Origin of the sequence: Gottfriedia acidiceleris, assembly GCF_050457485.1 — a bacterium.
GTDB lineage: Bacteria > Bacillota > Bacilli > Bacillales > Bacillaceae_G > Gottfriedia > Gottfriedia acidiceleris_D.
Genome location: NZ_JBCMJM010000005.1, coordinates 1 through 99,542, shown reverse-complemented (window position 1 = coordinate 99,542; position 99,542 = coordinate 1). Strand labels below are relative to the sequence as shown.

The following is a 99,542-nucleotide window of genomic DNA, read 5'->3' as shown; positions in this document are numbered from 1 at the left end:
TTTTTATAAACTTTTATAAATCACAGTGGTTAACCTCCTATACTTTATTTAGTCAAGGGAAGATATTCGCCTAAGGTTATATATGTGCAAGTCAGAATCATATCAAACGATTAACAAACGATAAAAAAAGAACACATAGCATATATGTGTTCTCTTTTTCAGAAATTATTTTAAGTTTTCAGGGTTTAATCCTTTTAATTCTTCGATTACGAAAAGACCATCTTTACGGATTAAAACGTCATCGAAATAGATTTCTCCTCCACCATATTCAGGACGTTGGATACAAACCATATCCCAGTGGATATTTGAGTTGTTACCGTTGTAAGCTTCATCATAAGCTTGACCAGGTGTAAAGTGGAAGCTTCCATCAATTTTTTCATCGAATAAGATGTCTCCCATTGGGTGTAAGATGTATGGATTTACACCAATTGCGAATTCACCGATAAAGCGTGCACCTTCATCTGTATCAAAGATTTTATTGATACGCTCAGTGTCGTTAGCAGTTGCTTCAACAATTTTACCTTCTTTGAATTTAAGTTGAACATTTTCAAAAGTAAATCCATTGTTAGGAGATGGCGTGTTGTAAGAAAGTGTACCATTTACTGAATCACGAACAGGCGCTGTAAATACTTCACCATCAGGAATATTCATTTCACCAGCACATTTAATAGCTGGGATATCTTTAATTGAGAATGTAAGATCAGTTCCAGGACCTTTAAGTTGAACTTTATCTGTACGGTTCATTAATTCAACAAGAGCATCCATTGCTTTGTCCATTTTACCGTAATCTAAATTACATACATCAAAATAGAAATCTTCAAATGCTTCAGTGCTCATTTTTGCTGATTGAGCCATTGAATCAGTTGGGTAACGTAGTACAACCCATTTAGTTTTTGGAACACGAATTGCTCTATGTACTTTTTGGCCTACAGTTTTACCATGGATTTTAGTTTTTTCGTCTGGTACATCAGAAAGTTCATTAATATTAACACCTGAACGTAAACCGATATAAGCGTCCATATCTTTCATTACATTTGCTTCGTATTCTGCTACTTTATTAAAGTGTTCTTCAGTAGCACCCATTAATAATGCGCGATCTACTTTATGATCCTTGATTGATACGAAAGGAAAGCCACCAGCAGCATATGCTTCTTTAACTAAAGCTGTAACTAATTCAGTTTCAAGCTTAAAGTTTTCAATTAAGATTTTCTCTCCTGGTTGTAATTTTACTGAGTAATTGATTAAGTTTTTAGCTAATTTTGAAATACGTGGATCTTTCATTGAAAATTCCCTCCAATAATTATAACTATATACCTATTGTAAACTATTTAGTCAGTTTTGTTTACTAAAGTATTCTTTTTTTACTAAAGAATTTGAAAACTTGTTTTACGACTAGTTTAGTGTTTGGTAAAATTTGTAGTATAATACCAAATAAGTGATTAAATTTGTGGAAGGCTATGAAGGAAAGGGGTTATTTCGAATGGATTTAATTTCTATTAGTGCATTAATCGCAGCAGTTGCATTTGTGATTTTAGTTGTATTTATTAGTCGTACTTTATTCCGACTAGAAAGGGTATTTAGAGGTGTAGAGTCTACTATTGCTGAAACACAAAAAGATTTACATAATGTTTGTGTTGAAGCCGTTCAATTAGTACATACTTCGAATCATTTAGCAAATGAGGCTAAAATTTTTGTGAATAATTCGAATGAACTTACGAAAGATATGCGTGAACGAGCAAAATCCCTTGATGTATTAGCTAAATCAGTCGAAGAAGTCGGAGTTACAATCTCAGAAATGAATGAAAAAGTACGAGATACTGCTAATAATGTATCGAATACTGTAAAAGTTAGTACTGAAAAAATGTCCCAATTGGTAAATTGGGGAAATACAGCAATGGATTTATGGGAAAAGTACAAAACGAAGCGTGAGGGAAAAAAGAGAAATGGTAAATCGAATATCAACGATTCAACAGTTTGATGAACTAATTAACAACGATGAGAAATTTGTGTTTTTAAAGCATAGTACAACATGCCCAATTAGTCATGCAGCTTATACTGAATTCTTAGCATTTGCATCTGCGTATGAGAATGTACCATTGTATTTTTTACAAGTTCAAGATGACAGAGAATTGTCTAACTATATTGCTGAGAAAACGGCAATTAAACATGAATCTCCTCAATTATTTATTTTTGAAAATGGAGAAGCAGTTTATAATACTTCTCATTTTTCAATTAAGAAAGATTCAATTGAAAATGCTTTATTAAAAAAATAAAAAAACTGCACCTTAAAATCGTAACTTAAGGTGCAGTTTTTTATGTTGTTTGAAAAATACACAAAAAGTTTGATACTCAGACTGATTGAAAACGTTTGCCTTTCGAGGCGCGAAGTTACCTTTGTCGGTAATGAGCACCGGAGGCAGGTGAAGCAACGAAGAAAGCGAGCGTTTGACGGGCAGTCTTTAGATTTATTCTACGTCAAAACCAGCAGCTTTCCACGCCGCAGTACCACCATCGATATATGCTACATCAGTGAATCCCATTTTTTTAAGTAAATAAGCTCCTAAAGATGCTTGGCCACCTGCACCACATGTAACAAGAACAGGGCGATTTCGATCTGCTAATTTAGGCTCGCGTAAATGTTCTGGTAATTCTAAATCAGCACGGATTGGTAGCATTCCAAGTGAGATATTCAAACTGCTTGGTATTAATCCGCATGCACCAGCATCAGCTGCGTCTTGTACATCAATTACTAATGTTTCAGGATTAGAATTAATTTTTTCACGAGCATCTGCTGAACTGATTCCTTGAACATTGTCACGTGCTTCTCCAACCATTTGTTTAAAAGTAATTGCCATTTTTACTCCTCCAGTATAATGAAAATAGAAATCCCTAAATTTGGAAATCTCATCTATACAATACACCGAAAGTCTTATGCAATTCAAATTGATGGAGCAAATCATAGAATTTATAGGAAAAAAGTAATGGGAAAATAAAATTAAAACAAGGGAAATGAAGTTAGGTGCAGAAATTATTTATAGTTAAATTATTTTTACATATAAAATCGAGCGTTGAAAGAAGGAGTAAATATGCAAGAAACATATAAATTTAAAACATCAAATCAGCATTTGCATGCATCTTTTAGTAACGAATATGTACCAATTCAATTCATTCGTTCTGGTGATTCGATTGAATTTGATACGATTGATATCGGGTGGGGGTATTCGCATCATAATGGAGAAAGAATAAGATTCGAGTCAAGGGAAAAGGAAGAAGAATGGGGTCATCCTATGATTGGTCCAATTTTTGTAGAAGGTGCTAAACCGGGGATGACTCTTGAAATTAAAATAAACGAATTAAAAGCTGGCTGGTACGGCTGGAATTGTGCAGGTGGTAAAAAGAATTGGCAAAATAACGCATTAGGTATTTCAGAAGAACTAGAAGTGACATTAAATTGGCTAATCAATGAAAAAAACAATACAGCGAAGACTACAATAAGAGATATGGAAGTTTCGGTACCATTAGTACCATTTTTAGGAGTCCTAGGTACAGCTCCATCTGAATCGGGTGTTCATTCAACTATACCACCGAGATATTGTGGGGGAAATATCGACTGTAAGGAGTTGGTTGAAGGTAGTACTTTGTATTTACCTATAGCCGTTGAAGGAGCACTTTTTTCTGCGGGTGATGGACACGCTGCACAAGGAGATGGTGAAGTATCTGGACAAGCGATCGAATCTCCATTTGATAAAGTGAATCTAACTCTTACAGTAAGAAAGGACATGCAGATTAATATGCCACGAGCTAACACACCAGCAGGGTGGCTTACATTTGGCTTTGATGAGGACTTAAATATAGCAACTAAAACAGCATTAAATGGTATGGTCGAGTTAATTCAAGAGCTATATGCTATTGAAAAAACAGAAGCAGTTGCTTTAGCTAGTGTTTGTGTTGATTTGAGAATAACTCAAATTGTTAACCATGTTAAGGGTGTCCATGCTGTTTTGCCTCATAATATTAATATCACTTCAATTTATAAAAATGAATAGATTTGAAAATTGGAGGTTAGTTTAATGCCTTTTTGTACTTTAAATAATGTTGACATAAACTATGAAATAATGGGAGAAGGAAAACCAATCGTTATGATTCATGGGTTTACTCCAGACTCCAGATTAATGCAAGGTTGCATGGAACCGATTTTTACTAAGAAAAACGGTTATAAAAGAATTTACTTTGATCTTCCAGGTATGGGTAAAACAAAGGGCGATACAAACATTAATACGACAGATGATATGCTGAACATAGTCTTAAAGTTTATTGATACGATCATACCAGGTCAATCATTTTTATTAGCCGGAGAATCTTATGGGGGATATTTAGCACGTGGAATTATTGCTAATAGACCTGAAAAAGTAAAAGGTGCTGCTTTTATTTGTCCGGTGATTATTCCTGAATTTGAGAAAAGGTTGCTCCCAAGTCATACAATCATAGTGGAAGATAAAACTTTCATGAATCAATTAAATGAACTTGAAGAAACTGATTTTCGTTCAAACAATATTGTTTTAGATAAGAAAACTTGGGTCCGTTATAAAAATGAAATTGCAAGCGGATGTTCAATCGCCGATCAAGAATTCCTATCTAAAATAAAGAAAAACTATGGATTTTCATATGAAATAGATGCAATTAAGTTTAATGCTCCTAGCGTATTTTTATTAGGTCTACAAGACTCGGTCGTAGGATTTAAAGACGCATTTACTATTCTTGAAAAATTTCCAAGAGCAACATTTGCAATTTTAGATAAAGCTAGCCATAATCTTCAAATAGAACAAGAGGATCTATTTTACTCGCTGATCACTGAATGGTTAGACAGAGTATTAGAAGTAGAACAAGGACGTACTATTACTAATAATTAAGTTAAAAAAGAAGAGTTATTTTTTATAACTCTTCTTTTTTATTTGGTCTCGCAACTATCCCCAACAAGAATACAAAATATTCACTAAAAAAACATTTTATTAAAATAATGCTCATGTTTTGATTAGCTTTCAATAAAGTGTCATAATAACAAATGAGATATTGGTATTTGCAAGGAGGATTTAATTTGACTAAAAATGATTTAGAACAACTTAGAATTGAAATAGACGAAATTAATCATCAAATATTTGAGTTATTAAATAAAAGAGGCGAAATCGCTAAGAAAATTGGAATAGCAAAAATTGATCAAGGCGTTAAACGTTATGACCCGGTCAGAGAACGTAAGATGCTAGATCATATTGCCGAAATCAATGAAGGTCCGTTTAGTACGGCTACCCTCCAACATATTTTTAAAGAAATTTTTAAAAGTAGCTTAGAACTTCAAGAAGAAGACGATAAAAAAGTTCTTCTTGTTTCAAGAAAAAGAAAATCAGAGAACACGATCGTTAATGTAAATGGCGTTAATATTGGTGATGGAAGCCCAATTATTATTGCTGGTCCATGTGCAGTTGAGAGCTATGAACAAGTTGATTCTGTAGCGAAAGTGTTAAAGGAACAAGGAATCAAAATTATGCGTGGTGGTGCATTTAAACCACGTACTTCTCCTTATGACTTCCAAGGGCTAGGTGAAGAGGGATTAAAGATTTTAAAAGAAGTTGGCAAAAATCATGGGTTGGCAATTATTAGTGAAATAGTAAGCCCAGAACATATTGAAATGGCATTAGATTATGTTGATATCATTCAAATCGGCGCAAGAAATATGCAGAACTTTGAATTACTAAAAGCAGCAGGTTCTGTAAATAAACCAATCTTATTAAAAAGAGGTTTATCAGCGACAATCGAAGAATTCATTTATGCAGCTGAATACATCATGTCAGAAGGCAATCAAGAAATTATTTTATGTGAACGTGGCATAAGAACTTATGAAAAAGCTACGAGAAATACATTAGATATAACAGCTGTTCCAATTTTAAAACAAGAAACACATTTACCAGTATTAGTAGATGTTACACATTCGACAGGTAGAAGAGACTTACTAATACCTGCAGCAAAAGCGGGACTAGCAATTGGAGCAGATGGTATTATGGCAGAGGTTCATCCAGATCCTGCTACTGCTTTAAGTGACTCATCTCAGCAAATGAATTTTGATCAATTTGACCAATTTATGTCTGAAGTTAATTCATTCATAAATCGATAATCAACATAAAAGCGCTGGCTGAAGAAAATCAGTCGGCGCTTTTTGAATAATTTGTGAACGTTTGTTTTAAATTAGCAATATATAGTGATAAACTACGAATAATTTACATTTTTTTCTAATAGGTGTATTGAACGAATATTCGTTTCACTATAAGATAGAATGAAGCACTATTTTTGTGGAATATTACGTTTTATGACTATTTTACCTAAATAAAAAACAAACTACATAATAGATAGAATAAAATAGAGGAGTGATGAAAATGACGGTTACGATTTATGATGTAGCACGTGAGGCAAACGTTTCCATGGCTACAGTTTCACGAGTAGTTAATGGTAATCCAAATGTTAAACCTACTACACGAAAAAAAGTAAACGAAGCAATCAGCCGTTTAGGATATAGACCAAATGCAGTAGCAAGAGGACTAGCTAGTAAAAAAACAACTACAGTTGGTGTAATTATTCCAGACATTTCAAATACTTTTTATGCAGAACTAGCACGTGGTATTGAAGATATTGCAACGATGTATAAATACAATATTATCTTAAGTAACTCAGATGAGAATGTTGAGAAAGAAATTACATTAATAAATAATATGTTAGCAAAACAAGTTGACGGAATTTTATTTATTGGTGGAACAATTACTGATATTCATCAAGAAGAGTACGAAAAGGCTGGCGTTCCAATCGTATTAGCGACTACATATGATGAAGCTAATAAAATCCCTTCAGTAAATATCGACTATGCTCAGGCGGCATTTGATGCAGTAGATTACTTAATTAAAAAAGGTCACCAAAAGGTAGGATTCGTAAACGGACCTACTGAAACGAATATTATTGGATTAAGTAAGTTAGAAGGATATAAACGTGCTTTGCAAGAAAATGGAATCGAATTCGATGAAGAGTTAGTAACATATGGTGATAATACGTATGAATCAGGAAGTGAAGCTTTTGAAGCTTTCCATGAGCGTAATATTATTCCGAGCGCGATTTTCGTAGCATCTGATGAAATGGCGATTGGTGTAATCCACAGTGCCCAAGACCACGGAATATTAGTACCGAATAACCTTGAAGTTATTGGATTTGATAATACAAGGCTGGCATTAATGGTGCGTCCAAAATTATCATCTGTTGCTCAACCAATGTATGATATTGGTGCAGTTGCAATGAGATTATTAACGAAGTATATGAATAAAGAGACAGTGGAAGATCATACAGTCATACTTCCGCATCATCTTCAAATTAGACAATCTACAAAGTAAATGATGAAAGTAGCTTAGAATTTTAGTGATTCTAGGCTTTTTTGTTTTTATGGGTAAGAGTAAGTTTGGAGTCCTCAAATAAAGTTTAAATAAAAGAAGAACTGCAAATAAAACCCGAGAATCGCAATTAAAAATAGTTAAATAGCAAATAAAACTTTGTAAACTGCAAATATATCAAAAGAATACATATACTGGTAATCGTATTTTACATCTTTATTAACAGTTAATAGGTAGTTTTTAATATTAAACTAGCAAATTTGTTCTAAAATCTAACTATGAACAAACAATATTTGAATTACAGTCTACTTTTTTTTCATAATCAAAGAACCACCTGAAATTAAAAAACGCCGTCGAGGTACCCTCTCAGGCGGCGCATAGTATTTAAATAAAAGGTTTCTTTTGTTGAATGTGCAATGGCTCAAGTGCACGGTATAAGACTTGTTCATTGTATTCCTCAATTTCCTTTTTCCTTGGAATAGGCTTTACGATAGAGGGATTGTCTGTCCAAGTTGCAGGTAACTTAACATTAGCAATTTTCTGCCATTTTTTTAGCCAATTATCCGGTATTAGGTTAGAAGTTGGTTGTTGATTTGTCATAGCTAGCCATACTTGTGACCAAGCTCTTGGTACTACTCTCCAGTAATCGTACCCTCCTCCAGCAACAGCAATCCATTTGCCATCGCAATATTTATGGGCGATTTCGTGAGCGATTTTTGGGATTTCCTCGAATGTTTTCATTGTCGTACAAAGATGAGTTAATGGATCGTAACAATGTGAATCTGAGCCATTTTGGGTGAGAATTACATCAGGTTTGAAGTATTGAGCTATATCGTTTATTGCTTTTTTATAGCTTAATAGAAATGATTCATCCTCGGTGAATGCATCAATTGGAATGTTAAATGAGTATCCGAAACCTTTACCTTGTCCTCTTTCGGTTACCGCACCTGTACCGGGAAATAGATATCTACCAGTTTCATGGATAGAGAGTGTGCAAACAGTCGGGTCATCATAAAATGCCCACTGAACTCCGTCGCCATGGTGTGCGTCCGTATCTACATATAACACCTTTAAACCATATTTCTGTTGAATATATTTTATGGCGATTGCACAGTCATTATAAACACAAAAACCAGAGGCTTTTCGTTTAAAACCGTGATGTAGTCCACCACCTAAATTAAAAGCATGGTTGGATTTTCCTTCCAGAACGGCATCTACTGCTGTTAAAGTGCCACCAACAATTAAAGAACTGGCCTCGTGCATATTTTTAAAAATGGGTGTATCTTCAGTTCCAAGTCCAAATTGTTCGGCGATATTTGAACTAACTGGTTCGCGGCTTGCTTTTTTAACTTGTTCGATAAATTGTAAATCATGAAAAAGGAGCAGTTCGTTATCTGTTGCCAATCTTGGTGGAATAATATCAGCATCATTTAATAGATTACTAGATGTTAATAGTTCATAAACTAATTGAGAGCGAATCGGATTAAATGGATGTTTTTCGTTGAACTGATAGGCATGGTATTCTTCGCTATATACTAAGTATGCATCCTTTTTCAACATGATTCACTCGCTTCATTTGGCCAAAGAATTTTATATCCTTCAGTTTTTAAAGTTTGAATGATCTTAAGTGGATTCATCGTTTGAATTCTAAATACAAGAACCTTATGATCCACTTCCTTTGCAGGGTAAACAAGGACACTTACAATATTAATGTTTTCTTTAGAAAATACGTTTACAACGTCACTTAAAATGCCTGGATGATCATGGACTAAGATTTCTATTTGGGAGCTAGGTTGATATGCTCCTGTTAACGTTACTAGAGTGTGTAATACATCAATTTCAGTGACAAGTCCTATTAATTTTCCACTAGATACGACAGGTAAACAGCCTATTTTATATTGATAGAAATAAGTTGCTACTTCTTCAACAAAGTCAATTGGACTACAAGTAATGACATTAGTAGTCATAATTTTTTCAACAGAAACCTCAAGTACAGATGAAAATGCTTGTGGAAAAAGTGTTGAAGGTAAAGCATCACGTACATCTCGATCAGAAATGATTCCAACCACTTGATCAACTTCATTAATGATTGGAATATGACGTACATCACCTGTTCGAAAAATGGTTACCGCATCACCAATTGTATTTTCTTTTTTTAAAGTAATGTTTGAACTGCGCATAATATCTTGAATAAGCATTATTTTGAATCCTACCTTTCGAGATTAAAGTTCAATTAGTACATATATCTTTGTAAAAAGCGTAGTGCGTCAAATGCTTGAATTTCTTCAGTTGTTACTCGTTTTCCCATTCTTACCATTAAACAGTTTGCTGGATGGGAACAGATTTCAGGATCATCAGTTGCAAATTGGATGAGCCCACCGGCATTCATCATTTTTTCCATCATTTTTCGATATTCCCATACATTTAAACCAGTACCTTTTAAATCCCAATGCCAATAATACTCTGTTGTGATAATGATATAGTCTTCCATTGCATCATCTAGCATTGAGAGAATTAACATGTTTTTGGCAACTGAAAATCCTCTAAATTCAGGTATTACTTCAATTGCTCCAAGCTCGATTAAATTTTCTAGAGTTGTTTTTGACCATCTTTCAAGTGGGTCTGGATATAAATAAGTTACGTAACCTACTATTGTTTGATCAAGTCTAGCAATAATAATTCTAGCTTCAGGTAGACTAGCGATTTCAACAATTGCTTTATGTTGCTGTGCTGGTTGTCTAAAAGATGTTAAATTTTCATGAAAATGATATGTTTCAAGTAAGGCAGATTCGACCGGTCCCTCTATAATTAATTCACCATGCACAGTTTGAATTGTTTTTGAAAAATATTTTTTTGGGTGATCCAATATTTCTCACTCCCTTTAGAAAACACCTTTTTAATAATCATACTAAAAAATGCAGGAAAGACATACAGGAAAAAAAACAGTATGTGTCTAATACATATAAATGGATAATTTATTAAAAATACTGAAAATTAAATCTTATCATTGTATAATGATAGTAGAGAATATCAAGGAGGGATTTATATGAAGGTGGAAGCGCTTCCTGTAAAAAACGGACAATTTAATTTAAAAAACTATGAGGAAACTTATAAAAATTTTAAGTGGGAAGATGTAGAAAAAGAGTTTTCTTGGTATACAACACAAAAGTATAATATGGCTTTTGAAGCTATCGATCGTCATGCAAATTCTGATCGAAAAGATAAAGTTGCTTTGTATTACAAAGATGATAAGCGAAATGAAAAATATACGTTTGAAGAAATGAAAAATAATTCAAATAAGGCTGCAAATGTTTTAAAACAATTCGGAGACGTTGAAAAAGGTGATCGAGTATTTATTTTCATGCCTCGTCAACCAGAATTGTATTTTGCACTTTTAGGAGCTTTAAAATTAGGTGCTATTGTTGGACCTTTATTCGAGGCATTTATGGAAGGCGCTGTTAAGGATCGTTTAGAGGATAGTGAGGCAAAGGTATTAGTCACAACGCCAGAATTATTATCACGTGTTCCAGTTAATGATCTACCTGCGTTAAAAACAATCTTCCTTATAGGTGATGACGTTGCAGAAGGCGGTAAATTTGTAGATTTTAAGGCTCGTTATAAAGAGGCGAAGGCAGATTTTGAGATTACATGGTTAAATCGTCATGATGGTTTAATTTTACATTATACTTCTGGGTCAACTGGAAAACCAAAAGGTGTTCTTCACGTTCAACAAGCGATGATTCAACACTATCAAACTGGTAAATGGGTGACGGATCTTCAAAAAGATGACGTATATTGGTGTACAGCGGATCCAGGTTGGGTAACTGGAACTTCTTACGGTATTTTTGGCCCTTGGTTAAATGGTGCTTCTAACGTGATATTAGGAGGGCGTTTCAGTCCAGATGCTTGGTATGAAACAATTCAAGAATTCGGCGTAACGGTTTGGTATAGTGCTCCGACAGCATTCCGTATGCTTATGGGTTCAGGGGAAGACATTATTCAGAAGTATGATTTAAGTTCACTTCGACATATTTTAAGTGTTGGTGAGCCTTTAAATCCAGAGGTAGTTCGTTGGGGAGCAAAAGTATTTAATTTACGAATCCATGATAATTGGTGGATGACTGAAACTGGAGCTTCATTAATTTGTAACTATCCATGTATGCCAATTCGCCCAGGTTCAATGGGTAAACCATTCCCTGGAGTCGAAGCAGCTATTGTTGATAATAACGGTAATGAAGTTGTTCCATATACGATGGGAAATCTAGCAATTAAAAAGGGTTGGCCATCGATGATGAACACAATTTGGAATAATGAAGCAAAATTCCAATCATATTTCTTAAATGATGAATGGTATGTTTCAGGTGATTCAGCATATATGGATGAGGATGGATATTTCTGGTTCCAAGGTCGAGTAGACGATGTAATTATGACTTCTGGTGAGAGAGTAGGTCCATTTGAAGTCGAAAGTAAGCTTGTCGAGCATCCTGCGATTGCAGAAGCTGGTGTAATCGGTATACCAGATCCTGTAAGAGGCGAGATTATTAAAGCATTTGTTGCGCTAAGAGATGGTTATGTTGCTTCAGATGAATTGAAGGAAGAAATCCGTAACTTTGTAAAACTAGGACTAGCAGCTCATGCAGCACCTAGACAAATCGAATTCCGTGATAAATTACCAAAAACTCGAAGCGGAAAAATTATGCGAAGAGTATTAAAAGCATGGGAGTTAGACCTTCCAACTGGTGATTTATCAACGATGGAAGATTAATAACAAAAAAACCATTGGAAAAGATCCAATGGTTTTTTTCTGTTCTAAAATTTTCGATCGGAGCCACCACCGCCGGAGCTTCCTCCGCCACCGCCTCTTGGACCGCCGCCACCTGATGAGTTTAATAGTGCAGGTAATAAATTCAAAATGAAATAAGTAAGTACACCATTAAAGAACATCATATCAATGATGATGATCGCGATCACAATCGCAATGATGATGAATACTTTTAAATTGTCCCACAAATTACTTGTTTTAGAATGGCCAGTTTGTTCAGAGCCATTTAATATAACATTATATAGTGATTTATACGTGTTTGTTAATGCAAGGGATTCTTCACCTTTTTTCAAATATGGAATAGCGCTCTGGTCCAGAATGTTACCAGATCTAATATCTGTTACAACTCCTTCTAAACCATATCCTACTTCGATTCTTATTTGTCTGTCTTTTTTAGCATATAACAAAAGAACACCATTATTTTTCTCTTTATTACCTAAACCATATTTTCGAAATGCTGTATTAGCATACTCTTTAATATCATTTCCTTCCAGACTTGGGATTGTTAATACCGCAAGTTGTGCGGAGGTAGTGTCCTCTAACTTTTTCCCTAATTGAATTAGAGTTTGTGTATCTTCTCTGTTAAGAACATTTGCATAATCTTGTACATAAATGTCTCCTACTTGAGAAGGTACTTTAATTTCAGCATTTACTCCTGTAGCAAATGAAAAAAGAAATCCTATTAGGAATATTGATGAGAGAAATTTTCTCATTTATTACCATCGCCACTAAAGTCAACCTCAGGCGTAGCTTTATCTTTTTCAGATACTTCAAAGTAATCCTTCTTCTCGAATCCAAAAGGTCCAGCTACTAGTACACCCGGGAATTTTTTGATTTTTTGGTTGTAAACAGTTACAGCATCATTATAATCTTTACGAGCAATAGCTAGTCGATTTTCAGTTCCTTCTAGGCTATCCATTAATGCTTGGAAGTTTTGATTTGATTTTAAATCAGGATAGTTTTCAACGACTACTAATAGACGGCTTAGTGCTCCAGATAATTCTGCGTCAGCTTTACTTTTATCAGCAGTCGTTTGAGCACCAGCTAATTTTGCGCGTGCATCTGTTACTGAAGCAATCACATCTTTCTCTTGTGTAGCATATCCTTTTACTGTATTTACTAAGTTTGGTATTAAATCTGAACGACGTTTTAGTTGGTTATCAACTTGTGACATTTTATTTGTTACATTTTCTTCTTGAGTCACAAAGCTATTATAGCTTCCGACACCCATAAAGATTAGAACGACTACAATAATTAAAGCAATCCATATTCCTTTATTCTTCAAGAAAAAACACTCCATTTCCAAAATATGTATTTTTAAAGATGTTAGTATTAATATTTAACCATATTATTTGATATAAAGCATTTTTATTCAAATATTGAATGACAATTTAAATAAAATTAATAAAAATTTAATTATCTATTTGACTTAAACGTTTTATTTGTGATATAAATGTTTCATAACATTTTAATAGTGAGCGTTGAAAGGCTTAGTAGTGTGAATGGTATTGGATCAGAGAGCTAATGGTTGGTGAGAATTAGTACAGACATTGACACGAATTACACCCTGGAGCATTCTTTTTCGAAATTTGTTTAATGCAAATTAGGATTAGAACGGTTAACAGCCGTTAATTGTCTGAGAGGTAGCTAGTTTTATTAGCTACAACTAGGGTGGTACCGCGATTATAATTATTCGTCCCTACTGTTTATCAGTAGGGACTTTTTATTTTGTTTAAACGACGTATAGAGCATAGAAGGGGTGGGCTAAAAATGGAAAATATCTTACAAGATTTAGAATTTCGTGGATTAATTAATCAAATGACAGATGAAGAAGGTCTACAAAAATTATTAAGCGAAGAATCTGTTTCATTATATTGTGGTTTTGACCCAACTGGTGATAGCTTACACATTGGTCACTTATTACCAGTGTTAATGTTAAAGAGATTTCAAGTTGCAGGTCATAAACCAATTGGTTTAGTAGGTGGAGCAACTGGAATGATCGGTGATCCAAGCGGTAAGAAGGCAGAACGTACGTTAAATACTACTGATACAGTAAAAATGTTCAGTGAACGAATTCGTACACAATTATTACCATTTTTAAACTTCGAAGGTGAAAATGCTGCTAAAGTAGTTAATAACTTTGATTGGACAGGCGAATTAGATGTTATTACATTTTTACGTGACATCGGTAAAAACTTCGGATTAAACTACATGCTAGCTAAAGATTCAGTTGCATCTCGATTAGAAGCAGGTATTTCATTTACTGAATTTAGTTACATGATTTTACAATCATATGATTTCTTAAAATTATACCAAGACCATAACTGTAAATTACAAATTGGTGGTAGTGACCAATGGGGTAATATTACAGCGGGTATGGAATTAATCCGTAAGACAGAAGAAGATTCAAAAGCTTTTGGTCTTACAGTACCTTTAGTAACAAAAGCTGATGGTTCTAAATTTGGTAAAACAGAAGGCGGAGCAGTTTGGTTAGACCCTGAAAAAACAACTCCATACGAATTCTACCAATTCTGGATTAATACAGATGACCGTGATGTAGTTAAATACTTGAAATACTTTACTTTCTTAACTAAAGAGGAAATTTTAGAGCTAGAGAAACAATTTAATGAAGCACCAGAACAACGTATTGCTCAAAAAGCATTAGCTGCTGAAGTAACGAAACTTGTTCACGGTGAAGTGGCTCTTGATCAAGCGATTAAAATTACAGAAGCATTATTTAGTGGATCTGTAAAAGAATTAACGGCTGCTGAAATCAAACAAGGTTTTAAAGACGTACCTTCATTTAATTTAAGTGAAGCAGAAAAAGGATTAGTAGACTTACTAGTTGAAGCAAAAATTTCTCCATCAAAACGTCAAGCACGTGAAGATGTACAAAACGGTGCGGTTTATGTAAATGGAGATCGTATACAGGATGTTGCAACTGTGTTAACTAAACAAGATGCAATTGAAGAGCAATTTATTATTATCCGTCGTGGTAAGAAGAAATACCACTTGGTTACATTATAATATCGAACAAACAGTGAACGAAAAAGCAGTAGTTTGATTGGTAGTAGCTCAGAGAGCGAGTGGTTGGTGAAAACTCGTCTACACAATCAAATGAATTACATTTCGGGAGTTTTCTTTTCGTAGTTAGTTGATCTAATGAAGGGAAGAACGTAAATCTACGTTACAGATTCGAGTGATAAGGAATTTTTCTTTTATAAGTATTTATTTCTTATAACTAGGGTGGTAACGCGATCGAGGTCGTCCCTATATTTTATAGGGGACCTCGATTTTTTATTGCACTTTAAGAGGTATAAATTGGCAGCGATGATCCTTGCTCGACGTAGTAACCAATTCTAGGAATAAGTATAAGTAAAACTTCGTCTCTGCCATCGCCTAAAAAGCTCGTCAATCAACGAGTTTTCTTAATCTATTTTTGAAAGGGTGAAAATTATGGAGATATTTGCAACGAGAGATTACAGAATATTGGCAAAACTTAATGAAGGTGTACAAAACCTACACGCTGATTTATTTCCAGAGTTTTTTAAAGTTCATAATCCGGCTGAAATAACTGAGTTTTTCAAGAGCGTAGTTGATAAACCAGAGCATCATTTTTTCGTCGTTAAAGATGTCGAAGAATTAGTCGGTTATGCTTGGATTGAAATAAAAAATATTCCTGAAGGACCGATTAAAAAGGCTTTTCGATTAGGTTATGTTCATCAGATCAGTATTAGTGAAGAAAAAAGAAATAAGGGATACGGTTCATTCTTAATCCATAAAATTGCTTCATTTGCTCGTGAGAGTAATCTTTCTAGAATTGAGCTAGATTATTGGATCGATAATAAAAATGCAAGAAGCTTTTATGAGAAACTTGGGTTCGTAAAGTTTCGAGAACACGTATATATGGATATATAAATAAGGGAGAGTATATAAAATGAAAAATATTGAATTAGGTACGTTAATCGTACTGTTTGCAGTTATTATGTCTAGTTGTCTAGTTATATTAAAATCAGATCCACAAATTCCGCTTCTTTTATGTGTTGTTTGTTTAGCTGTATTTGGATTATTTAAAGGATTTAAATGGGAACAGATTGAAAATGGGATGAAAAAGGGTATTCAAAAAGGATTGTCACCTACATTAATCTTAATGATGATTGGTTTATTAATTGGTTCTTGGATGCTAAGTGGTACAGTACCAACTTTATTATTTTACGGAATTTCTGTTCTATCAGCTAAATGGTTTGCAATCAGTGCAATTTTTATTACAATCATCGTTGCTAGTTTTACAGGTAGTACATTTACAACAATTGCTACAGTCGGTGTAGCGTTAATGGGAATCGCTCATATTATGGGGATTCCACCAGCAATTGCAGCAGGTGCGATTATTAGTGGAGCGTGTTTTGGTGATAAAATGTCACCAATCTCAGATACAACGAATTTCGTTCCAAGTATTTTAGGAATAAAAGTTAATGAACATATTCGACACATGGCATATACAACAATTCCAGCATTAATTGTAACAGTTATTTTATTTTTAATCATCGGTATGGGTCATGGAAATACAGATATGGCGCAAGTTACAGAAATGAAAAAAGCAATTTCATCTAGCTTTGAAGTAAATCCGTTATTATTAATCCCATGTTTAATTGTTTTTATTATGGCATTTAGAGGTTTTTCAACCTTACCAACAATGTCGGCTGGTATTGTTAGTTCATTAGTTTTAGCATCTTTCATTCAAAAGGATATTACGCTTGCAAAAGTGTTTACAACATTACAAAATGGATTCCAAACGGATACAGGAAATGAAATGCTTAATTCGATTGTTAACCGTGGAGGATTGCAATCGATGATGTGGTCGGTGTCATTAATATTTATTGCACTTGCTTTAGGCGGATTATTACAAGAGCTACGTGTATTCGAGACATTAATACAGTCATTATCTAATTTGAAACGCAATGGGAATATTGTTATTGCAAGTACATTATCTGCAATGAGTGTAAATCTTTTAACAGGTGAACAATACTTATCGATTCTACTTCCTGGGCAATTATTAAAAGATGTATTTATCAAAAAAAATATTCCACTTAAAAACTTATCGCGTGCATTAGAAGATGGCGGAACACTTTTTAATCCAATCGTTCCTTGGAGTGTAAGTGGAGCATTTTTTGCTTCAACATTAGGAGTACCTGTTATTGATTACTTACCGTTTTCATTCGTATTATTTATTACACCATTATTCAGTATGTTAGCCGCTTTATTGGGTAAAGGATTAGAAGTTGAAAATAAAGGTGAAAGTTCAAGAAATGCCGCATAAACAAATTGTTTCTACGTAAACTAGTTTTTGTACGAACTGGTTAATGGAGGGAAAAAAATGAGTCATGCAGCAGGTGGTTCAAAGAAAAATCGTCCTAGTGACGCAAATCATGTAGATGCAAAAACGAAAGCTCATCAAAAGAGACTTTCGAAGGATCAACATAATCCTATGGACTATAAGTATCCTAGATAATTGAATAAATAATTTTGAATCAACCCCTTATACGAAGGAAGGATATTAATTTCTTTTCGTATAGGGGATTTTTTATTTGCACTGTAAGAGACAATTCAAAATTTTTATGGGGAATAATGTTAAATATTTGTGGAATATTCCAAATTTTAGTGAAATCCATTTAATTATTAGATAAAATAAAAGTTAAAGTAATTTTATTTAAGGGGATAAAGGTAATGAGCTTTTTTAAAATAATTACATATACAATTATTATTGGGATACTAAGTTATGTAATCTGTATCGTTTTTATCGGAGTAAATAGCATTTTACAATATCAGCATAAAGTACCTAAAGATGCGGATTATGTCATTGTATTAGGTGCTGGTTTGAAAAAGGATAAGCCTACTAGAGCTTTACGTTATCGAATTGAAACAGCAGCTAAATATGCTAAGGAAAATAAAAGTACAAAAATTATTGTTTCAGGTGGAAAAGGTAATGATGAATTGATATCAGAAGCTGAATGTATGAGGATTGAATTAATTAAACTAGGAATTGAAGAAGATCGAATCGTGAAAGAGGATTTATCAACAAATACATACGAGAATATGAAATTCTCCAAAAAACTCATTCATAACGATCAAGCTCAAGGAGTCGTTGTTTCAAATGATTATCATTTATTTAGATCTTTAAAATTGGCTAAAAAACAAGGGTTAAATGTAGTCGGTCTTCCTGCAAAAACACCAAAAGTAATCATACCGACAGCATACTTTAGAGAATGTTTATCTATTTTAAAAGCTATTTACTATAAACAAATGTAATCATTGTGGGCAGTCTATCAAATCTATCATTTTTATAAAAACTAATTGACGCTCGTTCTGTGAGTGTTTTAATGTTTGATTGGTCCAGTGGTTCACCTGTGATTATTCCTATGGCTGACCCATCTACTGTAACAATTCCACCAAATCAATATAGAACATTTAGATCATTCCAACTTTCACCAGTTTTATTCGCTTATGAAGTAAGAATTCTACATCCAAAAGATCGTGATGTTGTAGTAAATGTATTTGGACTTAGTGACATTTCCTTTGATCCTCAAGAAGGTAATAATGCACTGCAACATGACTTAGCGGTAGTGAAATTAAAATAATATAAAAGTTTATTTTAATACACCTCTCATTTCCGCATAAGTAGCTTTTCGAGTAAAGTCGAGGGCTTTTTTTCTGGTGTAAAATATAAAAAAACCACAATCAAATTTGATTGTGGTTTTTCATCGCTTTCTAAGAAGCGATATGATTAACGGTTGTAGAATTCAACGATAAGAGCTTCGTTGATTTCAGCTGGTAATTCAGAACGCTCTGGTAAGCGGTTGAAAGTACCTTCTAATTTGTCAGCGTTGAAAGTGATGTACTCAGGTACAAAGTTGTTAACTTCAACAGCTTCTTTAACTACAGCTAAGTTTTGTGATTTTTCACGTAAGCTGATAGTTTGGCCAATTTTTACACGGAAAGAAGGGATGTCTACACGTTTGCCATCAACTAAGATGTGACCGTGGTTAACTAATTGACGAGCAGCACGACGAGTACGAGCAAGACCCATACGGTAAACTAGGTTGTCTAAACGAGTTTCTAATAAAATCATGAAGTTTTCACCATGTTTACCAGTTAATTTACCAGCGATATCAAAAGTACGACGGAATTGACGCTCATTAACACCGAACATGTGACGTAATTTTTGTTTTTCAGTTAATTGTAAACCGTATTCTGATAATTTTTTACGTTGGTTAGGTCCGTGTTGACCTGGTGCGTAAGGGCGTTTTTCTAATTCTTTACCTGTTCCGCTTAATGAAATGCCTAAACGGCGAGATAATTTCCAAGTAGATCCTGTATAACGAGACATTGATTGTCTCCTCCTTTAGTTTTTATTTTGGAGTAAAATAAAAACGTTCGTGTAGCCCCAGTTAGTTTATTTTGCTTTCATGTATCCTCGCTCCAGCAGCCAGAGTTACGCGATGACACCTCTTAAACAGTAGAGGAACAAAATAAATATCAAGCCTGTGCTTACAACGCTGCGTTATTTTACACAAAAAATATTATAACCAGATAGTATAAAATAGTCAAGGGCAGTTTTGTTTGTTGCTTTTTAATAAAAAGAAAAAAGAAACCCAATAAAGGATTCCTTTTTTGAAATCAAATTTTCTTATCTAATTGTTTCTTCAATTAAATTTACGATTGCTTGAAGATATTTTTGATCCGTTTCATCAAAACGATTGAATTCCGGACTATCGATATCTAATACTCCAATTACTTCACCGTTATGCATTAAAGGAATAACGATCTCTGAATTTGATGCAGCGTCACAAGCGATGTGGCCTGGGAAATCGTGAACATTATCGATTCTTTGAACTGTTTTTGTTTGGGCAGATGTACCGCAAACTCCCTTGCCGTATGGTATACGCACACACGCGGGAAGACCTACAAATGGGCCTAAAACTAATTCATTGCGATCTCCATCTTTTAAATAAAATCCAACCCAATTTATTTGGTGTAAAAACTGATTTAATAAGGCAGATGTATTTGCTAAATTAGCAATTAGGTTATGTTCACCATCTATTAAAGCTTTAACTTGAGCTGTTAGAGTATTATATTGTTGTTCTTTTGTACCTGAATATTCGACTTTTTGAAACATTTGTAGACCCCTTTCCCTATTTCATGTGAAATATCATAGCATATTTCGAAAGAATACTGGTAATTTTGTCGACCGATTTATAGAGGGTTTTATCAGTATTTCGCTAATTAATAAAGGAATTGATGTTGTAAAAGAGGGTGACGAGTATGGAGCAAGATAAACTTGCAACAAAGAAGAAAGTCATCGAGACAGCGCTTACGTTATTTAAAATTAATGGATACCATGGTACTTCAGTAAGGGATATTTCTAAAAAAGCAAATGTAAATATTGCGACGATTTCATATTATTTTAAAGGTAAACAAGGTTTACTTGAACATATCATAGTAGATTTTTTAGAAGGATACGTTGAAATTTTAGATAAACATTGTTTGTCATTGTATGATAAAAACGCAAATTTAATTTTAATGAACCTTGTTGGTGAAGTACTTAATTATTACTTTTTAAAAAAGGAATATGCTTCGATTTTTTACAGAGAGTTGACAATCGACTCTGTCTTCATTCGTGAAATTATGATGACTTATTTAGCAAGAGAGCGTTATACTTTTACTCAAATTTATGATGCTATTCGTATGTCTAATGCGAAACTAACAATGCCATTTTCAGTCTTTTTCGTCCAATTAAAATCCTTCCTTTCAACACCGTACTTATTTCCAGGCTATTTAAATGAAGTATTGTATATACAGCAAAATGATATGTATTTTTTTGAAAGATATAAAGAGTATGTAGAGAAGTGGATCGAATCAATATTCGATATGGACGAGAGACTAGTTAGTCGAGTAGAACTTTCATCCTAAAAGTTCGCCTTTTTCATTGTGAAAAATCACAATGAAAAGGCGTTTTTCGTTGTTTTAAAATCTGAAATTTCTACAAGCTTTTACAGTATTTATTATAGTTTGATAAAAATATGAAAAAATTGAAAAAATTAAGCCAAAAATCAACTTTATCATGTTATTATTAACTATGACCTAAATAAAGAGCGATTTATTAATTCAAAAAATAACGTACAAATAAATAGATTCAGATGGCAGTAAAAGGAGGTACATCAGGGAAAATGACAATGACATTCTATGTAATTTTAGTCGTAATAGCTATTGTTATCGCATTAATGATTGTAGCCTTAACAATTCGACAACGTTTATTCAAAAAACTCGATGAACTTGAAGCGTGGAGAATGCAGTTAATGAGTAAGCCAGTTACGGATGAACTTTCAAAGCTAAAGGCTTTAAATATGACCGGCCAAACGGAAGAGCTTTTTGATAAATGGAGAACCGATTGGGATGAACTAGTTACAACTTTTTTACCGAAAGTAACTGATTCCATCTCAGAAATAGATGAGGCAATTAATAAATATCATTTCATGAAAGCTAAAGCAGGGATTAGTGAAATTGAGGGAAGCCTAACTGAAGCTGAATCAAGCATCGATAAAATTCTAAATGAGGTAAGCGACTTAGTAGGTAGTGAAGAACAAAATAATTCGGATATTGAAATGTTAAACCAAGAGTATCTTGAGCAAAGAAAGCTTTTATTAACTCATCGTCATTTATATTCAATTTCTGAAACTCAGTTGGAACAAAAAATGGATGATATCAAACAACAAATCCAATTATTTAATGACACAACTGAAAAAGGAAACTATTTAGAAGCAAGAGGCTTAGTGAAAGAAATTGCTGATCAAGTACATATACTGAAAACAAATATGCAAATCATTCCGGATTTATATATTGAATCTTCTACTACAATGCCCTCTCAAATACATAATTTAACTGATGGTTTAAAGCAAATGAAAGCAGACGGATATGTGCTTGATTTTGAAGCATTAGAAAATGAAACAATTGATTGTTCTAAAATATGTATCGACTGTGTCGAATTAATTAAAAAACTAGAAATCACAGAAGCGAATGACAAGCTTGAATTTGTGAAAGCAAAAGTCGATTCAATCTATGATTTATTAGAAAAAGAAGTAGAGAGTAAATTTGTAGTAGAAAAAGAAATATGGACTTCTCAGGAAGAAATTCAAAGTATTCGAGAAGATAATTTAAAAACAAAAGAAGAGACTCAATTAGTTCAGCAAATTTATGAATTAAGTGATGAAGATACTCAAGCTCAAAAAATGGTTGAAAAGCAAGTAAGTATCATTACGAAGCGCTTTGAATTATTGCAGATCCGTGTAGCAGAACAAGATCTTGCATTTTCTGTAATAAGAGAAGAATTAGATTTATTAAAAAAGCAAATGGAAGATGTTAAAGAATCTCATTTGATGTATGTTGAAATGCTAAAAGCACTTCGAAAAGATGAATTACAAGCTCGTGATCAATTAATTGAAATGAAACGGTTAATGTTAGAGGTCAAACGTCTTGTTCAAATTTCTAATTTACCTGGTATGCCAGTTTCCTCTATGAAACAAATACAAGACGCTCAAGAAAGTATGCAAATTGTTTATTTGGAATTAGAGAAAAAGCCATTAAAAATGACGCATGTATCATTTTTACTAGAAAAAGCGGCAACTGCTGTACATGTTTGCTATAATGATACGAAATATATGATTGAGCAAGGATATTTCGTAGAGAAAGTGATACAATATGGAAATCGCTATAGAAGTAAAAATGTACAAATGGCAACGTCAATGGACAAGGCAGAGCAATTATTTAGAGAATTTCAATATAACGAAGCTCTAGAAGAAGCTGCCGTTTCAATTGAAAAAATTGAACCTGGTGCAATCGATAAATTACAAGAAATACTAAATGAACAATAGTACACACTACCCCTATAGATGTAAATCTTAGGGGTTTCGTCTGTTTTCAGATATAATGAAAAATGGACTCAAGCAATATGGAGGTACGAAAAAAATATGATTTATTTTGATAATAGCGCGACTACTAAACCTTATAAAGAGGTATTAGACACATATATTACTGTTTCGGACCAGTTTTTTGGTAATCCCTCTTCGATTCATAAGCTAGGTGGACGCTCAGAGCAATTACTCTCAAAAGCTAGAAACCAAATTGCAGAGCTTTTGTCAGTTCAACCTTCAGAGATCATCTTTACATCTGGTGGAACAGAGGGGAATAATTTAGCAATAAAAGGAACTGCCATGATGCATCGTTCAAGAGGGAAGCATTTAATTACGACTGAAATAGAACATCCGTCAATTTATGAAGCTTATAAACAATTAGAAGATCTAGGTTTTGAAGTAACCTACTTATCCCCAAACGAAGATGGGTTTATTTCTGTTGACCAATTAAAAAATGCGTTAAGAGATGATACGATATTAGTTTCTGTCATTCATGTAAATAATGAAACAGGAGCAATTCAACCGATAGCCGAAATTGGTCGATTATTAACGGATTATCCAAAAGTATTTTTCCATGTTGACGCGGTTCAAGGGGTAGGGAAAGTACCATTAAATATTAAACAAGCTGCAATCGATTTATTATCTATTTCTGGTCATAAATTTCATAGTGTAAAAGGAACTGGAATTTTATATATTAGAGAAGGTGTAACATTATCATCTTTAATGACAGGTGGTTCACAGGAACGAGAGATTCGTTCGGGAACGGAAAATCTAGCAGGAATCGTTGCGATGGCAAAAGCGCTAAGAATCACGCTAGAAAAACAGAAAACAATGAATAATCACCTATATAACATGAGAAACGCACTCATTCAAAATTTAGAGATAATTGACTACTCTGTATTGAACTCACCACAATCAGATTTTGCTCCTCATATCATAAATATTTCATTTGTAGGATTAAAGCCTGAGGTAATTGTCCATGCTCTATCTGAAGAAAATGTTTTTATTTCTACAAAATCAGCATGTTCTTCTAAAACTTTTGAGATAAGCAGAGTACTACAAAGTATGGGTAAGAGTGAAAAAGTAGCAAGTAGTGCTGTCAGAATAAGTCTTTCTTATGAAAATACAATGAGTGAAGTAGAGCAGTTTAACAAAATAATTAAAGAAGTAATTAAAAATTTATATAAAGTAATGGGGTAACAGCATGAATGTAGAATATATTTTAATTCGCTATGGAGAAATGACTACAAAAGGAAAAAATCGTGGTCGATTTACAAGTATTTTAAGAGAAAATGTTCGAAATCGATTAAAAGCTTTTGAAAAAATTAAAATCACTGCAACGCGTGATCGTATGTATATAAAATTAAATGGTGAAGACCATGAGAAGGTTGCTGCCAATCTTAAAGAAGTTTTCGGAATTCATACGTTTAGTTATGCTAGAAAAGTTGATACTGAATTAGATGCAATTAAAAAAGGTGCTCTTGAGGCTATTAACGAGCTTGGTGATAGTGTTAAAACGTTTAAAGTTAATGTGCAACGTAGTTATAAACAATTTCCATTAAACACGCCACAGTTAAATCGCGAGCTAGGTGGGTATATTCTTCAAAACACAGACCACTTAACTGTAGATGTTCATAAGCCAGATGTAGCTGTTCGAGTAGAAGTGCGTGATGATGCTACATATATTACTTGTGGAGAAGAATTCGGTGCGGGTGGCTATCCAGTTGGAGTTGGCGGAAAAGTTATGTTATTACTATCTGGAGGAATCGATAGCCCAGTAGCAGCGTACATGTTGTTAAAACGAGGCGTGTCAATAGAAGCGATTCATTTTGAAAGTCCTCCTTTTACGAGTGATCGTGCAAAACAAAAAGTTATTGATTTAGCAAGTAAACTTACTAGATATTGTAGACGCGTGACTTTACATGTTATTCCATTTACTGAAATTCAAAAAGCAATTCATAAAGAAATGCCAGCAAGCTACACAATGACAATTATGAGACGTGTTATGCTTAGAATTGCAGAGCAAGTTTCTGTTGATCGAAAAGCACTTGCTTTAGCTACAGGTGAAAGTTTAGGTCAAGTGGCAAGCCAAACATTAGAAAGTATGCATACAATCAATGAAGTAACTAATTATCCAGTTTTAAGACCACTATTAGCTATGGATAAATTAGAGATCATGGATATTGCTAAAAAAATTGATACGTATGATATCAGTATTAGACCTTATGAGGATTGCTGTACAATTTTTACTCCAGCTAATCCAACTACAAAACCAAAACGTGATAAAGTGGCCCGTTACGAGAGGCATTTTGACTTTACAGAACTAATAAATGAAGCTGTAGTTAATAGAGAATCAATCATTTTTGAGAACGAGATGATTCGAAATCAAACGTCAACAAAAGAAGAAGAAATCGATATCGACGCACTTTTATAAAATTACTAAAAATTACCAGCGAAAATATGAATGAAGATATGTGTTTTATCACACTCTATACTCACAAGGAGGTGACAACACATGGCAAGAAATAATTCAGATAGCAATCAATTAGTAGTAGCTGGTGCTGAGTCTGCTTTAAACCAAATGAAGTATGAAATCGCTACAGAATTTGGTGTAAACCTTGGCCCTGATACAACTTCTCGTGCGAATGGATCTGTTGGTGGTGAAATCACAAAGCGTTTAGTACAAATGGCTGAACAAAGCCTTGGTGGATATTCTCGATAATAAAATTTAAATAATTATGGATTAAGGGGTAGGGTAAAACCTACCTCTTTTCTATTTGTTCTACCTGTTCTTCGCTTGATTTAATATTTAAGATTAACTTTGCTATAATAGAGGGAATAAATTAAAGGAGAGACCTGTTCATGTCATATATTGAAAATGAATTTATTAAAATTACAACTAAATCACAGGGAGCAGAGTTGACGGGGATCTATACAAAAAAAGATAATTTAAATTATTTATGGAATGCTAATCCAGCTTATTGGGGAAGACATGCACCTGTTTTATTTCCAAATGTAGGTAAATTAATTGATAATCAATATAAAATAGATAATAAAGTCTATGAGCTTTCTCAACATGGTTTTGCAAGAGATATGGATTTTCAATTAACTGAAATGAAAGAAGACTATATCAACTATGAGTTAATCAGCAGTGAACAAACGCTTTTAAAATATCCATTCCAATTTTCATTAAATATTAATTATAAGATTAAGAACAATACGGTCTTTATTAAATATGTTGTAACGAATAATGATCAGAAATCAATGCCATTTTCAATAGGGGCTCATCCAGCGTTTAACATTCCTGTCTTGGAAGATGAAACTTTTGAGGATTATTACCTACAGTTTGAAGAGGAAGAAAGATTAGAAACAATTAAATTAGAAGGATCATATCGAAGTGGCAAAAGAGAACTAATCGGTCAAAATATAAAAAACTTACCATTAACTCGAGAACTGTTTAAGGATGATGCATTAATTTTTGAAAAACTTAATAAAAACGAGCTGACAATTCGTTCGAAAAATCATCGTAATATAATCAAAGTTCATTTTGAAGGGTTTCCATACGTTGGAATATGGACTACACAAACAGCACCTTTTCTATGTATTGAACCGTGGTATGGAATTGCAGATGAAATCGGCCCTGTAAAAGAAATGAAAAATAGACTTGGTATTCAAATGCTAAATCCAAATGAAACATTTACTTGTACATACAGTATTACAGTTGAAAGTGATTGATTTACAGGAAAGGTACTTGATGAGGTGTTTAGAAAAGGCTATTTGATCAGGTTTTTATTAATGACTTTTTTTAATCAACATCACTCTACTCCTTTTACGAAAATCTGGTAATTTAATTGACAGGGTAGCTTTTCAACAGCGTGAAATAAACTATCATTTTTAGATAGTTTATTTTTTTTGTGAGTTTTTGTTTAAATTTTCTGAAAAATAGTCGAAAAATAGCAGGAATTGACTATACAATTAACGAAACCATTATTATTCTATTTTGCAAAATTCAAAATATAATTTTAGTAATGATCAAAAGGGGGACTAACTAAGATGAACAGTACAAGTCTAATCGCTCCAAAAGTATATAATCTCGTTTGGGAAATTGAAAAATTTGCTTCAACTGATAAAGTGGCGTTAAAGTGGGTTGACCTAAATGGAGAATCCCATCAATTAACATATAAGGAACTTTATAATAAAGTTCACCAATATGCTTTTACATTTAAAAATAGTGGCATCGAAAAAGGGGACAAACTTTTTGTCATGATGCCAAGATGTATTGAGACTTATGTAGTTTATTTAGCTATTTTAAAAATTGGATGTGTAGTAATCCCAGGATCTGAAATGTTAACGGTTAAAGATATTCAATACCGTCTTGAACATAGTGAAGTAAAAGCGATTGTATCGCATGATGAATATATAGGTACTTTTAGCGAGATAGCTAAAACTGGAAAATACAAATTATTTACTATTCATAATCAACAAACCGTGTGGACTTCATTAAATGACCAAGCAATTAGTGGAGCACATGTATTAACTGTGGAAACTAAAAGTGATGACTTAGCGTTTATTTCATATACGTCAGGAACGACTGGCAATCCTAAAGGGGTTGTACACACTCACAGTTGGGGGTATGCCCATATTCGTACAGTTGCTTCAAATTGGCTAGATGTGACAGAAGATGATACTGTATGGGCAACTGCAGGTCCAGGATGGCAAAAGTGGATATGGAGTCCATTTTTAGCGACATTAGGCAGCGGGGCAACGGGGTTCTTTTATGAAGGGAAATTTGATGCAGATACTTTCCTAACATTACTAAAGGAGCAAAATATAACAGTATTTTGTAGTACTCCAACCGAATACCGTTTTATGGCAAAGGTTGAAAATCTAGATCAATACCAATTACCTACATTAAGAAGTGCTGTATCAGCAGGAGAACCTTTGAATCAAGAAGTAATCCGTACATTCAAAAAGCATTTCAATGTTGATGTAAGAGATGGTTATGGACAAACTGAAAATACATTATTAATCGGAACAATGAAGGATATTAAAGCAAAAGTAGGTTCAATGGGTATTCCAACGCCAGGAAACTTAGTTGAAATCGTTGATGATGAAGGAAATCCAATCGGGGTTAATGAAGTAGGGCATATCGCAGTACATTTAAGCTCTCCAGCACTATTTAAACATTATTATAATGATATGGAACGTACAAAAGCACAAAGAAAAGGTGAGTACTATTTAACTGGTGACCGAGCTCAAAAAGATGAAGATGGCTACTATTGGTTTGATGGACGTAGTGACGACATAATTATTAGTTCTGGTTATACAATTGGTCCTTTTGAAATAGAAGATGCGTTAGTACAACATAAGCTTGTAAAAGAATGTGCAGTAGTTGCTAGCCCAGATCCATTACGAGGTAATGTTGTTAAAGCATTTGTTGTTTTGACTGAAAATGCTTCAAATCAAGATGACTTAGTATCTGAACTACAAGAACACGTGAAAAAAATTACTGCTCCATATAAATATCCGCGTAAAATTGAATTTGTGCAAGAGCTACCAAAAACAACATCTGGTAAAATTCGCCGAGTAGAATTACGTGCGATGGAACAATTACGTGAATCGAATTAAATAAATACTTATGTTAAAATGAGGGAAAATTCCCTCTTTTTTTGATTTTGGGACAATTTATCTTGCAAAATACTAAACGAATCTAGTTAATGAACGGATGGTGGAATGAAATGAAGAAGCTTTGGCATAATGGTTTATTTTATACGATGGAAAGTGAAGGGAAAACGGTAGATTCAATCATTACTGAAAATGAACATATTTTAAAAACAGGAACATATGAGGCTTTGCTTTCTTTTTTAGACGGTGAACAATTTGAGAAAATTAATTGTAACGGAAAAATCGGTTTTCCAGGTTTTATAGATAGCCATTTGCATTTAATTGGTCATGGTGAAGCGATGAATCGTGTAGATTTATCAAAGTGTCAATCATATGACGAGATGCTTGATCGAATGAAAAAAGTTGTAAAGGACGCGCACCCGAATGAATGGATTGTCGGGGAAGGATGGAATGAAAACGAATGGGAATCAAAAGCAGTATTCCGTATAGACGATTTAAATAGTTTATCAAGCACAAATCCACTTGTATTAAAGAGAACTTGTAGACATGTCTACTTTGTAAATTCTCTTGCACTTAGTCATGCAGCAATAAATGAACATATGCAAGTCGAAGGAGGACAAATTGGCTGCCTTGAGGATGGTCGTTTAAACGGTTTATTATATGATGAAGCTGTCAATTTAATCATTAAAGCGATGCCAGCACCTGACGATCAGTATTTGTCAAAAGCAATCATTTCCGCAATTAAAGATTGTTACCAATACGGTATTATTGGAGCGGTAACAGAGGATTTATCATATTATGGAAACGCAAATTTAGTGATAGATTTATATGAGCAATTATTAAATGAAGTTCCATTTCATACTCATGTTTTAATTCACCATACGACTTTGGATGAAGTCAAAGGAAGATTACATAATGGTAATAAGAATGTATCATTTGGAGGCGTTAAAGCATTTATTGATGGTTCATTTGGTGGTCGCACTGCACTGTTACAAAAACCTTATGACGACGATCAAAGCATAACAGGATTACAAGTGACTTCTCCAGAAAAATTAGAAGTAATTACAAAAAAAGCACGTGGAAATGGATTGCCAATAGCATTTCATATGATTGGAGATTTAGCAGTCAAGCAAGCCATTGATGTTGTAAAAAAATATCCTAATCAAACTCAGCTACCTGACCGATTTATACATTGTGCACTTTTATCTCCAAATTTAATTGAGGAAATGAAAGAATTAAACATTGTTGTAGATGTACAAACCTCATTTATATATGCCGATTACCCTTGGCTAGTAGAACGTATTGGTGAAAGCCGAAATGAATATGCATATTTAATTAAAACACTGCTAAAAGAATCAATCGCTATAGCAAATGGTTCCGATACTCCGATTGATACAATTAATCCGTGGCAAGGTATATATACAGCGGTTACCCGAAAAGCAAAGAACGGGATTGCGTATAATATCGAAGAAGCGATTAGCCTATATGAAGCAATTAAACTTTATACGATTGATAGTGCGGCTTCGTTTCGTCAAGAAGATAAAAGAGGTTTCATAAAAGAAGGATATTTAGCTGACTTTATTTTATTTGACGAAAATCCATTTGAGTTAGAAAAAGATGATCTACTGTATGTTAAATGTAGTGAAACTATTTGCCGAGGAAATATTGTCTATAAAAGTCATGAGTAAGTTATGAAAAGGACAAGCGAGTGTGTCATAGAAATTGTTTATTATCAACAAACAACTAGAATTTATCAACAAAGTTCAAAAATCTTATATTTACTTCTCGAAAAGAATGGTATGTAATTTTACCATTCTTTTTGTTTATTCAGAAGTTGGTTTGCCCATACTGATACAAAAAAGGGTGGTTTTTTGCTTTACATATACTCTATTCTAATTTTTATTGCAATCGTTGTTTTACTGTTAATCATTTTCGTCCTGTTTATAAATATGAAAGTTAATATTTTATCCGTTTATACAAATGAAGAACGATTTATGAATATTAAACTGTCTATCTTGAACAACCTATTGCATTTCGCCTTTACGATTCCATTAAAGAGACCGAAAGAGGTAAAGGAGGACGTATCAGATTTAGAGAAAAAAAGGGATTTGTCTGTCTTTCAACAAATTGATTTTTTCATAAATTTATACTCCAACGGACATACTATCATTACAAAATTTTTAAACACTGTACAAATTTACAATTTAACTTATCACATTCATTTTGGTGTCGGAAATTCTGCTTTAACAGGGATATCAATTGGAACAGCTTATAGTGCAATCGGAATTTTTGAAAACTTATTAAAGAAATTTACGATAGTACATCATCCGCCAACTATAGATATCACGCCTAATTATTATACATCCGTAATGGAAACTACTGGTAAGATACGGTTTTCATTTTCGGTACGAAAGGCAGTCTTTGCGGGATTATTATTACTTAAAGCATATTTAAAAACTAGAAAAGACTTTAAAGCAACACATCCAATCGAAACTAATTAGAGGTGATTAACAATGAGTCAACATCCTATTGGAGACTTAATGCACGCGGCAATGGAAAATTTATCAGCAATGATTAATGTAAATACAATTATTGGTGATCCAATTTCAACACCAGATGGAAGTTTAATCTTAACCGTATCAAAAGTAGGGGTTGGCTTTGCAGCTGGTGGAAGTGAATTCCGAAATTACCATTTAGTAGATGGTGTTAAAGAAGCTGAAGTAAGAAGCCCACATCCATTTGGAGGAGGTACAGGTGGAGGTGCATCAATTACTCCAATTGCATTTCTAATTGTTAACAAAGATGGAGTAAAATTGCTTCACTTAGATCAAAACACGCATTTGATTGAAAAGCTGATGGATTTAGCGCCACAAGCGCTTGAAAAAGCAAAAAAATATATGAAGAAAAAAGATAATTCAGTTGATGATGAAGCAATTTTTGATACAGATTTAGATTAAATATAAAATTTAAGTAAAGTTAATTGCATTCAAGGTTTCCTTCCAGTAAGATAAATGTTGTGAACATTTTGTAATTTTGGGAGGAAATATCATGGCATCTGTAACATTTAAAAACAATCCAGTAACTCTTATTGGACAAGAAGTAAAAGTAGGAGAAAAAGCTCCAAGCTTTACTGTATTAGCAAATGATTTAAGCCCTGTAACTTTAGAGGCTTCAGCTGGTAAAGTACGCTTAATTAGCGCAGTACCTTCTGTAGATACTGGAATTTGTGATGCACAAACTCGTCGTTTTAACGAAGAATTATCAAACGTAGAAAACGTTGAAGTTTTAACAATTTCAATGGACTTACCATTCGCACAAAAAAGATGGTGTGCTGCAAGTGGTTTAGAAAATGTACATACTTACTCTGATCACCGTGATGCATCTTTTGGTGAAGCATTTGGTGTTTTAATGCAAGAATTACGTTTATTAGCTCGTGCAGTATTCGTAGTAGATTCAAATGACGTTGTTACTTACGTTGAGTATGTAGCTGAAGGTACAACTCATCCAAACTATGAAGCAGCAATCGAAGCTGTAAAAGCTGCAAAATAATAACAATAGCTCTATTAAGAGGTAAAAGGCTGTCGAGTAAATCTCGGCAGTTTTTTTGCATTAAAAAAGCATTCACAAATATGAATGCCTCAGTGTGCATATTAAGACTGTAGCCAAGATCATTTACCTAAAGACACTGATTTCTCGGTACAACGTTCCATAGCAGAAATAATAGATGAGCGGAAGCCTTGTTTTTCTAATTCGGCAATCGCTTCTATTGTTGCACCACCTGGTGTGCAAACTTGGTCCTTTAATTCTCCAGGATGTAATTCAGTTTCAAGTACCATCTTTGCTGCACCTAAAACTGCTTGAGCAGCTAACTTATATGCTTGGTCGCGCTTTATACCTTGTAATACAGCTCCGTCTGCTAAAGCTTCGATCATTAAGTAAACATAAGCTGGAGAAGAACCACTAACAGCAGGAATCGCATCCATTAATTTTTCATTTACTAATTCACATTTTCCGAAGCTATTGAAAATTTCCATTACTTCACTTAACTCTACATTGGTCACTACTTGATTATGACAAAGTGCACTCATGCCTTCTCTAACTAATGAAGGAGTATTTGGCATCGTTCTAACGATTTTAACCTCTTTACCGAAAGATTTCTCAACACCTTCTAGAGTAATTCCAGCGGCAATCGTAATGATCACAGAATTACTTGAAACAACTTCTTTAATTTCCTCAATAATAGTTGGATATAAATCAGGTTTAACTGCTAAAAACAAATAATCAACCTGCATTGCTAAATCGACATTATTATTTAATGTGTGAACATTATATAAATCTTTCACTTTTACAAGTGTTTCATTAGACCTTGCACTTACATAAATATGATGCTTTTCAATTACATTCGAATCAATTAACCCACCAATCATAGCTTGAGCCATTTTACCGCAACCAATAAAACCAATCTTCTTATTCATCTGTTCTCACATCCAATATATTTAATAAATTGAATTATACAGGAGGGGTTAAATATTACCAAATAATACATTATTAAAAAAAAATAATGTATGGATATCCACAAGGAATTATTTTTTGTAAAATAGAAATTGTAAAGAAAATTGACTCTTTATTTTGGGGGTATTATGAAACAAATTTTAAAAGAATCAAATCATAAAACTACAATTGAGATTATTCAACAACTTATTCAAACATATGGTGGAACTTCATTAACACATTTAGGATTACTTGGAGATAAAAAAGTATTTCTTTCAGAAGATCAAAAATCTGCATTTGTTTACCGAAAACAGGGTAATAAATTAGTTGTTCTATGTGATCCAATTGGTGAGATTTCTTTTGAAAAAATAAAGGAGTTTGAAAATTATTCAAGGAGTATAAAATGTATTCCATGCTTTTATCAAATAGACGAAAAATCAAAAATGCTGTATGAAAAAACTGGCTATCGATTGTTAAAATTAGGTGAAGAAGCAATAGTTGATTTAGAGAATTTCGAAATTGCAGGTAAAAAAGGAGCAAAACTAAGAACAAAAAGGAATAAGTTCATTCGACAAGGATATCAATTTGAAGTGTCTATGCCTGAACATTCTATAGATCTACTTCAAGAGCTAAAAGGGGTCTCAGATGTATGGTTAAACGGAAGAGAAGAGCTATCCTTTTCAGTTGGTTCATTTCATTTTGATTATGTTTCAAATTTTCCGATCGGAATCTTAAGGGATAAAAATGGTCAAGTTATTGCTTTTGCGACATTACCGATTCAAGGCGAAAATATAACAATTGATTTAATGAGATATTTAAAGGAATTACCATATGGAACGATGGATATGCTTTTTGTATCAATTATGTTTTGGGCAAAAGAAAATGGATTTAAAAGCTGCAGCCTTGGAATGGCACCATTAGCAAATGTTGGCCAAGATTCAAAATCATCAATCATCGAAAAATCTGCAAAAATGATCTTTAAATATGGTAATTCAATTTATAACTTTAAAGGATTATTAACTTTTAAAAGCAAATTTGCAAATAAATGGGAATCAAAGTACTTAGCTTACAAACCATATACATTACTTTCGGTTATCACAAGCTTATATCGCCTAGTTCATGGAACAAAATCTTTGAACTATATAACTCGATTTAAGAAGCCGTTAGAAAAGAAAAAAGTAAAAATTAGTTAACGAGGGCCTCAATAAAAGAGGTCTTTTTTTATTTTTTCATTATTGCTTCTTGAAAAAGATACTGTTCGTCAAATTTCATTAATTCCAATTCAATACAAAAAAATTAAAACTACATAAAAAGTTCAAAATGTATTAAATAAAAGTAAACATTCATCAATTAAAATTAAATTAACAGTACTGGATTAAAATTGATTAAAAAAACCAAATACTTTCTAATAGAAGAATTTAATAAAGTGGACACGTTTAAGAGCCATACGTATAATGAAACACAATGACTGTTCTATTATGAAAGTGAGGAATAAAAAATGGTAAAAGAGAATTCAGTGGAATTTTTATTTAATTACATAGATGAATCGACAGAATGTTTAAAAGATAATTTAGAAATTTCTTATTTAGAAGCATTAATTGAAACAGGTGAAAATTTCTTTGAAGGGGAAGTTTTGCAAGAAGAAATTAATAGTTCGCAAAAAGATAAGCTTATGAATACAATTCATCAATTTACATCGGCTTCAAAAGATAATGAGAGTATTCGTAGAGCGTTTCAATTAGCAATATTAAAAGGTATGAAGCAAGGGGTTCAAACAAATCATGAAATGACTCCAGATGGTATTGCTTTTATTATTACTTATTTAGTTGGAAAGCTTACTGAGGGGAAACAAAATTTAACTATTTTAGATCCGGCAATTGGTACTGGAAATCTTTTATTAACAATTTTAAATTCTTCAAAGGATAAATTTACTGAATCTGTCGGAATAGATGTAGATGATGTTCTTGTTAGAATCGCATTTGTCATTGGAAACCTACTAGGACATGAAATAGAACTATTTAATCAAGACAGTTTAGCACCTTTATTTGTAGATCCGGTTGATCTTGTTGTTTGTGATCTACCAATTGGTTTTTATCCAAATGCAGAACGTGCAAAAGAATATACTTTAAAAGCAAAAGAAGGCATGTCTTATGCTCATCATTTATTTATTGAGCAAAGTATGAACTACTTAAAATCTGGAGGATTTTTCATCTCGCTAGTTCCAAATCACCTATTTACTTCAGAGCAATCTGCGCCATTACAAAGCTATATTAATGAAACAGGTGTTATTCAAGGATTGATACAGTTGCCAGTATCTGCCTTTAAGGACGAAAGACATCAAAAAAGTATATTAATAATCCGCAAAAATGCAGAAAATATGAAGAAGCCAAAACAGGCTTTATTAGTTGATTTCCCTAAGTTATCGAATATGAAAGCAGTTGAAGATATTATGCTTCAAATGAATGAATGGTTTAAAGAAAATTTACAATAATTGAACTTTTAAACACGTAAACTAATTTGTGTTATAATAATTCCAGCTTAAAAAATATAACAGTTTCATGTTTAAAGGAGATGTAAAAACATGGCAAATATTCTTGCTATTAATGCAGGTTCATCGTCATTAAAATTTCAATTAATTGAAATGCCTAGCGAAAAAGTACTTACAATTGGTTTAGTAGAACGTATCGGTTTAAAGGATAGCGTTTTTGTAATTTCAGTAAACGGAGAAAAAATTAAAGAAGTAACTGATATTGCTGATCACTCTGTTGCAGTAAAAATGCTTCTTGAAAAGCTAACAGGTTTAGGAATTATTTCTTCATTTGATGAAATCCATGGAGTTGGACATCGTGTAGTTCACGGTGGAGAACTATTTACAGATTCTGCTTTAATTACTGAAGAAGTTGAAAAACAAATTGAACAACTTTCTGATTTAGCTCCACTTCATAACCCAGCTAACCTAGTTGGTATTCGTGCATTTAAAGAATTATTACCAAATATTCCTGCAGTAGCTGTATTCGATACTGCATTCCATCAAACAATGCCAGAAGAGTCTTACTTATATAGCTTACCTTATGAATACTATAAACAATTTGGTATTCGTAAATATGGATTCCACGGTACATCACATAAGTATGTAACAGAAAGAGCTGCTGAATTAATTGGTAAGCCACTAGAAGAGTTAAGACTTATTTCATGTCACTTAGGAAATGGTGCAAGTATTGCTGCAGTTGAAGGTGGAAAATCAATCGATACTTCAATGGGATTCACTCCACTTGCTGGTGTAACAATGGGAACTCGTTCAGGTAACTTAGACCCAGCTTTAATTCCATTTATTATGGAAAAAACAGGCAAAACAGCTGAGGAAGTACTTGATGTATTAAATAAACAAAGTGGTATGCTTGGTATCTCTGGATTCTCAAGTGACTTACGTGATATTGAGACTGCAGCTGAAGAAGGTAATAAACGAGCTAAAATCGCTCAAAGTGTATTCATTGAACGTATTCACAAATATTTAGGTTCTTACGCTGCTCGTATGAAAGGCGTAGATGCGATCATTTTCACTGCTGGTATTGGTGAAAATGGACCGGAAATTCGTCAAGCCGTACTAGAAGGGCTTGAATTTATGGGTGTTTATTTTGACCCAAGTAAAAATAACTTTAGAGGAAAAGAAGCTTTCATTAGCTTTGATCACTCTCCAGTTAAAGTAATTGTAATTCCAACTAATGAAGAAGTTGTAATCGCAAGAGATGTAGTACGAGTTGGAATGAAATAATCTGTTAGTAAACATAAACGTAGAGCATACAAAAATAGATGACCTCATATTCTTAAATTGAGATCACTTTTTGGCTCTACGTTTTTTTATATTCGAGGTGATAGTATGGATCAAATGAAAGAGTATAATTTATGGCTTGAACTTAACGATTTGATTGAAAAGAAACAACAACAGCAAAATTTAAATAAATTAGAACTATTGTATCAAAATGCTTCTAATTTTCTCCTCCAAAAAATACCTCAAAGCTATTCGAATACTTTTAATGAATTTTTTTCAACTGCTTTTTTCCACACTCAATCTTTAATACAAACAACAAAACAGTTTCAAGAAAAGAAATTAGATATACTTAATCGAGCACAAATTTTAAGAAGTGATGTTAAGACAATAAGTGATTTAAGAAAGCTACCATTAAGACAATTGAATTTTTTAGCTGAACAAGAAATATCGAAAGCATTAATAGTCTCAAGTGTTCAAGGTGGAATAAGTGGAACTAGTACAAAGCTTGCTTTATTTGGTGATTTACCGGCTTTATTATTTATTAATCTTAAAACGGTACAAGAAATAGCACTTTGTTATGGTTATGATGTAAGTATTCCAAAAGAGATGGAATGTAGCTTAAAAGTACTACAAGGTGCAATCCTCCCATCAAACGAAAAATACGGTGTTTGGAGTAAGTTAATGAACGATATTTTAAAGCATGAGGATTCTGACGTATTTGCAACTTGGGAAAATGAATTTAATGGAGAAGGGGTCTATTACACAGTCATATTACAAATGTGCAAGTTATTAATGATCCATTCATTACGGAATAAGGTTTTAGGTGGTATTCCTTTATTAGGCGTTACTGTTGGGGCAAAATGGAATGAATCTTTTACAAAAAACGTATTAGAATATACAAAGAAATTTTATCAATATCGTATATTATCGGAACGGGTAAACCAGGAGCTAACAGATTAAATCACAAATTGAGGAGTAGTAAACGAAATACTTGAACATCCATTAGACAATTTACGATTAACTAATCGGATACCCGTTTGGTTGTAAACGAGGATGTGGTATGCTAAAAGAAAACCATTCAAGGAGACAGTTATGAAGCCTACATCAAGTTTTCAACTAGATCAATCCGTCGGAAAGTTACGAAAAGTGATTGACCAATTAAACAAGCAAATTAAAGAAGCATCTTCCGAAAAAGTTGCGAATGAAACCATCCGACTAAAAGAGGAACTGAAAACAATCGGAGATACGCTTTTACAAATTCAAAAGCGCGAAAATGAATAAACATAATAATACAAGTAAAAAAGCTAACAAAATTTATTGTTAGCTTTTTTAGGGTGTTGAAATTAAAACGGTCAATAGGGAAAGCGGAAATCAAGTGAAGATTTATTAAAGATTATGATTCAATTATCGCTTTTGGATAATTTATTACTGGTGTTAAAGATAATATATTTAACAATTTTTTATTCCAACAACACTAGAAACATTTTTTCAGAAGAAATATTATAAGCTAAATTAAGCAAATTCTTTAGAAAAACAAATTCAATTGATTAGTTTTATTAATTAATGTCTAATATTATTAGATCTACAATCAGACTGTTATTTTACTCTAAGTAAAGGCTATTTGATTAGGTTTTTATTGCGACTTTTTTTGATGAATAAGTTGATTGGAACGGAGGGGTGCTCGACTCCTATGGGATAAGCGGGAAGGCTAAAGACCCCGCAGGCTTGCCGAGGAGGCTAAAGAATCTCGCCCCATGGAAAGCGAGCATCCTGTAGTGGAAATCAACATCACTAAACTCCTTTACGGAAATTTGGTAATTTTGATAGGGTTGTTTTTCAACAGTGAGAAAAAGCTAACAAATTTATTGTTAGCTTTTTAACCATGTATTTTTGTCTCATTGGACATTTGTTGGTTACTTCTAAACCAAATCCAAAGATCGTTAATAATTGATGCTAATTCTGCAATCTCAGAATTTAATTTACAGCTCAAAACAAAATCAGATTCATGATTTAATTGTTCCTGTTTATGATTAATCGAAAACTCTAAACGTTTAATATGATCAGGTATTTCACCACGGATATATTCCCATTCAGTAAGAATCATTAGTTGTTGATCGTGAGAGTAATCTTCCCAATCCAACTTTAGGCTTGGTAGAAAAATACCTAATCGTTCATCGTATGAAAAATAATCTTGTAACATTTTTTACTCCCCCTCATGACTATATTATACATTGAAAAAAACAAGTGAAACATATTGATTTTTTTAAATTTCTAGATTTGTGAAATAAAAATTGTTTGTAAATAGCCTAAAATCTAAAAATAAAAATTATTAAAATAAAAGGAAAATAATTCATAATAATAGAAAACATAGTTATCTTTTAATAAAATAATCTTACTAAATTAAAGATATATGTATAAGATAATGACATAATTTTTAAAGGATTGGCTTTATGCTTACAATAACCGATAAAAAAGGTTAATGAGAATAGATTTTACAAATACATACAATTGATTGATTTATCTAGATGATTTTCAAAAATATAAAAAATTATTTAGACTCGAAAGGAAGAGTTTTATGAGGCATGCTGTCATTACGGCAGGATCAAAGGGGTTAGGGAAGAAAGTCACTGAAGCATTTTTGAAGGATGGTTATTCAGTAACTGTTACGTACTTTTCTGATGAACAGGCTATCAAAGAGCGAAAAGAAGAATGGAAGGATTATTTGGACCGGGTTCTTTTTGTAAAAGGTGATATTTGCGATAAACAATTTATTAATGAGATTGTCTCAAAAACGATGGAAAGATTCGGTAGAGTCGATTGTCTTATCAATAATGCTGGCCCGTATTTATTTAACCGTAAAAAACTGGCTGACTACACTGATGAAGAGTGGGAATACTTGTTGTATGGAAATTTGCACAGCGTGTTTTATCTTTTAAAGCAAATTATTCCAATTATGAGAAAGCAGAAATATGGACGTATCATAAATTATGGATTCCAAGGTGCCAATTCAGCTTCGGGATGGATTTATCGTTCTGCATTTAGTGCAGCTAAAGTAGGTCTAGTTTCATTGACTAAAACAATAGCCTATGAGGAAGCAGAGAATGGTATAACATCTAATATGATTTGTCCTGGGGATATTTTTGGTGATATGAAAGAAGCAAATCAAACTGAAGCGAGTAAGGATGGAAAAGGTCTTGCACCAGTTGGAAGATCTGGTACTGGGGAAGATGTAGCAAGAATGGTGCAATTTTTGTGTAAGGAAGAGTCTGATTTTATAACAGGTGATATCTTTGAGGTCACTGGTGGCTTGGATGTCATTAATAAATACAGACATATTCCATTATCATAAGAATTCGTGGGACAATTCCATTTTTAAAGCATAATTTATAGTAAAAAAGATTCTGAATTAATATTTATTAATTGAAATTAAGCGTTTTCATTTTCTGCACTATATGTTTTGTGTTAATATAAAAATGTATTATTTTTTAATAAATAGAGCTCATCCTAAGAGGCACGAATTAAATATATTTCAGGGGGAAATAACATGCGTATTGGGGTACCAAAAGAAATAAAAAACAACGAAAATCGTGTAGCAATGACACCAGCTGGAGTAATGAACTTAGTTGGACATGGTCATTCAGTTTACATTGAAACAAATGCTGGAATTGGTTCAGGATTTACTAATGAAGAATACGTAAATGCTGGCGCAACAATTGTTGAAACAGCTGAAGAGGCTTGGAATAATGAAATGGTTATGAAAGTTAAAGAACCAATTCCAAGCGAATATGGATACTTCCGTGAAGGATTAATTTTATTCACATACTTACATTTAGCTCCAGAGCCTGAATTAACTAAGGCTTTAATTGATAATAAAGTAGTAGGAATTGCTTACGAAACTGTACAAGTTGGTAATACATTACCGTTATTAACTCCAATGAGTGAAGTTGCAGGACGTATGTCAGCTCAAATCGGTGCTCAATTCCTTGAGAAAAATAAAGGCGGAAAAGGTATTTTATTAGGTGGAGTACCAGGAGTACGTCGTGGAAATGTTACAATCATTGGTGGAGGTGTAGCAGGAACAAATGCTGCTAAAGTAGCTGTTGGTCTTGGTGCTCATGTAACGATGATTGACTTAAATCCAGATCGTTTACGTCAATTAGATGATATTTTTGGTCATCAAATTACGACTTTAATGTCAAACCCTTACAATATTGCTGAAGCGGTTAAAGAATCTGATCTTGTAATCGGTGCAGTATTAATTCCAGGTGCAAAAGCGCCAAAACTTGTTACAAAAGAAATGATTGAATCAATGGAACCAGGTTCAGTTGTAGTTGATATTGCAATTGACCAAGGTGGTATTTTCGAAACAACAGATCGTATTACAACTCATGATTTCCCAACATATGAGAAGCATGGAGTAGTACACTACGCTGTAGCAAACATGCCTGGTGCAGTACCTCGTACTTCTACAATGGCATTAACAAATGTTACAGTACCTTATGCAGTTCAAATTGCTAACAAAGGTTATCAAAAAGCTTGCTTAGATAACTCTGCATTATTCAAAGGTATTAATACACTTGATGGATATGTAACTTACGAAGCAGTAGCTGAAGCTCACGGCTTAGAATATAAAGAAGCAACTACTTTATTACAAGGTACATCTGTTTCTACAAACTAATTTAAAGAAAAATCCCTTTATCGAAGACGGTAAAGGGATTTTATTTTTTTCTCAATTTCAATAACATTCACTTTATATTTATAGTAAATTTATATTATAATTTCCATTTTATGTAAAAAGGAGTGAGGGGATTGGAGTTTATTTTAATCCTTATTTTTCTGATTGCAGGTATTTTCGCGTTTAACTGGCTAATGGGTTATCGTAATCAAAATATTATATTAGATTTAGATGAGCGCTATATAAATCTAAATGATTATACGAAGGCTGTGAAGGTTGAATTAGAAGGCCAAGGTAAAACAGTTGATTACAGAGGAAATAGACTTTTTATAATAAATGGTAAACAATATCATCTAATTGAACGAAATGTATCAATGGGTGGTGTTCCATTACAACATACGATCCTTCAAAAGGTTTCAGACTGTTGACAAACGCTCGCTTTCTTCGTTGCTTCGCATGTCTGCAGTGCTCATTACCTTTTAGGGTAACGCCACTCCTCACCAGGCTTCGCGCCTTGAAAGACAAGCGCTTGCAATCAGTCTGAAAATCAGATTTTAGTACTTTGTTTATACACTGAAAGAATCCCAATCTTCATCTGAAGAAAGGGATTCTTTTTCTTTATTCCTTATTCAAATTATATTCTTCTTTCAGCATGCTATATTGATACATATCTCGGTGAGCGCCTTTGAAAAACTCATGCATGCGCAATATACCATCTAAATGAAAGCCTAACTTTGTAAGAAATTTTTGTGAAGCGATATTATAATCGTATACTTCACCATATATTTTTATGAGTTTTAATTCATTAAAAGCATAATTTAGTAGATAGTTAAATGCAAATGAACCAATTCCTTTATTTTGCATTGATTGATCTCCAATTACGATTCCAAAAGCGGCATGATTATTCTCTTGATCAAGATTTCCCAATTCAATTCTTCCTACACAAATACCATTGTATTCAATTGTGAACAAGTGGAGATTAGGTTTAAGTCCGTCAAAATATTTTTCATAGCCTTGTACCATTTCATCTAAAGAACGTGGTTTTTCTATTCCTACAAGCTTACCAATCTTATCATCACATTCCCATTTATGCATAATAGGGATATCTGAGGGAAGTACTTGTCGAATATTTATTAATCCGCTTTGATTCATATTATAGGATAATTAATTCTTTAGGGAACTTCGTTAATGTCATTGCACCTGTTTCTGTAATAACGATATCATCTTCAATACGAACTCCACCAACATTTGGTACATAGATTCCTGGCTCGATTGTATATGACATACCAGTTTTAATAATATCAGTATTTGAATCATTTACTGATGGGTAATCGTGGATACCAATACCTAAACCGTGACCAATACGGTGAACGAAGTATTCGCCATATCCAGCATCTGTGATAATTTGACGAGCAGCACGATCAACATTTCCTAATACCTCGCCCGGTTTACTTACTTCGATTGCAGCAAGTTGACCTTTTAAAACGGTTTCATAAATTTCTCGTTGTTGCTCATTTGGTTGACCAAACATTACTGTACGAGTAATATCTGAGCAATATCCATCAACGATAAAACCTAAGTCCATTAGTACGAAATCACCTTTTTTAATTGGGTTTGTACCTGGATTTCCATGTGGTAACGCTGAGTTTGCACCAGTTAAAATTAAAGTGCTAAATGAAGTTTTAGAAATACCTTTTTTCTTCATTTCGTATTCCATTTCAGCAATTAAATCCATTTCTGTTTTGCCTTCAGCAATACGATCAACAATAATTTGGCAAGCCATGTCAGCAGCTTCAGCAGCAACTTGCATACGACGAATTTCTTCACTATCTTTAATTAAACGTAAGTCATGTAATTTTTCCTCAGCTGCAAGGAATTGTACGCCAGGGAAAAGTTGTACTAATCTTTCATAGCGGCCAACAAGAAGATGTTCTTTTTCGATCGCCATACGATTTACTGTAATATTACGTTTTGCTAATGATTCTTGTATCATTGCCCAAGGATCTTGACTATCATTAAAGCCGATTACGTCATATTTCCAGCCTGCGTTTTGCACATGTCCAACTTCCATTTGTGGACAGACAAGAATTGGCTCATCATTTGGAAATACAAGACAAGCTAAAAGACGTTCATGTGGATTACAATGGAAATTAGTTAAATAAAATACGTTCTCAGTAGATGTAATAAATCCTAGTTGAATATCTTGCTCTTTTAACCAAGTTGATAGATTTTGTATACGGTGTTCCATTTGTAACATCCTTTCTTAAAAAACAAATTACTGCAATAAACAAAAAAGTCTTTACAGTTTATAACACTCTTATTTTATCATTTTTTATCGAATTACGTAAAATAGTTAACTTATTTCTTATTTTTGTAATAGAAAATAATCTGTTAAAATGTGGTAGTGACTAATTTTATAATAAAGGAGCGACTTCATTTGAAAATTACATATTTTGGGCACAGTGTTATTTTAGTAGAACACGGTCAAGATTCAATTATTATTGACCCATTTATTAACGGTAATCCACATACTAATGTGAAGGTAGAAAATATTAAAGTGAATTATATTTATGTAACACATGGTCATGGCGATCATTTAGGTGACACAGTTGAACTAGCAAAACGAAATGATGCAACTGTTATTGCTCCTGTGGAATTAGCAACTTGGATCTCGTGGCAAGGTGTCAAAGTTGTCGCTATGCATATCGGGGGAGAAAAAGAGTTTTCTTTTGGTAAATTAAAATTAGTAGAAGCAATCCATGGTTCAAGTATTGTTGATGAAGAAAATAAACAAATAATTAATGTAGGACCACCGTCAGGCGTTTTATTAAAAATAGCTGGTAAAACAATTTATCATGCTGGTGATACTGCATTATACAGAGGTATGAAAACATTAGGTGAGTACGAAAAGATCGATATAGCCTATTTACCAATTGGTAATCATTTTACAATGGGAATCGACGATGCAGTAATTGCTTCTGAATGGATTAACGCACAGCAAGTAATTCCGATGCATTATAATACATTTCCACCAATCCAAGTAGACCCAAATGAGTTCCTTGCAAAATTACCAAAGAATAATGGTTTCATTCATGAGCCAAATACAACAATTTCACTATTGTAGTATAAGTCATCGAAGAAAATATTAGTACAGTATTAGAAGCACGTTGAAACGTGCTTTTTTTCATGGTATGAATTGTTATATAATAGTTAATAAAAATATTAATACAACCATTGAAAGCTTGGTGAGGTAATTGACTACAAAGCACGATCAAATACTAGAACATATTGAACAACTACCGGTCGGTCATAAAATATCAGTAAGACAAATTGCAAAAGATTTAAGTGTAAGTGAAGGTACTGCATATAGAGCAATAAAAGATGCGGAAAACAAAGGATTTGTTAGTACCATTGAACGTGTAGGTACGATTCGAATTGAAACGAAACGAAAAGAAAATATTGAAAAATTAACTTTTGCCGAAGTTGTTAATATTGTTGATGGACAAGTTTTAGGTGGTAAAGAAGGATTACATAAAACACTTAATAAGTTTGTTATTGGTGCAATGCAGCTTGATGCGATGATGAGATATATTAGTGCAAATAATTTATTAATCGTCGGAAACAGAGTGAAAGCACATGAATTAGCATTAAAAGAAGGGTCAGCGGTTTTAGTAACAGGTGGATTTGATACAGATGAAAGTGTTAAACGTCTTGCGGATGAAATGAAAATGCCGATTATTTCTTCTAGTTATGATACGTTTACTGTTGCGACGTTAATTAATAGAGCAATTTATGATCAGTTAATTAAGAAAGATATAGTACTAGTTGAGGATATACTCATTCCAACTGAAAAAACAGCTACACTATCTCCATTTGATGATGTGGAAAAGTGGTATGAACATAACAGAGACACAGGTCATGGAAGATATCCAGTAATTGATGATCGAGGTAAGCTAATAGGAATTGTAACTTCAAAGGATATCATACATGAACAACGTACTCAAAGAATTGATAAAGTGATGACTAGACAACCAATAAGTGTAAATGAAAAGATGTCGGTTGCGGCAGCTGCTAGAATGATGGTTTGGGAAGGCATAGAGTTGCTACCAGTTGTAAATACATCGAATAACTTAATCGGTATTATAAGTCGTCAAGATGTGCTTGAAGCATTACAGCAATTGCAACGTCAACCTCAAGTGGGAGAAACAATTGATGATATAGTTACTAGTCAATTTCATAATAATAAAGATCAAAAAAATGATGACTTTACGATTAGATGTAATGTAACTCCTCAAATGACGAATGTAATTGGTACTCTTTCACATGGCGTATTTACGACAATTGTAACGGAGGCCGGTAAACGAGCAGTTCGTGATATGAAAAAAGGGGACTTAATCGTAGAAAATATTACAATTTACTTCGTACAGCCAGTTCAAATTGATGATGTAATTGAAATTAAACCAAAAGTTTTAGAATTAGGACGTAAGTTTGGAAAAGTTGATGTTGAAGTATTTCAGCAAGGAATATTAGTTGGTAAAGCATTAATGATGATGCAGTTATTAGATCGATGAGAAATGGAAGCCCTAATAGGCTTCCATTTTTTTAGTTACTAGAAATCAAGGAATAAAAAAAGCAGGAAACCATTCCCTGCTTTGAAGTTTATGAAAAAATCATCCCGTATTTTTAATTCGAAAGTAGTTTATTAACTCGATTAACAAATTCATTATTTTCGTTTCTAGTATCAAAATCTTTTGCTAAGTCATATACAATTTTCTCTAATTTCTCTAAGTCATAAATAAATTCATCTTCATTTATTTTCAATTTTTTCGCCATAAATAATGCTGCTAGCCAAAACTCAAATTTATATGATAGATTCGAAAGATTATCACATAAATCAACATGTTTATAGAACAATTCAATTGCTCTGTCAGGATCACAAAAAGTTAAAAAAATCATTTGTTCACTTAGTTCAGGAATGTATTTTGTGCGATTGTATGTTACAAAATAAGCTTTTTGTTGAATAATTAATGCTTCATCCATTTTGTTTTCTTCTAATAAAGGAAGCAGTAATTTTGAGTAGGATTTGTGAATCGCTTCGTCACAATCAACTGAGCTATTCATTATTTTATTTTGTAAATTTAACGCTTCTTGAAGATGATCAGTTTTTAGTAAATAAATCATTTCACCATACATTTCACATTTTTCACAATTACTTAAATGATCCCTTGGAGATTTTTTATATAGTAGATAGTTTTGTTTTGCGTAATCAAATTGATTTAAATATAAGTTCATTATAAATAGAGCTTGAAAATAAGGTCTTAAAGAATAGTTAGCAATTACTAAACGATTCTTAAAATCCTCGAAATAATGGTGAATTTCTTCTAACGAGAATCTGAGGGACTGAGGTATTATTTCTAACAACCACTTGTACAACCATAGAATCTGCTCTTGCTCGATACGTTCTTCGTTTTGATCATATAAATCTACACACCACAAAAAGGTATCAATAAATAAGTCTATTTCACCAATAGAAAAAGCAGTTTCTGCTAATTCCATATTAACGTAATATAGATATCCCCATTCCTCTTGATTCTCTAATTCTTCTGCAAAAGTAAGTAGCTTTTGAAGTTTAATACTAGAATGTGATAATTCTACTAGTTCATCAAATTTAGATGAAAATAGTTCTTCTGTCATCATGTAAGTTTTCTCACTTTCTAGATTACTATAAGATTAAACCGTTTGTTTATTTTCAATTGCTTTATAATGCTTATTTTGTAAGTATCCACGATATAGATTTGCCGCACCAAATAGAATGAAAATAATACCGACACAAATTGTTATTAATTCAAGCTTTGCTACCATTTGATTTATACCGTAAAGCAATAAGAATAATCCAAAAGTTAATCTTGCACGTGATCCTGCAATTTTTTTTGTTAATAGTTCGCTTGTAAAGAAAAATTTGGTAACGTAAAATAAGAAGAATAGAAAAGATATAATTACGATTGTTGCAATGCTATTCACTTAGCTTCCACCTTTCAATGACTAATACATAATTCTATTTTACAGTCATAGAAACTATATTTCAAAAGTTTTCATATAAAGGAGAGTTTAATGTTGAAGGAACAAATTTTAAAAGATATACATTCGTTTGATACGATAATAATTCATCGTCATGTTCGTCCAGATCCAGATGCAATTGGTTCACAGTGCGGTTTAGCAGAGATGATTAAAGCAAGTTATCCTGCAAAAAAAGTATATGTAGTAGGACATTTACCACAATCTCTAGAGTATTTATATAAAATGGATGAAATTGCAGATGAAGTATATAAGGATGCACTTGTCATTGTTTGTGACACTGCCAATACTGAACGAGTAGATGACGCAAGATATTCAACTGGAAAGAAACTGATTAAAATTGACCATCATCCGAATGTAGATCCATACGGTGACATTATGCATGTAGATACTACTGCAAGTTCAACAAGTGAGTTAATTTTTGAACTGGCAGAAAGTAGTAATGAACAATTAGTCGTAACTGACAAAGCTGCGAGACTAATTTATGCGGGGATTATTGGAGATACAGGAAGATTTTTATTTCCAAGTACAACAGAAAGAACTTTTCATGCAGCTAGTAATTTGATAAAAAAGGATTTTTCTATTAATGAAATATATGACAATATGTACGAAACATCAATTGAGATGGCTCATTTAAATGGATATGTTCTTCAAAATTTTAAACTAACAGAAGAGGGAGTCGGTCATATAAACATGACAAAGGCTCTAATGGATGAATACAATGTAAACTCTGAACAGGCTTCATTGGCTGTAAGTTCACTTGGACATATAAAAGGGGTAAAGGCTTGGGTTATCTTTTTAGAAGAAGAAGATTTAATTCGAGTACGTCTTCGTTCAAAAGGACCAGTTATAAATGGAGTAGCTGCTATGTTTAACGGGGGTGGACATCCGCTTGCATCTGGAGCAAAAGTCTTCTCTTGGGAAGAAGCAGAAAAAGTAGTGGAAGAATTAAAAAAGGTTTGTAGGGAAGAAAAATAAAGCTTAAAAAATAAATTTGAGAGGCTAATCGAATACTAGCCTCTCATTTATTTTGTGCTTTTTATTTTTAATGTGATTTCTAATACGGTATCAAAGTAGATTGTATCTATTTCAAGTTTAAATCGCCGATCATCTTTAATATAAACTTTGTTTTCGATTGCACGTCTTAATAATTCCCGATTTTGGGAAACGCTTTTAATATCTTGAGTAAGTAAATTACTTAGGTCATCCTTTACATCAGTAACAAGTTGAAGATTAGTAAATTCATTTAGATTGTATTGTTTGTAATTTAATATTGTCACTTTGATTTCTTGAACTGTTAAATTTCGTTTCTTTTCCTTGTTCATTCGCTCCATATTTTCAAAAAATATATTTTTATCCCTTAAATATTCTTTATTTAGCATTTTCAATTCAGATATTTGTTTTACTTGCTCTTCTTCTGTCACACCATAAAAATAAATAAAGACAAGCCAACTAATGATAAACCCGAAAAAAATGCCTACAAAAAATTTTGCCCAAGCGTGGGAGAGTTGTTCTGGAGGAGCTTTCATTAAACATGTTCTCCTGTAAACCACTGCATAATGATTGTACCTGTATGAGTTCCTCCCATGGCGGCTATAATCATGAAAATTTGCTTAATGAATTCGATTGTTTCTCCTTCAAACAATCCTTTTTCAAAACTATAGAATGTATCAAATGTTCCACCAATCGCCCCAACAATTGCCCAAATTCGTAACTTCATTGATAAATCATACATGCTGCTAAGTGGTGGCTGTCCAATGACGTAGTAACCGATTGAACCAATTATCGATCCACCTATTATGATTCCTAGTGAAATAAAATACATTGAAATTAATGCTGGTATAAATGGCAACTTAAGCTCCAATTGTCCTCACTCCCTCAATTAATATATATGGACAAAGTGTTATGTGTATGATGAGTATTAAAGTAAGTTTAAATAAAAGATTTGTTTTAATTTTCACGAACTAAAATAGAATGTAAGTTCGTATTTTGTGATAGAATAGATTATATTGAAAAGATGGTAAGGAGGAATGTAGATGAGTTTTGTTCATTTGCAAGTTCAAAGTTCTTATAGTTTATTGCAAAGCGCATGTAAAATAGATGAATTAGTTAATGCTGCTGTTAGAGAAGGACATCCTGCGCTTGCTATTGCAGATGAAAATGTCATGTACGGGGTAATTCCTTTTTATCATGCGTGTAAAAAAGCAGGGATTAAGCCAATTATTGGGTTGAAAATCTCAATTTTAATGGATGAACATCAGACTTATCCGATGATTTTACTAGCGAAAGATTTGACTGGCTATCAAAACCTTTTAAAACTTACAAGTATAATAGGGACAAAATCACCAGAAGGAATTCCTAAAAAGTGGTTATCGGCATATAGTAACGGCGTGATTGCAATTACGCCAGGAATCGAAGGAGAAATTGAAAACTTACTATTGAATGGAGAAATAGAAAGAGCTATTGTTCATTTAAAAGAGTATCAATCAATTTTTGATCAATTTTTTGTCAGTATTCAAGATCACGGTTTACCTGAAGATCGTTTGCTTTACCCATTAATTAAACAAGTACAAAAAGAAACAAACATCAGTTTAGTTGTTACAAATGACGTTCGATATATTGAAAAAGAGGATGCACTTATTCAAGATGCATTATTTTCAGTTAAAAATGGTACTAAGTTATCGGACGAATCAAGACCAAGATTACATTCGAACGAATATTATTATAAATCAAAAGCCGAATTATTGAAGCTGTTTTCTGATGAGGAAGAAGCAGTTCAAAACACTATACATATTTCAGATATATGTAATGTAACGATTCCTTTTCATCAGCCGTTATTGCCTAAGTATCCAGTACCTGATGAATATTCAACAGTGGAATATTTAAAAATGGTTTGTGAAAATGGCATGATTGAGCGGTACGGGGAAATAAATGATGAACTTAAACAAAGATTAGAATTTGAGTTAAATACAATCAATAAGATGGGATTTAATGATTACTTCCTCATTGTTTGGGACTTTATTAAATATGCACTTGAACAAGGGATATTTGTTGGACCAGGACGTGGTTCCGCCGCGGGATCTTTAGTGGCTTACGTATTAAAAATTACGAATGTAGACCCAATACATTATAATTTACTATTTGAACGATTTTTAAATGAAGAAAGAATTACAATGCCAGATATTGATATTGACTTTCCAGATCATAGACGAGATGAAATGATTGATTATGTCGCTTCAAAATATGGTGATGTACATGTTGCACAAATTATTACATTCGGAACATTAGGAGCAAAAGCAGCCATCCGAGATATTGCCAGGGTAATGGGGCTTACACCAACTGAAATAGATCGGTATTCAAAGCTAATTCCATCATCTCTAGGAAATTCATTAAAAGATGTGTATGAGCAATCTAAAGCATTTAAAAGTCATGTTGAACATTCTGGTATTCATAAACGGATATTTGAGGTTGCTTGCCAAGTTGAAGGATTACCTCGGCATACAAGCATTCATGCAGCAGGTGTAATTATTTCTGAACTTCCGTTAACAAATGTTGTCCCGTTACAAGAGGGGAATCATGGAGTGTTTTTAACACAATATCCTGCAGAAATCCTTGAAGAGCTTGGATTAGTAAAGATGGACTTCCTTGGCCTACGTAACTTAAGTTTATTGGAAGAGGTCTGTCGATTAATTTATGAAGCAAAAGGCGAAGTAATTAATTTGGCAGAAATTCCGTTACAAGATCTAAAAACATTTGAAATTCTTAGTAAAGGAGATACTTCAGGCGTATTTCAGCTAGAATCATCAGGGATGAGAAGAGTACTACAGCAATTACAGCCTAATCAGTTTGAAGATATAGTGGCTGTAAACGCGTTATATCGTCCGGGTCCAATGGAGCAAATCCCTAGATTTATTCAATATAAGCATGGATTGGAGACGGTTACGTATCCTCATCCAGTTTTAGAAAAAATATTAAAACCAACATATGGAGTAATCATATATCAAGAGCAAATCATGCAAATTGCTTCAACTCTTTCAGGGTTCACTTTAAGTGAAGCAGATTTACTTCGAAGAGCTGTAAGTAAAAAGAAGAAGGAAGTTTTAGACGAAGAAAGAATTCATTTTGTAGAAGGTGCAATAGCTAAAGGTTATGATGAACAAGTTGCAAATGAAGTATACGATTTAATTGTCCAATTTGCTAACTATGGATTTAATAGGAGTCATGCTGTTGCATATAGTATGATTGCGTATCAACTAGCATATTTAAAGGCAAATTTTCCTCTAGAATTTTATGCAGCACTTTTATCGAGTTTTATTGGAAGTGAAGAGAAAGTATCGAATTATATTGGGGAAGCAAAATTAAAAGGGATCCCAATCTATCCACCTTCAATAAATAAAAGTCAATATGCATTTGTAGTTGAAGGAAATGGAATTCGATATAGTTTATTAGCTATTAAAAATATAGGAATGGCAACTGTAAGAGAAATTCTACAAAAGCGGCCATATAAAGATTTTTTTGAAGTGTGCATTAAAATTTCACCAAAAGCATTAAACCGAAAAAGTATAGAAAATTTAATATTTTCGGGATGTTTTGATGAGTTTGAGCTCGACCGTGCAACACTTTTAGCAAATATTGATATGATTTTTGATTACGTGGATATAGTAAGACCTGAAAATGAAGATCAATTTGATTTATTTCTTGATGAAGATTTTGTGCCTAAACCAGAAATTATTAAAGTGGAGCCAATGAAAGTTTCAATTAAGCTTGAACTTGAAAAACAGGCTTTAGGTACTTATTTATCAGGTCATCCGATTAGTCAATACGAGAAGTTGCTTAATGAAAGTGATGCCGGGACTATTTCATCAATTATGCAGAAGAAAGATACAGAGCATCTACTGTTTGTCTATATTAAGGATTTAAGGATTACAAAAACAAAAAAACAACAGCATATGGCTTTTTTACAAGTTGAAGATCTAAGTACTTCAATTGATGCTGTTGTATTTCCGACTACTTTTGAAAAATCCCGACATAAATTAAAAGAAAAAGAAGTTGTCGTAGTTAAAGCAAAAGTTGATGAACGGGAAGAAAGAAAACAATTAATAATAAATGAAGTTCTTACAATCGAAGAAATGGAAGAAATAAACGACCAAAAGAAGTATACTTTATTTATTAAAATAACGGGACATACTAATAAAAATATTTCCTACACAATACAGCAAACGATCTCTAAGTTTAAAGGGCATGCGAAAGTGGTGCTTTACTATGAAGAAGATAAAAAAGCTGTTCAATTATCTGAACAATATTATGTGAATCCTTCTGTGAATTGTCTCTCGATGTTAAGAAATATTGTAGGGGATGCAAATGTTGTATTAAAGAAATAGACATTCTTCTCTAAACTATTTATTATTAACATACATGTGATATCATACAAAAAGAAAATTTTACCTTTTAAAGAGAAAATCACTAAGAAATATACAGTTGAAAAGTCAACTCGTCAACATTAGGGAGAGTGAATAGTTTGTCATTATTAAGTGAAGAAGCATTACATATGCATAGAGTACATCAAGGTAAATTAGAAACAGTTTCTAAGGTGCCAGTTACAAATGCTAAAGAACTAAGTTTAGCGTACTCACCAGGTGTTGCCGAGCCGTGTAAAGAAATTTACGAAGAAAAAAGCAGAGTGTACGAATACACAATGAAAGGTAATATGGTTGGTGTAGTATCGGATGGATCTGCCGTTCTTGGACTAGGTAATATTGGACCAGAGGCTGCATTACCTGTAATGGAAGGTAAAGCTGCGTTATTTAAAAGCTTTGCTGGTGTTGATGCATTTCCAATCTGCTTAAATACGCAAGATGTAGAGCAAATCATTCAAACAGTAAAATTGTTAGAACCTACATTTGGTGGAATAAATTTAGAGGATATTGCAGCTCCAAACTGCTTTATAATAGAAGAGCGCTTAAAGCGTGAAACAAATATTCCAATATTCCATGATGATCAACATGGAACGGCGATCGTTACACTTGCAGGGTTAGTAAATGCTTTAAAAATAGTGAATAAAAATATGGCAGATATTAAAGTGGTCCTAAATGGTGCAGGGGCTGCAGGTATTGCTATATTAAAATTATTGTATCGTTTTGGTGTTCGCCAAATTATTATGTGTGATACAAAAGGCGCGATTTACGAAGGGCGTCCAAATGGTATGAATAGCGTAAAAAATGAAGTAGCAAAATACACAAATAAAGATAAAATTCAAGGTAGCCTTAAAGAAGTACTTGAAGGGGCAGACGTATTTATTGGGGTTTCTGTAAAAGGAGCAGTAACTCAAGAAATGGTTCGATCAATGAATGAAAATCCTATTATTTTTGCAATGGCGAATCCTGATCCAGAAATTATGCCTGAAGATGCAAAAGAAGCAGGGGCTTTAGTAATTGGTACTGGTCGAAGTGATTATCCTAACCAAGTAAATAACGTTCTTGCATTCCCAGGAATTTTCCGTGGAGCATTAGATGTTCGTGCTACACATATTAATGAAGAAATGAAAATTGCTGCAGTAAATGCAATTGCAAGCTTAGTAAGTGAAGCTGATCTATCGCCAGATTTTATTATTCCAGCACCATTTGATCCTCGAGTGGCTCCAAAAGTAGCTGCTAGTGTGGCAAAAGCTGCAATGGAAACAGGGGTTGCGAGACTGAATGTTGACCCGAAAGAAATCGAAGAAAAAACAAAAAAACTAGCTTTAATTAAATAGTTTTATTACCAGATATCAATATTAATGGGGATAGTATTACAATACTAAAATTAAGTAATGTAGTACTATCCTTTTTTATCTGATATAATACTTAGATGTGGTTAAAAAGCGCAAAGATTGTTGGAAATTAAAGGAATTTCATAAAAAATATATAAATTAATTTTTTAAGATTTTCTACAAATTTCAAGTTGGTTAAATGGTTGTAATGACGAAATTTAGCTGAATTTTATCGACAAATGTTAACAAAAAGTGTATAACATTTATAGTATCCTATTAGTATTTAGTACTAAAAAAGTTAGGAGGAATTAGGTTGCAAATAAAAGACTTATTTTCCAAAAAGAAAAAATATGCATCTATACCTTCAGAAGTAATGAGACAAGATTTACCTGACGGTGTTATGACAAAATGTCCTAAATGTAAAAAAATTAGTATTACAAAAGAATTAATAAAAAACCTAAAAGTTTGTAATAGTTGTGGATATCACCATCAAATGACAGCATTCGAAAGAATCGAAAGCTTAATTGATGAAGATACTTTTGAAGAGTTTGATCAAAATATGGTTTCTGCAAATCCTTTACACTTCCCTGATTACATAGAGAAGCTTGAAGGGGATCGTAAAAAAACAGAACTTAACGAAGCGATTGTTACAGGAAAAGGAAAAATCGACGGAATTCCAGTTGTAATTGCAGTTATGGATGCAAGATTCCGAATGGGAAGCATGGGTTCTGTTGTCGGAGAGAAAATAACTCGTGCAGTTGAGCGAGCTTCATCTGACGGTTCACCATTTATTATTTTTACTGCATCTGGCGGAGCTCGTATGCAGGAAGGTATTTTAAGTTTAATGCAAATGGCAAAAACTAGTGCTGCGCTTAAAAAGCATAGCGAGCTAGGTTATTTAGCAATTTCAATTATGACAAATCCAACTACAGGTGGAGTATCTGCTAGTTTTGCATCTTTAGGCGATTTTAACTTTGCTGAGCCTGGTGCTTTAATTGGTTTTGCTGGTAGACGTATTATTGAGCAAACAATCCGTGAAGAACTACCTGAAGACTTCCAGACTGCAGAATTCCTTATGAATCATGGTCAGCTTGATGCAGTCATTTCACGATTAGAATTACGTTCAAAATTATTTACTATCCTTAACTTACATCAAGGGGGTGTCTTGCAATAGTGGTTATGTTAGAATTCGAAAAACCGATTCATGAACTAAAGACGAAAATAGACGAACTTAAGGTTTATACAAGTCAACATGATGTTGATTTTTCTGAAGAAATCAGACGTTTAGAAGAACGTTTAAAAACTTTAGAAAATGAAATATACGGTAACATGGGAGTTTGGGATCGTGTACAAGTTGCTAGACATCCAGAACGACCAACTACTTTAGATTATGTTAATAGATTATTTACAGATTTCTTTGAGTGTCATGGTGATCGATTATTTGGAGACGATGCTGCAATCGTTTCAGGGATTGCATCTTACCGTGGATTACCAGTTACTGTCGTTGGACATCAACGTGGTAAAGATACAAAAGAAAATATAAGACGTAATTTCGGTATGCCACATCCAGAAGGGTACCGAAAAGCACTTCGTTTAATGAAGCAAGCAGAGAAATTTAACAGACCAATTATCGCGTTTATCGATACAAAAGGTGCATATCCTGGTAAGGCAGCTGAAGAGCGTGGACAAAGTGAAGCAATTGCCCGGAATATTTTTGAAATGGCAGGCCTAAAAGTACCAACTATTTGTATTGTAATTGGCGAAGGTGGTAGTGGTGGAGCATTAGCATTAGGAATTGGTAATAAGTTACTGATGTTAGAAAACTCAACTTACTCTGTAATTTCACCAGAAGGTGCAGCAGCATTATTATGGAAAGATTCTTCACAAGCACGTAGAGCAGCTGAAACAATGAAAATAACAGCTCCAGACTTATTAGAATTAGGTGTAGTTGACCAAATTATTCCTGAAGTAAAAGGTGGAGCGCAAAATGATGTTGAACAACAGGCTAAGTATATCGACAAGTACTTATACGAAACATTAAAGTCACTGTTAACTATGGATAAAGAAGAGCTAGTTCAACAACGATATGAAAAACACGCAAAGTTAGGGAAAATTTCTTTTAACCAATAATATTTAGTTTAACTTCTAGAGTGTGTGAAACAATATGTTAGCATGCTCTTTTTGTATTTTTTTTATAAAATTAGTAAAAAATAGCAATATGCATAAAGATGTCGTCATACTTTTTAAAAGTGTTTCATTCATTAAAAAAAGTTTATGAAAAAGTTCACATTATTTCTATTGTTTAAATAGGCATTACATGGTACTTTATTAAAATGAATAAATGCATAAGGTAAAAACATTGAGGTGAATACATAATGAAAAGAATTGGCGTATTAACTAGTGGAGGAGACTCTCCAGGAATGAACGCTGCTGTACGTGCAGTTGTAAGGAAAGCGATTTTCCATGGTCTAGAAGTTTATGGTGTATACCAAGGTTATTCTGGTCTTATTAATGGAAATATTGAGAAGCTAGAGTTAGGTTCTGTTGGTGATATTATTCATCGTGGAGGTACAAAACTACTTAGTGCACGTTGTCCAGAATTTAAAACATTGGAAGGACAAATGAAAGGGATCGAACAACTTAAAAAGTTTGGAATTGAAGGATTAGTTGTTATTGGTGGAGATGGATCATATCAAGGTGCAAAGAAGCTGACTGAACATGGTTATCCTTGCGTTGGTGTTCCAGGTACAATTGATAATGATATTCCAGGTACAGATTTTACAATTGGATTCGATACAGCATTAAATACTGTTATTGATGCAATTGATAAAATTCGTGATACAGCGACATCACATGAGCGTACATATGTAATTGAAGTTATGGGTCGTAACGCAGGTGATATTGCATTATGGGCAGGGTTAGCTGATGGTGCAGAAACGATTTTAATACCTGAATGTGACTATGATATGGATGATATTATTAGTAAATTAAACCGCGGTAGTGAGCGTGGCAAAAAACATAGTATCATTGTAGTTGCAGAAGGTGTCGGTAGTGCGATTGAGATTGGAAAAGTAATACAAGAGCGAACTAACTTTGATACGCGTGTAACTGTTTTAGGGCATGTTCAACGTGGTGGTTCACCAAGTGCTGCTGATCGAGTTTTAGCAAGTCGTCTAGGAGCGAGAGCGGTTGAACTACTTATGGAGGGCAAAGGTGGACGTTGCGTTGGAATCCAAAATAATAAGTTAGTTGATCATGACATTATTGAAGCACTATCTAAAAAGCATGAACTTGATCGAGATATGTATCAATTATCTCAAGAACTTTCAATTTAATTAGATAGATTTAATTGGGCAATCGATTTCATAAATTTTGTAGTATAGAGTTTTATATAAATTTGGAGGGTAAAAAATGCGTAAAACAAAAATAGTTTGTACGATCGGTCCTGCTAGTGAATCGGTAGAAAAATTAGTAGAGTTAATTAATGCAGGAATGAACGTAGCACGTTTAAACTTCTCGCATGGTTCTCATGAAGAGCATGCTGCAAGAATTATAAGTATCCGCGAGGCTTCAAAAAAAACTGGTAGAACTGTAGCGATTCTTTTAGATACAAAAGGTCCAGAAATTCGTACTTTAGATTTTGAAGGTGGCCAAGCAGAATTAAAAACTGGAAATGAAGTTATTATTACTACGGATCCAGTAGTAGGTACAGCAGAAAAATTTGCAGTTTCTTACGAAGGATTAATTGATGACGTACATGTTGGTTCTAAAATTCTTATCGATGATGGATTAATAGGATTAGAAGTAATCGGTATTGAAGGAAATGATATTCGTACTAAAGTGTTAAACAGCGGTTTAGTAAAAAATAAAAAAGGTGTAAACGTACCAAATGTACGTGTAAATTTACCTGGTATTACAGAAAAGGATATAAGCGATATCGAATTTGGTATTGAACAAAGTGTTGATTTTATTGCTGCATCTTTTGTTCGTAAAGCTTCAGATGTATTAGAAATTCGTGAGCTTTTAGGTAAACATGGCGCTGAGTATATTCAAATTATACCGAAAATCGAAAACCAAGAAGGGATCGATAATATCGATGAAATTCTTGAGGTTTCAGATGGTTTAATGGTTGCACGTGGTGATATGGGTGTAGAAATTCCACCAGAAGAGGTACCAATTGTTCAAAAACTATTAATTAAAAAATGTAATAACTTAGGTAAGCCAGTAATTACTGCTACTCAAATGTTAGATTCTATGCAACGTAATCCTCGACCTACACGAGCAGAGGCAAGTGACGTTGCAAATGCCATTCTTGATGGAACTGATGCAATTATGTTATCAGGAGAAACTGCTGCAGGTTCATATCCAATCGAATCTGTTTCAATGATGAACTCAATTGCGCTACGAATTGAAAAAAGCTTACAATACGAAGAATTATTTAAAAAGCGCCAAAGAGAAAATAAAGGAACGATTACAGATGCAATTGGTCAATCGGTTGCAGCAACGGCTTTAAACTTAAAAGTAGCTGCAATTATTGCTCCTACTGAGAGTGGACATACTGCGAAAATGATTTCAAAATATCGTCCAAAAGCTCCTATTTTAGCTATTACATCTGATATTCGTATTTGTCGCCGCCTAACTTTAGTTTGGGGAGTTCAAACTGAATATAGAGAAAGAGCAAACTCAACTGATGAAATGTTACAACATGCTATGGAAGCGGCTCAAGACGCTAAATTTGTTTCAAATGGTGATACTGTCATCATTACTGCTGGATTACCAATTGGTGAAACAGGTATGACAAATATGATGAAAATCCATGTAGTAGGTGACGTGATCGCTCAAGGTCAAGGTATTGGTCGCAAAACTGCTGCAGGAAAAGTTGTCATCGCAAAAACTGGTGAAGAAGCTGTTTCAAAAGTTACACCAGGAAGTATTCTTGTAACAAATAGTACAGATAGAGACATGATGCCAGCGATTGAAAGAGCAGCAGCTATTATTACTGAAGAAGGTGGATTAACTAGCCATGCTGCAGTAGTAGGTGTTAGCTTAGGAATTCCAGTAATTGTTGGAGTTGAAAATGCAACAAACATCTTAGTAAACGGTCAAGCTGTTACAGTAGATGCTTCAAGAGGAATAGTTAGTACAGGACATAAAAGCATATTTTAAGATATAATAAAGAGAAGGACAAAGTTTCCTTCTCTTTATTTTTTGACATGCATAAGATTATTAAGAGATATATTTTTAATTCTAAGCAAGAGGTGAAACTATCATGAAAAAACTTGTTGGTTGGCTATTGTTAATCCCATTAATTGATTTAATCTGTTTAACATTACTTAGTAGAGTAATTGGTTCCTTATCAGTATTTCTTTGGCTAATCGGTACGCTTTTGATTGGTATATATATCATGAGAACCGTTTGGGTTACAGTTAAACAACAAGCCGGAGAACAGATTCGGGCAGGCAAAATGCCAGATTTAATCATGATAGAGGGATTATCTTTTTTCCTAATTGGCCTCCTATTTTTTATTCCAGGACCAATTACCGACTTACTGGCAATCGTATTGCTAATTAAACCAATTAGAATCAAATTTGTTCAACAACTTATTTATTTTGTAATGAAAAAGCTAAAAGGTAATGTTGTTTGGACTGGATATATAAAGAAATAAACATTGGAAATGCAAAAGATTTTTTATAAGAGACTAAAAAACGAGAAAGCAGTTAGCTTTCTCGTTTTAATTTGCAAAGAAATAAAAATTTGATTTCATCTTAATTCGAACCTCTAATATAATACCAAAGTTCATGGAAGACTCTTGCTCGATATAAAGTTGATAAAATTACTAAAGTTACTGGACCGGCTATCAATCCTAGTAAACCAAAAAATTTAAAACCAACAAATAACGAGATTAAAGTAGGAAGCGGTTGTAGTCCAATATTTGAAGATAGAACTTTTGGCTCTGCAAGTTGCCGTTGGACAATTACAACACCATATAAAATTGCGAGACCAATCGTTAATTTATAATCGCTAGACAAAAATGTATATAAGATCCATGGTACAAAAATTAAACCAGTTCCTAAGTAAGGAAGTAAGTCGATGAAACCGATTAGAATAGCTATAGTGATTGCAAAAGGAATTCTTAATATTAACAATCCGATTAAGACTAGCACTGTCGTCATAGAAATAAGAGTGATATGTGCTTTAATAAAACCAAATAAAGCTTTTCGTAAATCAATAAAAATTGTTTTGCTGTAATGTTGAATTCGATCTGGAGTATATTTTGCGAATAAATTTTTTATTTTGTACCAATCTTTACTAATAAAGAATGTTGCTAATAAGGAAACGAATATTAACGTAGCAGTATTTGGTAATAAAGCGATTACCAATTTAATCCCTACAATAATTCCGTTTAATGCTTCTTTTCCTAGATTAATTGCAGAATCGCCAATCGATTGTATATTTGTGCGAATCGTTTGTTGTTGACCAGCACCGAGTTGACTATATTTACTCATAATTAAGTCATATAAAGGAATCACCTTGTCAGTAACAATATTTTCAACGAAATAAATTAATCGTTCAAAGCTTTCCGGAACAACTTGAATTAAATAGGTAGAACCTGAGATGATTTCCGTAATTAGTAATGTAAATAATCCTGCTAGAACAGCTAATAGTAAAATAATTGATAAAAATGCTGCTATTCCTCTTGGTATTCTGGCTTTTTCGTTTAATAAATTTACTAGTGGATTTAAAAGGTATGCAATGATTAAAGCAATGATGAAAGGGTATGTAAGTTTTGAGATGAATAGTGCCACGTAAAGACCTAAAATAGTACATGCGATTACAAATAAAAACCGAATAATCTGAAAAACTAAAGTTCTATTCAAACTTTTACCTCCTTCCAAAGTGAAATGAGTCCTCTTGTCTTATTTTATCAAGAATTATTTTTTTATAATAGTAAAGTTTGATAGTATTTATTAATAAATTATACATTAAGGGGATACTAACAAATGAGTGAATCGACAATTTTTCTCTTAGTTTTATTATTAATTGGTGCAATTGCTAAAAATAACTCTTTAATTATTTCAATTATAGTATTGTTAGTACTAAAATATACTCCCTTAGGAGTTCGAGTATTTCCGTATATGCAATCAAAAGGTATTAATTTAGGCGTAACGATCATTACGATTGCTGTATTAGTACCAATCGCTACCGGTGAAATCGGTTTTAAAAATTTGATTGATGCATTAAAAACCCCTGTTGCCTGGATCGCACTACTCTCTGGTATCGCCGTGGCTCTTTTGGCAAAAGGTGGAGTACAATTATTAGCAACTAGTCCACAAATAACAGCAGCATTAGTACTAGGTACTGTACTGTCTGTAGCGGTATTTAAAGGGGTTGCAGTAGGGCCTTTAATTGGAGCTGGAATCGCATATCTATTCATTTGGATTGTAGAATTAATTAAGTAATTGCATAATAATTATATTTTAGTAAATTGTTTTCATTCACAAAAGTCAGATTATTGTTTATAATAAATGATAGTAGGGTTCCTTTCTATGTATACTCGGTATTTTAAAAGAGTTATACCAGTATATATATGTAGTAAATACTAGGGAAATTTTTGCGTAAAGGAGAGAGGGGAATATGACAGTTAAAAGTGGTTTAGAGGGTGTTGTAGCAGCTACGACTTCTATAAGTTCTATTATTGATGATACATTAACGTATGTAGGTATCGGTATTGATGAATTAGCAGAATATGCAAGTTTTGAAGAAGTAGTATATTTATTATGGCATCGCAAATTACCAAATAAGGATCAACTTAAAGAACTTGCTTCTCAATTAGCAGATAATGCTGAATTACCAGAAGAAGTTATTACTTACTTAAAATCAACTAATTTAAAAAATGTACATCCTATGACTGTACTACGTACAGTTATTTCAATGCTTGCATTGTATGATAAAAATGCTGAAGCAATGGACTCAGATTCAAATTATCTTAAAGCAATCCAACTTCAAGCTAAAGTTTCAACATTTGTGGCAGCGTTTTCTCGAATTCGTCAGGGGCTTGAACCAGTTGCTCCTAATAAAGATTTATCATTCGCGGCTAACTTCTTATACATGCTAACTGGTGATAAACCTAATGCAATTGCTGAAGAAGCAATTAATAAGGCTTTAGTACTACATGCTGACCATGAATTAAATGCTTCGACATTTACTGCACGCGTTTGCGTAGCTACATTATCTGATATTTATTCAGGTATTACAGCTGCGATTGGAGCTTTAAAAGGTCCATTACACGGCGGCGCAAATGAAAGCGTTATGAAAATGTTAGCTGAAATCGGTGAGATTGAAAATGTTGAATCTTACATCCAAGAGAAAATGGATGCTAAAGCTAAAATTATGGGATTCGGACATCGCGTATACCGTGGTGGGGACCCACGTGCAAAACATTTAAAAGAAATGTCTCGTCAATTAGGTGCAATTACTGGAGAGTTAAAATGGTACACAATGTCTGAAAAAATTGAAGAACTTGTTACAACTCAAAAGAATATTCCACCAAATGTTGATTTCTACTCTGCATCTGTTTATCACAGCTTAGGAATTGAACATGATTTATTTACTCCAATCTTTGCTATTAGCCGTATGTCTGGCTGGACTGCACACATTTTAGAACAATATGAAAATAATCGTATTATCCGTCCGCGTGCAGATTATACAGGACCAGAGAAAAACTCTTACATTCCAATTGAAGAGCGTGCATAAAGAAGTGATTGAATACTTAAAATAGTATTTAATATTCGAATAATAGTGGTATAGTAAAGAGAGGAAGAGGAATCTTCCTCTCAAAAGCATGTATTTTAATGAATTTAATTTATTTATACAAGGGGGAGCATGTAATGCAAGCTGAAAAAATTACATTAGTAGACGGCCAATTAAACGTGCCAAACAATCCAATTATTCCTTTTATTGAAGGCGACGGTACAGGCCCAGATATTTGGGCAGCATCTTCACGTGTTTTAGATGCAGCTGTTGAAAAAGCATATAATGGTAATCGTAAAATTGAATGGAAAGAAGTTCTTGCTGGTGAAAAAGCATTTAATGCTACTGGTGAATGGTTACCTCAAGAAACTTTAAATTTAATTGAAGAGTACATGATCGCAATTAAAGGACCTTTAACAACTCCAGTTGGTGGTGGTATTCGTTCTTTAAACGTTGCTCTACGTCAAGAATTAGATTTATTTGTGTGCTTACGTCCTGTACGTTACTTTGAAGGTGTACCTTCACCAGTTAAACGTCCAGAAGATACAGACATGGTAATTTTCCGTGAAAACACTGAAGATATCTATGCTGGTATCGAATATGAAAAAGGTTCTGAAGCAGTTCAAAAAGTTATTGAATTCTTACAAAAAGAAATGGGTGTTAATAAAATCCGTTTCCCAGAAACATCTGGTATCGGTATTAAACCAATTTCTGAAGAAGGTACAAAACGTCTAGTACGTGCAGCAATTAATTATGCAATTCAAGAAAACCGTAAATCTTTAACTTTAGTTCATAAAGGTAATATCATGAAATTTACTGAAGGTGCATTTAAGAACTGGGGTTATGAAGTTGCTGAGCAAGAATTCGGCGATAAAGTATTTACATGGGCAGAATATGATCGCATTGTAGAAACAAGCGGTAAAGATGCTGCTAACAAAGCAATGGATGAAGCTGAAAAAGCTGGTAAAATCCTAGTAAAAGACAGCATTGCTGATATCTTCTTACAACAAATTTTAACTAGACCACGTGAGTTCGATGTAGTAGCTACAATGAACTTAAATGGTGACTATATTTCTGATGCACTTGCTGCTCAAGTAGGTGGAATTGGTATCGCTCCTGGAGCAAATATCAACTACGAAACTGGACATGCTATTTTTGAAGCTACTCATGGTACAGCACCTAAATACGCTGGACTAGATAAAGTAAACCCATCTTCAGTTATTCTTTCTGGAGTATTAATGCTGGAGCATATGGGTTGGAATGAAGCAGCTTCTATGATTCTTAAGTCAATGGAAAAGACAATCGCTTCAAAAGTTGTTACTTATGACTTTGCTCGTCTAATGGATGGGGCTACTGAAGTGAAATGTTCTGAATTTGCAAACGAATTAATTTCAAATATGGAAGCAGTTCTTGTATAATTAAATTGTGTTTGTAAACAAAAGGGAGGTATTTATATGTCAATTCGTAGACGTAAAATTTCCGTGGTAGGTGCTGGATTTACTGGTGCTACAACAGCTTTCTTGCTTGCACAAAAGGAATTAGGGGATGTAGTAATAGTTGATATTCCACAACTAGAGAACCCTACTAAGGGCAAAGCCTTAGATATGCTTGAAGCAAGTCCAGTTCAAGGATTTGATGCTAACATTATTGGTACTAGTGATTATGCTGACACAGCTGATTCAGATGTAGTAGTCATCACAGCAGGTATCGCTCGTAAACCGGGTATGAGCCGCGACGATCTAGTATCAACTAACTCAAACATCATGAAAGCAGTTACTCGTGAAATCGTAAAATACTCTCCTAACTGTACAATCGTTGTTTTAACTAACCCGGTTGATGCAATGACTTATACAGTATACAAAGAAGCTGGTTTTCCTAAACACCGCGTTATAGGACAATCTGGAGTTCTTGACACAGCTCGTTTTAGAACGTTTGTAGCTCAAGAATTAAATTTATCGGTTAAAGATATTTCTGGATTTGTTTTAGGTGGTCACGGAGACGATATGGTACCATTAGTGCGTTATTCATATGCTGGTGGTATTCCATTAGAAAAATTAATTCCAAAAGATCGTTTAGAAGCTATTGTTGAACGTACTCGTAAGGGTGGCGGAGAAATCGTTAATTTACTAGGTAACGGAAGTGCTTATTATGCACCTGCTGCATCTTTAGTAGAAATGGTTGAAGCTATACTTAAGGATCAACGTCGCGTGTTACCTACAATCGCTTATTTAGAAGGCGAATATGGGTACAGTGGTATTTACTTAGGAGTTCCTACAATTATTGGCGGAAACGGTATTGAACAAATTATCGAATTAGATTTAACAGCTGAAGAAAAAACAGCGTTAGATCGTTCAGTTGCAGCTGTCAAAAACGTTATGAACGTTTTAGCTTAAAAAGAAGACCCACAAGTAATTTCTAATTACCTTGTGGGTCTTTAATTTTTATCCTACTTTAATATTCACCTTTAATAACAAAATACGAGCCACGAATCGTTCCAGCTAGTTTAGACTTCTGCCTAGCAAACTTAAACTTCTCAACTAACTCCGCTGGAATTTCCATTCCGTCAGAAAGTTTAAAACCAACAGCACGCTTTTTAGGATCATCAACAGTATACATAACGTTGACCGAAAGCCCATCTTCATAAAAGACGTAGGTAAATTTAATATTTTCCACTTGAAAACGAGAAGTTTCTAAAGGTTTAGCTGCGAATACGATATCACGTTCTTCTTTCAAAATTCGGTTAACATAATCAAGTGTCTCCTGACTTTCACTAGCTGGTACGACCGTAAATTCATGTTTGTACTTGTTCATAAAATAACGAGCTTCATTTGCACGTAAACCAGCAAGTGCATCTACTACTGGGGAAGACTCTAAACCAACCGTAGACACATTTTTAAAATCAACTGTATAGGACATGTCCATCTCTCCTTTTCACATAGCCAAACTTTAATTTAAACATCTTATCTACTAAATTATACCAAAAATTTATGCATCCAAAATGACGTTTCACGGTATAAGTATGTACAAGTTTTTTATGCAACAAACCACTGGATTTTTACGGATTATAAAGGGAGTACGTATATTTAGTATTTAAATTACTTATTAAGGAGAAAGATAGAATTTTATCTTCCATAAGGGGGAAAATATGAATAGACGAATAATAAAAATTTTTATAAGTTTTTTTATAAAAATTTTGCCGATTAAGAAGGAAATTTGCTGTTGTTTATCGAATTTTTAAAATATTAAGATAAACAGGGGGTTTAATATGTTAACTAAAAAAGCAAAAATCGGACGAAAACTTGAAGACATTTCAATTGGTGAAAAGTTAATTGTAACAGAACATATTGATGAAAAACATATTTACTTATACCTGGCTCTAACAGGCGATACAAACCCATTATATACTCAATACAACTATGCTTCTCAAACAAAATATAATAAACCGATTGTTCCTAGTTTTATTATAAGCGGGTTAGTCTCTGCAGCAGTTACAAAACATTTACCTGGCCCAGGAAGTCATATTATAAAAAAAGAACTTCAATTCGATCAACATATATATCACAATGAAACAATATCAATTCATTTTGAGGTAGTCGAAATTAACTTGGATTTAAATGAAGTATGTATTAATGTAAGCGTTTTAAATAAAACGCAAACTGAAATTGCTAATGGAAAACTGACAGTAATTCCACCAACGGTAAACCAATCGAATGCTCTATTATATGAAAATTTTTAACTTAAAGAATGTCAACTGACATTCTTTTTTGTTGTTATACCTTTGAATGAACTTTCCATCCCTGCTTTTTACGTTTTACGTCTGAACGAATTTTTAGTATGATTAAAAAGTAGACATAGATAAATTAAATAGGATACAAATGGATGAGGGTTTAACAATGACCTGGAGGAATATGAAATGAACAATAAAATTCTTGTAGTTGACGATGAAGAGCATATCTTAACTTTAATCAAATTTAACCTAGAACAGGCAGGCTTTCAAGTTGTTACAGCTACCGATGGGGAAGAAGGTTTACAAAAGGCTGTAGAGGAAAAACCAGAATTAATTGTTCTAGATCTAATGCTACCTAAAAAAGATGGTATGGAAGTATGTAAAGAATTAAGACTACAAAGAAATACGACGCCTATTTTAATGGTTACAGCAAAAGATGATGAATTTGATAAAGTGTTAGGACTTGAACTTGGTGCCGATGATTACATGACAAAACCATTTAGTCCAAGAGAAGTCGTTGCTAGAGTTAAAGCGATTTTAAGAAGATCTAAAATTACTGAGACACCAGTACAATCAAACGACGATGCTGATACTTTAATAATAGCTGATTTAAAAATTCTACCTGAGTACTATGAAGCATATTTCCAAGGTGAAAAACTGGAGTTAACACCTAAGGAATTTGAGTTATTATTATATTTAACGAAAAATAAAGGTAGAGTATTGACTAGAGATCAATTATTAAGTGCCGTTTGGAATTATGATTTTGCTGGAGACACTAGAATTGTCGATGTTCATATTAGCCATTTAAGAGAAAAGATTGAACTAGACTCGAAAAAACCAGTTTATATAAAAACAATTCGTGGATTAGGATATAAATTAGAGGAACCAAGATTAAATGAGTAATCTTAATCGAAAATTGCTCTATGGATTTTCTGCAATAATAATCGTTATTCTTGTTATATTAGGAATCGTACTAGGGCAAATATTTAAATCCTTTTATCTGACAAACTATGATCAAAGAATTGAGAAAGAGACTAACTTAATTGCTTCAATAATGGAGTCGAATACACCATTAACAAAGAATATATCTAATCAAACGTTAAAAAAGATATCTAAGGACTTAAATATCGATATTATTTTATTTGATGATCAATATAATCTTATCGCCAAATCTAGCAATGAGAATGTGGAATTGAATATATCATCAAAGAATTTAAAAGATTATCTAGAACGACTTGATAAAGTAGATTCTGCAGCTAAATTTATCGAAAAAGATTCGGCAGCTAAATATTACGGCAAGAAAATAACAGATAAACATGGCAATAAGCAATTTTTAATTGTTGATTATTCAACTAAGTCAATCAAAGAAGTTTACCGAAGTATTTCGATGTTATTATTTTCATTATTAGGTTTTGTTTTATTTGCCATCATAGTTTTACTGATACGATACTCGCATCAATTTTCAAAACCAATAGAAGATATTACACAAGTTGCAATTGAATTATCCAAAGGGAATTATAAAGCTAGAACATTAGCTGAAAGTAATGAATCGACAACAATGTTAAGTCAAGCAATGAATGTACTTGCAAAAAATCTACAAGAAATGACTAGTCAACAAGAAATGCAGCAAGATCGATTAAACACGTTAATCCATAATATTGGTAGCGGGGTTGTTTTAATTAATAGTAGGGGTCATGTCAACCTAATTAATAAAACATATCGAGAAACGTTCAAAATTGACTCCAGAAGTATATTGGGTGAGCTTTATTATGACGCATTTAAACATAAAGAAGTCATTGAAATTGTGGAAGAAATTTTTCTAAAAGAAATAAAAGTTAGAAAGCAAATCATTCTGCCATTATCAATTGAAAGAAAACATTTTGAAATATATGGTGCACCAATTATTGGGATAAATCACGAGTGGAAAGGAATCGTTCTGGTTTTCCATGACATAAGTGAATTAAAGAAATTAGAGCAAGTTCGAAAAGATTTTTTTGCAAATGTATCTCACGAGCTTAAAACGCCAATTACATCTATTAAAGGTTTTACTGAAACTTTACTAGATGGAGCAATGGAAAATGATGAGTTATGTAAAAACTTCTTATCGATTATATTAACGGAAAGTGATCGTATGCAAACACTTATTCAAGATTTGTTAGACCTTTCAAAAATTGAGCAACAGAATTTTAAATTAGATCTTGCAGAAGTATCCGCAAAACAAGTTATTGAAGATGTACAGCAAATGCTTACTCAAAAAGCAGAAGAGAAAAATATAGACTTCAAATTATACTTAAATAGTCCGTTAGTTGTATATGCTGATGCATTAAGATTAAAACAAGTAATTATTAATTTAGTTGATAACGCAATTCACTATACTCCTGCTGGTGGTAAAGTATTTATTACTGCCTCCGAGACAAATGACCATATTGTTTTAAAGGTCAATGACACAGGAGTTGGAATTGGAAAAGAAGACATATCTCGTATTTTCGAACGTTTTTACAGAGTAGATAAAGCAAGAAGTAGGAACTCCGGAGGGACAGGCCTAGGACTAGCGATTGTAAAGCATCTTGTCGAAGCCCATAAAGGCAAAATCGAAGTTGAAAGTAAACTAGGTCATGGGACATCATTCATTGTAACATTAAATAAAAATACTTCGATGTGACATTTACATTGATTTTACATTGTATTTATTAATAATTAATAAATAATTGGTATAGTTATGATGAAAACCCCTTCATCCAAGGAGTTGTCTTAAACCGGGAGTAGTTATACTTCCGGGATTTTTTATATTTAATACTGTTTTATTTTTTCTTTAAGGTGTCCATACTAGTGGATACCTTTTTTATCGCACTTTAAGATCGTATAAATTGGCAGCGAGTAATCACCAATTTTAGGAATGAAGTATAAGTGCAACTACGCCTCTATCTAAAAGGCTTGTCAGTCGACGAGTTTTCTTTATTTGATCATATTACTTTTAGAATTTTTGGGGAAATTATGAGTGTTGAATCATACATCGGAGGGTGAATACAGATGTACGAATACGAATTTGTAAAAGTTAACACGAAATCATCAAATAGATATTATTATGATGTAGTTGGGAACTATGCTAAAAGTGGCTGGCGACTTCATCAGGTAGTAAACAATCAGCAAGCAATAGAAGGTTCATGTGTTGAACTAATATTTGAGCGAGAAATCGACTTAAATTAATTACAGAGGTAGTCTTACGATTCTTTCTTAAAAGTCATAATTATTCAACTTTAATCTCAAGTGAATAAAAACTTTTAATATGCCTGAATCAAAGACGACCTCTTTTTCTTTTATGAATAGTTCGTGTTAAAATGTTAAGAGCAAGGAAATGAGGAAACGATTAATTTCTTGAAAAGATAAAGTATGAAATAAAAATTATACATAAAAAGATAGTGAGATTTGTAATAGGAAGGGGATCTATTTTGAAGAAGAAATTGGTTTTAATTGATGGGAATAGTATTGCCTATAGAGCTTTCTTTGCATTGCCACTTTTGAGTAATGATAAAGGTGTACATACGAATGCAATTTATGGATTTACAATGATGTTAATGAAAATTCTTGAAGATGAAAAACCGACTCATATGCTTGTTGCATTTGATGCAGGGAAAACAACATTTAGACATAGTACATTTAAAGAATATAAAGGTGGAAGACAAAAGACTCCACCAGAGTTAAGTGAACAGTTTCCACTTGTTCGCCAGCTATTAGATACATACGGAATTGCACGTTATGAATTAGAGAATTATGAAGCGGATGACATTATTGGTACACTTGCAGGTCAAGCTTCTAAAGATGAATATGAAGTAAAGGTTATCTCAGGGGATCGAGATTTATTACAGCTAGTTGATGATCGTATTACAGTAAGTATGACTAAAAAAGGTATTACTGAAGTTGAAGAATTTACTCCTGCAGCAATTCATGAAAAGTATGAGATTACACCTGATCAAATTATTGATATGAAAGGATTAATGGGTGATAAATCTGATAATATTCCTGGTGTACCAGGTATTGGGGAAAAGACTGCAATTAAACTTTTAAAACAGTTTCAAACAGTAGAAGGTCTTTATGAAAATATAGAGGAAGTAAGTGGAGCAAAGCTACTTCAAAATTTAGGTGAAAATAAAGAACAAGCCTTTATGAGTAAGCAATTAGCGACAATTAATAAAAACTCACCAATTGAATTAACTGTAAATGACACAACGCTTCCAGAAGCCGATACGAATAAAGTAGCGGAATTTTTTAAATCTCTTGGATTTACATCATTGTTAGCTAAATTGGACATCAAAGAATCGATGGAAGATCTAGAAGAGATTAACTATGAAGTACTAGATTCAATTGAAGAGAAACATTTAGCTAATCATTCAAGCTTAATCGTTGAAATGATCGGAGAAAATTATCATACAGAAGAAATTCAAGGATTTGGACTTTCAAATGAAGAAGGTCATTTCTTTATTCCAACAGCAGTAGGGTTAGAGTCGGATTTATTTAAAAAATGGCTCGAGGATGAGCGTGTTTATAAGAATGTATATGATGCAAAAGGTGCTTATGTAGCACTAAAGTGGAGAGGAATTAATTTAAATGGTGTTAATTTTGACCCGTTACTTGCTTCATATATATATGACCCTGCTCAGTCTAATAAAGAATTTGCTGATATTGTAAATGGTAAAATAGATTTTTCAATTCAAACTGCAGAAACGATTTATGGTAAGGGTGCAAAGCAAGCTAAGCCATCAGATGAAGTTTTATCTGAATATATTGTTCGTAAAACTATTGCTATCAGTAAATTAAAAGAAACTTTAGAAGAATCATTACGAAAGAACAGTCAATTTGAACTACTAACAGAATTGGAATTACCATTAACTTTTATTTTAGGTGATATGGAATTTGAAGGAGTAACAGTTAGAGAAGAGACTCTTCGTACGATGGGTTCAGAACTAGCTAATACGTTAAAAGGGCTTGAAGAGTCTATTTATGAGTTAGCCGGTGAGAAATTCAATATTAATTCACCAAAGCAATTAGGTGTTATTTTATTTGAAAAGTTAAACTTACCATCTGGTAAAAAAACAAAAACTGGTTATTCTACTTCTGCTGATGTACTTGAAAAATTAGAGGCGGAACATGAAATCATTCGATTAATTCTTCACTATCGTCAAGTTGGGAAATTAAATTCTACTTATGTAGAAGGTTTATTAAAGGTGATAAATGAATCAGATTCCAAGGTTCATACACGATTTAATCAAGTATTAGCACAAACTGGACGCTTAAGCTCAATTGATCCTAACCTGCAAAACATTCCTATTCGTTTAGAAGAAGGTAGAAAAATTAGAAAAGCTTTTGTCGCATCTAAAAAAGACTGGCTGATCTTTGCTGCCGATTATTCTCAAATTGAATTAAGGGTATTAGCTCATATAGCACAAGACGATAATTTAATGAATGCATTTAAAAATGACTTTGATGTTCATACAAAGACTGCAATGGATGTTTTCCATGTTAGTGCTGATGAGGTAACAAGTAATATGAGAAGACAAGCAAAAGCTGTTAACTTTGGGATTGTATATGGAATTAGTGATTATGGATTATCACAAGGGTTAGGTATTACAAGAAAAGAAGCGTCTATATTTATTGAAAAGTACTTTGCTAGTTTCCCAAAAGTAAAAGATTATATGTCAGATATTGTTCAAAAGGCTAAACTAGAAGGATTTGTAAGTACAATCTTAAATAGACGTCGTTATATTCCAGAAATTTCAAGCTCAAACTTTAATATTCGCGGATTTGCTGAAAGAACAGCGATGAATACCCCAATCCAAGGTAGTGCTGCAGATATTATTAAAAAGGCTATGATTTTATTAGATGAGCGTCTTAAAACAGAAAAACTTCAGGCAAAATTAATTTTACAAGTACATGATGAATTAATATTAGAAGCTCCAAAAGAAGAATTAACAATTTTAGAAAAAATCGTACCAGAAGTAATGGAAAATGCAGTCGAGCTAGTTGTGCCATTAAAGGTTGATTATAATTTTGGAGATTCTTGGTTTGAAGCAAAATAAATAGATAGGATGACTTTGTATGCCTGAATTACCAGAAGTTGAAACGGTCAGACGAACTTTACTGGATTTAATAGTTGGGAAAACAATCTCAACAGTAATCGTTTCATGGGGAAAAATAATAAAGAAACCTAATGAAGTAGATGAGTTTCAGATTTTACTAAAAGGTCAAACAGTAGAAAATATAAATCGTCGAGGTAAGTTTCTATTGTTTCAATTAAGTGATTTTACACTTGTTTCACATTTAAGAATGGAAGGGAAATTTCGCGTGTTCCCAGCGGAAGAACCTGTAGCACCTCATACTCACGTTCGATTCCTATTTGAAGATGGAACAGAACTTCGGTATCAAGATGTTCGTAAATTTGGCACAATGCACTTATTTAATAAAGGTGAGGAGAATGAGGGACCGCCACTTGCTAAATTAGGTCCAGAGCCATTTTCCGATGAATTTACTGCTGATTATTTAAGAAAAAAGCTTGAAAATACAAACCGAAAAATTAAAGTTGTTTTATTAGATCAGGAATTAGTAGTCGGTTTAGGCAATATTTATGTTGATGAGGTTTTGTTTAGGTCAAAGATTCATCCGGAAACACCTGCATCATCATTAAAGCCTAAACAAATAAAAATACTTGCCGAATCCATTACAACAACTTTACAAGAGGCTGTGGATTTAGGTGGAAGCACAATTCGTTCTTATGTAAATTCACAAGGCCAAATAGGAACTTTTCAAGATATCATTAAAGTATATGGCAGAAAGGGTTTAGAGTGTCATAATTGCGGCCAACCAATAGAAAAAATTAAAGTTGGCGGCAGAGGTACTTCTTTTTGCCCGGTCTGTCAGCCTAAAAAAAATTAACATAAGGTTCCTTTCTTTCATACTATATCAAGAGTACGAAAGAGAGGGGCCTATTTTTATGGTAAATATGCTATCATTAATACTACTAGCATGCGCACTAAGCTTAGATAGTTGCAGTGTTGGATTTACTTATGGACTTCGAAAAGTAAAAATTCCTTTAAAATCAATCATTACAATTGCATCTTGTTCAGGGATCATATTAATGACATCCATGGGGATTGGGCATGCAATTACAGACTTTTTTTCACCAATAATAGCAAAAAGAATCGGAGGATTTGTACTTGTATGTATAGGATTATGGGTACTTTTTCAATTTTACCGATCAAATAAAGGATCAAATATAGAAGAAAAGAATGAGATAGAAGATAAAGGGATTGACTGGGAATTTGAAATTCTAGGGGTAGTCGTAAAAATTTTAAAGAAGCCTACAACTGCAGACATAGATCGTTCAGGTAGTATTAATGGATTGGAAGCGATGTTACTTGGATTTGCACTTTCACTTGATGCCTTTGGGGCCGGTATAGGTGCATCATTACTTGGATTTTCTCCACTATTGACGGCAATCGTAACATCTACTGCAAGTGCTTTATTCCTATTATTTGGAATGAAATTAGGAAATGTGTTATCGAAAACATTGTGGCTTCAAAAGTTGACCTTTTTACCAGGTGTTTTTTTAATATTAATTGGATTAATGAAGATGTAATAAAAATAATGAAAGAGTGTATCCGAATGGATTTATTCCATTTGGTCCTCTTTATCTATTGTAAGGAGAATAAAAGATGGGTAAAATTTTTGGACTAACTGGTAGCATTGCAAGTGGAAAAAGTACAGTTTCCAATTTCCTAAAGGAATTAAATGTTCCAATTGTTGATGCAGACGTAATTGCAAAAGAAGTGGTTGAAATTGGACAACCTGCATATAAAAAAATCGTTGAGGCTTTCGGGAGTGAGATTCTTTTAGATTCTGGTGAGATTAATCGACCATTTCTCGGAAGTATTATTTTTAATAATAAAGAAAAGCGCTTACAACTTAATGAAATAGTACATCCGGAAGTAAGACGTGAAATGAAAGAACAAGCTGATCGATACATAAAACAAGGTGAATCACTTGTTATTTTAGATATTCCTCTTTTATATGAGGGTAACTCAATTGAATTGGTGGAAAAAGTAATTGTAGTGTCAGTATCAGAAGAAAATCAACTAAAGCGTTTGATGAATCGTAATGGTTTATCGAAAGAGGATGCACTTTTACGTATTGCATCTCAAATACCAGTTAAAGAAAAAGCTGCACGAGCTGACTACGTAATTAATAACAATGGTGACTTTGAGGATACAAAAAGACAGGTTAAAGACCTATTAAATAAAATTATTTCATAAAATAATGTAAATAGTTTAACCAAAAACCAACTTATGTGTTATACTAATTGCAGGGAGATAATAAACAGTATAACTTAATTGGGGGTTTACTTATGGTAAATGTAGCAATAAATGGATTTGGTCGAATTGGACGCATGGTTTTCCGTCAAGCAATTAAAAATGGAGATTATAATATCGTTGCAATTAATGCAAGTTATCCTTCTGAAACTTTAGCGCACTTAATTAAATATGATACAGTTCATGGCAAGTTTGATGGTGAAGTAATTGCAAATGCAGATCATTTAATCGTTGATGGTAAGCGTGTTGAATTAATTAGTGAAAGAAATCCTGAATTACTTCCATGGAACGAGCTTAATGTTGATATAGTAATTGAAGCAACAGGAAAATTTAATGATGCTGAAAAAGCAAAAATGCACATTACTGCTGGAGCTCAAAAAGTAATTTTAACAGCACCTGGTAAAAATGAAGATATCACAGTAGTAATTGGTGTAAATGATGATAAATTAGACCTAGAAAATCATCATATTATTTCAAATGCATCTTGTACAACTAACTGTTTAGCGCCAGTTGTAAAAGTATTAGATGAGCAATTTGGTATTGTAAATGGATTAATGACAACTGTTCATTCATTTACAAATGATCAAAAAAATATTGATAATCCACATAAAGATTTACGTCGTGCACGTGCTTGCAGTCAATCAATTATTCCAACAACTACAGGTGCAGCAAAAGCATTATCTAAAGTACTTCCACATTTAAATGGCAAGTTACATGGTATGGCTTTACGTGTTCCTACTCCAAACGTATCACTTGTTGACTTAGTTGTTGACTTAAAGAGAGAAGTAACTGTTGAAGAAATTAATGAAGTATTTGAAACGGCTTCTAAAGGTTCAATGCACGGAATTATCGAATATTGTAACGAACCATTAGTATCAATTGATTTTAATACTAATACACACTCTGCAATTATCGACTCTCTTACTACAATGGTAATCGATGGTACAAAAGTTAAAGTATTAGCTTGGTATGATAATGAGTGGGGCTACTCAAGACGCGTAGTTGACTTAGTGTCAATCGTTGCAACTAAAATAAAAAAGCTTGAAACTGTTTAATCATTAAAATATTGTATTTATAAAAAAATGTAAACGAATACAAAAGGCTAACTAGTTTATCTGGTTAGTCTTTTTGAAGTTGTATAACACATTAAGAAGAGGTGTGAATTTATGACTATATTGAGATGTAATATGTGACTTAATATCTAAAAAAGATGAACGTTGATTTCCACTACAGGAGTCTCACTTTAAAATACCATATAACGATATATCCCCTAAAAAACATGTACCTTCGTTTCCTTGCTATATATGCATTTATCGCACTTTTAGACTTATTTTCTTCACAATTAATTCAGTAAATAACAAAAAAATAAAATTTATCTTGCAATTCAAATTTAAAAAAAGTATACTAACTTTCGTGAACTTCTAAAAGTATAACTAATTACTTAAAGGGTTAGGACCTCTTTGGACTAACTTTCCCCCGTGGTAGTTGATCATACTTTCGCAATAGAAGTCATGACAAATTATTTTAAGGGGGAAATGAATATGGATACTATGGGTCGTCACGTCATTTCAGAATTATGGGGTTGTAATACAGAAAAATTAAATGATATGAAATTTATTGAGGAGACTTTTGTTGATGCTGCGTTACGCTCTGGTGCAGAAGTTCGTGAAGTTGCTTTTCACAAGTTCGCTCCTCATGGCGTTAGTGGTGTCGTAATCATTTCAGAATCACACTTAACTATTCACAGTTTTCCTGAGCATGGTTATGCAAGTATCGATGTTTACACTTGCGGTGATAGAATTGATCCGAATGTAGCTGCAAACTTTATCGCTGAAGCTTTAGAAGCTGATACTCGCGAAAACGTTGAGTTACCAAGAGGAATGGGTCCCATTCAAGTTGATAATGTAAAAATTGTAAATGGTAACTAAAAAGAATTGAGAGAGGTGATTTTTCATCTCTCTTTTTTGTTTTTGCTAAATTACCATACCCGAAAAATAGATTAGCTTAATGCTTTTTCAAGGTTAGCGGATTAGATTATCTAAACAATCTAGCTTTTAATAACCTTCTGGAGAATGAACTAGCTTTACATAGTGAAAAATATTTCCATTAACATAAAATAATGAAATTTCGTTGATCTTGAAAAATAGGCTTTGTGACTTTTAAGAAATAAACTTTAGTTTATTTTGAATTTGTTATAGTATAGAGTTATAATAATACGTTTAAACAATTAAGTGTTTGGAGTTGAACTATAACGATGAGATGTCCAACGTGTAACTTTAATGGGACAAGAGTACTTGATAGTAGACCAGTAGATGAAGGTCGTTCAATTAGAAGAAGACGTGAATGTGAAGAATGTCAGCATCGTTTTACAACTTTTGAGCGAGTTGAAGATAATCCTATTTTAGTTGTAAAAAAAGAGGGAGCTCGTGAAGAATTTAGTAAAGATAAGATGTTAAGGGGACTGATCAAAGCGTGTGAAAAACGCCCTGTCTCTTTATCTCAACTAGAAGATATTATTCATAGCATTGAAAAAGAACTGAAAAATAGTGGCACATCAGAAGTTCCGAGTGAAGTTCTAGGTGAAATGGTCATGGAGCATTTATCTAAAGTTGATGAAGTTGCATACGTACGATTTGCGTCAGTTTATCGTCAATTTAAAGATATTAATGTATTCATTGATGAATTAAAAGATTTAATTAACAAAGAGCGAGGTAAAGACGAATAATACTTCGCTCTTTTGATACAAGAAAGGAATGTTTGAATGTCTATTGATAAGCAACACTGGATGGATGTTCTACCTGCGGATCCCTATACTGTAATGGCAGCTGGGTATTTACATAATTTTCATAGGCAAGTATTGACGATGTTGTATCAACCAATAATTGGTAGTCAAGCTTTAAGTTTATATATGACGCTTTGGAGTGAATGTGAACAAACGGATCTTAATCCTAATACGTTAACACATCATTCTTTAATGCTTGGAATGAAAAGTAATTTAAAATCAATTTATGAACAAAGATTAATCCTTGAAGGAATCGGCTTACTTAAAGTTTATGAAGGATTTGAAAATAGTACAAAAAAGCTTCTGTATGAGCTTCAATCTCCGCTAGATCCTCATTCTTTTTTCGAAGACCCTATCCTAAATATCTTTCTGTTTAAAACAATTGGAAAAACACAATATCAACGAACTAAAACCTTTTTTAGTAGACAGGCATTTTCGAAAGAAGGGTTTTGTGAGATTTCACGTTCATTTGATTCAGTATTCCAAGCAATTACAGTTGAGCAATTAAATGAAATTCAGCAAAGTAACGATCTTTCTACGTCAAATGATCGTAGAATTTTACAAGATAATCAGCCAATTAAAATATCTGTCAAAATGGAAGAATTTGACTATGCTTTATTTTTAGATGGACTGTCAGATTCGTTTGTTCCAAAAAGAGCATTTACTACAGAAGTAAAAGAAACAATTTTAAAACTGGCATTTTTATATGGAATAAATCCAATTCAAATGAAAACGATTGTTATGCGCTCATTAAATGAAGATAATAAAATTAATATTGAGACGCTTCGACTTGAAGCAAGGGACTGGTATCAATTCCAACATCATGAAGCTCTGCCTACGATTGTGGAAAAGGTTCAACCTATTCAGCATAGACAAATGGTCAATGAGCAGCCATCAACTCAAGAAGAAAAATTAATTCATTGCTTCGAAACAATCTCTCCTCGCACGTACCTTAAGGAGATATCGGGTGGAGCTGAACCAAGTGAAGCTGATTTGAAAATTATCGAAGAGATTATGATAGATCAAAAGCTTCTACCTGGAGTCGCAAATGTGTTAATTGACTATGTAATGATCCGTTTAGATAAAAAGCTTTCTAGAAATTACGTAATTAAGATAGCAAGTCATTGGGCGAGAAAAGGTGTAACAACAGTTAAACAGGCTATGGATCTTGCCCGTAAAGAGTTTGAAGAAACTAAACAGAGTGCAACTGCTGCAAAAACTCGCTCAAGTAATAGACGAAATAAAACAATTCGAACTGAAATTGTCCCTGACTGGCTTCAATCGAGTGAGGCAAATGATTCACAGACAGCACCGGCAACAATCAATAACCAAAATGATTCTTCGATAGATGAAGAACGAAAACGATTAGAAAAAGAACTAGAAATGTTTAAAAATAAAAAGAAACGTTAAATGGGAGGACGCTAATGGAACCTATTCAAAACGCATTTAGTGCATTAATGAAAAATAAACAATTCCAAGACACATTTCAAAAAATGCGACAAGAAGTCCGTAGTCACCCAAAAATTATTACATTTTTAGCTGAGCATAAAAATGAAATTACGGATCAAATGATTGATAGTAGCCTAGTTAAGCTATATGAATATATTGGACAAAGTGTAAATTGTGAAGATTGCCCATCTTTTAATGAGTGTAAAAATATGGTGCATGGTTATCATCCTCATTTGATTATTCAAGGAAAACGCATTGATGTTCAATATGATCGTTGTCCAAATGGTGTGAAAAATGATAAACGCAAAAAACATGAGTCATTGATAAAATGTATGTACTTACCAAAGGATGTTCTTCAAGCTTCTATGTCGAACCTGTCTTTAGAAGACCCTGGCCGTTTTGAAGCAATTTCTGCTGCTAGACAGTTTATTATGAACTATGAAAAAGGAAAAATGGCTCAAGGTTTATATTTACATGGTCCGTTTGGGGTTGGAAAAACGTTTATTCTTGGGGCTATAGCAAATGAACTAGCAGAGGAAGAAATAACTTCAATGCTCGTTTATTTACCAGAATTTTTACGCGAACTAAAAAGCTCTATTAGTGATGGCACATTAGAGGAAAAAATTGAAGCTGTAAAAAAAGTGGAAGTTCTTATGTTAGATGATATAGGTGCAGAGCAAATGTCTAGTTGGGCAAGAGATGAAATATTAGGTACAATTCTTCAATACCGCATGCTAGAAAAATTACCTACCTTCTTTACATCTAATGCTGATTTAAATCAATTAGAGCATCACTTAACATATTCTCAACGTGGAGAAGAAGAAAGGGTTAAGGCAGCACGTATCGTAGATCGTGTTAAGTTTTTAGCCAAACCAGTTAAAATTTCTGGTTCAAATTTAAGACATTCATAAAAAAATTAAAAAATGACGTAAAATCACAAATTACTAAGTGATTTTGCGTCATTTTTTAATTATTTCTTTAATATATATAGGACTAGGTGGTGCTAGAAAGGGGGGAACAGGGTGATTGAAATTTTTTTCAATGAACCCATTGACGCAGCTTATGTCTACGAACGATTACAAAAACGCTTAAAAAAGCAATCGAGACCATACATTTTAAGAAGACACAAAATCAATACAATTTTAATCACATTTCCTCAAAACACTGAAGATTTAATAAAAAGTATTTTAGTTCCGACACTAGTACAATTTATTTTACTTCAAAAAGAAGATAAGTGGATTCAATCCATTTTACATACATCTTTTTTCTATGAGGAAGACGAGCAAAGTCAAATCATACCGATCGCACAATCATTATTAAGAGGAACTAGAAGAAGCATACCAAACCAGAAAAAAATTCGTAGAAGTAAGAATTTAGTTTCATATGCACTTTCTGAGTATTTAAAAGATGGAGTAAATTTTAGCTTCGATTCATTTATTACATTTCGTTTGAAGGAATATTATAAACAGTTAGCTTATGTTTGTGAAATTGCAATAGATGAGTACAAATTAGAAAACGAATACCAGAATCTTATTGAGAGTCTAAGACAGCAGGTACTTAAAACGGATGCGCTTATTCCTCATGTGCATATAGTGTTTGACGGGAAATTTAGCGTATATGATCATCTATTTTTACCACTTACTAAAGATGTATTAAAAGAATATGGCAAACAAGTGGAAAATAGAGAGTATATTGATACCGAATTAATTTTGCCCTTAACGGCAATTGCACCTAAAAGAATTCATTTGTACACTTCATCAGTCGATATTTCATTGATCATTACACTTCAAAATATCTTTCAAGAACGAGTCCTAATACATACATTACAAGAGTTTACACAGGAAAAATTGAAATGAAAATTTATAATTTAAAAAAGCATTGTCATAAATAAGTTTCTTTGATATAATAAATTTCGTTGCGAACAAAGCATACGAATATTGACAACATCATGTCGCTATGTTATAGTAACGAAAGAAAAGAATACTTATTTGTTGAAGAAGAAGCACCCGCTTCTCACCTGGATGACGCTACACGCTGTTATCAGGTAACAGAATCATTAATTACTTTGATACTGTCAGTGTGGGTGTATTTATATACCCACACTTTTTTGTTGGGTTATGATTGCTTCAACGATACAAATTAAGATCATTCTTACAATACCTTGGAGGTGTTTTACTATTAGCAAAGACATGATGGTAAACGATGGAATTCGTGCTCGTGAAGTTCGATTAATTGGTCCTACCGGAGATCAACTTGGAATCAAGTCAAAACAAGAGGCTCTTGAGTTAGCTTCGAATGTTAATCTTGATCTAGTGATGGTAGCACCAACGGCAAAACCACCTGTATGTCGTATTATGGACTACGGAAAATTCCGTTTCGAGCAACAAAAGAAAGACAAAGAGAGTCGTAAAAACCAAAAAATTATTAGCATGAAAGAAGTTCGTTTAAGTCCTACAATTGATGAACATGACTTTAACACAAAGCTTCGTAATGCAATTAAGTTCTTAGAAAAAGGCGATAAAGTTAAAGCGTCTATTCGCTTCAAAGGACGCGCTATTACGCATAAGGAAATTGGACAACGAGTACTTGATCGTTTCTCAACTGCTTGTGCAGAAGTTGCAACTGTTGAGTCACATCCAAAAATGGACGGTCGTAGTATGTTCTTAGTCTTAGCACCTAAAAACGAAAAGTAATTTATTTGAGGAGGAAACACGATATGCCTAAAATGAAAACTCACCGTGGTTCAGCAAAACGTTTTAAAAAGACTGGATCTGGTAAATTAAAACGTGGTCGTGCTTACACAAGCCACTTATTCGCTAATAAATCTACAAAAGCAAAACGTAAATTACGTAAAGCTTCATTAGTAAGCAAAGGCGATTTCAAACGTATCCGCTTTATGCTTACAAACATGAAATAAGAACGATAAACGTATTAGATAGATATCTAGGAGGGAAACAATATGCCAAGAGTTAAAGGCGGTACAGTTACACGCGCTCGTCGTAAAAAGGTTATTAAATTAGCAAAAGGTTATTACGGTTCTAAACATACATTATTCAAAGTTGCAAACCAACAAGTTATGAAATCATTAATGTATGCTTACCGTGACCGTCGTCAAAAGAAACGTGATTTCCGTAAATTATGGATCACTCGTATCAACGCGGCTGCTCGTATGAACGGACTTTCTTACAGCCGTTTAATGCACGGATTAAAATTAGCAGGTATCGAAGTTAACCGTAAAATGTTAGCTGACTTAGCTGTTGCTGACGAAAAAGCATTTGCTGAATTAGCAAACGCTGCAAAAGCTAACTTAAAATAATTCGTTTAAAAAATCCTTAACATTTGTTAAGGATTTTTTTATTTGAAAAGATTTTTAAACGCAAATAAATTCTTTTTTCATGTTATTAACGTTTGATTCATGACAATATTTTGTGAAACCAGAAGGAAATGAAAACTCTTTTTCTAATGAATTTATTTCTGCCTCATTATTATTCTGTACAGCTTTTTGAAGTCTTTTTAAGTAACTTCTACCTAGCTCAATTCGAGTAGCAATCTCTTCTTTATTTGATGAAACTTGACCGTGGCCTGGAACTAACAATGATAATTCAAACTTATTTATTAGTTCTTCTGCCTTATCTAAAGTATTGTAATAACTTTTTACACTATCAAATACAATCGGAAGTTCAAAATCAGATAAATAATCCCCTGTAACCCATATGCCTAAATTTTCAATATAAAGGAATAAACCATCTTTAGTATGCCCAGGAGAATGATAAAATCTTAATGTTGTCTGTCCGATTTTAATTTCCTGACCATCTTTACTAATAATTAAATCAATTTTTGGAAATTGTATTGGATCAGCATAATTAATATAATTATCATTGTAAAATTGACGGATTTTTGAAAGTTTAATTTCTTTTTCAGGATGGTTATGTAAATTTTCGCTACCAATCGTCTTAGCGTTAGGAAATGCATAATAACCTATAATGTGATCAAAATCTCCATGTGTAAAGTATAAATAAATTGGTCGTTCATTTTTAATTGATTCAACAAACTCCTTTATCTCATTAATTTCATGAGGTAACCAAGTTGGATCCACAATAATGATACAATCGTCGGTTGCTACAACTGTTGAGTTTGTTTGAAATAATGCACTTTGAAATACAGTAATATTGTCATTTTGAAATAAAATCATTGAATTACTCCTTTAATTTTTAGAAAATTATGTTGATATTTAATATTGTATCAAATAATAGAAAAAACCTTAATGAATTAACTACAAATGTGTCAGTTCATTAAGGTTATAACTACAATGATTATCTTGGAAAGAAATTTGGCTTAACGATAGTATCATCGTATCGTTTATGAAATACATGAGTTGTAGCAGGCGACATAGGAGGAATTAACCACTTCCAATTACCTGTTAACTCACGGCAACATGATTCTTCTTGTTTTTCAAATTGAAGGAATTGCTGTGCGGCAGAATGATGGTCAACAATACTAACACCATTTTTTTTATATGAATATAAAACGGCAATATTTAATTCAACAAGTGCACGATCTTTCCAAAGTGTACTGTTTCTTTTTGTATCTAGACCGATAATTTTTGCTACTTTAGGCAACAGATTGAAACGAAATTCATCAGCAAAATTTCGAGCACCGATTTCAGTTCCCATATACCAACCATTAAATGGGGCAGCACTATAAGATATACCACCAATCTCTAGAGTCATATCTGATATCATCGGAACAGCATACCATTTAGTATTTAGAGGGGAAAAATCATATTCAGGATGTTCGATAGGTACTTCGAGTACGATTTCATTTGGGATCGTAAAATAGTTTGGTTCATGATTGTCTAAGGAATAAACAATGGGCAAAATATCGAAGTTAGAACCATTTCCTTTCCAACCAAGGCTCTCACATTCCTTTGTAAACTCAATCGATTTTGGGTCTCCAATTATTCCATTTTCTGTTTCGTAGCCAGCATAGCGTATCAGCTGGTGATTATGGATATTAAGAGTATTATTTGTTGCTAGATTTGGTTTGAAAATTGTAATTGTAGGTAGAATCTTACCTGAATTTGTAGCATAGCTTATATGATGCAATATTTCGTGCTCTATACTTTTATCATCGTTAATATGGCGAGCATCTAAAACATGAAGCTTATCCCAAAATAGTCTACCGATACAGCGGTTACTATTGCGCCATGCCATTTTTGCACCGTGCTCTAATTCCTCATAAGTATGAGTGTAAAAACCAGTATCTCGAATTTCAGCTTCGATACTTTTTAATCGTTTTTCTATTTGATCGGATTTATCGAGTTCCTTATAGCATTGTGTTATAAAGGAAATTGCTTCTTTATATAAAGCGGAAGTTGTTATCATATTAATCTCCAGTTGGTTAATTTAAAAAACTAGTAATAATTTATATGCTTCATTATTATACCCCACAAATAATTTGGAGAAAATTAATATAAAATTTATATGTTTTAATACGAGGGCTGAAGAACTGTCTAAAAATTTTGTCAAAAGGAATCCCAAATTGTATAATGTTATATGTACATAATCTTAATTAAAAAAAGGATGGATGAGTTTGTCTACTTTAGATGCAAAGTTACAAATGTTAAAAGAACTAACGGATGCAAATGGCGTAGCTGGATTTGAACATGAACCACGTGAAGTAATGAGAAAATATATTACACCACTTGCTGATGAGGTTGTAACTGATAATTTAGGAAGCTTAATAGCAGTTAAAACCGGAGACCCAAATGGTCCAAGAATTGAAGTTGCTGGACATCTTGATGAAGTTGGATTTATGGTTACACAAATTGATGACAAAGGATTTTTACGTTTTCAAACAATTGGTGGCTGGTGGTCACAAGTAATGCTTGCTCAGCGTGTTACCATTACAACAAAAGAAGGTAATATTACAGGTATTATTGGTTCGAAACCGCCTCATATTATGAGTGCAGAAGCAAGAAGAAAAGTAGTAGACATTAAGGATATGTTTATTGATATCGGTGCTTCAAGTAAAGAAGAGGCATTAGAATTTGGGGTTCGTCCTGGAGACCAAGTTGTTCCATATTTTGAATTCCAAACGATGAAAAATGAAAAATTATTATTAGCAAAAGCGTGGGATAACCGTATCGGTTGTGCTATTGCAATTGACGTTTTAGAACAATTACAAGGCCAAGTGCATCCAAATATTGTATTTGGAGTTGGAACAGTACAAGAAGAAGTAGGACTTCGTGGTGCAAAAACATCTACATATAAAATTGAACCAGATATCGGTTTTGCATTAGATGTAGGTGTAGCTGGTGACATGCTAGGTGTATCTGAAAGAGAAGCTCAAGGTAAATTAGGAAAAGGCCCACAAATCGTTTTATATGATGCATCAATGGTGTCTCATAAAGATTTACGTGAATTTGTAGTAAATGTAGCAGATGAAATTGGAATTCCATATCAATACGAATCCATGCCTGGCGGAGGAACTGACGCTGGTTCAATGCATATTACTATGAAAGGTGTTCCAGCATTAGCAATCACAATTCCAACGAGATATATTCATTCTCACTCTGGTATCCTTCATCGTGATGACTATGAAAATACAGTTAAATTAATCGTAGAAGTAATCAAACGATTAGATCGCGATACAGTAGAGCGTTTAACATATAACTAAGAAAAATCAATCCCTCATTTATTGAGGGATTTTTTTTTGTAGTTTTAAGTGAACTTATTTACTAACACATATGAGTAACTAAAAACCAGGATTTTGTAGTTATAGTACCGCATGAAGTGTTTATGAGGAACTACCAGGATTTTGTGGTTATAGTATCTTATGAAGCGTTTATGAGGAACTAAAAAGCAAGAAATTGAAGTTATAGTATCTTATGAAGCGTTTATGAGGAACTAAAAAGCAAGATATTGTGGTTATAGTACCATATGAAGCATTTATGAGGAACTAAAAAGCAAGATATTGTGGTTATAGTGCCGCATGAAGCATTTATGAGGAACTAAAAAGCAAGATATTGTGGTTATAGTACCGCATGAAGCGTTTATGAGGAACTAAAAACCAAGTTTTAGTAGATATAGTACTTCATGAAGCCCTTATCTCACCATCTTGTATTTATAGAAACTCATAAAACTCTTAAAAGTAACTAAACCCTTACCATCTGCCTTTTTTACATCTTCATGAATCTTACTTGAGTAAGTAATTTTCATATCTCCGAAAAAACCTCATTTATTAAGATTTTTTAGCTTCTTCTAATTACCTGCCTAACCCGATTTTTCCACTTTTTCCTTCTTTAACGTTAACGAACTGAAACAAATTGTATTATTCCTATAACTAGTTTGAAATAGTTTTGTCATATCTTATTGTTATCATGAATGCACGCTTTTCAAATAAGGATACTCGGAAATAGGGTTTGAAAAATGGTTTCTTACGGAATTTTTTAAAGCTAATAATTAAAATTTAGACTCCAATTTTGTAAATGGAGTTTCTTAAGGAGCCAAGACTTAATTAGTACTTGGCTGATTTTTTTTTAGGGAGAATCCTTATTTAATAGACGGAGAAGCAAAATAAATATAAAGTTTTGAGGTGAGTTAATGAAAGCAAAAGTTAAAGTGAAAAACGTAACAAAGGTTTTCGGTAAGTCTCCAAAGAACGCCATAAAGTTACTAGAAAAGGGATATTCAAAAAAGCAAATATTAGAGCAGACAAACTCAACAATCGGGGTAAATAATGCAAGCTTTGAAATATTCCCAGGTGAAATTTTTGTTGTAATGGGTCTGTCAGGTAGTGGTAAATCTACCTTGATTCGAATGCTCAATCGATTAATTGAACCAACTACTGGACAAATCTTGATCGACGATGAGGACATTGTAAAAATGAATCCTCAGCAGTTAAGAGATGTTCGTCGTAAAAAAATTAGTATGGTTTTTCAAAATTTTGCTCTGTTCCCGCACAAGACAATTCTTGAAAATACAGAATATGGTTTAGAAATACAAAATATTTCAGAGGAAGAAAGAACTGAAAAAGCTTTGAAGTCATTAGAAATAGTTGGCTTAAAAGGATATGAGCATCAGTTCCCATCACAATTAAGTGGTGGTATGCAACAACGTGTTGGCCTTGCAAGGGCACTAACAAGTGACACGGATATTTTATTAATGGATGAAGCATTTAGCGCGCTCGATCCATTAATTCGTAAAGATATGCAGGACGAATTATTAGAACTGCAAGAGACGATGAAAAAAACGATTATATTTATAACCCATGACCTAGATGAGGCCCTGCGAATTGGAGACAGAATTGCTCTTATGAAAGATGGTAACATAATGCAAATTGGTTCTCCTGAGGAGATCATGGTAAATCCAGCCAATGAATATGTTGAACGATTTGTAGAAGATGTAGATCTATCAAAAGTATTAACGGCGGCTCATGTGCAGAAGCGTGCTGAAAGAATTACGCCTGACCGTGGACCACGTGTAGCTTTACAAGTAATGAGAGACCAAGGATATTCAAGTATATTTGTGGTTGATCGTAGACAAAAGCTACTTGGAGCAATTACTGCTGATGATGCTTCAAATGCTCTTATTAAAAATAAATCGGTAGAGGAAGCTATGCAGAAGGAAATTGTGTCTGTTTATGAAGATACTTTATTAACTGATGTAATTGGAGCACTTGCAACTTCTGTACTACCATTAGCAGTTATAGATAAAAATGATCGATTAAAAGGTGTCATTATCCGTGGAGCAGTTATCGGTGCGTTAGCGGGTAAAACAGACGATTTAAATATAAAGGGGGGTTAAACTATGGGTATTCCAAAAATTCCGTTAGCAGAATGGATTGATAAAATAGTCGATATAATTATTAAAACTTTTCATCCTCTATTTGGCGCAATAACCAACATCACAGAAACCCTTTTAAATAACCTTGTTAAAGTTTTAGGACTTGGCCCATCTATTATTCTAATAATATTAATTTCATTAATTGCTTTTTATACAAGTAGGTGGACAGTTGGTCTGTTTACATTACTTGGTTTGTTATTAATCGATAATCTTGGACTTTGGGATGCTACAGTTGATTCGTTAGCATTGATTTTATCATCAATCGTTATTACGGTTGTAATTGGAATTCCTTTAGGGATTTGGACGTCGCAAAACGAACGAGTGAAACAAGTGATTACACCAATACTAGACTTTATGCAAACAATGCCAGCGTTTGTTTATTTAATTCCAGCGATTCTCTTTTTCGGAATTGGTGTAGTTCCAGGTATTTTAGCTTCTGTCATTTTTGCAATTCCACCAACAATACGATTAACGAATTTAGGTATAAGAGAGGTTCCAAGTGATTTAATAGAGGCATCTAATGCTTTTGGATCAACAACGTGGCAAAGACTTTTTAAAGTACAGCTACCTTTAGCAGCACCTACGATTTTAGCTGGTATAAATCAAAGTATTATGCTTGCATTATCGATGGTAGTTATTTCATCACTAGTAGGTGCTCCAGGATTAGGTGCAGAGGTTTATCGTGCTGTAACTCAGATTAAAGTAGGTGAGGGCTTCGAGGCAGGAATTTCAATTGTTATCGTTGCAATTATTCTTGATCGAATTTCTCAAAATCTTCGTCAACCTGCTTATGGGAAAAAATTTGCAAAAAAATATGTTTATGGATTTACTGTATTAATCTTTTGTATTTCGGCCATTTCAGTTGCCTTTGCAGGTGGCAAAGATCAAAAAACAGCTTCAAATAAAATAGGTTCCGGGGTTAATTTTGAGATTACCGGAATCGATCCAGGGGCAGGGTTAATGAAAGCAACTGAAAAAGCGATGAAGGATTACGATTTAAAAGATTGGACTTTAAAAGAAGGTTCTTCTGCAGCGATGACTGCTGAATTGAAAAAAGCATATGAAAATAAAGAACCAATTATCGTTACTGGATGGACGCCACACTGGATGTTTTCGAAATATAAGTTAAAGTATTTAGAAGATCCAAAAGGGTCATTTGGTAAGGATGAAGAAATTCATACAGTGGTTAGAAAAGGATTAAAAGAAGACGCTCCTGGTGCGTACAAGATTTTAGATAACTTTTCATGGAAACCTTCTGATATGGAAGAAGTTATGAGTGATATTCAAGAAGGTGCGAAACCTGAGGATGCAGCGGCGAAATGGATCAAAAAGCATCAAGATCAAGTAAATAATTGGACGAAAGATGCTTCAAAAGGAAATGGCGAAAAAATTAGTCTCGTTTATGTTTCATGGGAATCTGAAGTTGCCAGTACAAATGTGATTGGAAAAGTACTTGAAAACCAAGGCTATGACGTTACATTAAAACAAGTTGAGGCAGGACCGATGTTTGCTGGTATCTCAGATGGAAGTGCAGATGCAATGGTCGCAGCTTGGCTTCCGACAACTCATAAAGATTACATGAATGAGTACAAAAAACAATTGGTTGATCTTGGACCGAATTTAAAAGGGACAAAATTAGGCTTAGTCGTACCAGAATATATGAAGATTAATTCAATCGATGATTTGAAAGGTAAAACGAAGTAACCAAAATCATACTAAAAAAATGAAAAGGACTAACTTTGGTTAGTCCTTTTCTATGTTTTTCTAGATTATATTACTAACTTACTCCATTTTCTAATACTGAGAGTAGTTCATGCTTTTGATCTTCAGTAGCGTGACTCCAAAAAACTTCGAGAAGTACACCTAAACCTGGTAATACTTTTTCCTCGCCACTTTGAATAGCATCTACAATTGTTGCTTCTAATTGATCACTTTTATTACCTGAAATATTGTGAAGAACTGCACCGCGAATATTAAAATTCATTTTGAATTCTCCTTTCATATTAAGCTTTATGTAGTATTTGTAAACGGAAACGATTTTATGTATGATAAACGATATGAGATACGATGAAAGGTAAAGGAAACTCTTATGAAACAAATTGATTCCATACAAAATAATTCTGTAAAGGCTTGGAAAAAGCTACATACAAAAAAAGGCAGAGATAAAGCTAAACAATATATCGTTGAAGGTTTTCATTTAGTCGAGGAGGCAATTAAGCATGATGCACCGATTCTTCATTTATTAATTAGTGAAGATATTGACTTACCTTCTAATTTTTCAACAGGTTCATTTGAAATTACGTATATATCTAAAGAGGTTAGCAAGGAATTAAGCGAAACAGAAACATCTCAAGGTATTTTTGCAATTATTGAATTTTCTTTTGTAAGAATTGATTTTGAGAAAGCGTCAAAATTATTATTAATTGATGAGGTTCAAGACCCGGGGAATGTTGGAACAATGATTCGAACAGCGGATGCTGCTGGTTTTGATGGGGTTATTTTAGGTTCGGGTACAAGTGACCTATATAATGCTAAAACAATTCGATCCACCCAAGGATCAGTATTCCATTTACCAATATTACGTGGTGATTTAGTTGAAACAGTTTCTAATTTGAAAGATAAAGGAATAACTGTTTACGGAACATCTCTTCAAAATGCAAAACCATTTAATGAAGTAACAGTTACAAATCGTTTTGCCATTATTGTAGGAAATGAAGGTAAAGGTGTGAATTCAACATTACTTTCATTAACTGATGAAAATCTATATATACCGATTTATGGTAAAGCTGAATCATTAAATGTTGGTATTGCAGCAGGGATTCTAATGTATAGTCTGTAAAAAATAATAGAAGCCTCATTTGAGCTTTCTAGGTCAGTAAAAATGATTCAAATCATTTAGTAAATAATTATGTTGAGCAGTTGCATTAATTGAAAAAAATCAATATAATTAATTAAGAAAATTTAATACATAAAAAGCTTTGACAGAGAATAGTAAATTTGAATCTCTATTTAGGGAAAAGGTGCCGTAGACTGTAAGCACTTTTATAGTAGACCAAATTGAATTCACCTCTTGAGCTAGCGCCGGGACCATTTTTGAATGTAAAGGCGACTCGGTCTATCTAAGTAGATCGTTATATGAATGAAGTGAGCAGTTAGTTTCTGTAACATAATAACTGTTAATTAGGGTGGTACCGCGATCAATCCTCGTCCCTTTTTTGGGAGCGAGGTTTTTTTATGTTTAAATTTATGAATTTGAATAGGAGGATTATTCATGCAAGAGCGTTTAGTTTCTTTACAATCAGAAGCAATTAAGCAAATAGAAGAAGCAACAGATTTAAAAGCATTAAATGAAATAAGAATTGCCTATCTAGGAAAAAAAGGTCCGATTACTGAGGCAATGAAAGCAATGAAGGATTTAACTCCTGAAGAGCGCCCAAAAATGGGAGCTGTTGCTAATGAAGTACGTGCGGCAATCCAAGAAAAACTTGAAGCAAAACAAGTTGTATTAGAACAAAATGCAATTAATGAAAAATTAGAAAGTGAATCAATTGACGTAACACTTCCAGGAAGACCAGTTCATGCAGGTGGAGCTCATCCATTAAGAGCGGTAATTCAAGAAATTGAAGATTTATTTATTGGAATGGGATATGAAATCGCAGAAGGTCCAGAAGTAGAAAAGGACTATTATAATTTCGAAGCATTAAATTTACCAAAAGGTCATCCAGCTCGTGATATGCAGGATTCATTCTATATTTCTGAAGAAACATTAATGAGAACTCATACTTCACCTGTTCAAGCTAGAACAATGGAAGCAAACGTGGAAAAAGGACCAATTAAAATAATTTGTCCAGGTAAAGTTTATCGCCGTGATGACGATGATGCAACACATTCTCATCAATTTATGCAAATCGAAGGTCTTGTAATTGGTGAAAACATTTCAATGAGTGACTTAAAAGGTACTTTACAACTTTTTGCGAAAAAAATGTTTGGTGAAGATCGTGAAATTCGCTTACGCCCAAGCTTCTTCCCATTCACTGAGCCTTCAGTAGAAATGGATATTTCTTGTATGAAATGTGGAGGGAAAGGCTGTAACATGTGTAAACACACTGGATGGATTGAAATTTTAGGTGCGGGCATGGTTCATCCTAACGTACTTGAGATGGCTGGGTATAATCCAAAAGAAGTTCAAGGATTTGCTTTTGGTATGGGTCCAGAACGTATTGCATTATTAAAATATGGTATTGATGATATTCGTCATTTCTATACGAACGATATAAGATTCTTAAAGCAATTCCAACAAATGTAAGGTAGGAGGGGACAGAACATGTTTGTATCAACAAAATGGTTACAAGAATACGTTGATTTAAGTGGTGTTACACCAGACGAACTTGCAAAGTTAATCACAAAAGCAGGTATTGAAGTTGAAGGAGTTAATCATCTTTCTGAAGGAATTAAAAATGTTGTTGTTGGTTATGTAATGGAACGTGAACAACATCCAGAGGCAGATAAATTATCAAAATGTACTGTTGATGTTGGAGAAGAACAACCAGTACAAATTATTTGTGGCGCACCGAATGTTGCTAAAGGTCAAAAAGTGATCGTGGCAAAGGTAGGCGCAGTTTTACCGGGGAATTTCAAAATTAAAAAAGCAAAATTACGTGGAGAAGTTTCTGAAGGAATGATTTGCTCTCTTCAAGAATTAGGAATTGAAGGCAAAGTAGTTGCAAAAGAATTCTCAAATGGCATTTTTGTTTTACCAAGTGATGCTGAAGTAGGAGCAGATGCATTAGACGTACTTTATCGTGATGATGCGGTATTAGAACTTGGATTAACACCAAACCGTGCTGATTGCTTAAATATGATTGGTGTTGCCTATGAGGTAGCTGCAATTTTAGATCGTGACGTGAAACTTCCAGCGATTAGCGCTCAATCAGCAACAACTGCTGATTATGTTTCAGTTTCAATTGAATCGAAAGAAGATGCACCCTATTATAGTGCTAAATTAGTAAAAGGTGTAAAAATTGGTCCTTCTCCATTATGGATGCAAGCTCGTTTAATGAGTGCTGGTATTCGTCCGATTAATAATGTGGTTGATATTACGAACTATATTTTAATTGAATATGGTCAACCATTACACGCGTTTGATTTTAATAAATTAAATAGTAATCAAATCATCGTTCGTCTTGCGAAAGAAAATGAAAAGATTGTTACACTTGATGGTGAAGAACGCACATTACAGCCACATAATTTAGTAATCGCAACAGAGAAAGAAGCGGTAGCAGTTGCAGGTGTAATGGGCGGTCAGAGTACTGAGGTTGATGTTGAAACTGTTGACGTTTTAATTGAATCAGCTGTTTTCAGAGGTCAAAGTGTTCGCCAAACATCAAAAGACCTAGGCTTACGTAGTGATTCAAGTGCTCGTTTTGAAAAAGGAATTGATGCTTCTCGTACATTCCCTGCTTCTGAACGTGCTGCTCAGTTAATGGCTGAACTAGCTGGTGGAACAATTGTAGAAGGTACTGTAATTGCCGACAATTTAGTTGAAGATGCTAAAAAAGTATCAGTTTCTGTAAGTAAGATAAATGGTGTACTTGGTACATCAATTGATGCTGAGACAGTAAAAGATATTTTCCGTCGCTTAAGATTAGAAGCTACCGGGGATGGTGAAGTATTTACAGTTACTGTTCCAAGTCGTCGTGGTGATCTTTCAATAGAAGAAGATTTAGTTGAAGAAGTAGGAAGACTATATGGTTATGATCATATTCCTGCTACTTTACCAACAGGTGTTGCTAGTCGTGGACAATTAACACCTTATCAAGCAAAACGTAGAAAAATTCGTCAGTATTTACAGCATGCAGGTCTTTACGAAGCTGTAACTTACTCTCTAACAAGCAATAATAAAGTAAAACGCTTTGCACTAGAAACAGTGGATGCAGAACCTGTACGTTTAGCTTTACCTATGAGTGAAGAACGCAGTGAGCTACGTTTCAGTTTAGTACCACATTTATTAGATGCTATTGCCTATAATGTTGCACGTAAAGAAGAAAATGTTCAACTATTCGAAACAGGCTCTGTATTCTTAACAAAGGAAAAGAACGATCTTCCTCATGAAGAAGAATATTTAGCTGGTGCGTTAACTGGTTTATGGTTGCAACATGCTTGGCAAGGCGAGAAAAAAGCTGTGGATTTCTATGTAGTAAAAGGTATTTTAGACGGTTTATTTAATGAAATAGGTTTATCAAATAAAATAACTTATCTTGCTACTAAGAAAGCAGAATTACACCCAGGACGTACTGCAAGTATTTTATTAAACGGAGAAGAAATTGGTTTTATCGGTCAAGTTCATCCTGTTACTCAAAAAGAGTGGGATCTTAAAGAAACATATGTATTCCAATTATCTCTTGAAAAACTATTAAATACTGAATTTGATGATATATTATACAATGCAATTCCTCGTTTCCCATCAATGAACCGAGATATGGCATTAGTAGTTGATTCGAAAGTATTTGCGGGTGATATTCTATCTACAATTCGTTCAACTGGCGGAAGACTTCTAAAAGATGCTACAATCTTTGATTTATACGAAGGTGATAAGATGGAAGCTGGTAAAAAATCAGTTGCCTTCTCATTAACATATTTCGATCCAGAACGTACTTTAACAGATGAAGAAGTAACTAAAGCTCATTCAAAAGTATTAAAAGCTGTAGAAGAAACACATAATGCTCAATTACGTGGGTAAATAGGTAATTACAATATAATATTATTGGAAAAAGCCAAGTTCTGAAAAAAGAACTTGGTTTTTTTATTGGGAAATAATATAACTTTTTTATTTTGAGTTAATCTCTTTTAAATCCTCAATTCTACTAAAGATACATTAAGAGCGATTAATATATTCCATTTTCGACCAAGTTAAAAAAGAGAATAGGTGAGGTTTGCTAATAATTCAATTACAACTAGAACGATTACCCAAAAGAGTAGAAATAAGTATTAGGCTTGATTAGAGCATCATTCTCATATTCTGAAGTGAATTAGAAAGTCAGTTTTTGTATGTGAGTTTAAAAAACAGTTAGAAAAAAGTAACTTTAGATCGTAAAAATATAAAAGGTCAGACCCAATATTGTTCCCCCAAAAAAACTAGATTCATATAATACCTTTGACTAAGAATATAGGAGGGCACAATGAAAAAGGTTTTGATAACAGGGGGAGCAGGATTCATAGGTTCCCATATTGCAGATTTATTATTAGAACAAGGTTACGATGTCATAATTATTGATAACCTAAGTAACGGGTCTCCAAAATACCTTGACAAAGAAGTAAAATTTTATCAAATAGATATAAATTCTAAAGAAACAGAAGACATAATAAAAAACGAAAAGCCAGATTTTTTGATTCATATGGCTGCTCAAATTAATGTTACTAAGTCGATCCAAAACCCAATTCACGATGCAAATATTAATGTTCTGGGAACAATTCGTTTGTTAGAATATGCAAAAAAATACAATATTAAAAAATTCATTTTTTCCTCTTCAGCTGCTGTTTATGGAATAACAGAGGATACTAGTATTGAAGAAAATCACCCGATACAACCTATATCATTCTATGGTGCATCTAAATATGCTTCAGAACTTTATATTAAGCTTTATAGTCAATTACACAAAATCCCTTATACGATATTACGTTATGCAAATGTTTTTGGTCCAAGACAAACTTCTGACGGAGAAGGCGGCGTCATTTCTATTTTTTGTAATTCATTTTTAAATCAACAAACTCCCATTATTTTTGGGAATGGAGAACAAACACGTGATTTTATTTATGTAAAGGATGTTGCAAAAGCGAATCTTGCAGCATTAGAACATGGGGATAATGAAATATTTAATATTGGAACAAATCATAAAATCTCAATCAAAGAACTTTTTTATCTCTTGGCTGGACTTACAAACAGAGATTCAACCCCAATTTATCAACCAAGTAGGGAAGGAGACATACAGTATAGTTACCTAAATAATAAAAAAGCAATACATGGATTAAAATGGAGCCCATCTTACAATTTAACGAAAGGATTACAGGAAACTCTAATGTATTATAAAAAGTTAAACGAAAGAGACTGTTAATTGTTTTAAAGCAAAAAAAGAAGGGGAGACCCTTCTTTTGCTTTAGAAAAATTAAGTTTACTTTTAAGATTAGATAAACTTTTTAAATCGCAATGTTCTAAATATTATTACTGTAATTAAAAAAATTTATGCCTTTTCATTCCAAGTCTGCACCTGATCATAAATAAACATTTCCAAACGTTCCATAATGTTTTCCCATTTGAATTTTGCCGCTGTTTCGTATCCGTTCTTAACAAGAAATGCTCTTTTTTCCGCATTGTCAATTAGTTCTATAATTGCATCGGCTAGGCCATTTGGATCACCTATATTAGTGAGTAAACAGTTTTGATCATGTTCAGCATACTCTAAAACGCCAACATTACGAGTGGAAATTACTGCACATCCACTAGTCATTGCTTCTAAAGGTGGTAGTGGGAACGATTCAAAGTAAGAACCACATACATAGATATCACAATTACGATAAAGTTCACCCAACTTTTCTTGGGGTGGACCGATGTGCACGGTCCCCTCAAATGCAGAATCCGGAGTTTTCTGTGTCACCCATATAGGATCGATTTCATACCCTCTTTTTCTCACGAGCTCAATAGCTGCGAGAATATCTGGAATTCCTTTATAAGACCATTGTTCCGGACCTACAAAGAGAATGCGGGGACGCTCTGATTCTTGATGTTTAGTCCTAGGATAAAAAATTTTATCATTCAAAGCATTGTGTAAAACTTGAGGTTTTCGATTAAAGTTTTTTTCTAACTGTGCTGCAAGTCCAGAGGAAACGGCTAATATTGGCACAGGTACTGACCACCGCTGCTTCCAAACATCTTGTGTATTTTTATCATAATTATCAAATTCAAAAATGTAAATATCACCATGTTCAAAATGAATGACTGGAGCTCTTTGTACCATATAACAGTCTACCATTTGGTCCCATACTGTTGTCACAATTACGTCCGTGTCTGGAATAGAATCGACCAATCGACGACCCGAAGGTACTTGAATGTAATTTGCCTTAACTTTTATCCAAGATGGCTCTGGGTCGTAACAAACGATATTAACCATATGTCCACGTTTTATCAAATAATTAGTATACTCCAATACGATTTTTACTCCCCCACATATTTTCATATGATTCATAACATAGGTTATATTTAATCTCTTCGTTCCTTCAGTCGGTTTAAATTTTTGATCCACTTGTTCAGCGATTCTTAACCATTCTTCGGCTTTATTGGCTAATTGAGATTGTTGTAAGAGAGGTTCTAAATAACGCTTATTATGAAGAATACTTGGATGATCTGGTAAATACTGACGAGCAATTTCATTGTGTGCATAGGCTAGTGCATGTTTCCCTAATTGAGAGTAACAAACGCATAATTGCAAATGCGGAAGCCATGTATAGTAAACGTCGTTAATCATCCCAAAATTGTCTATGGGATTTGTTAGTTGTGTGGCGAATTTATACCAAATGAGTGCTCGTTGAGGCTGATTTTCCTGAAGGTATTTGTAGCCTAAACGGCAGCAAAAATCAGCCCGTGGTGAGTCGTATTCAAAAGATTTTAAAATGAAATGAAGTTCACTTTCATAATCTTCTAATGCATTGAAACAATCTGCAATCTTTCCACATACGAAAATGTAGTCTTCTACCAAGCCATTTTTTGTGGCTAAAAATTGTTTATAGTATTTTATTGCTACGTCAAATTTTTGATGTTCAAGTAGTTCGTTTGCAAAAGAATACAAGTCTCTTGGAGAGAGCTGTTCACCCCGTTTAAGACGGTTTTCATAGATATGAAGATTACGGTCTGAATCGTGATCCAAATTGATTCGCTCCTTTAATTAACAATTTTTCTAATTATAGTATGAAAAAAGACAATATATGGTGTGTACAATCCTTTTTATTGGACTATATGTAAAAAAATCAATCGACCACTTAAATTCTATGGTTTCATGAGATGAGGAGCGATTGATTGAATTAATGTTTGAACAAGTCCCATTACATATTCGATATATGACTTCATAAAAACCAATATCAGATGAATGAATTCTTAAACCAGGATCAACTTAAAAATTAAGTAAAGTAAGACCCTATTGTTAGTGGAGTAATCACTTTTCTAGGATTCGATTGGTCACCTTAACCAAAATTAAGGCTTTGTTGATTAATATTTGTAAATCAATCGAATAAGAAGCTACCAGTTTCTTCGGAAAATTAATGAGAACAAAAAAATAGTCGTGCAAAATGTACGACTATTTTTCATGAAGTGTTCATATAGAACTGTTATCCTGCATTAGAAAGTAAAGAGGACAATAGCACTCGTAGTTAAATAAAAAACAACATTAAAATTGCCAATAAAAAAAGCCATTCATCATCCTTTCAAAATAAAACTACGTTACGGTTACGGATGAATTATGGCTTTTAATTTTTAAACCAAATTGATTAAGTCGTATAACTGTTAGAGTTAGAGTGATAGCTCTTTCTTAGTTAACTATTAATACTCTTTAACCAATCTTAAAGATCGTTATTCCTGCTGAAACGGAATTAACGCCATCTATAGTGTCTGAAGTAATTGTGTTCATTACGCCTTTATTTTTTAATCTCAAATGTGCAGGAACTACTGAAATATTAAGGATTAACGTCATAGTAGTTCCATCATTTTGTTGATAAAGAGTTGACGGTACTTCAGCTCCATTAAGTTCCAATATAAATGAACCACTACCATTATAATTTGTAAATGCATGAATAAGGTAGAACCCTGCAACTGGAATAGTAATATCTGTGTTATCCCCAGGATTAATAACAATTCCACCAGGAGGTTGTGAGATTACATTATTCTGCCATTCGACAAAACCGTTATGAGCTATAGTTTGGTCTGTAGTTGAATTTATATAAGCAAATGGAGTATTATTTGCTTCTCCTGTTGCACCCGTAGCACCCGTAGCA

General features: G+C 33.3%; 93 protein-coding genes, 1 pseudogene and 4 other annotated features. Of the genes and pseudogenes, 70 read left to right on the top strand and 24 right to left on the bottom strand.

The window, feature by feature from the left end; genetic code table 11:
• Positions 1-165: 165 nt before the first annotated feature.
• The gene (locus ABEY15_RS05555) at positions 166-1,281 is read right to left on the bottom strand and encodes an aminopeptidase (protein ID WP_429888979.1); all 1,116 of its coding nucleotides are present in this window, start codon (positions 1,279-1,281) and stop codon (positions 166-168) included.
• A gap of 199 nt (positions 1,282-1,480) precedes the next feature.
• On the opposite strand from ABEY15_RS05555, the gene ABEY15_RS05550 reads away from it, so the two are divergent.
• Together ABEY15_RS05550 and ytxJ are read left to right on the top strand one after the other, a co-directional pair.
• On the top strand, positions 1,481-1,978 hold the full coding sequence (locus ABEY15_RS05550) for a DUF948 domain-containing protein (RefSeq protein ID WP_025671368.1): 498 nt from the start codon (positions 1,481-1,483) through the stop codon (positions 1,976-1,978).
• Complete coding sequence (ytxJ, locus tag ABEY15_RS05545; RefSeq protein WP_097979144.1) at positions 1,944-2,273, top strand: bacillithiol system redox-active protein YtxJ; 330 nt, start codon at positions 1,944-1,946, stop codon at positions 2,271-2,273. Before ABEY15_RS05550 ends, ytxJ begins: the two co-directional genes overlap by 35 nt.
• Before the next feature lie 192 nt (positions 2,274-2,465).
• On the opposite strand, the gene ABEY15_RS05540 is transcribed toward ytxJ, so the two are convergent.
• A complete protein-coding gene (locus ABEY15_RS05540; RefSeq protein WP_429888977.1) occupies positions 2,466-2,855 on the bottom strand; it encodes a rhodanese-like domain-containing protein in 390 nt (129 codons plus the stop codon).
• A 231-nt stretch (positions 2,856-3,086) separates the two neighbouring features.
• Between ABEY15_RS05540 and ABEY15_RS05535 the strand changes: the two genes are divergently transcribed.
• The 4 genes from ABEY15_RS05535 (at position 3,087) to ccpA (ending at position 7,424) form a co-directional block, all read left to right on the top strand.
• Entirely contained in the window at positions 3,087-4,046 is a 960-nt protein-coding gene (locus tag ABEY15_RS05535) for an acetamidase/formamidase family protein (protein ID WP_429888975.1), read from the top strand.
• Positions 4,047-4,070: 24 nt separating this feature from the next.
• Positions 4,071-4,910 (top strand): alpha/beta fold hydrolase, encoded by an 840-nt coding sequence (locus ABEY15_RS05530; protein WP_429888973.1) that lies wholly within the window; start codon positions 4,071-4,073, stop codon positions 4,908-4,910.
• A 185-nt stretch (positions 4,911-5,095) separates the two neighbouring features.
• Entirely contained in the window at positions 5,096-6,166 is a 1,071-nt protein-coding gene (locus tag ABEY15_RS05525; protein WP_088013485.1) for a bifunctional 3-deoxy-7-phosphoheptulonate synthase/chorismate mutase, read from the top strand.
• Between the two features lie 259 nt (positions 6,167-6,425).
• Complete coding sequence (ccpA, locus tag ABEY15_RS05520; RefSeq protein WP_429888971.1) at positions 6,426-7,424, top strand: catabolite control protein A; 999 nt, start codon at positions 6,426-6,428, stop codon at positions 7,422-7,424.
• Between the two features lie 381 nt (positions 7,425-7,805).
• Here ccpA and ABEY15_RS05515 read toward each other — a convergent pair whose 3' ends face one another.
• The 3 genes from ABEY15_RS05515 to ABEY15_RS05505 are packed head-to-tail and all read right to left on the bottom strand — an operon-like array spanning position 7,806 to position 10,287.
• On the bottom strand, positions 7,806-8,978 hold the full coding sequence (locus ABEY15_RS05515; RefSeq protein ID WP_429888983.1) for an acetoin utilization protein AcuC: 1,173 nt from the start codon (positions 8,976-8,978) through the stop codon (positions 7,806-7,808).
• Positions 8,975-9,619, bottom strand: a complete 645-nt coding sequence (locus ABEY15_RS05510; RefSeq protein WP_429888970.1) for an acetoin utilization AcuB family protein — start codon at positions 9,617-9,619, stop codon at positions 8,975-8,977. The genes ABEY15_RS05515 and ABEY15_RS05510 overlap by 4 nt, the downstream gene beginning before the upstream one ends.
• Before the next feature lie 35 nt (positions 9,620-9,654).
• Positions 9,655-10,287, bottom strand: a complete 633-nt coding sequence (locus ABEY15_RS05505) for a GNAT family N-acetyltransferase (RefSeq protein ID WP_091023612.1) — start codon at positions 10,285-10,287, stop codon at positions 9,655-9,657.
• 180 nt (positions 10,288-10,467) lie between these two features.
• Here ABEY15_RS05505 and acsA point away from each other — a divergent pair, with 180 nt between their 5' ends.
• Entirely contained in the window at positions 10,468-12,186 is a 1,719-nt protein-coding gene (gene acsA, locus ABEY15_RS05500; RefSeq protein ID WP_429888969.1) for an acetate--CoA ligase, read from the top strand.
• 44 nt (positions 12,187-12,230) lie between these two features.
• Here the strand turns inward: acsA and ABEY15_RS05495 are convergent, their stop codons facing one another.
• Together ABEY15_RS05495 and ABEY15_RS05490 are read right to left on the bottom strand one after the other, a co-directional pair.
• Complete coding sequence (locus ABEY15_RS05495; protein WP_429888967.1) at positions 12,231-12,956, bottom strand: TPM domain-containing protein; 726 nt, start codon at positions 12,954-12,956, stop codon at positions 12,231-12,233.
• Positions 12,953-13,528: a LemA family protein gene (locus ABEY15_RS05490; RefSeq protein WP_069034636.1), complete on the bottom strand. Its 576-nt coding sequence runs from the start codon at positions 13,526-13,528 to the stop codon at positions 12,953-12,955. Before ABEY15_RS05490 ends, ABEY15_RS05495 begins: the two co-directional genes overlap by 4 nt.
• A 187-nt stretch (positions 13,529-13,715) precedes the next feature.
• Positions 13,716-13,947 (top strand) — a binding site (T-box leader).
• Between the two features lie 66 nt (positions 13,948-14,013).
• Here ABEY15_RS05490 and tyrS point away from each other — a divergent pair.
• The 6 genes and pseudogenes from tyrS to ABEY15_RS05460 all read left to right on the top strand — a co-directional run.
• Positions 14,014-15,270 carry a tyrosine--tRNA ligase gene (gene tyrS, locus ABEY15_RS05485; protein WP_429888965.1) on the top strand — a complete coding sequence of 419 codons (1,257 nt, stop codon included), beginning with the start codon at positions 14,014-14,016 and terminating at the stop codon, positions 15,268-15,270.
• A gap of 4 nt (positions 15,271-15,274) precedes the next feature.
• Positions 15,275-15,518 (top strand) — a binding site (T-box leader).
• Positions 15,519-15,699: 181 nt separating this feature from the next.
• Positions 15,700-16,161 carry a GNAT family N-acetyltransferase gene (locus ABEY15_RS05480; protein ID WP_429888964.1) on the top strand — a complete coding sequence of 154 codons (462 nt, stop codon included), beginning with the start codon at positions 15,700-15,702 and terminating at the stop codon, positions 16,159-16,161.
• A gap of 19 nt (positions 16,162-16,180) precedes the next feature.
• A complete protein-coding gene (nhaC, locus tag ABEY15_RS05475; RefSeq protein ID WP_429888963.1) occupies positions 16,181-17,560 on the top strand; it encodes a Na+/H+ antiporter NhaC in 1,380 nt (459 codons plus the stop codon).
• Between the two features lie 57 nt (positions 17,561-17,617).
• Complete coding sequence (locus tag ABEY15_RS05470) at positions 17,618-17,752, top strand: hypothetical protein (RefSeq protein ID WP_268895674.1); 135 nt, start codon at positions 17,618-17,620, stop codon at positions 17,750-17,752.
• A gap of 215 nt (positions 17,753-17,967) precedes the next feature.
• Positions 17,968-18,549, top strand: coding sequence for a YdcF family protein (locus ABEY15_RS05465; RefSeq protein WP_429888962.1), 582 nt, complete (start codon positions 17,968-17,970; stop codon positions 18,547-18,549).
• Between the two features lie 47 nt (positions 18,550-18,596).
• A pseudogene (locus ABEY15_RS05460) lies at positions 18,597-18,878 on the top strand (hypothetical protein); the annotation flags it as partial.
• 146 nt (positions 18,879-19,024) lie between these two features.
• Here ABEY15_RS05460 and rpsD read toward each other — a convergent pair.
• Both rpsD and ABEY15_RS05450 read right to left on the bottom strand, forming a co-directional pair.
• On the bottom strand, positions 19,025-19,627 hold the full coding sequence (gene rpsD / locus ABEY15_RS05455) for a 30S ribosomal protein S4 (RefSeq protein ID WP_429888961.1): 603 nt from the start codon (positions 19,625-19,627) through the stop codon (positions 19,025-19,027).
• A gap of 300 nt (positions 19,628-19,927) precedes the next feature.
• The gene (locus ABEY15_RS05450; RefSeq protein ID WP_069034630.1) at positions 19,928-20,416 is read right to left on the bottom strand and encodes a GAF domain-containing protein; all 489 of its coding nucleotides are present in this window, start codon (positions 20,414-20,416) and stop codon (positions 19,928-19,930) included.
• A gap of 146 nt (positions 20,417-20,562) precedes the next feature.
• Between ABEY15_RS05450 and refZ the strand changes: the two genes are divergently transcribed.
• From refZ to tpx, 11 genes are all read left to right on the top strand, one after another.
• Positions 20,563-21,210: a forespore capture DNA-binding protein RefZ gene (gene refZ / locus ABEY15_RS05445; RefSeq protein ID WP_429888959.1), complete on the top strand. Its 648-nt coding sequence runs from the start codon at positions 20,563-20,565 to the stop codon at positions 21,208-21,210.
• 257 nt (positions 21,211-21,467) lie between these two features.
• On the top strand, positions 21,468-23,168 hold the full coding sequence (ezrA, locus tag ABEY15_RS05440) for a septation ring formation regulator EzrA (protein WP_429888958.1): 1,701 nt from the start codon (positions 21,468-21,470) through the stop codon (positions 23,166-23,168).
• Positions 23,169-23,264: 96 nt separating this feature from the next.
• Positions 23,265-24,407, top strand: a complete 1,143-nt coding sequence (locus tag ABEY15_RS05435; protein ID WP_429888956.1) for a cysteine desulfurase family protein — start codon at positions 23,265-23,267, stop codon at positions 24,405-24,407.
• A gap of 4 nt (positions 24,408-24,411) precedes the next feature.
• Positions 24,412-25,641, top strand: a complete 1,230-nt coding sequence (gene thiI, locus ABEY15_RS05430; RefSeq protein ID WP_429888954.1) for a tRNA uracil 4-sulfurtransferase ThiI — start codon at positions 24,412-24,414, stop codon at positions 25,639-25,641.
• Positions 25,642-25,722: 81 nt separating this feature from the next.
• Positions 25,723-25,929, top strand: coding sequence for a small, acid-soluble spore protein, alpha/beta type (locus ABEY15_RS05425; RefSeq protein ID WP_429888952.1), 207 nt, complete (start codon positions 25,723-25,725; stop codon positions 25,927-25,929).
• Between the two features lie 140 nt (positions 25,930-26,069).
• On the top strand, positions 26,070-26,942 hold the full coding sequence (locus ABEY15_RS05420; protein ID WP_429888950.1) for an aldose 1-epimerase family protein: 873 nt from the start codon (positions 26,070-26,072) through the stop codon (positions 26,940-26,942).
• A 318-nt stretch (positions 26,943-27,260) separates the two neighbouring features.
• A complete protein-coding gene (gene mbcS / locus ABEY15_RS05415) occupies positions 27,261-28,835 on the top strand; it encodes an acyl-CoA synthetase MbcS (RefSeq protein WP_429888948.1) in 1,575 nt (524 codons plus the stop codon).
• Between the two features lie 110 nt (positions 28,836-28,945).
• On the top strand, positions 28,946-30,520 hold the full coding sequence (locus ABEY15_RS05410; protein WP_429888946.1) for an amidohydrolase: 1,575 nt from the start codon (positions 28,946-28,948) through the stop codon (positions 30,518-30,520).
• A 183-nt stretch (positions 30,521-30,703) separates the two neighbouring features.
• Positions 30,704-31,333, top strand: coding sequence for a DUF2953 domain-containing protein (locus ABEY15_RS05405; protein WP_069034621.1), 630 nt, complete (start codon positions 30,704-30,706; stop codon positions 31,331-31,333).
• 12 nt (positions 31,334-31,345) lie between these two features.
• Positions 31,346-31,789, top strand: a complete 444-nt coding sequence (ytfJ, locus tag ABEY15_RS05400) for a GerW family sporulation protein (RefSeq protein ID WP_429888945.1) — start codon at positions 31,346-31,348, stop codon at positions 31,787-31,789.
• A 91-nt stretch (positions 31,790-31,880) separates the two neighbouring features.
• Positions 31,881-32,381, top strand: a complete 501-nt coding sequence (gene tpx, locus ABEY15_RS05395; protein WP_056472180.1) for a thiol peroxidase — start codon at positions 31,881-31,883, stop codon at positions 32,379-32,381.
• 119 nt (positions 32,382-32,500) lie between these two features.
• Here the strand turns inward: tpx and proC are convergent, their stop codons facing one another.
• A complete protein-coding gene (proC, locus tag ABEY15_RS05390) occupies positions 32,501-33,307 on the bottom strand; it encodes a pyrroline-5-carboxylate reductase (protein ID WP_429888944.1) in 807 nt (268 codons plus the stop codon).
• Between the two features lie 165 nt (positions 33,308-33,472).
• Between proC and ABEY15_RS05385 the strand changes: the two genes are divergently transcribed.
• From ABEY15_RS05385 to ABEY15_RS05365, 5 genes are all read left to right on the top strand, one after another.
• Entirely contained in the window at positions 33,473-34,516 is a 1,044-nt protein-coding gene (locus tag ABEY15_RS05385; RefSeq protein ID WP_429888943.1) for a phosphatidylglycerol lysyltransferase domain-containing protein, read from the top strand.
• Between the two features lie 305 nt (positions 34,517-34,821).
• On the top strand, positions 34,822-35,814 hold the full coding sequence (locus ABEY15_RS05380; protein WP_429888942.1) for a class I SAM-dependent methyltransferase: 993 nt from the start codon (positions 34,822-34,824) through the stop codon (positions 35,812-35,814).
• Positions 35,815-35,904: 90 nt separating this feature from the next.
• Positions 35,905-37,095, top strand: a complete 1,191-nt coding sequence (locus ABEY15_RS05375) for an acetate kinase (RefSeq protein WP_429888941.1) — start codon at positions 35,905-35,907, stop codon at positions 37,093-37,095.
• Between the two features lie 105 nt (positions 37,096-37,200).
• Complete coding sequence (locus ABEY15_RS05370) at positions 37,201-38,052, top strand: EcsC family protein (protein ID WP_429888940.1); 852 nt, start codon at positions 37,201-37,203, stop codon at positions 38,050-38,052.
• A gap of 132 nt (positions 38,053-38,184) precedes the next feature.
• Positions 38,185-38,373, top strand: coding sequence for a hypothetical protein (locus ABEY15_RS05365; protein ID WP_429888939.1), 189 nt, complete (start codon positions 38,185-38,187; stop codon positions 38,371-38,373).
• Positions 38,374-38,968: 595 nt separating this feature from the next.
• Here ABEY15_RS05365 and ABEY15_RS05360 read toward each other — a convergent pair.
• Positions 38,969-39,292, bottom strand: a complete 324-nt coding sequence (locus tag ABEY15_RS05360) for a hypothetical protein (RefSeq protein ID WP_429888937.1) — start codon at positions 39,290-39,292, stop codon at positions 38,969-38,971.
• 375 nt (positions 39,293-39,667) lie between these two features.
• Here ABEY15_RS05360 and ABEY15_RS05355 point away from each other — a divergent pair, with 375 nt between their 5' ends.
• The 3 genes from ABEY15_RS05355 (at position 39,668) to ABEY15_RS05345 (ending at position 42,195) form a co-directional block, all read left to right on the top strand.
• Complete coding sequence (locus tag ABEY15_RS05355) at positions 39,668-40,441, top strand: SDR family oxidoreductase (protein ID WP_429888935.1); 774 nt, start codon at positions 39,668-39,670, stop codon at positions 40,439-40,441.
• 195 nt (positions 40,442-40,636) lie between these two features.
• Positions 40,637-41,770 (top strand): alanine dehydrogenase, encoded by a 1,134-nt coding sequence (ald, locus tag ABEY15_RS05350; RefSeq protein WP_069034611.1) that lies wholly within the window; start codon positions 40,637-40,639, stop codon positions 41,768-41,770.
• A gap of 131 nt (positions 41,771-41,901) precedes the next feature.
• On the top strand, positions 41,902-42,195 hold the full coding sequence (locus ABEY15_RS05345; protein WP_429888934.1) for a hypothetical protein: 294 nt from the start codon (positions 41,902-41,904) through the stop codon (positions 42,193-42,195).
• A 190-nt stretch (positions 42,196-42,385) separates the two neighbouring features.
• On the opposite strand, the gene ABEY15_RS05340 is transcribed toward ABEY15_RS05345, so the two are convergent.
• Together ABEY15_RS05340 and ABEY15_RS05335 are read right to left on the bottom strand one after the other, a co-directional pair.
• A complete protein-coding gene (locus ABEY15_RS05340; RefSeq protein WP_429888933.1) occupies positions 42,386-42,919 on the bottom strand; it encodes a GNAT family N-acetyltransferase in 534 nt (177 codons plus the stop codon).
• Position 42,920: 1 nt separating this feature from the next.
• A complete protein-coding gene (locus ABEY15_RS05335; RefSeq protein ID WP_335479622.1) occupies positions 42,921-44,015 on the bottom strand; it encodes a M24 family metallopeptidase in 1,095 nt (364 codons plus the stop codon).
• A gap of 189 nt (positions 44,016-44,204) precedes the next feature.
• Between ABEY15_RS05335 and ABEY15_RS05330 the strand changes: the two genes are divergently transcribed.
• Both ABEY15_RS05330 and ABEY15_RS05325 read left to right on the top strand, forming a co-directional pair.
• Positions 44,205-44,891: a metal-dependent hydrolase gene (locus ABEY15_RS05330; RefSeq protein ID WP_429888932.1), complete on the top strand. Its 687-nt coding sequence runs from the start codon at positions 44,205-44,207 to the stop codon at positions 44,889-44,891.
• A gap of 130 nt (positions 44,892-45,021) precedes the next feature.
• A complete protein-coding gene (locus ABEY15_RS05325; protein WP_429888931.1) occupies positions 45,022-46,338 on the top strand; it encodes a DRTGG domain-containing protein in 1,317 nt (438 codons plus the stop codon).
• Positions 46,339-46,450: 112 nt separating this feature from the next.
• Here the strand turns inward: ABEY15_RS05325 and ABEY15_RS05320 are convergent, their stop codons facing one another.
• Positions 46,451-47,464: a hypothetical protein gene (locus ABEY15_RS05320; RefSeq protein WP_429888930.1), complete on the bottom strand. Its 1,014-nt coding sequence runs from the start codon at positions 47,462-47,464 to the stop codon at positions 46,451-46,453.
• Positions 47,465-47,497: 33 nt separating this feature from the next.
• On the bottom strand, positions 47,498-47,788 hold the full coding sequence (locus ABEY15_RS05315) for a YtpI family protein (RefSeq protein ID WP_429888929.1): 291 nt from the start codon (positions 47,786-47,788) through the stop codon (positions 47,498-47,500).
• A 93-nt stretch (positions 47,789-47,881) separates the two neighbouring features.
• Here ABEY15_RS05315 and ABEY15_RS05310 point away from each other — a divergent pair, with 93 nt between their 5' ends.
• Positions 47,882-48,820 (top strand): DHH family phosphoesterase, encoded by a 939-nt coding sequence (locus ABEY15_RS05310; RefSeq protein WP_429888928.1) that lies wholly within the window; start codon positions 47,882-47,884, stop codon positions 48,818-48,820.
• Between the two features lie 47 nt (positions 48,821-48,867).
• On the opposite strand, the gene ytrI is transcribed toward ABEY15_RS05310, so the two are convergent.
• The gene (gene ytrI, locus ABEY15_RS05305; protein ID WP_429888927.1) at positions 48,868-49,371 is read right to left on the bottom strand and encodes a sporulation membrane protein YtrI; all 504 of its coding nucleotides are present in this window, start codon (positions 49,369-49,371) and stop codon (positions 48,868-48,870) included.
• Positions 49,371-49,667, bottom strand: a complete 297-nt coding sequence (locus ABEY15_RS05300) for a YtrH family sporulation protein (protein WP_098426611.1) — start codon at positions 49,665-49,667, stop codon at positions 49,371-49,373. The genes ytrI and ABEY15_RS05300 overlap by 1 nt, the downstream gene beginning before the upstream one ends.
• A 211-nt stretch (positions 49,668-49,878) precedes the next feature.
• Between ABEY15_RS05300 and dnaE the strand changes: the two genes are divergently transcribed.
• The 7 genes from dnaE (at position 49,879) to ABEY15_RS05265 (ending at position 60,255) form a co-directional block, all read left to right on the top strand.
• Positions 49,879-53,223: a DNA polymerase III subunit alpha gene (gene dnaE / locus ABEY15_RS05295; RefSeq protein WP_429888926.1), complete on the top strand. Its 3,345-nt coding sequence runs from the start codon at positions 49,879-49,881 to the stop codon at positions 53,221-53,223.
• A gap of 137 nt (positions 53,224-53,360) precedes the next feature.
• Positions 53,361-54,593 carry an NAD(P)-dependent malic enzyme gene (locus ABEY15_RS05290; protein ID WP_056472228.1) on the top strand — a complete coding sequence of 411 codons (1,233 nt, stop codon included), beginning with the start codon at positions 53,361-53,363 and terminating at the stop codon, positions 54,591-54,593.
• Between the two features lie 370 nt (positions 54,594-54,963).
• Positions 54,964-55,764, top strand: coding sequence for an acetyl-CoA carboxylase, carboxyltransferase subunit beta (gene accD, locus ABEY15_RS05285; RefSeq protein WP_097979232.1), 801 nt, complete (start codon positions 54,964-54,966; stop codon positions 55,762-55,764).
• The gene (gene accA, locus ABEY15_RS05280) at positions 55,764-56,720 is read left to right on the top strand and encodes an acetyl-CoA carboxylase carboxyl transferase subunit alpha (protein ID WP_420488202.1); all 957 of its coding nucleotides are present in this window, start codon (positions 55,764-55,766) and stop codon (positions 56,718-56,720) included. Before accD ends, accA begins: the two co-directional genes overlap by 1 nt.
• Before the next feature lie 245 nt (positions 56,721-56,965).
• Positions 56,966-57,925 carry a 6-phosphofructokinase gene (gene pfkA / locus ABEY15_RS05275; RefSeq protein WP_098808536.1) on the top strand — a complete coding sequence of 320 codons (960 nt, stop codon included), beginning with the start codon at positions 56,966-56,968 and terminating at the stop codon, positions 57,923-57,925.
• Positions 57,926-58,001: 76 nt separating this feature from the next.
• Positions 58,002-59,756 (top strand): pyruvate kinase, encoded by a 1,755-nt coding sequence (gene pyk, locus ABEY15_RS05270; protein ID WP_429888925.1) that lies wholly within the window; start codon positions 58,002-58,004, stop codon positions 59,754-59,756.
• A gap of 103 nt (positions 59,757-59,859) precedes the next feature.
• A complete protein-coding gene (locus tag ABEY15_RS05265) occupies positions 59,860-60,255 on the top strand; it encodes an FxsA family protein (protein ID WP_429888924.1) in 396 nt (131 codons plus the stop codon).
• Between the two features lie 100 nt (positions 60,256-60,355).
• On the opposite strand, the gene ytvI is transcribed toward ABEY15_RS05265, so the two are convergent.
• Entirely contained in the window at positions 60,356-61,468 is a 1,113-nt protein-coding gene (ytvI, locus tag ABEY15_RS05260; protein WP_098232210.1) for a sporulation integral membrane protein YtvI, read from the bottom strand.
• A 123-nt stretch (positions 61,469-61,591) separates the two neighbouring features.
• Here ytvI and ABEY15_RS05255 point away from each other — a divergent pair, with 123 nt between their 5' ends.
• From ABEY15_RS05255 to mdh, 4 genes are all read left to right on the top strand, one after another.
• Positions 61,592-62,050 carry a DUF441 domain-containing protein gene (locus tag ABEY15_RS05255; RefSeq protein WP_069034597.1) on the top strand — a complete coding sequence of 153 codons (459 nt, stop codon included), beginning with the start codon at positions 61,592-61,594 and terminating at the stop codon, positions 62,048-62,050.
• Between the two features lie 175 nt (positions 62,051-62,225).
• On the top strand, positions 62,226-63,344 hold the full coding sequence (gene citZ / locus ABEY15_RS05250) for a citrate synthase (RefSeq protein WP_429888922.1): 1,119 nt from the start codon (positions 62,226-62,228) through the stop codon (positions 63,342-63,344).
• Positions 63,345-63,478: 134 nt separating this feature from the next.
• Positions 63,479-64,759 (top strand): NADP-dependent isocitrate dehydrogenase, encoded by a 1,281-nt coding sequence (gene icd / locus ABEY15_RS05245; RefSeq protein WP_429888921.1) that lies wholly within the window; start codon positions 63,479-63,481, stop codon positions 64,757-64,759.
• A gap of 36 nt (positions 64,760-64,795) precedes the next feature.
• On the top strand, positions 64,796-65,734 hold the full coding sequence (gene mdh, locus ABEY15_RS05240; protein ID WP_098232207.1) for a malate dehydrogenase: 939 nt from the start codon (positions 64,796-64,798) through the stop codon (positions 65,732-65,734).
• Positions 65,735-65,792: 58 nt separating this feature from the next.
• Here mdh and ABEY15_RS05235 read toward each other — a convergent pair whose 3' ends face one another.
• On the bottom strand, positions 65,793-66,257 hold the full coding sequence (locus tag ABEY15_RS05235; protein ID WP_098232206.1) for a phage tail protein: 465 nt from the start codon (positions 66,255-66,257) through the stop codon (positions 65,793-65,795).
• 349 nt (positions 66,258-66,606) lie between these two features.
• Between ABEY15_RS05235 and ABEY15_RS05230 the strand changes: the two genes are divergently transcribed.
• The 17 genes from ABEY15_RS05230 to rplT all read left to right on the top strand — a co-directional run bounded on the left by ABEY15_RS05230 (position 66,607) and on the right by rplT (position 82,975).
• Positions 66,607-67,077: a MaoC/PaaZ C-terminal domain-containing protein gene (locus ABEY15_RS05230; protein WP_025568415.1), complete on the top strand. Its 471-nt coding sequence runs from the start codon at positions 66,607-66,609 to the stop codon at positions 67,075-67,077.
• A gap of 177 nt (positions 67,078-67,254) precedes the next feature.
• Positions 67,255-67,971 (top strand): response regulator transcription factor, encoded by a 717-nt coding sequence (locus ABEY15_RS05225; protein ID WP_056472254.1) that lies wholly within the window; start codon positions 67,255-67,257, stop codon positions 67,969-67,971.
• The gene (pnpS, locus tag ABEY15_RS05220) at positions 67,964-69,730 is read left to right on the top strand and encodes a two-component system histidine kinase PnpS (protein ID WP_429888919.1); all 1,767 of its coding nucleotides are present in this window, start codon (positions 67,964-67,966) and stop codon (positions 69,728-69,730) included. Before ABEY15_RS05225 ends, pnpS begins: the two co-directional genes overlap by 8 nt.
• 368 nt (positions 69,731-70,098) lie before the next feature.
• On the top strand, positions 70,099-70,275 hold the full coding sequence (locus ABEY15_RS05215) for a DUF4177 domain-containing protein (protein WP_172795419.1): 177 nt from the start codon (positions 70,099-70,101) through the stop codon (positions 70,273-70,275).
• A gap of 242 nt (positions 70,276-70,517) precedes the next feature.
• The gene (gene polA / locus ABEY15_RS05210; protein WP_429888917.1) at positions 70,518-73,142 is read left to right on the top strand and encodes a DNA polymerase I; all 2,625 of its coding nucleotides are present in this window, start codon (positions 70,518-70,520) and stop codon (positions 73,140-73,142) included.
• A 19-nt stretch (positions 73,143-73,161) separates the two neighbouring features.
• Complete coding sequence (gene mutM / locus ABEY15_RS05205) at positions 73,162-73,995, top strand: DNA-formamidopyrimidine glycosylase (RefSeq protein ID WP_429888915.1); 834 nt, start codon at positions 73,162-73,164, stop codon at positions 73,993-73,995.
• Positions 73,996-74,053: 58 nt separating this feature from the next.
• Positions 74,054-74,698 (top strand): sporulation membrane protein YtaF, encoded by a 645-nt coding sequence (gene ytaF / locus ABEY15_RS05200; protein ID WP_098426582.1) that lies wholly within the window; start codon positions 74,054-74,056, stop codon positions 74,696-74,698.
• Between the two features lie 76 nt (positions 74,699-74,774).
• Positions 74,775-75,371, top strand: coding sequence for a dephospho-CoA kinase (gene coaE, locus ABEY15_RS05195; protein WP_429888914.1), 597 nt, complete (start codon positions 74,775-74,777; stop codon positions 75,369-75,371).
• 92 nt (positions 75,372-75,463) lie between these two features.
• Entirely contained in the window at positions 75,464-76,483 is a 1,020-nt protein-coding gene (locus tag ABEY15_RS05190; protein WP_429888912.1) for a glyceraldehyde-3-phosphate dehydrogenase, read from the top strand.
• Between the two features lie 486 nt (positions 76,484-76,969).
• Positions 76,970-77,356: an adenosylmethionine decarboxylase gene (gene speD / locus ABEY15_RS05185; RefSeq protein WP_025568423.1), complete on the top strand. Its 387-nt coding sequence runs from the start codon at positions 76,970-76,972 to the stop codon at positions 77,354-77,356.
• Between the two features lie 326 nt (positions 77,357-77,682).
• On the top strand, positions 77,683-78,153 hold the full coding sequence (nrdR, locus tag ABEY15_RS05180; RefSeq protein ID WP_025568424.1) for a transcriptional regulator NrdR: 471 nt from the start codon (positions 77,683-77,685) through the stop codon (positions 78,151-78,153).
• A 36-nt stretch (positions 78,154-78,189) separates the two neighbouring features.
• A complete protein-coding gene (locus ABEY15_RS05175; protein WP_429888911.1) occupies positions 78,190-79,620 on the top strand; it encodes a replication initiation and membrane attachment family protein in 1,431 nt (476 codons plus the stop codon).
• Positions 79,621-79,634: 14 nt separating this feature from the next.
• On the top strand, positions 79,635-80,570 hold the full coding sequence (dnaI, locus tag ABEY15_RS05170; RefSeq protein WP_429888909.1) for a primosomal protein DnaI: 936 nt from the start codon (positions 79,635-79,637) through the stop codon (positions 80,568-80,570).
• Positions 80,571-80,681: 111 nt separating this feature from the next.
• Complete coding sequence (gene ytxC / locus ABEY15_RS05165) at positions 80,682-81,515, top strand: sporulation protein YtxC (RefSeq protein ID WP_429888907.1); 834 nt, start codon at positions 80,682-80,684, stop codon at positions 81,513-81,515.
• 132 nt (positions 81,516-81,647) lie between these two features.
• Positions 81,648-81,774, top strand: a sequence feature (ribosomal protein L20 leader region).
• Positions 81,775-81,848: 74 nt separating this feature from the next.
• Positions 81,849-82,352 carry a translation initiation factor IF-3 gene (gene infC, locus ABEY15_RS05160; RefSeq protein ID WP_429888981.1) on the top strand — a complete coding sequence of 168 codons (504 nt, stop codon included), beginning with the start codon at positions 81,849-81,851 and terminating at the stop codon, positions 82,350-82,352.
• A 23-nt stretch (positions 82,353-82,375) separates the two neighbouring features.
• Positions 82,376-82,576 (top strand): 50S ribosomal protein L35, encoded by a 201-nt coding sequence (rpmI, locus tag ABEY15_RS05155; protein ID WP_025568429.1) that lies wholly within the window; start codon positions 82,376-82,378, stop codon positions 82,574-82,576.
• Between the two features lie 42 nt (positions 82,577-82,618).
• The gene (rplT, locus tag ABEY15_RS05150; RefSeq protein ID WP_025568430.1) at positions 82,619-82,975 is read left to right on the top strand and encodes a 50S ribosomal protein L20; all 357 of its coding nucleotides are present in this window, start codon (positions 82,619-82,621) and stop codon (positions 82,973-82,975) included.
• 54 nt (positions 82,976-83,029) lie between these two features.
• Here the strand turns inward: rplT and ABEY15_RS05145 are convergent, their stop codons facing one another.
• On the bottom strand, positions 83,030-83,851 hold the full coding sequence (locus tag ABEY15_RS05145) for an MBL fold metallo-hydrolase (RefSeq protein ID WP_429888905.1): 822 nt from the start codon (positions 83,849-83,851) through the stop codon (positions 83,030-83,032).
• A 121-nt stretch (positions 83,852-83,972) separates the two neighbouring features.
• Positions 83,973-85,043: a nitric oxide synthase oxygenase gene (locus ABEY15_RS05140; protein ID WP_429888903.1), complete on the bottom strand. Its 1,071-nt coding sequence runs from the start codon at positions 85,041-85,043 to the stop codon at positions 83,973-83,975.
• A 208-nt stretch (positions 85,044-85,251) separates the two neighbouring features.
• Here ABEY15_RS05140 and ABEY15_RS05135 point away from each other — a divergent pair, with 208 nt between their 5' ends.
• The 3 genes from ABEY15_RS05135 (at position 85,252) to ABEY15_RS05125 (ending at position 90,209) form a co-directional block, all read left to right on the top strand.
• Positions 85,252-86,337, top strand: a complete 1,086-nt coding sequence (locus ABEY15_RS05135) for a M42 family metallopeptidase (RefSeq protein WP_429888901.1) — start codon at positions 85,252-85,254, stop codon at positions 86,335-86,337.
• 926 nt (positions 86,338-87,263) lie between these two features.
• Positions 87,264-88,466, top strand: coding sequence for a quaternary amine ABC transporter ATP-binding protein (locus ABEY15_RS05130; protein ID WP_429888900.1), 1,203 nt, complete (start codon positions 87,264-87,266; stop codon positions 88,464-88,466).
• A 3-nt stretch (positions 88,467-88,469) separates the two neighbouring features.
• On the top strand, positions 88,470-90,209 hold the full coding sequence (locus tag ABEY15_RS05125) for a glycine betaine ABC transporter substrate-binding protein (RefSeq protein WP_429888899.1): 1,740 nt from the start codon (positions 88,470-88,472) through the stop codon (positions 90,207-90,209).
• Positions 90,210-90,282: 73 nt separating this feature from the next.
• Here the strand turns inward: ABEY15_RS05125 and sspI are convergent, their stop codons facing one another.
• A complete protein-coding gene (sspI, locus tag ABEY15_RS05120; RefSeq protein ID WP_429888897.1) occupies positions 90,283-90,489 on the bottom strand; it encodes a small acid-soluble spore protein SspI in 207 nt (68 codons plus the stop codon).
• Between the two features lie 105 nt (positions 90,490-90,594).
• Between sspI and ABEY15_RS05115 the strand changes: the two genes are divergently transcribed.
• From ABEY15_RS05115 to ABEY15_RS05100, 4 genes are all read left to right on the top strand, one after another.
• Positions 90,595-91,344, top strand: coding sequence for a TrmH family RNA methyltransferase (locus tag ABEY15_RS05115; RefSeq protein ID WP_429888895.1), 750 nt, complete (start codon positions 90,595-90,597; stop codon positions 91,342-91,344).
• Positions 91,345-91,474: 130 nt separating this feature from the next.
• Positions 91,475-91,720, top strand: a binding site (T-box leader).
• Positions 91,721-91,776: 56 nt separating this feature from the next.
• Complete coding sequence (gene pheS / locus ABEY15_RS05110) at positions 91,777-92,811, top strand: phenylalanine--tRNA ligase subunit alpha (RefSeq protein ID WP_353800036.1); 1,035 nt, start codon at positions 91,777-91,779, stop codon at positions 92,809-92,811.
• Positions 92,812-92,829: 18 nt separating this feature from the next.
• Positions 92,830-95,244, top strand: coding sequence for a phenylalanine--tRNA ligase subunit beta (gene pheT / locus ABEY15_RS05105; RefSeq protein ID WP_429888894.1), 2,415 nt, complete (start codon positions 92,830-92,832; stop codon positions 95,242-95,244).
• A gap of 439 nt (positions 95,245-95,683) precedes the next feature.
• Positions 95,684-96,616, top strand: coding sequence for an NAD-dependent epimerase/dehydratase family protein (locus ABEY15_RS05100; RefSeq protein WP_429888893.1), 933 nt, complete (start codon positions 95,684-95,686; stop codon positions 96,614-96,616).
• Between the two features lie 126 nt (positions 96,617-96,742).
• Here ABEY15_RS05100 and ABEY15_RS05095 read toward each other — a convergent pair whose 3' ends face one another.
• Both ABEY15_RS05095 and ABEY15_RS05090 read right to left on the bottom strand, forming a co-directional pair.
• Positions 96,743-98,023 (bottom strand): glycosyltransferase, encoded by a 1,281-nt coding sequence (locus ABEY15_RS05095; RefSeq protein ID WP_429888891.1) that lies wholly within the window; start codon positions 98,021-98,023, stop codon positions 96,743-96,745.
• Between the two features lie 1,077 nt (positions 98,024-99,100).
• The coding region (locus tag ABEY15_RS05090; RefSeq protein WP_429888889.1) for a hypothetical protein at positions 99,101-99,542 on the bottom strand (442 nt) is incomplete at its 5' end.

Bases quoted from the DNA above. Each gene is read 5' to 3' on its own strand.
- ABEY15_RS05555 (WP_429888979.1), bottom strand. From the start codon at position 1,281: ATGAAAGATCCACGTATTTCAAAATTAGCTAAAAACTTAATCAATTAC.
- ABEY15_RS05550 (WP_025671368.1), top strand. From the start codon at position 1,481: ATGGATTTAATTTCTATTAGTGCATTAATCGCAGCAGTTGCATTTGTG.
- ytxJ (WP_097979144.1), top strand. From the start codon at position 1,944: ATGGTAAATCGAATATCAACGATTCAACAGTTTGATGAACTAATTAAC.
- ABEY15_RS05540 (WP_429888977.1), bottom strand. From the start codon at position 2,855: ATGGCAATTACTTTTAAACAAATGGTTGGAGAAGCACGTGACAATGTT.
- ABEY15_RS05535 (WP_429888975.1), top strand. From the start codon at position 3,087: ATGCAAGAAACATATAAATTTAAAACATCAAATCAGCATTTGCATGCA.
- ABEY15_RS05530 (WP_429888973.1), top strand. From the start codon at position 4,071: ATGCCTTTTTGTACTTTAAATAATGTTGACATAAACTATGAAATAATG.
- ccpA (WP_429888971.1), top strand. From the start codon at position 6,426: ATGACGGTTACGATTTATGATGTAGCACGTGAGGCAAACGTTTCCATG.
- ABEY15_RS05510 (WP_429888970.1), bottom strand. From the start codon at position 9,619: ATGCTTATTCAAGATATTATGCGCAGTTCAAACATTACTTTAAAAAAA.
- acsA (WP_429888969.1), top strand. From the start codon at position 10,468: ATGAAGGTGGAAGCGCTTCCTGTAAAAAACGGACAATTTAATTTAAAA.
- ABEY15_RS05495 (WP_429888967.1), bottom strand. From the start codon at position 12,956: ATGAGAAAATTTCTCTCATCAATATTCCTAATAGGATTTCTTTTTTCA.
- tyrS (WP_429888965.1), top strand. From the start codon at position 14,014: ATGGAAAATATCTTACAAGATTTAGAATTTCGTGGATTAATTAATCAA.
- ABEY15_RS05480 (WP_429888964.1), top strand. From the start codon at position 15,700: ATGGAGATATTTGCAACGAGAGATTACAGAATATTGGCAAAACTTAAT.
- nhaC (WP_429888963.1), top strand. From the start codon at position 16,181: ATGAAAAATATTGAATTAGGTACGTTAATCGTACTGTTTGCAGTTATT.
- ABEY15_RS05470 (WP_268895674.1), top strand. From the start codon at position 17,618: ATGAGTCATGCAGCAGGTGGTTCAAAGAAAAATCGTCCTAGTGACGCA.
- ABEY15_RS05465 (WP_429888962.1), top strand. From the start codon at position 17,968: ATGAGCTTTTTTAAAATAATTACATATACAATTATTATTGGGATACTA.
- rpsD (WP_429888961.1), bottom strand. From the start codon at position 19,627: ATGTCTCGTTATACAGGATCTACTTGGAAATTATCTCGCCGTTTAGGC.
- ABEY15_RS05450 (WP_069034630.1), bottom strand. From the start codon at position 20,416: ATGTTTCAAAAAGTCGAATATTCAGGTACAAAAGAACAACAATATAAT.
- refZ (WP_429888959.1), top strand. From the start codon at position 20,563: ATGGAGCAAGATAAACTTGCAACAAAGAAGAAAGTCATCGAGACAGCG.
- ezrA (WP_429888958.1), top strand. From the start codon at position 21,468: ATGACAATGACATTCTATGTAATTTTAGTCGTAATAGCTATTGTTATC.
- ABEY15_RS05435 (WP_429888956.1), top strand. From the start codon at position 23,265: ATGATTTATTTTGATAATAGCGCGACTACTAAACCTTATAAAGAGGTA.
- thiI (WP_429888954.1), top strand. From the start codon at position 24,412: ATGAATGTAGAATATATTTTAATTCGCTATGGAGAAATGACTACAAAA.
- ABEY15_RS05425 (WP_429888952.1), top strand. From the start codon at position 25,723: ATGGCAAGAAATAATTCAGATAGCAATCAATTAGTAGTAGCTGGTGCT.
- ABEY15_RS05420 (WP_429888950.1), top strand. From the start codon at position 26,070: ATGTCATATATTGAAAATGAATTTATTAAAATTACAACTAAATCACAG.
- mbcS (WP_429888948.1), top strand. From the start codon at position 27,261: ATGAACAGTACAAGTCTAATCGCTCCAAAAGTATATAATCTCGTTTGG.
- ABEY15_RS05410 (WP_429888946.1), top strand. From the start codon at position 28,946: ATGAAGAAGCTTTGGCATAATGGTTTATTTTATACGATGGAAAGTGAA.
- ytfJ (WP_429888945.1), top strand. From the start codon at position 31,346: ATGAGTCAACATCCTATTGGAGACTTAATGCACGCGGCAATGGAAAAT.
- tpx (WP_056472180.1), top strand. From the start codon at position 31,881: ATGGCATCTGTAACATTTAAAAACAATCCAGTAACTCTTATTGGACAA.
- proC (WP_429888944.1), bottom strand. From the start codon at position 33,307: ATGAATAAGAAGATTGGTTTTATTGGTTGCGGTAAAATGGCTCAAGCT.
- ABEY15_RS05385 (WP_429888943.1), top strand. From the start codon at position 33,473: ATGAAACAAATTTTAAAAGAATCAAATCATAAAACTACAATTGAGATT.
- ABEY15_RS05380 (WP_429888942.1), top strand. From the start codon at position 34,822: ATGGTAAAAGAGAATTCAGTGGAATTTTTATTTAATTACATAGATGAA.
- ABEY15_RS05375 (WP_429888941.1), top strand. From the start codon at position 35,905: ATGGCAAATATTCTTGCTATTAATGCAGGTTCATCGTCATTAAAATTT.
- ABEY15_RS05370 (WP_429888940.1), top strand. From the start codon at position 37,201: ATGGATCAAATGAAAGAGTATAATTTATGGCTTGAACTTAACGATTTG.
- ABEY15_RS05365 (WP_429888939.1), top strand. From the start codon at position 38,185: ATGAAGCCTACATCAAGTTTTCAACTAGATCAATCCGTCGGAAAGTTA.
- ABEY15_RS05360 (WP_429888937.1), bottom strand. From the start codon at position 39,292: ATGTTACAAGATTATTTTTCATACGATGAACGATTAGGTATTTTTCTA.
- ABEY15_RS05355 (WP_429888935.1), top strand. From the start codon at position 39,668: ATGAGGCATGCTGTCATTACGGCAGGATCAAAGGGGTTAGGGAAGAAA.
- ald (WP_069034611.1), top strand. From the start codon at position 40,637: ATGCGTATTGGGGTACCAAAAGAAATAAAAAACAACGAAAATCGTGTA.
- ABEY15_RS05340 (WP_429888933.1), bottom strand. From the start codon at position 42,919: ATGAATCAAAGCGGATTAATAAATATTCGACAAGTACTTCCCTCAGAT.
- ABEY15_RS05335 (WP_335479622.1), bottom strand. From the start codon at position 44,015: ATGGAACACCGTATACAAAATCTATCAACTTGGTTAAAAGAGCAAGAT.
- ABEY15_RS05320 (WP_429888930.1), bottom strand. From the start codon at position 47,464: ATGATGACAGAAGAACTATTTTCATCTAAATTTGATGAACTAGTAGAA.
- ytrI (WP_429888927.1), bottom strand. From the start codon at position 49,371: ATGAAAGCTCCTCCAGAACAACTCTCCCACGCTTGGGCAAAATTTTTT.
- ABEY15_RS05300 (WP_098426611.1), bottom strand. From the start codon at position 49,667: ATGTATTTTATTTCACTAGGAATCATAATAGGTGGATCGATAATTGGT.
- dnaE (WP_429888926.1), top strand. From the start codon at position 49,879: ATGAGTTTTGTTCATTTGCAAGTTCAAAGTTCTTATAGTTTATTGCAA.
- accD (WP_097979232.1), top strand. From the start codon at position 54,964: ATGAGACAAGATTTACCTGACGGTGTTATGACAAAATGTCCTAAATGT.
- pfkA (WP_098808536.1), top strand. From the start codon at position 56,966: ATGAAAAGAATTGGCGTATTAACTAGTGGAGGAGACTCTCCAGGAATG.
- pyk (WP_429888925.1), top strand. From the start codon at position 58,002: ATGCGTAAAACAAAAATAGTTTGTACGATCGGTCCTGCTAGTGAATCG.
- ABEY15_RS05265 (WP_429888924.1), top strand. From the start codon at position 59,860: ATGAAAAAACTTGTTGGTTGGCTATTGTTAATCCCATTAATTGATTTA.
- ABEY15_RS05255 (WP_069034597.1), top strand. From the start codon at position 61,592: ATGAGTGAATCGACAATTTTTCTCTTAGTTTTATTATTAATTGGTGCA.
- citZ (WP_429888922.1), top strand. From the start codon at position 62,226: ATGACAGTTAAAAGTGGTTTAGAGGGTGTTGTAGCAGCTACGACTTCT.
- icd (WP_429888921.1), top strand. From the start codon at position 63,479: ATGCAAGCTGAAAAAATTACATTAGTAGACGGCCAATTAAACGTGCCA.
- mdh (WP_098232207.1), top strand. From the start codon at position 64,796: ATGTCAATTCGTAGACGTAAAATTTCCGTGGTAGGTGCTGGATTTACT.
- ABEY15_RS05235 (WP_098232206.1), bottom strand. From the start codon at position 66,257: ATGTCCTATACAGTTGATTTTAAAAATGTGTCTACGGTTGGTTTAGAG.
- ABEY15_RS05230 (WP_025568415.1), top strand. From the start codon at position 66,607: ATGTTAACTAAAAAAGCAAAAATCGGACGAAAACTTGAAGACATTTCA.
- ABEY15_RS05225 (WP_056472254.1), top strand. From the start codon at position 67,255: ATGAACAATAAAATTCTTGTAGTTGACGATGAAGAGCATATCTTAACT.
- pnpS (WP_429888919.1), top strand. From the start codon at position 67,964: ATGAGTAATCTTAATCGAAAATTGCTCTATGGATTTTCTGCAATAATA.
- ABEY15_RS05215 (WP_172795419.1), top strand. From the start codon at position 70,099: ATGTACGAATACGAATTTGTAAAAGTTAACACGAAATCATCAAATAGA.
- mutM (WP_429888915.1), top strand. From the start codon at position 73,162: ATGCCTGAATTACCAGAAGTTGAAACGGTCAGACGAACTTTACTGGAT.
- ytaF (WP_098426582.1), top strand. From the start codon at position 74,054: ATGGTAAATATGCTATCATTAATACTACTAGCATGCGCACTAAGCTTA.
- coaE (WP_429888914.1), top strand. From the start codon at position 74,775: ATGGGTAAAATTTTTGGACTAACTGGTAGCATTGCAAGTGGAAAAAGT.
- ABEY15_RS05190 (WP_429888912.1), top strand. From the start codon at position 75,464: ATGGTAAATGTAGCAATAAATGGATTTGGTCGAATTGGACGCATGGTT.
- speD (WP_025568423.1), top strand. From the start codon at position 76,970: ATGGATACTATGGGTCGTCACGTCATTTCAGAATTATGGGGTTGTAAT.
- nrdR (WP_025568424.1), top strand. From the start codon at position 77,683: ATGAGATGTCCAACGTGTAACTTTAATGGGACAAGAGTACTTGATAGT.
- ABEY15_RS05175 (WP_429888911.1), top strand. From the start codon at position 78,190: ATGTCTATTGATAAGCAACACTGGATGGATGTTCTACCTGCGGATCCC.
- dnaI (WP_429888909.1), top strand. From the start codon at position 79,635: ATGGAACCTATTCAAAACGCATTTAGTGCATTAATGAAAAATAAACAA.
- infC (WP_429888981.1), top strand. From the start codon at position 81,849: ATGATGGTAAACGATGGAATTCGTGCTCGTGAAGTTCGATTAATTGGT.
- rpmI (WP_025568429.1), top strand. From the start codon at position 82,376: ATGCCTAAAATGAAAACTCACCGTGGTTCAGCAAAACGTTTTAAAAAG.
- rplT (WP_025568430.1), top strand. From the start codon at position 82,619: ATGCCAAGAGTTAAAGGCGGTACAGTTACACGCGCTCGTCGTAAAAAG.
- ABEY15_RS05145 (WP_429888905.1), bottom strand. From the start codon at position 83,851: ATGATTTTATTTCAAAATGACAATATTACTGTATTTCAAAGTGCATTA.
- ABEY15_RS05140 (WP_429888903.1), bottom strand. From the start codon at position 85,043: ATGATAACAACTTCCGCTTTATATAAAGAAGCAATTTCCTTTATAACA.
- ABEY15_RS05130 (WP_429888900.1), top strand. From the start codon at position 87,264: ATGAAAGCAAAAGTTAAAGTGAAAAACGTAACAAAGGTTTTCGGTAAG.
- ABEY15_RS05125 (WP_429888899.1), top strand. From the start codon at position 88,470: ATGGGTATTCCAAAAATTCCGTTAGCAGAATGGATTGATAAAATAGTC.
- sspI (WP_429888897.1), bottom strand. From the start codon at position 90,489: ATGAATTTTAATATTCGCGGTGCAGTTCTTCACAATATTTCAGGTAAT.
- ABEY15_RS05115 (WP_429888895.1), top strand. From the start codon at position 90,595: ATGAAACAAATTGATTCCATACAAAATAATTCTGTAAAGGCTTGGAAA.
- pheS (WP_353800036.1), top strand. From the start codon at position 91,777: ATGCAAGAGCGTTTAGTTTCTTTACAATCAGAAGCAATTAAGCAAATA.
- pheT (WP_429888894.1), top strand. From the start codon at position 92,830: ATGTTTGTATCAACAAAATGGTTACAAGAATACGTTGATTTAAGTGGT.
- ABEY15_RS05100 (WP_429888893.1), top strand. From the start codon at position 95,684: ATGAAAAAGGTTTTGATAACAGGGGGAGCAGGATTCATAGGTTCCCAT.
- ABEY15_RS05095 (WP_429888891.1), bottom strand. From the start codon at position 98,023: ATGATTAACGACGTTTACTATACATGGCTTCCGCATTTGCAATTATGC.